Source organism: Paraburkholderia unamae (assembly GCF_003268775.1).
Lineage (GTDB): Bacteria > Pseudomonadota > Gammaproteobacteria > Burkholderiales > Burkholderiaceae > Paraburkholderia > Paraburkholderia unamae.
Genome location: NZ_QLSU01000034.1, coordinates 1 through 105,333 on the forward strand (window position 1 = coordinate 1; position 105,333 = coordinate 105,333).

A 105,333-nucleotide genomic window follows, 5' to 3' on the forward strand; every position below is an offset into this window, starting at 1 on the left:
TCGAACATCCAGAACGTTGTTCTGCAAACGGCCGGCAACGCTGGCGGTACGGCATCGTTCGACACGTCGAATATCTCGGGCGTGACGAACCTGACGGTCAAGTCGGCAGGTACGGGTCCGGATAACGTCAAGGCAGCAGCGACGACCGACATCAACGTTTCGCACCTCGCCACGTCGGGCAGCGTTGTGACGGCAGGCGGCAAGAATGTCACGGTGAACACCGCGGCTGGCAACGTCACGGTCGGTAGCATCTCGACCGCCAACGTGAATCCGGTTGGCGCAGTGAATGTGACCGCTGCAAACAACGGCAACGTTACCGTTTTTGGCGGCACGACCGTTACCGTCAACGATGCAGGCCAGAACAGCACTATCCAGATCGGCACGAACGGTTCGGCAGTCTCCGCATCGGAGCCGACGGGCGCAGTGACGGTCAACGCGACGGGTACGGGTAGCACGGTCGACATCTATGGCGGCACGGACGTTACGGTCACCTCCGCCGGTGGCAATAGCGACCAGAACGGTTACGTCCAGGTTGGTGACATCGAAAACAATGTGGTTTACGCTCCGACCGGCAACGTGACGGTGAACGTGAACCAGGCTCAAGCCGAGCAGTTCAACTTTGGCACCGGCGACTACACGGGCTACTACGGTGAAGTCGACATCCTGGGCGGCGCGAACGTCTCGGTGACGACGAACGCAGGCAGCGTCTACGTCGGTGGTACCTCCACGAACAATGGTGCATTGATCGCAGGCCAAAATCCGACCGGCACGGTCACCGTGACGGATACGGCAGGGGCTGAGGACATTGAGATCTACGGTGGCACGGATGTCAACGTCACTGCGGCGGGTGACTATGTCACGATCGGCAATGTTAACGGCAGCATTGTTGCCGCGCCGAGCGGCACGGTTACCGTGAACAACACGGCCTCGGTTGCCTTCAATGGCATCAACGGCATCAACAACTACAACGCATATGTGAACGTAGTCGGCGGCACGAACGTCGACGTCACGACGAACGCAGGTTCCGTGACCGTTGGCACGGCGGCTGGCACAGCAGGTTCGGAAGCAACCGGCACGATCAACGTGACGGATTCGTCCAGCGGCAACGTGAGCGTCTACGGCGGCACCGACGTGACGGTCAGCGCAGCAGGCGGCACGGTTATCGTCGGTAGCGATAACGCAGGCGCAAGCGCCACGGGCGACGTGTCGGTCACGCAATCGGCTGTCGAGACCGGCGGCCAGTTCGCGAGCCGCTCGGCAGTCAACGTTGTTGGCGGCGACAATGTCACGGTGAACACGACTGGTGGCAACGTCTCGGTAGGCTCGGCTGCCGCCCCGACGACGGGTGCAGTTGTGATCAACGACACGTTCGTTGGCCCGAACGTCGATGGTTTTACTGTCGTTGGCGGCACGACCGTTTCGATCAATACCACCGCCACCTCGGGCAGCATCAATGTCGGCAACGTGACGGCAGACATCGATTCGGTCACGGGCGCGCTCAAGAACGCCAGCGACTACGCTTCGGGCAACGTGACGATCGTCAACGAGTCGAAGGCAGGTACGTCGGCAGCTGGCGCATCGAATCTGTACGGCACGGGTAGCGTCAATGTCGGTACCGATGGTGCAACCTCGGTGTCGATCACGGGTGGCACGAACGCAGTCATCACCGACATCCAGACCGAGCTGTCGAAGGGTGTGAGCACGCTGTCGAACGTCTCTCTCGATCACGTCGAGGGTAACGTCAGCATCAATTCGGACGCTCTCACTTCGCTGACTGTGCTCAACGGTTCGATCGGTGGTGCGGTATACACTGTGAACAACGCCACGGCAGGCCACGATCTGGCGCTGACGCTTGGCGGCGACGCAGTCAACTCTTCCTTGTTCCTCTTTGATACGGTTGCCGACGCAACGGCTGGCGCCGTGACGGTTGCCGACAACGGTGTGGCATCGGGAGCGGTTCTGCTCGACGTTACCGCAGCAAAGAGCATCACCGTCAACACGACGGCGGCACTGACGCTTGGCGTCGACGCGGGCAGCGACCTGACGAGTGTCACGCTCAACAACAGCGCAGCGCTGAACCTGACCTACTCTCCGGGCGCAACGAACCTGGCGTCGATCAATGCGAGCGCGGCAACGGGGGCAGTCACTGTTGCAATCGATTCGACCGTGACGAGCTTCACGGGCGGCGCGGGTAACGACGTCGTCACGATCGATTCGAACAGCCTGCTCCACGCTGACGAAACGACGTACAGCACGATCTCGGGTGGCGCTGGCAACAACACGCTGGTGGCGAACTACGTAGCTCAAACGACCGATACGGCGTTGGGCAGCAACGCACACATCACCGGCTTCTCGACGCTGGCACTGGGTGATAGCGCCAAGTCGGACAGCCACACTGGCTCGGTCTATGTGGCTGGCGTGCCGGCTGTGACGGCAGTGGCTCAGGTTTCCAACCTGACCTTCTCGCAGGGCCATGACTACAACGTGAGCAACGTCGTGGGTGAGTCGATCTCCGTGACCATCACGGTCGGGGTTACGCCGCACGTCATCTCGTATCCCATTACGGCTGACACAACCGTGCAGAACGTTGCCGCTGGGCTGGCTGGCGCGATTTTGGCAGCGGGCCTTACCGGCTTCAGCGTGGCGCTCCAGACCGGGGCTATCGTCATCACTGGTCCGTCGGATGGCACGGCGTTCACGATCAGCAACACGACCCTGACCAACGCGGATCCGACTGATATTGACGCTACCGCGACCACGCCGACTCCGGCAGTTCTTGGCTCCGCTGGCACGCCGGCAGACGCAAGCTACGACGCTTCGGGCTTCACGGCTCTGCAAGTCGGCCAGACGGCAGGCGACGTGGCATTCACGAAGGTTGCTGCGGGCACGACGCTTGACGTCACGGCTTCGCAAGGCGGCGCGTCGATCGTCAACTACCTGCTGGCTAACTCGACCGGTTCCAAGGACGCTCTGTCCCTGACGGTTGGCGTGGACGGCGCAGCAGGTTCGAACGGCGTGACGACCACCGTTGCGACGACCGGCATCGAAACGCTGAACATCACGAGCGAAGGCGCTGCGAAGAGCCTGAACACCGTGACGATCGGCGACACGGGCGCGACGAGCATCGTCCTGAACGGCGACGCTAACATCGCCCTGACGCTGAAGACCGACAACCTCGGCGCGTTCGCGACCGGTGTGACGAAGGTCGACGCTTCGGCAGCTACGGGTGCAGTCAACCTGAGCGGCGTGGAACTCTCGTCGAACGGCTCGACCGTCACGGGCGGCGCTGGTCTGCTGACCGTTGCTGGCGGCGCGGATGCGGCGCACAGCGACGTGATCACCACGGGCACGGGTGGCGGCGTCATCACCATCGGCGCAGGTGGTAGCTGGGTTGCCGGTCTGACGAACGCCTACGGCGCCGGCTCGGAAACCGTGGACCTCACGGCATCGGCTTCGGCAGTGGACACGCTGGTTGTCGGCGAAAACACCGTCGCAACGTTCAACGGTTCGACCGGTGGCGTGAAGGGCTTCGAGATCACCTCGAGCGCGAAGACGACCGACCGCCTGACCGTCGTTTCGTCGAGCACCACTGTGAACGTCGTGGCTAACGCCGCATTGCAGAACGCGTCGATCGCTGGCCTGGCATACACGATTTCCAATGGCATCGTGACCTTCAGTGGCGCCGGTACGCACAACATCAGCGAGTTCAGTGCAACGGATCTGATCGCAGCAGCGCAAGCGATCGCATCTATTGCATACAGCGGTACTGACACGGTGCTCGCGTTCGTCGCAGGCGGCAACACGTACGTCGTTTCGGCAGAAGGCAACACGCTGCATGACACGTCGGTGACCGAACTGGTCGGCGTGACGGGCGTTGCAGGCTTCGGTACGACGGCAGCGGGCAACACGATCGTCCTGACCAACACCGTCGCGACCGACACCAACCTCAACGACGTGGCAACGGTTGGCGCCAAGACTCTCTCGTACGACGAGACCGGCTATGCGCGTTCCGTCCTGAACACGACGTCGGTTGGCTCGGCGACTTCGGTCTCGTTGGCGAATCTGGCCGCATCGGCTGTTCTGGAAATCGGTGCAGTTGGCGCAGCCGATCTGACCAACGTTGCTGTCTCGACGGCTCAACTCGGTACGTCGGGTTCGGACAGCCTGAGCCTCGTGTTTGACGCAGCTAACACCATCGGTAGCCTGACGGTGAGCGGCGACAACGCACTGGCGATCCAGACGAGCACGACCGGTTCGGACGTGATCAAGTCGTTCGTCGACGCAACCAACACCGTTGCAAGCATCACGGCTACGGGTACGGGTTCGCTCGAAATCGACAGCCTCACCGATACGGCGCTCAAGTCGTTCGACGCAAGCCACGTGAGCGGCACGCTGACGTTGACGGCTTCGCAAGCTGGCCTGACGATCCTCGGTGCGACGGGTGGCGACGCGATCACGGCGAACGGCGCGGCCGATACGATCACCGTTGGTTCGTCGACGGCAGCAGCAGTCGGTGCGGTTTCGCTCACCGCAAACGGTGCGGCTGACGTGATCTCGCTGAACCTCTCTGGTTCGTCGCACGTGATCCAGGCAGCGGGCGCTGGTGACACCATCACCATCGCAAGCGATAACACGGCTCTCGTGAACCTTGGTGGCACGTACAACAGCACGAGCGGGACGCTGACTACCGCGCTCGGCCACGGTGATACCGTGACGCTCAGCGGTGCCAATACCGTGACGGACAACGTGTGGCTCGGCGGCAGCTCGACGGTGAATCTCGGTTCGGCAAATCACTCGTTTGACGGGCAACTGAACCTGAGCGTGACGGGTGACGTGACGGGTGCAACGTCGACTGGCAACTTTGCTCTGACGACGGTCAACGCTGTCTTGGCGGACGCCGCTCAAGTGAACGTGACGTTCGGCAATGCGACGAACGAGTATCTGGCTTCGAACACGGGCAACCTGGCGGATTCGCTCGTGAACGTCTCTTCGGCGACGTCGTTGTCGCAGGCACTGGATCTGGCGGTCAAGCAAGCTCTCGTGCTCGACCAGCAGTCCATCGGCACGCATCACACCACGGTTGTCAATGGGGTGATCGAGCTGAATGCGAACACCGGTCTTATCACGACGTTCCAGTACGCTGGCAACACGTATGTGGTGGAAGCGGTCAACAACACGAACGCGGCAGCTGCTCACTCGGCACTTGGCGCGAACGATGTTGTGATCGAGCTGACCGGTGCTTCGGCAAGCGGCGCTACCTTCAGCAGCGGTGCCGTGCACGCGACCATCAGCGCAGGCCAGCACTTCAGCGTCTAAGTGTTAGTAGACAAGTAGCGCAGTAGTCTCTCAAACCCCGCTCCCTCGCAAGAGGGGCGGGGTTTTTTCAAATAGGCACCAAACGTTGTGAATGTCCGAAAATGAGCACGATCATCATCGACGACATCGCTTACGGTCTCACCGCCCTGAGCGAGGCCGCGAAGCCGCAACTCGCGAACGTGCAGGCGGCTGACGCTGAAATCCGGCGCTTGCAAGCGCAACTGGCCATCGCGACGCCCGCGCGCGGGTGTTAAAAAAGAGCTTTCGGCTGTGGTCTCGCACGGAGATCTTTGGCACCCGGGCTGCTGAACCAAGGGTGCAGTGCGCGTGTAGGCAGATGTGATTTGTATCACCGCAAGTATTTGCCAGCACCGTCACCTGTGCTGACGTCAACACCTCCCGAGGCATCGGTGCTCTCATACGCGTTCATGGATTCGCAGTCGCCGCAACCTATGAGGCGAATAGGGCCGGTAAACGCCGCATTTCAGGCGCGACAAGGGTTCACGGTTGGCGCGCGAATCACCCAATACCGTTTGAATCACCCAAAACAAAAAGGCCTCTGCGCTGGAGGCCTTTTAAATACTGTGGCGGAGAGACGGGGTTTCGAACCCCGGATAGGCTATTAACCTGTCCGCTCTTCCGGCTTCGACTCACTTCACGTCGACGTCCCATCCGTCTCGCGCCATACTCTCCAGGAAGCGTTCATAGTATTCGATTCCAAGGCGAGCGAGAGTGATTGGCCTCATGTCTTCGAGCGCGCGCCCCGCGTGGGAGTTTGGCGGGGCATAAGCTTTCCCTCGATGATTTACCGTCACGGCATAGACTTCTGCTGGGGCGAAATACTCGCGGGAAGCACCTCTGACTGTAGCCTTCAGCTCAGTGCCGTCGTCCAGGGTGATATTGGGCGCACGCATGAAGAGCTTGCCTTTCGGCGTGTCGAACTCGAAACGCACTCCCGCTTCGATTTTTCCGGTTATGTCCTCGCTCCTGTGCTCGTCGGCATCGCGGGCTCGCGCTAGATATTGAACGAGCGGGTCGCTCTTCAGATCCGATTGGACGGCCTTTACTTGCGGCGCATTCGTGAACCGCGGATCGCCTTTGAGTGAGGCCTGCGTTTTATTCCAGAGCCTTGTCAACCTGCCCAGGACCTCCTTCCACTGAAGGTCGAATTCTTCGACGTCACTGGCCGTTTCCATCTTTGCCAAAGCAGACCTCGCGAGATCCAGTTCGCGCCGAGCGGCGTCTAGCTTTTTGCCCACAGTGACTCCTTCCGAGAGGGCGCAAGAACATGAATAGACAGGTCAATCCAGACGCAAAAAAGCCCGCAACAATGTGCGGGCTCAATTCCGAAATTCTGATTTCCGTTCCGAATTTCGCATCCTGAAAATAAAACAGGCACCGAAGTGCCTGTTTTATAAAGAATTCTTGGGGTGGCTGATGGGACTCGAACCCACGACGACAGGAATCACAATCCTGGACTCTACCAACTGAGCTACAGCCACCGCTGTTTTTCCTAACCGGCGCTGCTTTGTGAGCGGCGTCAATCAAGAAGCAAGATTATATACACACCATTGCCGGATTGCCTAGCCCTTTATTCAAAAATTTCATCCGGAACGCGTAGATGCTGGCGGGCAGCGTCGAAGATAGCCAGGTCGGCCTTGGCCAGCTCGCGGCTATCCGACAGCACGCGTCGCCAGCCGCGCGCACCGGCCACGCCGCGATAAAGCCCCAGCGCATGGCGCGTAATCGCACCCAGGAACTGGCCGCGCGCGATTTCGCTCGCGCAGTATTCGATGAGCTTCGCTTCCACCTCTTCGCGCGTGAGCGGGGCATCGGTTGCGCCGTAGAAGCGCGCGTCGACATCGGCGAGCACATAGGGGTTGTGGTACGCCTCGCGGCCGAGCATCACGCCATCGACGTGTTGCAGATGCTGCTCCACTTCATCGAGCGTCTTGATGCCGCCGTTGATGATGATCTCGAGATGCGGAAAGTCGCGCTTGAGCTGGTACGCGTAGTCGTACTTGAGCGGCGGAATCTCGCGGTTTTCCTTCGGGCTCAGTCCCTTCAGGATCGCGTTGCGCGCGTGCACGATGAAAACCTCGCAGCCCGCATCGGCAATCGTGCCGACGAAATCCCGCACGAACGCATAATCCTCGATGGTGTCGACGCCAATGCGGTGCTTGACCGTGACCGGCACCGTGACGACGTCGCGCATCGCCTTCACGCAGTCCGCCACGAGCTGCGGCTCCTTCATCAGGCACGCGCCGAACGCGCCGCGCTGCACGCGCTCGGAAGGGCAGCCGCAATTCAGGTTGATTTCGTCGTAACCCCACTGTTCGCCGAGCTTCGCTGCGCGCGCGAGGTCGGCGGGCTCGCTGCCGCCAAGCTGGAGCGCAACCGGCGCTTCCGCGGGCGTGAAGGCAAGGTGGCGCGGCACGTCGCCGTGGAGCAGGGCACCGGTCGTCACCATTTCCGTATAGAGCCACGTGTGCTGCGAGATGAAGCGGTGCAGTGAGCGGCAGTGACGGTCCGTCCAGTCCATCATGGGCGCGACGGATACGCGGCGGGGGCTGGCTTGACGGTTGGCGGACATGGCGATAAGTGGCTGCGAACGTGGAACAACCTTGCATTTTACCGCATGTGCGGCGCGCCATTGCGGCCCTTTGCGCGCTGCGCCAATTTGCCGGTTGCAGAGCCGGAAGCGCTTCCAGAGGGCGTTCCGTGTCCGAAAGACCCTGCCGTCGTTATGTAATTCGGCGTCCGTTTTGTGCGTCGCGCAAATTTTTTGGACGCTGCTTTTAGGGTCTGTTCGTCGCTCAGCCCCGTCAGGATTGACTGACGCGATTGTTTCCGAATGCAGAATAGTAAATTCGGATTATCGCGATTATTTTCCAATAGTAGGTGTATACACTAGGTTCCGTTGACGCAGCTCATGGGTTGAGACCTCCCAGGCGCGGCGCCATCCCGATCCGCAATTGAACCTGATATTGGAGTCCACCATGAAGACCAAACTGATCGCAGCGCTGCTGGTCGCAGCCACCGCTTCTGTTGCCGCTCCGGCGTTCGCCAGCGGCTACGGCCCGGCACCGTTCTATCGCCCGGACGTCGGCGCACCCGCTTCGCAGCGTGGCCAGAGCGCCCAGACCGTCGCTGTCGAGCGCGCGCAGGAACAAGGCGGCCAGACGGCTTACGGCGGCGTCGCCGGCTCGGCTTCGCAGTCGGGCAGCCACGTGAAGGCCGCGGCCTCGCAATCGGTCTACTTCGGCCAGTAAGTCACGCTGAAGTCGCCGCGCCGCCTGCCCCCAGGCGGCGGGAAAGCCGGATGTCGTCAAGACGTCCGGCTTTTTGCGTTTTGGGTCCGTTTTTGTCCCGCCTGGGTCCGCCGCCTTGAGGGGCGTTGTTCAGGAGGCGGCGCGCACGCGCTGGTCGATCGCCTCGCGCATGCGGTCGAACGCGGCGTCGAACGCGTTGTCCTGGGTGGGGAAGCGGCCGGCGGCGATGCCATCCACGGGCACGGCGCCGCTCTCGCTGCCGGTGAGGCTGTGGATCGTCTGCGTCGAGACGAAGAAGCCGGCTTCGTGGTCGCCGTCCACGCCCGCTGTCATGTTGAACCCCATGTACTCGTAGCTGCGTCGGTTTTCCATGCCGAATTCTCCTCGTGGGCACCTGTGCGGATTCTGGCATGTCTTCGCGCGAGCGGCGCCGTGGTGGGCCGCCATCCTGCCCGCGAAGCTGCGCGAGATGCCGGCGTCCCGGGACATGCAGCGAATTCGGCATCTCCTGAAAAATTTCCGGCGCCGTGGTAGTTTCGCCGTTTCCCCAACCGCACTGATGGACAACCTTTCGATGGAACACCGCACACTCGGCGATACCGACCTCAAGGTGAGCCTGATCGGGCTCGGCACGATGACGTGGGGCGAGCAGAACACGGAGCACGAGGCGCACGAGCAGATCGACTACGCGCTCGATCACGGCGTCACGCTCATCGACGCCGCTGAGATGTACCCCGTGCCGCCGCGCCCCGAGACGCAGGGCCAGACCGAGCGCTTCATCGGGACGTGGCTCGCCCGGCACCGCTCGAAGCGTGAAAGCTTCGTGCTTGCCACGAAGATGACCGGACCGGCGCGCCAGCCGCACAATCCGCAGCACATTCGCGGGCCGCAAAACCAGTTCGACCGCAAGAACCTGACCGAGGCGCTCGATGGCAGCCTCAAGCGTCTCCAGACCGACTACGTCGATCTGTATCAACTGCACTGGCCCGACCGCAGCACGATGACGTTCGGCCGCAACGTCTATCCGTATATCGACGACGCCTATACGGTGCCGATCGAGGAAACGCTCAGCGTGCTCGCGGACTTCGTGAAGGCAGGCAAGATTCGCCGTATCGGCGTGTCGAATGAAACGCCGTGGGGCGTGGCGCAATTCCTGCGCGCCGCCGAAAAGCTCGGGCTGCCGCGCATCGTGAGCATCCAGAATCCGTATAGCCTGCTCAACCGCACGTTCGAGAGCGGCCTGTCGGAGTTCACGCACCGCGAGGGCGTGGGGCTGCTCGCCTATTCGCCGCTCGCATTCGGCTGGCTCTCGGGCAAGTACGAGGGCGGGGCACGGCCGGAAGGCGCGCGCATCACGAAGTTCGAGCGCTTCAAGCGCTACAGCAAGCCTGAAGCGGTGGCCGCGACCTCGCGCTATGTGGCGCTGGCGAGGGAACACGGCTACACGCCCGCGCAATTTGCGCTGGCGTTCGTCAACAGCCGGCCGTTCGTCACGAGCAACCTGATCGGCGCGACCTCGCTCGATCAGTTGAAGGAAAATATCGGTAGCGCCGACGTGAAGCTCTCGCCCGAACTGCTCGCGCAGATCGATGCGCTTCACGAGCAGCAGCCGAATCCGGCCCCCTGAACGCGCGCGCGGGGCCCGGCGCCTGGCGTCTTCGCGGGCCGCGCCGGGTTCGCCCCGCCGAAGGCGCTCCGCCGACGGCTTTGCACCAAAGTCGTTGGCGATTAGCAAGGCATACACTACGATCCAGCATGCGCCGCCCGGGGCGCTATCACGCGTCGCGCGCTGTGCGGGCGTGCGCCCCGGCCGGTAGCCTGGACCCAGTCTGAATTCGGAGAAACTTCACAATGACGAGCGCACGTCCCGCTCAATCGCCCCCGTCGTACGGCTGGCCCATTTTCATTCTGCTGGCGGTGGCCGGACTCTTCTACGTGAAGTGGTTTCCGTACTATCACCGCGCATTCACGGCTGAGGAAACGCATTCCATCGGCAAATCGATCCTGATGGGGGGCGCGTCCACCGCGCCCGAGCCGTCGTTCGCCGCCGCGCTCGATTACGCCTTCGCCTATGGCAAGGCGATCTGGCAGGCCATGGTGCTCGGCCTGCTGCTCGGCTCCGCCGTGCAGGCGTTGTTGCCCGTGCAGTGGGTCGCGCGCGTGCTCGGCCGGCGCGGCTTCGGCAGCGTCGCGGCGGGCGGGCTGCTCGCCGTGCCCGGCATGATGTGCACCTGCTGCGCCGCGCCCGTGGTCGTGGGCCTGCGCGCGCGCAATGCATCGGCGGGCGGGGCGATCGCATTCTGGCTCGGCAACTCCGTGCTCAATCCCGCCACGCTCGTTTTCATGGGCTTCGTGCTCGGCTGGCAGTGGAGTGCGCTGCGCCTCACGCTGGGCCTGTTGATGGTGTTCGGCCTTGGCTGGCTCTGCAACCGGCTCGTCACGCCCGAAGAAGCCCGCTCCGCCGACGACCGTCTCGCGCAGCTCGCCCAGCAGCAGGCCGAAGGCGGTAATGTCTTCGTGCGCTGGCTGCGCATCTTTACGCGCATGGCCGTGCGGCTCGTGCCCGAGTACATCGTGCTCGTGCTGCTGCTCGGCGCCGCGCGTGCGTGGCTCTTTCCGCATATCGGCCCGGAAGTCACGAGCAGTCTTGGCTGGATCATCACGTTCGCTTTTGTCGGCATGTTGTTCGTGATTCCCACGGCCGGGGAAGTGCCCATCATCCAGGCGATGCTCGCACTCGGCATGGGCGTGGGCCCGGCCGGCGCGCTCCTGATGACGTTGCCGCCCGTGAGCGTGCCGTCGTTCGCGATGCTGGCGGGCTCGTTCCGGCCGCGCATGCTCGCGATCGTCGGTACGACGGTCGTCTTGTTCGGGATCGTCGGGGGGCTCGCGACCGTGGCTCTGGGGTTCTAGCGCGACCCGCGCGGCATGGCAGGCAAGCGCCATTCATCGGGGCGCGGGCATTCAAGGTAATACGCGGACGGTTCGCCGTTCGCCAAGGAGCGGGCCTCGGCCCGAAAACCAGCATGGCACAGCAAAAAACCAATCCGAAGCTCGAACAGGCGCTCACGCGCGGCGATCTCGCCATTCGCCAGGCCAATTCGGCGCGCGCGACGGCGGTGCTGCGCGCGCTCGGCAAGATGATCGTCGAGGCGTCGGCGACCATTGGCGTCGAGGCGCACACGTCGATCCCCGACGGCGATCGCATCTACGATCCGGCCGACGGCCTCTGGCCGCAGTCGCTGCTGGTGTCGCTCGACGGCCCGGTGGAAGACTCGGACCCTGAAGAGATCCGCACGGTGCGTCTGCTCGCCCAGACGCAATCGACGATGTTCCGCGTGGAGTGGCATCGCGCCGACGGCAAGATCGGCCGCCAGGAAGGCGGTCCGTTCGCGACGGTCGCGTTTATTTCGGACGTCGATATTCCCTGGGGCGACGACGAAGACTGAGCGCCGCGTGGTGGTTGTTCGATGCCGCGCGGCGTCGCGCGGTGTCGTTCAATAGCGTTTCAACGCATCATGCGCCGGCGGAACAGCACCGAGGCAATCGCGAACGGCACCACAACGTAGATCACGAGCACGAGCAAGTGCAGGCCGGCCTGCTCGACAGGCCGGTCGAGCATGGCGGGGCGGATCAGCGCCACGGCGTGCGCGAGCGGCAGCATCAACGTGATGTGCTGCGCGGCGGCGGGCAACTGGGCGATCGGAAAGAACACGCCCGAGAGCAGCAGCATGGGCGTGAGCACCAGTGTTTGATAGAACATGAAGAAGTCGTAGGACGGCGCGAGCGCCGTCACGATCATCGCGCAGCTCGCGAACGCCAGGCCCGCGAGTGCGATCACGGGCAGCGCGAGCAGCATCGAAGGAAAGCTCGCGTAGCCGAGCAGCCCCGCCACCAGCATGATCGCTGCGCCGGAGAGCATCGACTTGCTCGCGGCCCACATGACCTCGCCCAGCACCACGTCGCCGAGTGACAGCGGCGTATGCATGATCGCTTCCCACGTGCGTTGCACGTGCATGCGCGAGAAGCCCGAGTACATCGATTCGAAGCTCGCCGACATCATCACCGAAGACGACACCGTGCCCGCCGCGAGAAACGCGATGTACGAGACGCCGTCCACGTGCCCGACCATCAGCCCGAGACCGAAGCCGAGACCGAACAGGTAGATCATCGGGTCGGCGAGATTGCCGAACATCGAGGCGATCGCGAGCTTGCGCCACACGAGATAGTTGCGTCGCCACACGGCCATCCAGTGCGTGGCGTTCGAGGGCAGCGCCGCGCGCGGTTCGCGAATAAGCGCGTGCGCGGGGCGTGCGGGCGTCGGGTCGTTGGTGCGTGTCTGCATGGTTTTTTCTTGTGCGGCCGCTTTAGTCCTGCATCTCGCGGCCCGTGAGCCGCAGGAACACGTCTTCGAGATTCGCGGGCCGGTGCAGGTAACGCAGGTCCGACCGATGACGCAGTTTCGCATGCACGGGCGCGGGGTCGTCGACGTAGCAGAACAGTGTCTCGCCGCTGATCTCCGTGCGCTTTGCGTCCTCCGCGAGTTCGTCGCGCAGCGCGGCCGGGTCCGGGCCATATACCTCGATCACGTCGCAGCCGATCTCCGATTCGATCAGCGCCTTGGGCGCGCCCTCGGCGATCTTGCGGCCTTCCTCGATCACGCACACGCGATTGCAGAGCCGCTCGGCTTCCTCCATGAAATGCGTGGTGAGCAGAATCGTCTTGCCGCGCGCGAGCAGCGAGCGCAGGCGCTCCCAGATCAGATGGCGCGCCTGCGGGTCGAGGCCCGTGGTGGGCTCGTCCATCACGAGCACGTCGGGGTCGTTGACGAGCGCGCGCGCGAGCGTGAGGCGACGGCGCATGCCGCCGGAGAGTTCGCCCACGCGCGCGTCGGCCTTGCTTTCGAGGCGTGCGAATTCGAGCAGCGGCGCGACGAGCGCTTTCGTTTCGCGCGCGGACAAGCCGAAGTAGCGGCCGAACACGAGGAGGTTCTCGCGCACGGTGAAGTCAGGGTCGAGGTTGTCGAACTGCGGCACGACGCCCACGCGCCGGCGGGCGTGGCGCGCGCGCGCCGGCACGGGCTCGCCGCACAGGCTGATGCGCCCCGCATCGGGAGACACGATGCCGAGCAGCATGCGCAGCGTGGTGGTCTTCCCCGCGCCGTTCGGGCCGAGCAGCCCGAAACATTCGCCGGGGACGACGTCGAATGACAGACCGTTGACGACCGTCCTGTCTCCGTAGTGTTTGATGACCTGCTCGAATTCGATGGCGGGTGCGGGCATGGACCGGTTGAGCGTGTGTCGATGTGCGTGAGTCGGACGAGCGTCGCGCGAATCGGGCGCAAGAGCGAACGAAATGCGCAAGAAAAATATCGCACGAAACGAGGCGGCCTATTCTAGTGCATTGCCCTGAGTCGGGTGGGCGGCGCTCTGATGCCCGGTTCAACGCTGCTTGCCATGAATGCTTGTCGCGGCAATCATTGGCGGCGCGCAAGATTCATGCGTGACGTACCGCACGCCTGGCGCTTAACGATGGCGTCCTGGCGTTTTCCAGCCCTTGCGTGCGCAATTGCGGCGCACCATCATGAGAATCGCACAGCCTGCAAATCACGCGGGCGGGGAGAAGCGATATGGCGAGCTACAAAAAAATCCTGCTGTGTTACGACGGCTCGCGCGAAGGCCGCAAGGCATTGCGTTGCGGCGCTGATCTTGCGCTCGATCTGCAAGCGGAAACGCACTTGCTCTCGGTCGTCGACATGCGCTCGACCATTGCCCAGAGCGCCGGCCTGCTCACCGATGTGGCCTGCGGCCGCTTTGAGGAAACGGCCCGCGAAATCCTTCAGGAGGGCGTTGACTGGCTGACCGAGCGTGGCGTGCACGCCCAGGGGCATTTCGCGTTCGGGCATCCGATCGACGAAATCGCGAACCTGGCCAACGAGCTCCAGGTCGACCTCGTGGTCGTGGGACATCGCTGCCGCACCGGGCTCTCGCGCTGGTGGATGGGCGCGGGCAATACGCCGCTGCTCGACCGCGTGTCGTGCAGCATTCTGGTGGCGTGCTCGTCGGCCGCCGAGGAAAAGCAGCAAGCCGCCGCAGCCTAGCGCGCGGAAAACCTGGAAAGCGCGAGCACGGGCCCGGACGATCGGGAGATCGGCGGGCCCGCCAGGCGCGAACCGGCCCGGCGGCGCATCACATGCGTGCCGGTCCGTGGTTCAGGTCAGTTCGGGTTCGGGGCGTTGCCCTTGTTCAACTCGACCGACGCGAGCTTCCACGAGAAGAGTCCATGACGCTGCAAGATGGCGGCATAGTGCTCGCCCGTGGCGCTGCGATCCCACGTGAGCGCGAACTCGTTGAGGCTGCGATAGCCCGCCGTGGTGACCGGCCGCGCTTCGGGCGCGGGATTGTCTGAAGCCGCCTGGGCGGGCGGGGAGGCCGGGGCGGCTGCGGAAGCGGGGGCCGACTGCGAACCCGCCTCCTGCGGCGGCGGCGCGTGAGGACGCTCGCCGGGCTTGCCCGTGGGCGGCATGCCGCTCAGCAGCGCGGCGACGCCCTCCGGCGTGGCATAGGCATCCACGAGCGGCCCGATCAGCGCCGCACCGATCACGGCGCCGAGAATCAGCAGCGGATTACTGCTGTGCTCCGCATGAATGCGCTCTCGCAGCATTTCGCCAACCTGCTGCTTGAGGCTCACGCGTAGCGCCGGGTAATCGACGTACTGATTGAGCGTGGCGGCGTCGCGCGCGTCGGCCGCAGCCTTCATGCGATTCACCGCGATATAGGGCGACGCGTAGGCGTAGCCGAGCGCGGCCACGAACACGGCAACCGCGACCGTGATGGCGACGGGCTTCTTCCAGTCTCGGGATTTACGTGGGGGCGTCAGGGATTCCGTCATCAAATTCGGACAAATCGTTCAAACACGGTGTTGACCGCAATCCGGCGAAAACGATCCCCGACACTGTCCCTTTTTACGTCAGAAAGGCCTTGCTGTCCCTTGTTGCCGCTTATTGCCTTGTGGCGCCGGGTGAGCGCTTATTTCGCGAGCGCCCCAGGCAGATCGCTTTGCTGCTCGGCGATGCAGCGGTCGATCGCGCGGCATACGGCGTCCACCGTACCGACCAGGATGAGCCGCGACGGGCCCTGGTAGACGCGCACGGGCGCCCGGCGCATGGGCTGCTCGGTGTTGATCGTGCTGTTGAGCGAGACGCGCGCGAACGCCGGTTGCGCCGAGGGCAGTGCGGGCAGGTCGGCCGTGCTGGCCGCCACCATCTCGGGGGTGTCTTCGAAGAGCGAGCCGTTCAGTGCGGCGGTTGTGGCGCGCACTTCGCGAACCGCGCACGAGGCGACTCCACGCAGGTGGCGCAGACGGCCGAATTGACGGAAGGGCAGCAAGCGGGCAAGGCGTTCCATGGCTCTCTCCAGAGAATGCGCGCAGGGCGCGCAAGCGGATTTATCAGAATTCGGTAGGGCGAATCAGGCCGACTGCAATGCCTTCCAGCGCGAAATCCGCGCTGCCGGCCTCGACGAAAATGTTCTCGTAGTCGGGGTTCTCGGCGATCAGCTCGACGCCGTTCGGGCGGCGCTTCAGGCGTTTGACGGTGACGTCGTCGCCCAGCCGCGCCACGATGATCTGGCCGTCTTTTGCCTCGCTTTTCTTCTGCACGGCGAGCAGGTCGCCGTCGAATATGCCGGCGTCGCGCATGGAGAGGCCGCGCACCTTCAGGAGATAGTCGGGGCGGCTCGAGAACAGCGCCGGGTCGCACATGTAGTTCTGCGAGATGTGCTCCTGCGCGAGGATCGGGCTGCCCGCCGCGACCCGGCCGACGAGCGGCAGCGAGAGCTGCATGATGCTGGCGTGCGGCAGCGTGAACTGGTGCGGCAGGTCGTCGGGCCCCGGCATGAGGCGGATGCCGCGCGAGGCGCCCGCAGCCAGTTCGATCACGCCCTTGCGCGCCAGTGCGCGCAGGTGCTCCTCGGCCGAGTTGGCCGAGCTGAAGCCGAGTTCCGCCGCGATTTCGGCGCGTGTGGGCGGGAAGCCCGTGCGCTCGATCGCCCGGCGAACCAGATCGAAAACCTGCTGCTGTCGTGCGGTGAGTTTGGTCATGGCGCCACTGTATGTTTGAACAGGTAACTGTATTTTTATACAGTATTCGCCGCTTTTCAAGTGTTACTTGAAGTTCGTCATCCGGGCGTTGCCATGACGCCGTTTTCCCGCGTTGACACGGACGAAATCGTGCTGTGACAGCGACTTCCTCTGCCCTTACCACTTTTGCGTATTAAAGAATGAAGAAACATTATTTTTAATGATGTAAGCGGATCGCTAGACTGGCCTCCATCGATAGCTGAAAACCACACACGAGAACGGAGAACAGATAGATGGGCACGACCAATACGGGGCGCGGGGGCTGGCTGAAGACGCTGGCGGCAAAACTGGTGATCGGCGTGGCGCCTCTCGCGGCGTCGTTCGCGGGCATCGCGGCGATGGCGCCCGCAACGGCTCACGCGGATACGTCGCTGCTCAACGTCTCCTACGATCCGACCCGCGAGCTGTACCAGGACATCAACGAGGCCTTCATCAAGCAGTGGAAGGCCAAAACGGGCGAAACGCTCACCATCAAGCAGTCGCACGGCGGCTCGGGCGCGCAGGCGCGCTCGGTGCTCGACGGCCTGCAAGCCGATGTCGTGACGCTGGCGCTCGCCTGGGACATCGACGCGCTCGCCAACAAGGGCATCGTCGCGAAGGACTGGCAAAAGCGCCTGCCCGACAACGCGTCGCCGTACACGTCGACCATCGTGTTCCTCGTGCGCAAGGGCAACCCCAAGCACATCAAGGACTGGGACGACCTGACCAAGCCGGGCGTGTCGATCGTCACGCCGAATCCGAAGACCTCGGGTGGCGCGCGCTGGAACTATCTCGCGGCGTGGGCGTATGCGCTGCACCAGCCGGGCGGCAACGAGCAGAAGGCGAAGGAGTTCGTCACGAAGCTCTACAAGAATGCGGGCGTGCTCGATTCGGGCGCGCGCGGCGCGACGACGAGCTTCGTGCAGCGCGATATCGGCGACGTGCTGATCGCATGGGAAAACGAAGCGTTCCTCTCGCTCAAGGAGTTCGGCCCGGAGAAGTTCGAGATCGTAGTGCCTTCGGTGAGCATTCTGGCTGAGCCGCCGGTCGCCGTGGTGGACAAGGTCGTCGACAAGAAGGGCACGCGCAAGCAGGCCGAAGCGTACTTGCAGTTCCTCTATAGCGAAGAGGGCCAGGAGATCGCGGCGAAGAACTTCTACCGTCCGCGTTCGAACAAGGTGCCGGCTGCGCTCACCGCGAAGTTTCCGAAGCTGAAGCTCTACACGGTGGACGACACGTTCGGCGGCTGGACCAACGCGCAGAAGACGCATTTCGCAGATGGCGGCGTGTTCGACTCGATCTACCAGCCGCAGTAAGGCACGCAGTTAGGCACGCAGTTAGCGAGTAACGCAGTACCGGTCGGGATCCGGCAACAACTCGACCGCATAACAATGAAGCGCGCCCAAGGGCGCGCTTTTCGGCGCCGCTCTGGAGCACAGGAAGCGCGCAACCCATGTCTGGACGATGAGCATGACGACGTTTCAATCGACGTTTCGATTACGCAAGCCCAGCGCGCTGCCGGGCTTCGGCATAACGCTCGGCATCACGGTGGCTTACCTGAGCCTCGTGGTGCTCATTCCGCTTGCCGCCACCTTCCTCAAGACGGCCACGCTCGACTGGAGCCAGTTCGTGCGTGCCGTGTGGTCGCCGCGCGTGATCGCGTCGTACCGGCTCACGTTCACGGCGGCGCTCGGCGCGGCGCTGATCAACGCGGCGTTCGGTTTCCTGCTCGCGTGGGTGCTGGTGCGCTACACGTTCCCGTTCAAGCGCGTGATCGACGCGCTCGTCGACCTGCCGTTCGCGCTGCCCACCTCCGTGGCTGGCATTTCGCTGGCCGCCGTGTATGCGGGCAATGGCTGGATCGGCCAGTACCTGCAACCGCTCGGCTTGAAGGTCGCGTTCACGCCGCTCGGCGTGCTCGTCGCGCTCACGTTCATCGGCTTGCCGTTTGTCGTGCGCACGGTGCAGCCCGTGCTCGAGGACTTCGAGCGCGAGCAGGAAGAGGCCGCCGCGTGCCTGGGCGCCTCGCGCTGGCTCACGTTCCGCCGCGTCGTGCTGCCCTCGGTGCTGCCGGCGCTCCTCACCGGCTTCGCGCTCGCGTTCGCGCGCGCGCTGGGCGAGTACGGCTCGGTCATCTTCATCGCCGGCAATGTGCCGATGAAGTCGGAGATCACGTCGCTGCTCATCATCACGAAGCTTGAACAATACGACTACGCGGGCGCCACGGCGCTCGCCGTGGTCATGCTTTGCGTCTCGTTCGTCATGCTGCTCCTCATCAATTCGTTGCAGTGGTATCTGCAACGCCGCACGAGCCGGGGTGTGTCGGCAGGCAGTGCGCCGAATGCGGTTGCGGGCGCAACGATTGCCGGAGGTGCGCAATGAGCACGCTGCCGCAACAACGAAGCGTCCGGCGGCCGGACCCCGTCACCGAAGCGCCGTGGGTGCGCTGGCTCCTGACCGGCGTTTCGCTCGTGTTTCTCGCGCTGTTTCTGGTGGTGCCGCTCGTCGCCGTGTTCTGGCAGGCGCTCTCGAAGGGCATCGGTTTCTATTTCGAGTCGCTCGCCGACCCCGACGCGCTCGCCGCGATCAAGCTCACGCTGATCACCGCGGCGATCGCCGTGCCGCTCAATCTGGCGTTCGGCCTCGCCGCCTCGTGGGCGATCGCGAAGTTCGAGTTTCGCGGCAAGGCGCTGCTCACCACGCTGATCGACCTGCCGTTCTCGGTGTCGCCCGTGATCTCGGGCCTCATCTACGTGCTGCTGTTCGGCGCGCAGGGCTGGCTCGGGCCGTGGCTCGAAGACCATAACGTGCAGATCATCTTCGCCGTGCCCGGCATCGTGCTCGCGACGATCTTCGTGACGTTCCCGTTCGTCGCGCGCGAACTGATTCCGCTGATGCAGGCGCAAGGCAACGACGAGGAAGAGGCCGCGCACGTGCTGGGCGCCTCGGGCTGGCAGATGTTCCGCCGCGTGACGCTGCCCAATATCCGCTGGGGCTTGCTGTACGGCGTGATTCTTTGCAATGCGCGCGCGATGGGCGAGTTCGGCGCGGTTTCGGTGGTGTCGGGCCATATTCGCGGCCAGACCGACACGATGCCGCTGCATGTGGAAATCCTCTACAACGAATACAACTTCGCGGCGGCGTTCGCCGTGGCCTCGCTGCTCGCGTTGCTCGCGCTCGTGACGCTGGGCCTGAAGCTGCTCGCTGAGCGCCGCCTGTCGGCCGAGCTGCGCGGCGCGGACGACGTTCCCGCGCACGCCGGGCCGCCTGCGGCCGCGTACGCACAAGCTTCGCAGCAACCCTCGCAAGCCGCTGCCGCCGCGCCGCGCGCCGCGCGTCAACCGATTCAAGTGGGAGAGCAGTAACATGGGCATCACCGTCAGCAATCTGCAAAAGCGCTTCGGCGATTTCACCGCCCTCGACAACGTCTCGCTCGACTTTCCGCCGGGCGAACTCGTCGCATTGCTCGGCCCCTCCGGTTGTGGCAAGACCACGCTGCTGCGCGTGATCGCGGGTCTCGAGTACGCTGATGCGGGCCAGGTCGTGCTGCAAGGTCAGGACGTGGGCGAAGTGGGGGCGCGTGAGCGTCAGGTCGGCTTCGTGTTTCAGCATTACGCGCTTTTTCGCCACATGACGGTGTTCGAGAACGTGGCGTTCGGCCTGCGCGTGAAGCCGCGCAACGAGCGGCCCTCGGAAGCCGTGATTCGCGAAAAGGTGCATGAGCTGCTCAAGCTCGTGCAGCTCGACTGGCTCGCGCAGCGCTATCCGTCCGAGCTTTCGGGCGGCCAGCGTCAACGTATCGCACTCGCTCGCGCGCTCGCCGTGGAGCCGAAGGTGCTGCTGCTCGACGAGCCGTTCGGCGCGCTGGACGCCAAGGTGCGCAAGGAACTGCGCTCGTGGCTGCGCCGCCTGCACGACGACCTGCACATCTCGACGATCTTCGTGACGCACGACCAGGAAGAGGCGCTCGAAGTGGCCGACCGCATCGTCGTGATGAATCACGGGCATGTGGAGCAGGTGGGCAGCCCGCAGGACGTCTACGATCATCCGCAAACTGCTTTCGTCTACGAATTCCTCGGCGCGGCGAACCGGCTGCGCGGGCGCGTGGACGGGCGCGGCTTCGTGGCCGACGGCGCCGCGCAGCCGATCTCGGTGCACGCAAGCTTCGAAGGCCCGGCGCTCGCCTATGTGCGGCCGCACGACCTCGTGCTGCATCGCGAGGCGAGCGACCATCGCGACGGCATCGTCGTGGATGTGCGCCGCGTCGTGACGCTTGGCGGCTCGGTGCGCGTGGAGCTGGAAAGCCGCACGGGCGGTGCGCTGGAAGCCGAGCTCGACCGCGAGTCGTGGCGCGCGCTCGGCCTGGCGGTGGGCGAGGGCGTGACGGCGGTGCCGCGCGGGCTGCGCGTATTCCCCGCGCAATGAAGGTATAGAAAGCGGCGTAAAGCACGCGCAATGAGCGTTACAGTGCTTGCATCGACTAAAACGAATAATCGGTCAGCAGTATCGGAGAGAAGACCATGAATTTTCAGCAGTTGCGTTTCGTGCGCGAAGCCGTACGGCAGAACATGAACCTGACCGAAGTGGCGAACGTGCTGTACACGTCGCAGTCGGGTGTTTCCAAGCAGATCAAGGATCTCGAGGACGAGCTCGGCGTGGATATCTTTATCCGCCGCGGCAAGCGTCTGACCGGTCTCACGGAGCCGGGCAAGGCGGTGCATCAACTGATCGAGCGCATGCTGCTCGACGCCGAAAACCTGCGCCGCGTGGCGCGCCAGTTCGCGGACCAGGACAGCGGCCACCTCGTGGTGGCGACGACCCACACGCAGGCGCGCTACGCGCTGCCCAAGGTCGTGCACCAGTTCCGCGAGGTGTTCCCGAAGGTCCATCTCGCGCTGCGCCAGGGCAACCCGCAGCAGATCGCGCAGATGATCATCAACGGCGAGGCCGACATCGGCATTTCGACCGAGGCGCTCGACCGCTTCCCGGACATCGTGACGTTCCCGTGCTATTCGTGGCACCACGTGGTTGTGGTGCCGAAGACGCACCCGCTCGTGGGCCGCGAAAACCTCACGCTCGAAGACGTGGCCGAGTATCCGATCATCACCTATGACCAGGACTTCACGGGCCGCTCGCATATCGACCAGGCGTTCGCCAAGGTCGGCGTGGTGCCCGACGTGGTGCTCACCGCCATCGACGCCGACGTGATCAAGACCTACGTCGAACTGGGCATGGGCGTGGGCGTGGTCGCGGCAATGGCCTACGACCCGAAGCGCGACACCGAACTCGTCGCGCTCGACACGGAGCATCTGTTCGAGGCGAGCACGACGCGCGTCGGTCTGCGCAAGGGCGCGTTTCTGCGCCAGTACGCGTACCGGCTCATCGAGATGTTCGCGCCGCAGCTCTCCGAGCAGCAGATCGCGAGCCAGTTGCGCGAGGTGGGTTAAAGACGGACGGATTTTCCCCGGTGGCGGCGGATCGCTTAAAATCGCCGCCATGAATACTTCCGTTTCGACTTCCTCATCGGCGGCGGCGGGCCGGCCGCTCCCGTGCATCGCCGTGCTCGCCACGGGCGGCACCATTGCGGGCTCCGCGGCCGACGCCGCGAACACCGCCGGCTACCAGGCGGGCGTGATCGGCGTCGCGCAACTGCTGGCGGCCGTGCCGGGTCTCGACGCCGTCGCGCGGATTCACGCCGAGCAGGTCGCGAGCATCGACAGCAAGGACATGTCGCTCGCGCTATGGAGCACGCTCGCGCAGCGCGTGAACGAACTGCTCGCGAGCGACGACATCGACGGCGTGGTGATCACGCACGGCACCGACACGCTCGAAGAAACGGCGTACCTGCTGCAACTCACGGTGAAGAGCGCGAAGCCCTGCGTGCTGACGGCGGCGATGCGGCCGGCCACGGCGCTCTCGGCCGACGGTCCGCTCAATCTGCTCAACGCCGTTACGCTTGCCGCGAGCGAGGCGGCGGCGGGGCAGGGCGTGCTCGTGGCGTTCAACAACCGCATTCACTGCGCGCGCGACGTCGCGAAGTTCAGCACCTATGCGGTGGACGCGTTCCAGTCGCCTGAAATCGGCGCGCTGGGCTGGGTGCAGGATGGCCGGGTGGAATTCCAGCGCCGCGCGCTGCGCCCGCATACGGTCGATGCGCCGTTCAGCGCAAACGTGCCATGGCCGCAGGTCGAGATCGTGACGAGTTACGCGGGCGTCTCGCGCGCGGCCGTCGAAGCGCTCGTGGCCGCGGGGGTGGACGGTCTCGTCGTGGCGGGCACCGGCAACGGCTCGATTCACGGCGCGTTGCAGCAGGCGCTGGCCGAGGCCGCGAGCAAGGGCGTGCCCGTGGTGCGCGCCTCGCGCGTGGGCTCGGGCCATGTCATGCATAACGGCGCGGCGAAGGACGATGCGCTCGGCTTTGTTTCCTCCGGCACGCTCAGTCCGTACAAGTCGCGTGTGCTGCTGCTGCTCGCGCTTGCCGCCGGCATGACCGACAAGGCGTCGTTGCAGCACGTATTCGATACGTTCTGATGTAAAAGCGCGTTAAAAGCGCGAAGCAGCACGAAATCTCGCGTGAAAGCAAACGGGCCTGGCGTATCTTCGCCAGGCCCGTTTCGTTTGCGGCCGTGCCCGGGTGTGCTTACCGGAGCGGCGGAATCACAAGCACCTGGCCGGGATAGATCTTGTCCGGGCTCTTGAGCATCGGCGTGTTCGCCTGGAAGATCGCGTCGTTCCTCGCGCCGCTGCCGTAGTACTTCTCGGCGATCTTCCAGAGGTTGTCGCCGGACACCACCGTGTGGTGCTGCGCCTGGGCGGCCGGATTCGTCACGGTCATCTGGTCGTCGACCTTGTCGACGTTCTGCACATTGCCTGCCGCGACGAGAATCTTCTCTTTCGTCGGCTGGTCGGCGGCGTTGCCGGTGACCGTCACGGTGTGCGAGACGCCGTCGTAGACCACGCCGAGGTTGTCGGCGTCGAGACCCTGCGAGCGGATATAGGCCGCGATCGCGTCGCCGGCCTTCTGGTTCAGCGCGGCGAGATTGGCAGCGGCGTTGGCCGGTGCCGCGGCCGGTTGTGCGGCGGCGGGCGTTGCGACCGCACCGAACAGCTTTTCGCCGGCTTCCTTGATGAAATTGACGATGCCCATCGATCACACTCCTCACGTGCTGGAAATGACTGGGTGTTCACGCGTTCGCGTCCACCTTGACCCGTCTGCATGACAGCCGGATGAAAGCACGATTCTAGAAACGCGGTCGTGAAGGCGTCCATCGGAGCCGCGTCAAAGAGTGTGAAACGTCGGGGGAATGCAGGAGCAAAACAAAAAGGGCATCCGACGCGCGGACACCCGATGACGACGTCTGACCGACCAAGGCTTCCCCGTCGTCACCGGGCGCCGCTTTCGGACCCCACTGGCCGCTCTCAGCCCAGAGCGGCACCGATTTGCCTCGCGGCGGTTGCCTCCGCCGCGAAGCGCCCCACGGGAGGCTCGTGCGCCTTGGTGATGGCGCGCGAGCCGGTATGCGTGATCCGGTCCTGCGGGCAGTTCGCGCGTTGTGTTGCGCGAACCGCCTTCATGCTGCTGCTGAAGCTAACTCAGGCCGCCTTCACTTGCGCTTGCGGCTGCGCGATCTCGAAGTTCGCCATGATTTCGAGCGCGCGGATCATCGCCGAGTGGTCCCAGGCCCGTCCGCCGTTCGCCGCGCACACGCTGAAGAGTTGCTGCGCGCTGGCCGTGTGCGGCAGCGCGAGACCGAGCTTGCGTGCGCCGTCGATGGCGAGGTTCAGGTCCTTCTGGTGCAGCTCGATCCGGAAGCCAGGGTCGAAGGTGCGCTTCGTCATGCGTTCGCCGTGCACTTCGAGAATGCGCGACGAAGCAAAGCCGCCCATGAGCGCCTTGCGCACGCGCTCGGGGTCGGCGCCCGAGCGCGCCGCGAACAGCAGCGCTTCGGCCACGGCCTCGATATTCAGCGCGACGATGATCTGGTTCGCCACCTTGCAGGTCTGGCCCGCGCCGTTGTCGCCGATGAGCGAGATGTTCTTGCCCATCAGCTCGAACAGCGGCAAGGCCCGCTCGAACGCCTTCTGCGGGCCGCCCACCATGATCGTGAGCGTGGCTTCGCGTGCGCCGACTTCGCCGCCCGAGACCGGCGCGTCGAGATAGTCGCAGCCGAGTGCGTTGATCTGCTTCGCGAACTGTTGCGTTTCGAGCGGGGAGATCGAGCTCATGTCGATCACGAGCTTGCCCGCCGAAAGACCCTTGGCCACGCCGTCGTCGGCGAACAGGACATTGGCGACATCAGGCGTGTCCGGTACCATCACGATGACGATGTCCGACACCTTCGCGACGGCCGTCGAATCGGCGACGACCTCGGTTTGCGCGCGCAGGTCGTCGGGCACGGGGAACTTGCCGTTCACGGCGAGCGTGTGACCGCCCTTGATGAGGTTGCGCGCCATGTGCGCGCCCATGATGCCGAGTCCGATAAAGCCAATCTTTGCCATCTTGTGTGTCTCCGTTAAAGCGAATTCGGGGGTGTCGCGTGAATCACGCGAGTTCGGCGGTGCGTTGCTTCGCGCTGCGCAGCCAGGTGAGGCCTTCGACGGTCGTCGTGCGCGGCTTGTACTCGCAGCCGATGTGACCGTCATAGCCGAGCGTGTCGAGCAGGTCGAACAGGAACGGGTAGTTGATTTCGCCCGTGCCGGGTTCGTTGCGGCCAGGATTGTCGGCGAGCTGGATGTGGGCGATCTTCGCGAAGTGCTTCTTGATCGTCGCGGCGAGTTCGCCTTCCATGCGCTGCATGTGATAGATGTCGTATTGCAGGAACAGGTTGTCCGAGCCGGTCTTCTCGATCACGTCGAGCGCTTCGGCCGAGCGGTTCAGCGCGAAGCCGGGAATGTCGTACGCGTTGCACGGCTCGACCAGCAGACGGATGCCTTCGCGCTTGAGTTCGCCGGCGGCGTAGCGCAGGTTCTCGACGATCGTGGCGAGTGCCGTTTCGCGGTCAATGCCCGCCGTCGGGATGCCGACGAGACAATTGAGTTGCGGCACCTTCAGCGCCTTTGCATAGTCGATCGCGCGGCCCACGCCTTCCTGGAACTCGCCACGGCGATCGGGCAGGCAGGCAATGCCGCGTTCGCCCGCTTCCCAGTTGCCGGCGGGCAGATTGTGGAGCACCAGCTTCAGGCCGTTCGCTTCGAGGCGCTCGGCAAGTTCGGCCGCTTTGTACGGATACGGGAACAGGAACTCCACGGCGTCGAAGCCCGCTTGCGCCGCCGCGGCAAAGCGGTCGAGGAAGGGCACTTCGTTGAACAGCATGGTGAGATTCGCGGCAAATTTCGGCATGGGTGTGTCTCTCGGGGCAATGAGTGGGTGAGAGGCCGCTTTTCGCACGTCAGGGCTGAGTGCGAAAAGCGGAGCAAGGCAATCACGCTAAATCGTCAGGATTGCAGAGCGACCGCCGTCGGTGCGTGCTCGGGCTTCTCGGCAAGTTCCTCGAACTCGTTGATCGAGTCGATTTCGGTGCCCATCGAGATATTGGTCACGCGCTCCAGAATCACCTCGACGACGACCGGCACGCTGTGCTCGGCGGCAAGCGCCTGAGCCTGCTTCAGGGCCGGTGCGATTTCCTCCGGCTTGAACACGCGCAGCGCCTTGCAGCCGAGGCCTTCCGCCACCGCCACGTGATCGACGCCATACCCTTCCAACTCGGGTGCGTTGATGTTCTCGAACGCGAGCTGCACGCAGAAGTCCATGTCGAACTGGCGCTGCGCCTGGCGGATCAGGCCGAGGTACGAGTTGTTCACGACCACGTGCACATACGGCATCTTGAACTGCGCACCCACGGCCAGTTCTTCGATCATGAACTGGAAGTCGTAGTCGCCCGAGAGCGCCACGATGGGCCGCGTCGGGTCGGCTGCGCGCACGCCGAGCGCCGCCGGAATCGTCCAGCCGAGCGGGCCTGCCTGGCCGCAGTTGATCCAGTTGCGCGCCTTGTACACGTGCAGGAACTGCGCGCCCGCGATCTGCGAAAGACCGATCGTGCTCACGTAGCAGGTGTCGCGGCCAAACGCCTTGTTCATCTCTTCGTACACGCGCTGCGGCTTGATCGGCGTGTTTTCGAAGTGCGTCTTGCGGTGCAGGGTGCGCTTGCGTTCCTGGCAATCGGCCACCCACGCGCTGCGGTCCTTGAGCTTGCCCGCGGCCTTCCATTCCTGCGCGACTTCGACGAAGAGTTCGAGCGCGGCCTTCGCGTCCGACACGATGCCGAGATCCGGGCCGAACACGCGGCCGATCTGCGTCGGTTCGATGTCGACGTGCACGAACTTGCGGCCCTTCGTGTAGACCTCGACACTGCCCGTATGGCGGTTCGCCCAACGGTTGCCGATGCCGAGCACGAAGTCGGAGGCGAGCATCGTGGCGTTGCCGTAGCGGTGCGAGGTTTGCAGGCCGACCATGCCGGCCATGAGCGGGTGGTCGTCGGCAATCGCGCCCCACGACATGAGCGTCGGGATCACGGGCACGCCCACCGTTTCTGCGAACTGCACGAGCAGGTCTTCGGCCGCCGCGTTGAGCACGCCGCCGCCCGAGACGATCAACGGCTTGTCGCTCGCGTTGAGCAGTTCGAGCGCGGCTTCGATCTGCTTGCGGCTCGCGCGCGGCTTGTAGACCGGCAGCGGCTCATAGGTGTCGATGTCGAATTCGATTTCGGCGAGTTGCACGTCGATCGGCAGATCGACCAGCACCGGGCCCGGACGGCCCGAGCGCATGAGGTGGAACGCCTGCTGGAACACGCGCGGCACGAGCGCGGGCTCGCGCACGGTCACGGCCCACTTGGTGACGGGCTTGGCGATCGATTCGATGTCGACGGCCTGGAAGTCTTCTTTGTAGAGGCGGGCGCGCGGCGCCTGGCCCGTGATCGCGAGAATCGGAATCGAGTCGGCGGACGCGGAATAGAGGCCCGTGATCATGTCGGTGCCCGCGGGGCCCGAGGTGCCGATGCACACGCCGATGTTGCCGGGCGTGGCGCGCGTATAGCCTTCGGCCATGTGCGAGGCGCCTTCAACGTGGCGTGCCAGCACGTGGCTGATGCCGCCGGACTTCTTCATCGCCGCGTAGAACGGATTGATGGCTGCGCCCGGCACGCCGAAAGCGGTATCGATGCCTTCTTTTTCGAGCACCAGAACGGCGGCGTCGACGGCTCTCATTTTGGCCATGATTGTCTCCTGAATGTCGCGTATGCAAGGAATGGCTAAGCGGTTGAGGCCCACTGTAGAGCCGCAGGAAAGGTTTGATAAGATCAGTCCAGGTCGTTTATTCCGAAACAAAAAGTATGGAATGCAGGTGGGACGGCGCTTACGGCGCGCGTCCGGACCGTGGAGACAGGAAATGGACCGCTTCAAGCAGATCGAAACCTTCGTGCGCGTCGCGGACGCGGGCAGTCTCGCGGCGGCGGCGCTCGAGGAGGGCGTCTCGCCGGTCATACTCGGGCGGCGCATCGACGCGCTCGAAAAGCGCCTGGGCGTGAAGCTCATCTACCGCTCGACGCGGCGGCTCGTGGTGAGCGAGGAGGGCGGGGCGTTTCTCGAACGTTGCCGCGGGTTGCTCGCTGACTGGGATCAGGCCGAGAACGAGCTTTCGGCCGGGCGACAGGTGGTGAGCGGGCATCTGATCGTCTCGGCGCCGGCCGCGTTCGGGCGCAAGCACGTCGCGCCGCTCGCGCCCGAATTTCTCGCCGACAAGCCCGAACTTCAGGTGTCGTTCAATCTCACCGACCGCGTGGTCGATCTCGTGCGCGAAGGCTACGACCTGTCGATCCGCATCGGCGGCGCGGTGGATCCGAATTTCGTGGCCGTGAAGCTTGCTTCGAACCGCCGCGTGGTGTGCGGCACGCCCGAGTACTTTCGCAAGCACGGCCGCCCGCAGGCGCTCGAAGACCTGCCGGGCCACAACTGCCTTGCCTTCAACCTGCAAGGCGGACAAAACCGCGGCTGGTACTTCAGCCGCAACGGCAAGCTCGTGACCGTGCGCGTGGGCGGCACGCTCGACTGCAATGACGGCGAACTGCTGCACCGCTGGGTGACCGAGGGCCTCGGCCTTGGCTGGCGCTCGACCTGGGAAATCGACGCGCAACTCGCGCTCGGCGAACTGGAAACGGTGCTCGACGAGTACGCGCTGCCCGAGTACGACATCCTCGCGGTGTACCCGCAGCAGCGTTATGTGCCCGCCCGCGTGCGCTATTTCATCGACTACCTCAAGGAGGTCTACGCGCGCCCGGGGTATTGGACCGGCGCGCAGTGAAGGCGCAGCCGGCCAGGCGTGAAGGCGTCGGGCGGCGCATCGGCGCGCATTGCCGATTTATTTTTCGCTTTCGTGTGGACACGGCGGGAATAAACTTGGCCCAGCGTTGGTAGTGCTTGCAGGGCGGCCGAGGTCGCGCGAGACAGACGAAGACGCGAGGGGACGACGTGGGCGAAGCCGCGTACGAGCAGGACGAGGCAGGGCGCAGCCGCCGCTTTCAGGCGCTGGCGCTGCCGCATCTCGATGCGGCCTACAACCTCGCGCGCTGGCTTTCGCGCAATCCGCGCGACGCCGAGGACATTGTCCAGGAGGCGTTTCTGCGGGCGTTTCGCTTCTTCGACGCCTTTCGCGGCGATGAGGCGCGCCCTTGGCTGCTCGCGATCGTGCGGCGCGTCTGGTACGACGAATGGCGGCGGCGCGCGGGCGCCGAAGAGGTGGCGCCGTTCGACGAATTGCGCGACGACGCACCGCTCGAAGGCTGGGAGACCGGCGGCGTCGATCCCGAGACGCTCGCGATTCGCGCCGAGGACTCGCGCCACGTGCACGACGCGCTCAAGCGCCTGCCGGTGGAGTTTCGGGAAGTGCTGGTGCTGCGCGAACTGGAAGAACTCGGCTACCGCGAGATCGCGGCGATTGCCGACCTGCCCGTGGGCACGGTGATGTCGCGCCTGGCGCGCGGCAGGCGGCGCCTCGCGACACTGCTGGCGGATTATCGCGGGCAGAGCGCGGACGAGCGCGGCCGGGCGACGGCTGGCGAAGCAGGAAACGATTCGGTCGGTCGCGCCCAGGATTGCGCGGGCGACAAGTCAGGAGCAGGGGAAAGCAGTCAAGCCAGGAGACCATCCGGCCGGGGGACCGGCGGTCGGTTCCGCGAGGAGCCGGCCGCCGACGGCGGAGCGCCATTGCGCCGTCGGCCGCGCCCCGAGAGCCACACCACGGAGGCGCCCGATGAACTGTAACGAAGCGCGCCCGCTGGTCGACGCGAGCGTCGATCGAGAACTTTCCGCCGCCGACGAATGGCGCGTGCGCGAGCATCTGTCCGGCTGCGCGCAATGCCGCCGCGCCGCCGACGACGCGCAGGCCATTTCCCGCGTGATTCGCACCGCGCCCTATCGCCGCGCGCCCGCCGGGCTCGCGGCGCGCATCGTCGCCGCGTTGCCCGCGACGGACGCCGCGCCCGCGACGTCTGCGCCTTCTCGTGCGCGCGATTCGGCTTGGCGCGACTGGCTGCGGGGCTGGTGGCCGCGCGGTGGGGCGGCGGCCGGCAGCCACGGCTATCCGGGTGCGATGCAAGGCCCTCTGCAAGGCCCGCGCGCGGCGACGCTCGCGTGGTTCGGTTGCGCCGTGTTGATCCTTTGCGCGCTGGCCGTGATCGCCACGCTGCATCTGCGCCGCCCGGCCACGGACGCCGCTTTCGTCGACGACCTCGTGTCGAGCCATGTGCGCGCCCAGATCTCGGGCCGCGACCTCGACGTCATCTCGACAGACCGCCACACCGTGAAGCCGTGGTTCAACGGCCGCATCGACTACGCGCCGCCCGTGTTCGATCTCGCGCAGCAGGGTTTTGCGCTGGCGGGCGGCCGCCTCGACTATGTGGGGCGCGAGCGGGTGGCGGTGCTCGTCTATCACTATCGCAAGCACGTGATCGACGTCTATGTGTTCCCGCCCGGCGCGAGCGGCGCCGCCGTGTCGGGCGCCGCGCCGCCTCACACGAGCGACGGCTACGCGCTCCAGCGCTGGCAGGCGGCGGGCATGACGTGGTGGGCCGTGACGGACGCCGGCGCGGACGCGCTCGACGGCCTGCGCGCAGCGCTCGACGCCCGTCTGACGGCGGGCGCGAGCGAGGCCGCCGGCGGCTAGCCGCGCAAGTCATTGAAAACACGCCCGAATCATCGCGCAAACGCATGATCTGCCTTGCGTGCGTAGCCCATCCGCGCTACAATCTTCGGCTTCTCACTTGCTGCACCGGTTCCGACGCCCGGGTGGCTTTAATCCACAAGGAGTGAATATGCGTCATTACGAAATCGTCTTCATCGTGCATCCCGATCAGAGCGAGCAAGTGCCCGCCATGATCGAGCGCTACAAGGGCACGATCACCTCGCACGGTGGTCAGATCCACCGCATCGAAGACTGGGGCCGTCGTCAACTGGCCTACATGATCGAGAAACTCGCGAAGGCTCACTACGTCTGCATGAACATCGAATGCGACCAGACCACGCTCGACGAACTGGAACACGCGTTCAAGTTCAACGACGCTGTTCTGCGTCACCTCATCGTCAAGATGAAGAAGGCCGAAACCGGTCCGTCGCCGATGATGAAGGAAGTGCAGCGCGAAGAAGCCAAGAAGGCGGCTGCTCAGCCGACCGAAGCGCAGGCTTAATTACACAAGCCATCAGGATTCGAGCTCATTTGCCTAAGCCAACTGCGTGAACAGGCTGCAACTCACGGCTAGCGTCGTCGAACGCGAACCGGTGCGGTACACCCCCGCCGGCGTTCCGATCGCAAGCGTCACGTTGCAGCACCGCACTGAGGTCGTCGAAGCCGGCATTCCCCGCTTCGTCGAACTCACGATGCCCGCGGTGGCGGCCGGCAAGGCCTGCGGTCTCGTGGAAAGCTGCGAGATGGGCGTGGAAGCGATCTTCACCGGTTTTCTGGCGAAAAAGCACCGCAACGCGCGAACCCTGGTGTTTCACATCACCGAAATGCAAGGCACAGGAAAGGACTAATCATGCCCCGCCCGACTGGTAAGAAATTCGACAAGCGTCGTCAGCAACAAAACCCGCTCTTCAAGCGCAAGAAGTTCTGCCGCTTCACGGCAGCAAACGTCGAACAGATCGACTACAAGGACCTCGACACGCTGAAGGACTTCATCGGCGAAAACGGCAAGATCACGCCGGCTCGTCTGACGGGTACGAAGGCCCACTATCAGCGTCAGCTGGACACGGCTATCAAGCGCGCGCGTTTCCTCGCGCTGATGCCGTACACCGACCAGCACAAGGCCTAACAAGACGACGCGATAAGGAGCAATAGAATGCAGATCATTCTTCTGGAAAAAGTCGTCAACCTGGGCAACCTCGGCGACATCGTCAAGGTGAAGGACGGTTACGCACGTAACTTCCTGATCCCGAACAAGCAAGCACGCCGCGCAACGAAGGACGCAATCGCTGAATTCGAAGTTCGCCGCGCTGAACTCGAAAAGGCCGCCGCTGAAAAGCTGGCAGCTGCACAAGGCGAAGGCGAAAAGCTGAACGGCCTGACGCTCCAGATCGGCCAGAAGGCCGGTGTGGACGGCCGTCTGTTCGGTTCGGTCACGAACGCCGACATCGCCGCAGCACTCGGCAAGGTTGGCTTCGCAGTGGAAAAGGCGCAAGTGCGTCTGCCGGAAGGCCCGCTGAAGATGGTGGGCGACCACCCGGTGCAGGTTTCGCTGCACACCGACGTCCTCGTCGACGTCACGGTGTCGGTGCTGGGCGAGCACGCCTAAGCACGACGTGCGGCTCGCAAGGGCCGCACGGGTTTGACGCAAGACTCAGAAAGGGCAGGAGCCGCAGGGCTTCTGCCTTTTTTGTTGCGCGCCGCCTGGACGCTTGTTGCCAGTTTTCCAGCTTGTTCGAGGCACCCCCTTGCCCGATAATTGCCCTCCATGAACGCTCCGAAAGATCCCCAACTCGACTCGCTAAAGGTCCCGCCGCATTCGATCGAAGCCGAGCAATCGGTGCTCGGCGGTCTCCTGCTGGATAACGCCGCCTGGGACCGGATTGCCGACTTCCTCTCGCAAAGCGACTTCTACCGCTACGATCACCGCATCATCTTCGAGCATATCGGCCGGCTGATCGCGGCCACGCGCCCGGCCGACGTGGTGACGGTGTACGAGGCGCTCGGCACCTCGGGCAAGGCCGACGACGTGGGCGGCCTCGCGTATCTGAATGCGCTCGCCCAGAACACGCCGAGCGCGGCGAACATCCGCCGCTATGCGGAAATCGTCCGTGACCGCGCGGTGCTGCGCCGCCTCGTTTCCGTCGCCGACGAGATTTCCGCCGACGCCTTCAATCCGCAGGGCAAGGAAGTGCGCCAGCTGCTCGACGAGGCGGAGTCGAAGGTGTTCTCCATCGCCGAGGACGGCGCGCGCGGCACGCAGGGCTTTCTCGAAATCGGGCCGCTGCTCACCCAGGTCGTCGAGCGCATCGACACGCTCTATCACACGGCCAACCCGAGCGACGTGACGGGGACGCCCACGGGCTTCATGGACCTCGACCGCATGACCTCGGGCATGCACGGCGGCGAGCTGATCATCGTGGCGGGGCGCCCCTCGATGGGCAAGACCGCGTTCTCGATGAACGTCGGCGAATACGTGGCCGTGGAGTATGGCCTGCCGGTGGCGGTGTTCTCCATGGAAATGCCGGGCACGCAGCTCATCATGCGTATGCTCGGGTCGGTGGGGCGGCTGGACCAGCACCGCATGCGTACGGGCCGTCTGACCGACGAGGATTGGCCGAAGCTCACGCACGCCGTGCAGAAGATGAGCGAGGCGCAGATCTTCATCGACGAAACTGGCGGCCTGAACCCGATGGAACTGCGCTCGCGCGCGCGACGCCTGTCGCGCCAGTGCGGCAAGCTCGGCCTCATCATCATCGACTACCTGCAACTCATGAGCGGGTCGTCGACGGGCGAGAACCGGGCGACCGAAATTTCGGAAATCTCGCGCTCGCTCAAGAGCCTTGCGAAGGAACTGGACGTGCCCGTGATCGCGCTCTCGCAGCTCAACCGCGGTCTGGAGCAGCGCCCGAACAAGCGTCCGGTGATGTCGGACCTGCGCGAATCGGGCGCTATCGAACAGGACGCGGACGTCATCCTGTTCATTTATCGCGACGAAGTCTACAACCCCGACAGCCCCGACAAAGGCACCGCCGAAATCATTATCGGCAAGCAGCGTAACGGTCCGATCGGACCCGTTCGGCTCACGTTCCACGGTCAATACACGAAGTTCGACAATTTTGCCGGCGCGCAAAACTTCTACAGCGAATAAGGCGGCGGGGTCGGCGGCTTGCGCCAAAGTGGCGCAAAAGCCGCTGCGGCGCCTGCCAATCCATGCGCCGGCACTCTGCTGACGATACAATGTGGCCGTTTTATGACGGTTAGCTTTGTCGCCTATTTTGCCGCTTCGTGACGGCAATCCGAGACCAATTTCCGGGATACCAATGTTCGGTCGATTCATGCCCACCGAGGGCAAGTTCTTCGAAATCTTCAATGCGCACGCGAAGTGCATCGTTTCCGCGAGCCACGAGCTCGAACTCCTGATCGACAACCTCGCCGACGCCGAGGTCCACAAGCAGAACGTGCAGGCCGCCGAGAAGGCCGCCGACAAGCTCACGCACGAAGCGATCGACCTGCTGCACAAGACCTTCATCACGCCGCTCGACCGCGACGAGATTCACAAGCTCATCACGACGATGGACGATTGCCTCGACCTCATGGAGGACGTCGCCACCGCCATTTCGCTTTACGACGTGCAGGCGGTGACCGCCGAGGCGAGCCAGCTCGCGCACGTGGTGACGGCCACGGCCAAGCGCGTGCAGTCGGCCGTGGCGATGCTCTCGGACATGAAGCAGGCGCGCGAGATCCTGCAAGCGTGTGAGGACATCGACCGCCTCGAATCGGATGCCGACCGCCTGCTGCGCGGGGCCATCTCGAAGCTGTTCCGTGAGGAAGACAACGTCAAGACGCTGATCAAGCTGAAGGCGATCTATGAATTGCTCGAAGCGATCACGGACAAGTGCGAGGATGTCGCGAACATCATCGAAGGCATCGTGCTAGAGAACGCCTGAGCGGACTGCGATGCAATCGATACAACTCGCCCTCTGGGCGGTCGCGACGCTGGTCGCCATCGCTCTCATCTTCGACTTCATGAACGGCTTTCACGACGCGGCGAATTCCATCGCCACGGTCGTGTCCACGGGCGTTCTGAAGCCGCAGCAGGCGGTGGCGTTCGCCGCCATGTTCAACGTGATCGCCTATTTCGTGTTCCACCTGAAGGTGGCGCAGACGGTGGGCAAGGGCACGATCGATCCCGATATCGTCGACCACTACGTGGTGTTCGGCGCGCTGATGGGCGCGATCGGCTGGAACGTGCTGACCTGGTACTACGGGATTCCGTCGAGCTCCTCGCATGCGCTGATCGGCGGGCTCGTGGGCGCGGCGCTTGCCAAGTCGGGCTGGGCGTCGCTGAATTTCGACGGGCTCATGAAGACCGTGGCGTTCATCTTCATCTCGCCGCTGCTCGGTTTCGTGCTCGGCTCGTTCTTCATGCTCACGGTGTCGTGGCTGTACTTCCGCACGCCGCCAAGCAAGGTGGACCGGCGGTTCCGGCGCTTGCAACTGCTCTCTGCGAGCCTCTATAGCCTCGGCCACGGCGGCAACGACGCGCAGAAAACCATCGGCATCATCTGGATGCTGCTGATCGCAACGGGCTACTCGGCGGTCGGCTCGGACGCGCCGCCCATCTGGGTGATTGGCGGCTGCTATCTGTCGATGGGTCTCGGCACGCTGTTCGGCGGCTGGCGCATCGTGCGCACGATGGGGCAGAAGATCACCAAGCTCAAGCCGGTCGGCGGCTTCTGCGCGGAGGCGGGCGGGGCGCTCACGCTCTTCACGGCTTCGTGGATGGGCATTCCCGTTTCCACCACGCATACGATCACGGGTGCGATCGTCGGCGTCGGTGCCACGCAAAAGCTCAGCGCGGTGCGCTGGGGCGTGGCGGGCAACATCGTCTGGGCCTGGGTGCTGACCATACCGGCCTCCGCCACGCTGGCCGCGGCGGCCTGGTGGCTCGGTCACCGCTTCATGTAAAACCTGCGGCGCCTTCGGGCGCCGCAGTGCTTTCCAGGCCCCGCTGGCGCGCGGCGGGCGTGCTCAGATCATCGGCGTGCTGGCTCCGTCCATCGGAATGAGCGCGCCCGTCACGTAGCTCGCGCGGCGGCTCGCGAGGAAAAGCGCGACATCGGCGATTTCCTCCGGCTTGGCATAACGGCCGAGCGGCACCTTGGCCTCGCCGCTCGCGAGCGCCTGGGCTGAATCGACGCCTTGCCGCTGGGCTTCGAGCTGCACGGCTTCCTGAAGGCGTTCGGTGAGCGTGGCGCCCGGGTTGATGGCGTTGATGCGAATGCCGTAGCGGGCGTGGTAGTGCGCTAGGCCCACGGTCGCGAGCATCAAGGCGGCGTTGGCCGCGCCGCCGGCAATGTGGATGTCGCTCGCGAACTTGCCGCCCATGCCGATGATGTTGACGATCGCGCCGGGCTCCGTGGTCTCGCCCGCCTTGACCCGTTGCACCATGCGGCGCAGCACTTCCTGCTGCGGATAGATGTACGGGAAATACTTCGCTTCCATCGTGGCCTTGAACGCGTCCGCGTCGAGCAACTCCGGATCGTAGCGGCGCGCCGCCCCTGAGCTGTTGATGAGGATGTCGATGGGGCCCACGGCCGTGGAGACTTCCTCGACCACGTCGGCGGCGCTATGGGCTTCGTGCAGGTCGGCGCGCGTGAGGTGCACGTGCAGGCCTTCGCTCGCCAACTGTTCGCGGGCGCGCGCGAGATTGGCCGGATCGCGCGAGACGATCGCCACTCGCGCGCCTTCCTTCGCAAAGGCGCGCGCACAGGCAAGACCGATGCCCTTGCTGCCGCCCGTCACCAGAACCACCTTCTTGTTGAGTCCGAGATCCATCGTCGCCTCGCTGCGCGAAAGTATAAAAAACGGTACCAAAACGATAGCAGAGGCACGGTGAGCCGGAAACATTACTCGCTGCGCGGGCAGGGACATGGCGCCGCAGCGCGCTTCACTCGCCGCTGTTGGCGAAGCGCGCGATCGGATCGTCGCCCGACTGGGTCGGGGCGGGCAACGCCGCGCCGGACGTCGAGGCGCGCATGATCTGCGCCCCGCCGGCCGGCGATGCGACGGTCTGGATCGGCGAGGAGCCGGCCTGGCCAGCCTGGCGTGCGGCGGCGGTTGCGGTGGGCGGGGGCGGCTCGAAGGCGTCAGCGGCGGCGTCGATGGCGTCGCGCGGGGCGCGGGTTGCCGGAGCGGCGGCCGGGTTGGCCGCGGGGTTGGCCACGGGGTTAGACACATAGGCCGGCGCGAGCGCGCCCGCGTCGCGCGACTGCGTTTGGGCCGCGCCAAGCGAGGCGGGTGGCGGTTCGAAGGCGTCGGCGGGCGCTGCCGCTGCCGTTGCTGTTGCCGCACTCGATGCAGGCACGCCTGGCGGCGCGGCCGCATACGCAGGCTGAGGCGCCGCGACCACACGATTTTGCTGGCTGGCGGAGACGATTCGCGCGGGTGGCGGCGCAGGCATGACGCTCGCCATCGCGGCCGCGGCAGGCGGCGCCGCGCTCACGCCCGGAGCACGCTGCTCAGGCGCGGAGGCTTCCCAGGTCGGCGTATCGAACGGCGCGCGCCTGGGTGCCGCCATCCGGCGGATTCCGTCGAAATGTTTCGCCCAGTACGGGTTGGTCAGATAGTCGAGCCGCACCGTGCCGCCCGTGGACGGTGCATTCACGAAGCGCAGCTTGCCTACATAGATCCCGACGTGCGAATGCGGCCGCCCGGTCGTATTGAAGAAGACGAGGTCGCCGGGCGCGATCTCGTCGGGCTCGATCGTTTCGCCGCGCGTGCTCATTTCGGCCGTGGTGCGCGGCAGATCGACGGAAGCCGAGCGCGCCAGCACGTATTTTACGAGGCCGCTGCAATCGAAGCCGCTGTCGGGCGTATTGCCGCCCCAGCGATACGGAATGCCGACAAGGCCCATCGCCTGGATCGAGATTTCCTCGCGGCCCACGCTGTGATCGACAAAATTGGGAAAGCCCGGCGGTTTGGTGCGCCACGCGTTTTCGCCCGACGACGAACCGCTGCGCGTCACCTTTTGCGGTGCGCTCGAACACGCGGCAAGCAGGACAGCGATCAGAAGCGGAAGCCAGAGTCGACGCATGAAGCGGGCGAAGCGCACGGGGTACGTGCGCTGTCGGAAAAACGGGTCATGGGCGGATGGTAGCCCGCGCGTCCGGGCTTTCGCAAGAATTCTTCACAACTTACTTGAAGTCCGTGCGCCAGGTGTTGCTCCGGCGGGACGCTCCGCCATGAAAAAAGGACCGTATCCGGTCCCCCGGATACGGTCCTTGCGATCGGCCCGGACGCCCGCAACAGGCGGCGTCCGGCGATGAAATTACAGAATGTCCGACGCGTAATCGGCAAGCCGCGAGCGTTCGCCGCGAGCCAGCGTCACGTGGCCGCTGTGCGCCCAGCCCTTGAAGCGGTCCACCACGTAGGTGAGGCCCGAGCTGCCTTCGGTCAGATACGGCGTGTCGATCTGCGCGATGTTGCCCAGACACACGATCTTCGTGCCCGGACCCGCGCGCGTGACGAGCGTCTTCATCTGCTTGGGCGTGAGGTTCTGCGCCTCGTCGATGATCAGATACTTGTCCACGAACGTACGGCCGCGCATGAAGTTCATGCTCTTGACCTTCAGGCGCGAGCGGATCAGCTCCTGGGTTGCGGCGCGGCCCCATTCGCCGGCGGCGTCGTCGGTTTTCTGGAGCACTTCGAGGTTGTCGTCGAACGCGCCCATCCACGGCTGCATCTTTTCCTCTTCCGTGCCCGGCAGGAAGCCGATGTCTTCGCCCACCGGTACCGTCGCGCGCGTCACGATGATCTCGTTGTAGCGCTTTTCGTCGAGCACTTGAGCGAGGCCCGCCGCGAGCGCGACGAGCGTCTTGCCCGTGCCGGCCTGGCCGAGCAGCGTGACGAAGTCGATCTCCGGGTTCATCAGCAGGTTCAGCGCGAAGTTCTGCTCGCGGTTGCGCGCCGTGATGCCCCACACGTTGTTCTTGTGGTGGCCGTAGTCGCGCAGCGTTTGCAGGAGCGCCGTCTTGCCGTTGAGTTCACGCACGATCGCGTGGAACGCCGGTTCGCCGTTCTGCGGTTCGAGATAAACGAACTCGTTCACGAGCATCGACAGGCATTCGGGACCCGTCACGCGGTAATACGTCGTGCCGGTCTTGGTGTCCTGCCAGGACTCCATGCCCTTCGCGTGCTTCGACCAGAAGTCCTGCTGGAGCGCGCGCACGCCCGAGTAGAGCAGGTCCTTGTCTTCGAGAACCTGGTCGTTGAAGTAGTCTTCGGCAGGCAGGCCCAGGGCGTGGGCCTTGATGCGCATGTTGATGTCTTTCGACACCAGCACGACGAGGCGGTCGGGCCGGTCGCGTTGCAGCGCGCGCACGACGCCGAGGATCTGGTTGTCCGCCTTGCCTTGCGGCAGGCCGTCGACCGGGTCGATGTGCGTGAGCGTGGTCTGGAAGTACAGGCGGCCGAGCGCCTCGCGGCTGCCGAGGCGGGCAAGCGAAATGCCTTCGGAGATCGGGCCCGCGTTCGCGACCAGCTGGTCGAGCGTGCGGCTCACCTGACGCGCGTTACGCGCGACTTCCGACATGCCCTTCTTGTGGTTGTCGAGTTCCTCCAACGTCATCATCGGCAGATAGACGTCGTGTTCCTCGAAGCGGAACAGGCAGGTCGGGTCGTGCATCAGCACGTTCGTGTCGAGCACGAAGAGCTTCTGGACTTCGACGCTCTCCTCGGGATGCACGCGTTTTTTCGTGGCGCCGCGTGTGGCGGGCGCCGCGGCGGCGCCGGTGGCTTTGGCCGAAGCGGGTTTGCCGCCGCTGCGCGCGGTGGGGGCTTGCGCCGGCTCTTCGCGCGCCTCGCGCGGCTGCAACAGGGCGGCGGTGGTCTGCTTGGCGCCGCCGCGCTTGCGCACGGGCGCCGGCGCGACGGGTTCGAGCGCGGCCAGTTCGGCGCTGGCGCCCGAGAACGGGACCGTGCGCAGCGTGGTGGCGGCGTTGGCGGCCTCGGTCATCGGCTCGGCGACGCTCGCGGGGCCGTAGTCGGCGGCATCGGCAGCGTCGTTTTCGCTCGCTGCCTTGCGCGTGCTGCGCGTCGTGCGGGCACGCGCCTTGTATTCTTCGGGCGGCAGCAGGTTGCCGAGCTTGCTGGGGGGAGTAGGCAAAGGCATGGTGTCCCTCGAAATATTCGGGTCGAGTGGTCGCGGGGTTACCCAGTAAGGCGCGCTTTCGGTCGGTGCGTGCGGATGCCGGGTAGGCGCCCGTCGTTACCGCGCAAGGTGCGCGCTCAGGTCAGAAAATGCCGGTTCGCCTGGTTTTCGATCAGCTCCTTGACGTTTGCGCGCACCGGGTCGCAAAGCCGGCACGAACGGGGAGAAAAGCGGAAGGGAACAGCGATGCATAAACAAAAAAGCCGCTGCCCCGTGTGACGAGGCAAGCGGCTTCACTTCGGTGATGACACGTTGCCCCGGATGCGCATTTCCGGTCATCTCGTGACCGGCTGCGTAACCGCCGCAACATGGCGTAAAAATGGTTGGACAGGCACTCATTGCAGCCCAATATAACGCTCCTCAAAGCGCTTGTACAGCCTCCAGAACTTCGTCGACATGGCCCGGCACCTTGATTCCACGCCACTCGCGGCGCAGTACGCCGTCGGCGTCGATCAGGAAGGTCGAGCGTTCGATACCCCGTACCTGTTTGCCATACATTTTCTTCAATTTGATGACGTCGAAGAGCGTGCACAGCGCTTCATCGGCATCCGATACCAAGGTAAACGGCAGTTCGAGCTTGGCCTTGAAGTTATCGTGCGAGCGCACGCTGTCGCGCGACACGCCCACGATCTGCGCGCCGGCCTTCTTGAACTTCGGATAGAGGTCGCGGAACTGCAAGCCTTCGGTCGTGCAGCCCGGGGTGTTGTCTTTCGGATAGAAGTACAGCACCACCTTCTTGCCCTTCAGGCTAGAGAACGTGAAGTCGCCGCCGGTGGCGGGGGCGGTGAAGTCGGGAACGGGTTGGTCGACTGCGATGGTCACGTCAGGCACGTGGCACTCCCTTTGTTATTGGCAGGCGTTGCCGCCGCGCTGTCCAGCCAGCTGCGCTGCGGCGCCGTTTCGCCGGGACGGCGTGCTGCCCGGGGCGCGGGGGCTTGCGTGGGCGGTGAGTCGTCGGCGCAAGTCTCGCGGCGCACGGGCGGCGGATTCAGTCGGGCTGCACGATCAGCTGGCCGGAGCGGCCGGCGATCTCGCCCCAGGTGACAGGGTACGATGGCAGCGAAGCCGGGTCCAGCGTCGCATGGTAGTCGCCCATCGTGGCAAACGTGTGGCCTTGCGCGCGCCAGCCCGCGAGCAGTTGCTCGAACACGGGCGCGAGTTTCTGGCCTTCGAGCTCCGCGTGCAGCGTGAAGACCTGGTCGTGCGGATTGTTTTCGGTGCGCTTGAGCATCCACGCCGCGACCGTGTCGATGTCGACGCCGTCCACGCCCAGCACTTCGTCGAGCGTGGGCAAGGTGGTGGGCATCTGCACATGGTTCAGCGTGCGTCCCGCCACCACCGGCCGATAGGGCGAATGGCCGCGGCCGTCCGAGGCGTACTTCATGCCCCACGCGTCGATCTGCTCGAAGGCGGCCTCGTTCATTTGCCAGCCCGCCGCGCCGTGCGTGACGGGCGGCGTGCCGAAAATGCGCGTGAAGCGGTCGTGGCTCTTTTGCATCTGGCGCGCGGTCCACTGCGCGTCACGCGTGCGCACGTTGTCCTGCCAGTACACGTGATCCCACGTATGAATGCCGCATTCGAAGCCGGCTTCGTGAATCGCGCGCATCTGCGAGGCCGCTTCCACGCCGATATCCGGGCCCGGCAGCAGCACGCCGTACATCAGCTGCTTCACGCCGTAATGCTCCACCACGGACGTGCGCGAGACCTTCTTGAGAAAGCCGGGACGGAATACGCGGCGCAGCGCCCAGCCCGTGTGATCGGGGCCGAGGCTGAACAGGAACGTGGCGCGCGCCTTGTAGCGGTCGAAGATGCGCGCGAGATTCGGCACGCCTTCGCGCGTGCCGCGCAGCGTGTCGACGTCGATTTTCAGGACGATGCGGGCCAAGTGGCGAGGACCTTTGTCTGACGCTTAGTGTTGCTCGACGAGCGCACGGGCTTCGGCCACATGCCCGCGGTACGCTTCGAAGATCTTGCGCAGCGCTTCGTCGAAGGTCGACTTCGGCGCCCAGTTCAGTTCCTGCTTCGTGTTGTCGATCTTCGGCACGCGGTTCTGCACGTCCTGGTAGCCGGCACCGTAGTACGCGCCCGACGACGTTTCGACGAGCTGCACCTTCTTCGCCATTTCCGCGTATTCCGGGAATTCGGCGGCGAGCGCCAGCATCTTGTGCGCGAGTTCGCGCACCGAGAAGTTGTTGGTCGGGTTGCCGATGTTGTAGATCTTGCCGGTGGCGACGCCGTCCTTGTTCTCGATGATCTTCATGAGCGCTTCGATGCCGTCGTCGATATCGGTGAACGCGCGCTTTTGCGCGCCGCCATCCACGAGGCTGATGTTCTCGCCGCGCACGATGTGGCCGAGGAACTGCGTCACGACGCGCGACGAGCCTTCCTTCGGCGTGTAGATCGAGTCGAGGCCCGGGCCGATCCAGTTGAACGGACGGAACAGCGTGAAGTTCAGGCCTTCCATGCCGTAGCCCCAGATCACGCGGTCCATGAGCTGCTTGGAGCACGCGTAGATCCAGCGCGGCTTGTTGATCGGGCCGTAGGTGAGCGCCGAGGCGTCCGGGTCGAACTGCTCGTCGGAGCACATGCCGTAGACCTCGGAGGTCGACGGGAAGACGAGGTGCTTGCGGTACTTCACGGCCGAACGCACGATCGGGAGGTTCGCCTCGAAGTCGAGCTCGAACACGCGCAGCGGCTGCTGCACGTAGGTCGCGGGCGTGGCGATGGCGACGAGCGGCAGGATCACGTCGCACTTCTTGACGTGGTACTCGACCCACTCCTTGTTGATCGTGATGTCGCCTTCGAAGAAGTGCATCCGTTCATGCTTGACGAGGTCGCCGAGGCGATCCGTCTGCATGTCCATGCCGAACACTTCCCAGTTCGTGTTTTCGAGGATGCGCTTGGAGAGGTGGTGGCCGATAAAGCCGTTCACACCCAGGATCAGGACTTTTTTGGTCATGGACGGGGGACAGATGAAATGAGTTCGGAGAACGCGGCGGGGGTGATGACGGTCTCTTGACCGCCATGTGCCAGACTCGGCGCATGCCGCAGTTCATGGATCGCGATGGCGCGGCCGTCGCCACAAAGGGCGAAAAACGCATTATCGCTTACGTGGATGCCGGCGGGCAATCCGGCGAGGGGGCGGACCCTTTCGGCATCCGGGGAGCCGGGGCGCACGAGGCGCGCGCGGGCGATCACGAAACGCTCGCGGCCGACGTCGGTGAACGCGCCCGGATAGGGGGGCGCGACCGCGCGAATCAGGTTGTACACCTGCTGCGCGCTCTGGCCGAAGTCGAGGCGGCCGTCTTCGGGCTTGCGCCCGCCGAAGTAGCTGCCCTTCGTGAGGTCGTTCGGCAGATGCGGCGCTTCGCCCGCGATCAGCGCGGGCAGCACGCGCCAGAGCGTCTGCTCGGCGGCGACCGTCACTTTGTCGAATACCTGCGCGGCGGTGTCGTCGGGGAGGATCGGCACCGGTGTTTGCGCGACGATGGCGCCCGCGTCGGGCTTGGCGGCCATTTCGTGCAGCGTGGCGCCCGTTTCGGTCTCGCCGTTGAGCACGGCCCAGTTCGTCGGCACACGGCCGCGGTACTTCGGCAGGAGCGAGCCGTGCACGTTGTACGCGCCGCGCGCGGCGAGCGCGAGCAGATCGACGGGCAGCATGTGCCGGTAGTAGAACGAGAAAATGAAGTCCGGGCGCGCCGCGGAAACGGCCGCGCGCAGCTCGGCGCTTTTCGGGTCCGCGGGCGTGACGACCTCGATCCCATGCTCCTCGGCCACCGACTTCACGCTGCCGAACCAGATGTTTTCCGTCGGGCTGTCCTCGTGCGTGACGACGAGCGCGACATCCACGCCGCCCGCCAGCAGCACCTGGAGGCAGCGCACGCCCACGTTGTGATACGCGAAGACGACGGCGCGCGGCTTCATGAGCGGGCTCCTTCGTTGGCCGGATTGTTTGCGGTGCCCGACGCTTGCGCGGATTGCTGTGCGTACGCGGCGGCCTGCACCACATCCTGGCGCGGGGTGTCGACCACGGCGCGGCCGTTGCGCTCTTCCAGAATCGTCTGGATGAGATAGCGCGGGCGCGCGCGCACCTGCTGATAGATGCGGCCGATGTACTCGCCGAGCAGACCGAGCGCGAAGATGATTACGCCAAGCAGGAAGAACGTGATGGCGAACAGCGTGAACACGCCTTGCACTTCCGCGCCGATGATGAAGCGGCGAATCAGCAGCAGCACGAAGAGGCCTGCCGAGCCGAGCGAAAGAATCACGCCGATGAACGACAACCATTGCAGCGGCACGACGGAGAAGCCCGTCACGAGGTCGAAGTTCAGGCGAATGAGGCTGTAGAGCGAATACTTCGACTCGCCCGCGAAACGCTCCTCGTGCGCGACATCGACCTCGACCGGGTTCTGCGAGAACGTGTAGGCGAGCGCGGGAATGAACGTGTTGATTTCGCCGCAGCGGTTGATCGTGTCGACGATGCGGCGGTTGTAGGCGCGCAGCATGCAGCCCTGGTCGGTCATCTTGATGCGCGTGATGCGCTCGCGCAGGCGGTTCATCATCTGCGAGGCCTTGCGGCGCCAGAGGCTGTCCTGGCGCTGCATGCGGATCGTGCCGACGTAGTCGTAGCCCTCGCGCATCTTCTCGACGAGCTTGCCGATTTCCTCGGGCGGGTTTTGCAGGTCGGCGTCGAGCGTGATGACAATCTCGCCGCGCGCCTGCTCGAAGCCCGCGAGGATCGCCATGTGCTGCCCGTAGTTGCCGTTGAGCAGGATCGCGCGCGTCGCGTCGGGACGCGCCCGGAACTGCTCGGCGAGCATCGCGGCGGAGCGGTCGCGGCTGCCGTCGTTAATGAAGATCACTTCGTACGAGGTGCCGAGCTTGTCGAGCGCCGGGTACAGGCGTGCGAACAGGGCGGGAAGGCCGGCTTCCTCGTTGTAGACCGGAATGATGACCGAGACTTCCGGCGTTTCCGGTGTCAAGGTGCGTTGTTCCGTTTGAGTCATGTGTGCATCGATTCCGTTATGGGTGTCGACGGGCGCAGGCGCGGTGGCGCCGAGTCCCGTCCCGTGCCCGCAGGGGCAGTCGGGCGATGGGTGTCGCCCGTTTGTTTACTTGCTTTGCCGATGGTCTTGCAAACTGCTTATTTTGCAAACGTCGCGCAAATCTCGTTGACCGCATGGCACACGCGCGCCACGTCGGCTTCGGTCAGCTGCGTGAAAAGCGGCAGGGTGACCGTGCTCGCGCCGAAGCGCTCCGCGCGCGGGAACATGCCCGCCTTGAAGCCGCGCTCGCGGTAGAGCGTGAACAGGTGAATGGCCGGGTAGTGCACGCCCGAGCCAATGCCGCGCGCCTTCAGTTCGCCCATGAAGCCTGCGCGGTCGATGGCGAGCCGTTCGAGCGGCAGCGTGATCTGGAACATGTGCCAGTTGCTGTTGGTGAAATCGGCGAGCGGCAGGCCCACGCCGAGCTTGACCGCCGCGCCGCCCTCGAAGCCCGCGAAGTAGGCCCGCGCGAGCGCGTGGCGCTGGCGGGTGAAGCGCTCGATATGCTTGAGCTGGCCGAGCCCCACGCGCGCCGCGACATCCGTGAGATTGTACTTGCCGCCGAGCACATCGCAGTCCATCCCGTCGAAACCCGTGCGCGTGATGCCTTGCAGGCGGTACTTCTGGGCCAGCACGGCTTCGGCCTCGTCGTTGAGCACCAGCGCGCCGCCTTCGATCGACGTGAGGTTCTTGTTCGCGTGAAAGCTGAACGACACGATGTCGCCGATCGCGCCGATGCGCTTGCCGTTCCACGTCGAGCCGAAGGCCTGCGCGGCGTCCTCGATCACGCGCAGCTTGTGCTGGCGGGCGATGGCGTAGAGCCGGTCCATGTCGACGGGCAGGCCCGAGAGAAACACCGGGATGATGGCTTTCGTTCGGGGCGTGATGGCCGCTTCGAGCTTGTCGAGGTCGATGTTGCGCGTGACGGGGTCGATGTCGGCGAACACGGGCGTCGCGCCGACTTCGTAGACCACATTGCTCGTGGCGACCCACGAAGCGGGCGTGGTGATGACTTCGTCGCCGGGGCCGACGCCTGCGATGCGCAGGCCGATTTCGAGCGTGGCCGTGCCCGAGTTGAAGGTGCGCACAGGGCGGCCGCCGCAATACTCGGAGAGCGCCGCTTCGAACGCCTGGTTCTGCGGGCCGGTCGTGATCCAGCCCGAGCGCAGCACGTCGGCGACGCCCTGGATGGTTTCCTCGTCGATCTCGGGACGCACGAACGGCAGGAAAGGAAGGGACGACTGCGGAGATGACTGGGTCATGAAGGCTTTACTCGTTGCTCGTCAGAAAGTGGGGCCAGGCGCAAGCATGCCGCGGCATGCCTTACGAACTGCTTATATGGGCGCAACATGCAGCGCAACAAGCGGTGGGACCGCGCTGCGACGCTTTAGCTGCGCGCCAGAACGAACACGCCGATCAGGATGATGCCGATGCCGATGAGCCGCTGCACGCTCAGCACTTCGCCGAACAGATACCACGCCGCGAACGCGTTGACCACGTAGCCGAGCGAGAGCATCGGGTAGGCGATTGAGACGTCCACGCGCGAGAGCCCGACGATCCACACGACCACGCTGAACACGTAGCAGGTGAGGCCGCCGAGAATCGGCACTTGCGTCGCGAGCTTCCAGCCGATGGGCAGGATGTTCGCACGGCTGAATTCGAAGTGTCCAACGGCATTGACACCCGCTTTCAGCAACAGTTGCGCGCATGCATTCAGGCCGACGCCGGCCAGGATGCAGATCAGGGAAATCGGATTCATCGGAAAGGGCGGCTCAACGGGTTATCGGGTTATGGGGGCGGATCGGCAAAGTGTCGCCGGGGCGCACCTTGGCCGCCGCACCAGGCGGGCCGCCCCGATTATCGCGCATGCGCTAACCGGGGCCTCGCGGCGCTCAGGATTGTGGTTTCTCGACGATCACGCGGCGCGAGTCGCGCGCGATCACCTGCATCGGCAGGCCCTGCGCGGCGAGTTCCTCGTAGCGTCGCACGGGGATCAGCGCGAGCGCGTAGCGCTCGGACTTCCAGCGCGCCTCCCAATCGGCGACGGTCGGCACCCATTTTTGCGGTTCTTCGGAGATGCCGAAGGCCAGCTCGTCGGTCACTTCCACCATCGTCATCGTGTGACACACGTAGAAGGGCATCGTGTGGTCGAGCACGCCCACGGAGTAGAACGGCGTGTCGGGCGGCAGCTTCGCGATGGCGGCGCGCACGGCGGGCGCGAGCGGTGCGCCCGAACTGAGCGTGCCGAACACATCGTGGCCCGTGCCCGCGATGGTCGCGAGCAGCAGCCATGCGGTGCCCAGCGCGAGCGCGGGCGCGCGCGCGCCGGTGTCGGGCGTGCGCTTCGCGCGGTTCAGGCGCAGGCCGATCATGGTGCCGACGAAAGCCACCGCCGCTGCGGCAAACACCCACACCTGGAACTCGCGGTAAAGCGCGTTCGGATTGCGCGAGTCGCCAAGCCGGGTGAGGACGAACGAGCCCGCCATGAGCGCGACGGCGAGCAGCGCATAGCCCGCGAGATGGCGGCTCCACTGCGCGCGCGTCATGAGCGGCAGATACATGCCGATGATGAGCGCGAGCGGCGGCGCGATTGGCAGCGTGTAGGAGATCAGCTTCGAGTGCGAGGCGCTGAAGAACACGAAGATGAATACCGTCCACACGAGCAGCAGCGTGACGGGCGAGAAACCGTTGGGCTGACGCGGCGTGCGCAGCGCGTGGCGCACGCTCTGCACGCTCACGGAGAGCCACGGCAGGAAGCCCACCAGCATGACGGGCACGAAGTAGTAGACCGGGCCGGGGCGGTTCTGCGCAGGCGTGAGGTAGCGCTGGAACTGCTGGACGATAAAGAAGAAGTTGAAGAACTCGGGGTTGCGCTGCTGCACGAGGATGAACCACGGCGCGACGATCGCGAAGAACACGATCAGGCCGCTCACCAGATAGAGCCGCTTCCAGAGCCCCCAGTCGCGCGAGATCCCCGTGTAGAGCACGAGCACCGCGCCCGGCAGGATCAGGCCGACCAGGCCCTTGGAAAGCACCGCCATCGCCATGGCCGCCCAGCACACCCACATCCACAGGCGCACGTTGCCTTTGGGCAGGTTGGGGCGCTGCGCGAGCAACAGCGCGCACAGCGTGAGCTCCATCCAGAACGACAGGCCCATGTCGAGCGTGTTGAAGTGGCCCATCAGGTTCCAGTACGGCGCGCAGGCGAGCACGACCGCCGCGAAGAAGCCCGTGGCGGCGTTGAATACGCGCGCGCCGGTGAAGCCGACCAGCAGCACGCCGGCGAAGCCGGTGAGCGCTGTATAGAGGCGCGCCTGCCATTCGCCGATGCCGAACCACGCGAAGGTGAGCGCGTTCATCCAGGTTTGCAGCGGCGGCTTCTCGAAATACTTGTAGCCGTTGTAGCGCGGCGTGATCCAGTCGCCGGTCGCGAACATCTCGCGCGCCATTTCGGCGTAGCGGCCTTCGTCGCTCGGCAGCAGGTGGCGCCAGCCGAGCGGCACGAACCAGATCACGGCGAGGGCGAGGATCAGGAGCAGGATCGCGCTGCGGTTGAGCGGTAGCCTCGATGGCGTATCGTTCATGGGTTTCAGCCTGTTCTTGTTGCAGTCGTTGCGGTCGAGGTTCGGGTAGTGCGCTCGCGCGCTGTCATGCCCGGCGCGCGCCGGCAGGCGCACAGACGGATCCACCAGCGGGGAGCGCACGCGGCGCGCAAGTGTACTACGTCGCCGCGCGGCGACCTGATGGCAAGCTTAAGCCGGGTCAGCTTTCGATCAGAAGGGCGACCGCCACGCGGCGGCCTTCGGCCATGAGGATGTTGTAGGTGCGGCAGGCGGCCTTGAAGTCCATCGCCTCGACGCCGATGCGTTTCGCGGCCAGCGCCGCCGTCAGGCGCGGGTGAGGAAAGCGCAGCCGGTCGCCGCTGCCGAACACCACCACTTCGGGGGCGAGCGGGAGCAGCATGTCGAAAAGTTCGGGGGTCAGGGCGTCGAACGCGTGAACCGGCCAGGGCGTGACCGGCGAGTCGGGCATCATGATGATGCTGCCCGTGTGGCGTTCGAGGTTCACTTCGACATAGTCGGCGCCGTAGCCGGTGACGGTATTGAGTGCGCCGCTGGAGTCCTGGTGTAGTTTCAAAACGGGAGTTCCGGGGTTGGGGCGGTTCGGGTGCGCAACCGGGGCGCGTATGGCCGGTGTCGACGCCGGCCGGTCGCTGCCTCATTCCTGGCGGGTTCGGAACCCGCGTGGGGATCCGCGTGGAGATCCGCATCGGGACCGGTGTCGCGGGCCGCCATCAGACTCACGTTCGGACCGATTGCGCATTGCGGAAGTTGGCCAAAATCCGCTAAATTATAGCTTTTTAGCTGCCGCTGCGTCGGCGGCCACAGGTCGAGAGCCTCGCGCCCATCCGCGCGCCGGGCGAAAGCAGCCACGAGCTGCCGGGGCGGCCGTGGCGGGTCACGCATTGCGCACGGTGCTCCTCCTGCACCAACGGTGCGCCGCTTTCGTCCCGTCGACGCCCGCCCGTCTTGCCAGCCAAAGCGCCTCCGCCGTCCGGTCAAGCCGCGCGGTCAAGCTGTTTCAGCCCTTTTTACTCGCATCTCACCGCATTTTACTGATAGCCCGCCGTGAAACCGATTCTCAAATCCAACAAGCTACAGAACGTCTGCTACGACATTCGCGGGCCGGTACTCGAGCATGCGAAGCGCCTCGAAGAAGAAGGCCACCGCATCATCAAGCTGAACATCGGCAATCTCGCGCCGTTCGGTTTCGACGCGCCCGACGAGGTCATCCAGGACATGATCCTGAACCTGCCGGGCTCCTCGGGCTATTCGGATTCGAAGGGCGTGTTCGCCGCGCGCAAGGCGATCATGCATTACGCGCAGCAAAAGGGCGTCAAGGGCGTCGAGCTCGACGACATCTATATCGGCAACGGCGCGTCCGAGCTGATCGTGATGGCCATGCAGGCGCTCCTGAACGACGGCGACGAGGTGTTGCTGCCCGCGCCCGACTATCCGCTCTGGACCGCGGCGGTAAGCCTTTCGGGCGGCACGCCCGTGCATTACATCTGCGACGAATCGAACGCGTGGATGCCCGATCTGGACGATATCCGCTCGAAGATCACGCCGAACACGCGTGCGATCGTCGTGATCAACCCGAACAACCCGACCGGCGCGCTCTACTCGGACGAGCTGCTGCGCGGCCTGGTGGCGATCGCGCGCGAGCACGGCCTGATCCTCTTCGCCGATGAGGTCTACGACAAGATCATCTACGACGGCAAGACGCACACGGCGCTCGGCTCGCTCTCCGAAGACGTGATCACCGTCACGCTCAACAGCCTCTCGAAGAGCTATCGTGCCTGTGGCTATCGCGCGGGCTGGATGTTCCTCTCGGGCATGACGGGGGAGAACCGGCGCCGCTCGAAAGACTACACGGAAGGTCTCGGCATCCTGGCGTCGATGCGCCTGTGCGCGAACGTGCCGGGCCAGTACGCGATCCAGACGGCGTTGGGCGGCTACCAGAGCATCAACGAGCTGATCCAGCCGGGCGGTCGCCTCTATCGGCAGCGCGAGCTGGCGTACAACATGCTCACGGCCATCCCGGGCGTGACCTGCGTGAAGCCGGAGGCGGCGCTCTACATGTTCCCGCGCCTCGACCCGAAGCTTTATCCGATCGAGAACGACCAGCAGTTCATTCTCGACCTGCTCTTGCAGGAGCGCGTGCTGCTCGTGCAGGGCACGGGCTTCAACTGGAAGCAGCCGGACCACTTCCGCGTGGTGTTCCTGCCGAACGTCGACGACCTGACCGACTCGATCAACCGCATCGCGCGCTTCCTCGACGGCTATCGCCAGCGGCACGGCACCTGAGTCGTAACTGAGCCGCACCTGAGCGAGCAACACGCATCCCCTTTTCAAACACTTGGACGAACACACGCTGCATGGATCCGATCAAAGTAGGTCTCTTGGGCTTCGGCACGGTGGGCAGCGGCACCTTCACGGTACTGCGCCGCAACCAGGAAGAAATCAAACGCCGCGCGGGCCGCGGCATCGAGGTCGCGCGCATCGCCGTGCGCAACCCGGCCAAGGCCACGGCGGCGCTCGGCAGCGAAGCGGGCACCGTCGACCTGACGACCGACTTCAACGCCGTGGTCGACGACGCGTCGATTTCGATCGTCGCCGAAATGATCGGCGGCACGACGCTCGCCAAGGATCTCGTGCTGCGCGCCATTGCCAATGGCAAGCATGTCGTCACGGCGAACAAGGCGCTGCTGGCGGTGCACGGCACCGAGATCTTCGAAGCGGCGCGCGCCAAGGGCGTGATGGTCGCGTTCGAAGCGGCGGTGGCGGGCGGCATCCCCATCATCAAGGCGCTGCGCGAAGGTCTCACGGCCAACCGCATCCAGTACATCGCCGGCATCATCAACGGCACGACGAACTACATCCTCTCGGAAATGCGTGAGCGCGGGCTCGACTTCGCGACCGCACTGAAGGCCGCGCAGGAGCTGGGCTACGCCGAAGCCGATCCGACCTTCGACATCGAAGGCGTGGACGCCGCGCACAAGGCCACGATCATGAGCGCGATCGCGTTCGGCGTGCCCGTGCAGTTCGACAAGGCTTACGTGGAAGGCATCAGCAAGCTCGACGCCATCGACATCAAGTACGCGGAAGAGCTGGGCTATCGCATCAAGCTGCTCGGCATCGCGCGCCGCACGGAGAAGGGCATCGAGCTGCGCACGCATCCCACGCTGATCCCGGCCAAGCGCCTGCTCGCGAACGTGGAAGGCGCGATGAACGCGGTGGTCGTGCACGGCGACGCCGTCGGCACGACGCTGTACTACGGCAAGGGCGCGGGGGCCGAGCCGACGGCCTCGGCCGTGGTCGCCGACCTCGTGGACGTCACGCGTCTGCACACGGCCGACCCCGAGCACCGCGTGCCGCATCTGGCGTTCCAGCCGGACAGCCTCTCGAACACGCCGATCCTGCCGATCGAAGAAGTCACGAGCGGCTACTACCTGCGCCTGCGCGTGGCCGACCAGACCGGCGTGATGGCAGCCATCACGCGCATCCTGGCCGACAGCGGCATTTCGATCGACGCGCTGCTGCAAAAGGAAGCGGAGCAGGTCGACGCGCAGGGCAAGGCGGAAACCGACATCATCCTGATCACGCACGAGACGGTCGAGAAGAACGTCAATGCGGCGATCGCGCAAATCGAGAAGCTCGCGACGGTGAAGTCGCAGGTCACGAAGCTGCGCATGGAAGGACTGAACTAAGGCAAGGGCTATGAATTACGTATCTACGCGCGGCGCGGGCGCCGGCGAGCATCATTCGTTTTCGGACATCCTGCTGGGCGGCCTCGCGCGCGACGGCGGACTCTATCTGCCGGCCGCGTATCCGCAAATCGGCAAGGAAGAACTCGCGCGCTGGCGCGGCCTCTCGTACGCGGATCTCGCGTTCGAGATCCTTTCGAAGTTCGCCGCCGACATTCCCGCTGAGGACCTGCGCGACATCACGCGCCGCACCTACACGGCCGCCACGTACCGCAACGTGCGCCACGGCGAAGACGCGAGCAAGATCACGCCGCTCACCACGCTCGGCGAGGAAAATGGCGCGCAGCTTTCGCTGCTCGAACTCTCGAACGGCCCGACGCTCGCGTTCAAGGACATGGCGATGCAGCTGCTCGGCAACCTGTTCGAGTACACGCTTGCGAAGGCCGGCCAGGAGCTGAACATTCTCGGCGCGACTTCCGGCGACACCGGCAGCGCCGCCGAATACGCCATGCGCGGCAAGAAGGGCGTGCGCGTATTCATGCTTTCGCCGCACAAGAAAATGAGCGCGTTCCAGACGGCGCAGATGTTCAGCCTGCAAGACCCGAACATCTTCAACCTGGCCGTGGAAGGTGTGTTTGACGACTGCCAGGACATCGTCAAGGCCGTGTCGAACGATCACGCGTTCAAGGCGCAGCAGAAGATCGGCACGGTCAATTCGATCAACTGGGCACGCGTCGTGGCCCAGGTCGTGTACTACTTCGCCGGTTACTTCGCGGCGACGAAGTCCAACGACGAGCGCGTGTCGTTCACGGTGCCCTCGGGCAACTTCGGCAACGTGTGCGCGGGCCATATCGCGCGCATGATGGGCCTGCCGATCGAAAAGCTCGTGGTCGCCACGAACGAGAACGACGTGCTCGACGAGTTCTTCCGCACGGGCATTTATCGCGTGCGCGCTTCGGCCGAGACGTACCACACGACGAGCCCGAGCATGGACATCTCGAAGGCGTCGAACTTCGAGCGCTTCGTGTACGACCTGCTCGGCCGCGACCCGGCGCGCGTAACGCAATTGTTCCGCGACGTGGAGGAGAAGGGCGGTTTCGATCTCGCGGCGAGCGGCGACTTCGTGCGCGTGCAGCAGTTCGGCTTCGTGTCGGGCCGCAGCAGCCACGAAGACCGCATCGCGACGATTCGCGACGTCTACACGCGTTACAAGACGATGATCGACACCCACACGGCCGACGGCGTGAAGGTCGCGCGCGAGCACCTGCAACCGGGTGTGCCGATGATCGTGCTGGAAACCGCGCAGCCGGTGAAGTTCGGCGAGACGATTCGCGAAGCGCTCGACCGCGAGCCGGAACGTCCGGCGGCGTTCGACGGGCTGGAAGCGCTGCCGCAGCGCTTCGAAGTCGTGCCCGCCGACGCGAAGCGCGTGAAGGACTACATCGCCGCGCATACCGCGGATTGATGGTGCACTGATCGATGCTGCCGGGGCCCGACCCGCGTCTGTCCCCGGCACGCCGATCCCTCGAAGGCCGCCACACCAGGCCGCGCGCCCGCGCTCCCCAGAGCCGGGCGCTGCAAGACCCCAGCCGATCCACGGCGCTCCCGGGGAGCCGATCCACGGCATAAGGCACAGCGCGCCCCTCGCGCCGCTACAATAACGGCAGACCAACCGCTGCTGGCGGCCCACCCGCCGACTCCGAGACAAGCTCGATGTCCACGCCTACGTCCCCGTCATCCGCCGCGCCGCGCGCGCCCATGCTGTCCACCGCCGATGCTCTCGCCACGCTGCTCGCGGCGGCGCAGCCGCTTGCGGGTACCGAAACGCTCTCGACCTTCGACGCATTGAACCGCGTCCTGGCCGCCGACGTCGTTTCGCCGCTCGACGTGCCGCCGATGAACACGAGCGCGATGGACGGCTACGCGGTGCGCGTGGCCGACCTCGCGCAGGGCAGCCGCCACTTGCCGGTGTCGCAGCGCATTCCCGCGGGCCACGCGCCCGAGGCGCTTGCGGCGGGCACGGCGGCGCGCATCTTCACGGGTGCGACGGTGCCGCCGGGCGCCGACGCCGTGGTGATGCAGGAGCAGACCGAAGCCGCCGACGGCGCCGTCACCTTCCTGCACACGCCCAAGGCGGGCGAATGGATCACGGCGCAGGGCGCGGACATCCGCAAAAACACGGTGATCCTGCCTGCGGGCACGCGGCTCACGCCGGCGGCTCTCGGACTGGCCGCATCGGTGGGCTGCGCCACGCTCACGGTCGTGCGCCGCGTGAAGGTTGCCGTGTTCTTCACCGGCGACGAGCTGACCATGCCCGGCGAGCCGCTCAAGCCCGGCGCGATCTACAACTCGAACCGCTTCACGCTCACGGGCCTGCTGCGCAACCTCGGTTGCGACGTGACCGACTATGGCATCGTGCCGGACCAGCTCGACGTCACGCGCGCGACGCTGCGCGAAGCCGCCGCCGCGCACGATCTCATTCTCACGTCGGGTGGCGTGTCGGTGGGCGAGGAGGATCATGTCCGTCCCGCCGTGGAAGCCGAAGGCCGCATCAACCTCTGGCAGATCGCCATGAAGCCGGGCAAGCCGCTCGCGTTCGGCGCGGTGCGTCGTGCACAGGAGGCGGGTGCGGACAGCAAGCCGGGCGGCGAGGCATTTTTCATCGGGCTGCCGGGCAACCCGGTGTCAAGCTTCGTCACCTTCCTGCTGTTCGTGCGCCCGTTCCTGCTGCGCCTCGCGGGTGCAACGCACGTGAGCCCGCGCGCGCTCTCCCTGCGCGCCGACTTCACCCAGTCGAAGAGCGATCGCCGCAACGAATTCCTGCGCGCGCGCGTGAATCCGGCAGGCGGTCTCGACCTGTTCTCGAACCAGAGCTCGGCCGTGCTGACCTCCACGGTGTGGGGCGACGGCCTCATCGACAATCCGCCGAACCACGCCATCAGCGCGGGCGAGACCGTGCGCTTCATTCCGTTCACCGAATTGCTGTACTGAGCCTTTAGCCGATGAAGATCCAGTTGAAATTTTTTGCGAGCGTGCGCGAGGCACTGGGTGTCGCGGACGAAACGGTCACGCTGCCGGACGGCATCGTGACGGTCGGCGACGTGCGCGGCTGGCTGCGCGCGCGCGGCGGCGTGTGGGCCGAAACGCTGGCGGAAGGCCGCGCGCTGCGCATGGCCTGCAACCACGTGATGACCGACCCGCGCACGCGGATCACCGAGGGCTGTGAAGTCGCGTTCTTCCCGCCGGTGACGGGCGGCTGAGCGCCACAGGAGACTCGCCATGCCCGTACGCGTACAAACGGAAGATTTCGACCTCAGCACCGAAGTCGCGCAGTTGCGTGCGCGCAATCCGGCGATCGGCGCGGTGGCGTGCTTCGTCGGCACCGTGCGCGACCTGAACGACGGCAGCACGATCGCCTCGCTCGAACTCGAGCACTATCCGGGCATGACCGAAAAGGCGCTGGAAGCGATCGCTCTTGCGGCACAGCGGCGCTGGGCGGGCATCGAGGTGCTGATCGTGCACCGGGTGGGCAAGCTCGCGCCGCTCGATCAGATCGTGCTGGTCGCGACCACCTCGAAGCATCGCGGCGACGCCTTCGCGTCCTGCGAGTTCGTGATGGACTATCTCAAGACCGAGGCGCCGTTCTGGAAGAAGGAAGGGACGGAGCAGGGCGCGCGCTGGGTCGATGCGCGCGAGAGCGACGATGCGGCGCTGGCCAGGTGGGGCGTGGTGTCGGGGAATGTATCCGGAGAGCCGAAGTAGGCGGTTTTCGCCAGGCGGAGTGCGCAACGGTTTATCGGCACCCGCTTGGGTCCATCTAATGCAACTAACCGCCTGGTCATTCCCTCAGTCGAAGGCAGACGCGCTCACTCCGCCGGGGCGCTTTCGTCGACGTCCATCGAGCGGCCAATGATGCGGGTCGGGAACGGCTCGCCGGCCGGACGGTCAGGCAGATCGTGTCCGGCGGGGCGGCGGCGCGGGGCCACGCGCTCCAGCAGCGCCTGCTGTTCGGGCGGAATCGTATAGTCCCAGCCGAAGCGGCTCAGTTGCAGACTCTGCGCGATGCGCAGGGCGGGTTCCATGAACTGCACCGCCGCCGCAGGCGCGTAGCGCCCCTGCACCGTATCGAGAAAGAGATAAAGCCAGCGGCTGAAGTGCTGCGGCTCGACGCCGGGCACGGGGTCGTGGGCCTGCTGCACATTGCCGCGGTAGGTCTTGGTGCCGAGCACGAGACTCGACCAGAAGCGGCACATCTTCGGCAGGTGCTCGTCCCAGCGACCGGCCAGCACGCCGTCGAATACCGGGCCGAGCATTGCGTCTTCACGCACGCGATCGTAGAACGCGTAGACGAGTTCGCGGATGTTCTCTTCGGTGGGCTGGGCGTGCAGCGGGGAAGCGCTGCTTGCGTCGGGGCGGGTCATTGCGGTGCCTGCATTTCTGCCTGAGGTGGCCGGGAGTGTAGCCGGCGGCCGTGCGTCGACACGATGCGGCGCTGGGCCGCACGGTATTCCGGGTGCCAGGCAAGACGAAAAGCGCATGATACCCAGTCCGGGCAAAACCTGCATGCTATCTGCATGTTAATGTATGGTTTCTGTCACCCGCGCCGCCATCGCCATGAGACTGACCGACTACACCGACTATTCGTTACGCGTGATGCTGTATCTCGCGTTGCGTCGTGACAGCCTGGCGACGATTCAGGAGATCTCGGACGCGTATGGCGTCTCGAAAAATCATCTGATGAAAGTCGTGCAGCGCCTGGGCGAACTGGGTTGGATCGACACGATTCGCGGGCGCAACGGCGGCTTGCGCCTCGCGCAGGCGTCGCTCGACCTGAGCGTCGGCGCGGTGGTGCGGCAGACCGAGAGCGATTTCGCGCTGGTCGGATGTTTTCCTGACGAGCATGGCGAGCGCCGCAACTGCGTCATTGAGCCGCAGTGCCGGCTCAAGCACGCGCTGGCGGCGGCGCGCGACGCTTTCCTGGCCGAGCTCGATCGCCATACCATCGGCGAACTCGTGCAACCGGCGGGCGAACTTACCGGGCTGCTCGGCCTCGCCCCGATCCAGTTCATGCCGCGGCTGCAACCGGCGCGCCCTGCGCCTTCGCGCGAGCATTGAGGGGCGCTTGCGCCCCTTTTTTCAAAACACGTATTTCATCCTCGGCTCCCGCTTTCACACGCGGTTCCCTCCATCCGGCCTCAGCCGGAACGCGCCCGCCGCCGTGCCTCCCTCCCTGATTTCCAGACTTGCGGCCCGCGCTGCCGCTGGCGGCATTTCACACATCGATCCCAAAAATCGGAAAAAATGACGCCAGAGCGCTTGAAACCGGCGCGACCCCCCTCAAATTTGGTGACAGTCTAGAAATCTGGAGGTCTCGTTTTAAATGAGAATCGACAAACTCACCACCAAGTTCCAGGAAGCCATCGCCGACGCACAAAGCCTCGCCGTTGGTCACGATAACCAGTACATCGAACCCGCCCACCTGCTGGCTGCGCTCGTCGCGCAGCAGGACGGCTCGGCGCGCTCGCTCATGTCGCGCGCCGGGGTGCAGGTGCAGGCGTTGCAGAACGCGCTTAACGACGCCATCAACCGCTTGCCGCAAGTGCAGGGCACCGACGGCAACGTGCAGATCGGCCGTGAGCTGGCGGGCCTGCTCAACCAGGCGGACAAGGAAGCGCAGAAGCTCAACGACACGTATATCGCGAGCGAAATGTTCCTGCTCGCCGTGGCCGACGACAAGGGCGAAGCGGGCCGCCTCGCGCGCCAGCACGGCCTGACGCGCAAGGCGCTCGAATCCGCGATCGTCGCGGTGCGTGGCGGTGCGCAGGTGCATAGCCAGGACGCCGAGAGCCAGCGCGAAGCGCTCAAGAAGTACACGGTCGATCTGACCGAGCGCGCCCGCGCGGGCAAGCTCGACCCCGTGATCGGCCGCGACGACGAAATCCGCCGCTCGATCCAGATCCTGCAACGCCGCACCAAGAACAACCCGGTGCTGATCGGCGAGCCGGGCGTGGGCAAGACGGCGATCGTCGAAGGTCTCGCGCAGCGTATCGTCAACGGCGAAGTGCCGGAAACGCTCAAGGGCAAGCGCGTGCTTTCGCTCGACATGGCGGCGCTGCTCGCGGGCGCGAAGTATCGCGGCGAATTCGAAGAGCGGCTGAAGTCCGTGCTCAACGACATCGCGAAGGATGAAGGCCAGACCATCGTCTTCATCGACGAGATTCACACCATGGTCGGCGCGGGCAAGGCCGAAGGCGCGATGGACGCGGGCAACATGCTCAAGCCGGCGCTTTCGCGCGGCGAACTGCATTGCATCGGCGCGACCACGCTCGACGAATATCGCAAGTACATCGAGAAGGATGCTGCGCTCGAGCGCCGCTTCCAGAAGGTGCTGGTCGATGAGCCGTCGGTCGAAGCGACCATCGCGATCCTGCGCGGTTTGAAGGAGAAGTACGAACTGCACCACGGCGTGGAAATCACCGACCCGGCGATCGTCGCGGCGGCGGAGCTCTCGCATCGCTATATCACCGACCGCTTCCTGCCGGACAAGGCCATCGACCTGATCGACGAAGCCGCTTCGAAGATCAAGATGGAAATCGATTCGAAGCCCGAAGAGATGGACAAGCTCGACCGTCGCCTGATCCAGTTGAAGATCGAGCGCGAGGCCGTCAAGAAGGAGAAGGACGAAGCGTCGCAAAAGCGTTTGCAACTGATCGAGGAAGAAATCGATCGGCTGAGCCTCGAATATAAGGACCTCGAAGAAATCTGGACCGCCGAGAAGGCCGCGGTGCAGGGCGGTGCGCAGATCAAGGAAGAGATCGACCGCGTGCGCGCCGAGATCACGAAGTTCCAGCGCGAAGGCAAGCTCGAAAAGGTCGCGGAATTGCAGTACGGCAGGCTGCCGGAGCTCGAAACGCAACTCAAGCAGGTCACGCAGGCCGAAGCGAACGAGCAGAGCAGCCCGTCGCGTCATCGTCTGCTGCGCACGCAGGTGGGCGCCGAGGAAATCGCGGAAGTCGTGTCGCGTTCCACCGGCATTCCCGTCTCGCGCATGATGCAGGGCGAGCGCGAAAAGCTGTTGCTCATCGAAGACAAGCTGCATGAGCGCGTGGTGGGCCAGGACGAGGCGATCACCGCGGTGGCCGATGCGATCCGCCGTTCGCGCGCCGGTCTCGCGGACCCGAACCGGCCCTACGGCTCGTTCCTGTTCCTTGGGCCGACGGGTGTGGGCAAGACCGAGTTGTGCAAGGCGCTGGCGGGCTTCCTGTTCGACGCGGAAGATCATCTCATCCGCATCGACATGAGCGAGTTCATGGAGAAGCACAGCGTCGCGCGTTTGATCGGCGCGCCGCCGGGCTACGTGGGCTACGAAGAGGGCGGCTATCTGACCGAGGCCGTGCGCCGCAAGCCGTATAGCGTGATCCTGCTCGACGAAGTCGAGAAGGCGCACCCGGACGTGTTCAACGTGCTGCTGCAAGTGCTCGACGACGGCCGCATGACCGATGGCCAGGGCCGTACCGTGGACTTCAAGAACACGGTGATCGTGATGACGTCGAACCTCGGTTCGCACCTCATCCAGGCAATGGCGGGCGAGCCGCAGGAAGCCGTGAAGGACGCGGTGTGGAACGAGGTGAAGCAGCAGTTCCGCCCCGAGTTCCTGAACCGGATCGACGAGGTCGTGGTGTTCCATGCGCTCGATCGTTCGAACATCGAGTCGATCGCGAAGATCCAGTTGCAGCGTCTGCGCGAGCGTCTGGAGAAGCTCGACATGGAGTTGATGGTGTCCGACGAAGCGCTCGGCCAGATCGCGAAGGTCGGTTACGACCCGCTGTTCGGGGCGCGGCCGCTCAAGCGCGCGATCCAGCAGGAGATCGAGAACCCGGTCGCCAAGCTGATCCTCGCGGGCAAGTTCGGGCCGAAGGATGTGATTCCGGTCGACGTCCAGGACGGTAAGCTCGTGTTCGAGCGCGTCGTGCATTAAGGTGCGTTCAGGCACGCTGTAGTGCTGTGGTGAAGCAAAAAGGGCAACGGAGTGATCCGTTGCCCTTTTTTTATCTGCGCCGGGGACGACCCGGCACGGTGAGCGTCGCTCAGGCCTGCTTGTTGCCGCCGCCGAACAGCGACGCGAGGCCGCCGAGCGTGCCGAGCACGCTTTCCGCGTTGATCTGGCCGCCTGCGGGCACTTCGCCATTGGGCGTGCCGGCATTGACCACGTGCGGCAGCACCTGGGCGAGCAGGCCGCCCACCTGGTCGGGTTGCAGGCCGACCTTCTGCGCGAGGCCTGCAACGGCGTCCGAGCCGAGCACGCTGTGGATCTGATCGGCGGAGACAGGCTGGTTCTCGCCATTGCCGACCCACGACTGCACGACGTCACCGAGGCCGCCTTGCTGGAACTTCTGGATGAGGCCGCTCAGGCCGCCGGGCTGGTTGTTGACGAACTCCATGGCCGCGGCGAGAAGCTGCGCCTGGCCGCCGCCTTGCTGTTGCGATTGCGAACCGAGCAGGGAACCGAGGGTATCTAGCAGACTCATGACGATCTCTCTGAATGATGGCCGCGTCGGGGGACGCGGCCGGTAAGTCGGACGGCGCGCGCAAAGGCCGCGCCGCAGGTCAGGTGCCGGCGCGCGTTACGCGCCGGAAGCGGCGGCGTCGGAGGCCGCCTTGCTCTTTTTCGACTTCTTCGGCTTTTTCGCCTTGCTGTCCGAGGCCGTGGCCGGCGCCGCGGCGGCCGAACCCGCTTCAGGCGCGCTGGCGGCCGCAGCCGTTTTGTCCTTCTTGCTCTTGTGTTTCGATTTTGCCGCCGTGGCGTCCGATGCGGTAGTCGTGGCCGCCGGCGTCTGCGCCGTCATCGGGTTCGGCGTCGTGGCAGCCGGCGCCGCGCCTGCCGTTGCCCCCGTCGTTGCTGCGGTTGCCGCCGTTGGGGCGCTCTTGCTGCTCTTCGAGGCGGCCGGCTTGCCTGCTGGCGGCGCTGCCGAGCCGTTGATCGTGAGGCCCGCCGTCTCCAGATTCTGCACCGACTTCGGGCCAATGCCCTTGACGCGGTTCACGAGGTCGTCGGCGTCCTTGAACGGGCCGTTTTTCGTGCGTTCGTCGATGATCGCCTTGGCGTGCACGGGGCCGATGCCCTTGACGGATTCGAGCGCCGTTTCGTCGGCGGTATTGACTTCCACGGCCGCGGCAAGCACGGCGGACAGCGACAGACCGAATGCGAGGAACAGCATGAGCAGCTTCTTGAGCATGACGATCACTCCATTGAGGGCGATTCAGATTCAGTTAGCCGGGAACGGAAGACGCATCCGGTCCAGGGCCTGTTATTAGCGTGAACGGGCCCCAGGTGCTGCGGTACAAGAATAGGACAGTTGGCGTATCCGTGGATCGGGGGCGCTCGATTTATACCGGTCGATGTGTGGCAAGTAAATCACGCCGCACAATATTTAATACTTCTGTGCAATTTCGCGACGCGAAGCCACAGGCAATACACGTATTTTCGAAGCGCGAACAACGACACCGCACGCGCCTGTGTGGTGCAGGCGCCGTGTCTGCCATGCGGCTCAGGCGCGGTGTGGCCCGACGATGCCGAGCTTCGCGATGCGCCGGTACAGCGTCGCGCGCGAGATGCCGAGCGCCTGCGCAGCGGCGTTGGGGCGCCAGCGGTGCGCCGTGAGCGCCGCGACGATGCGCTCGCGCTCGGCGGCGGGCGTGAGCGGGGCGAGAGGCATGAGCGGCGTGGAATGGGCGGCGGACATGGCTGGCGGCGGGGCCGAGGCCGCGCACGCGTGAGCGTCCGGCATGGGCAGGCGTGCCGCAAGATCCGCGCTCAGATGGCGCGCCTCGACCAGCACGGTGTCGCATACGGCGCATGCGTAGCGCATCGCGTTGCGCAACTGGCGCAGATTGCCGGGCCACGCGAAGGCGGCGAGCCGAGCCGCGAGCGTGGCGTCGAGCGCGAGCGGGCGCGCGGCGGCCTGCGCTTCTTCGGCGAACACGGTGTCGATGAGCGTTGCGATATCGCGGCGCTCGCGCAGGGGCGGCAGGCTGAGCACAGCGCCGCTCAGGCGGTAGTAGAGATCCTCGCGGAACGCGCCCGCGCTCGCCATGAGTGCGAGGTCGCGGTGCGTCGCGCAGATCACGTCGATATCGACGCGCACCGGCGCTTCGTTGCCAAGCGGCAGCACTTCGCCCTCGGCGAGCACGCGCAGCAGGCGCGTCTGGAGCGCGAGTGGCATGTCGCCGATCTCGTCGAGAAAGAGCGTCCCGCCGTCGGCCATGGCGATCTTGCCGCGCGCGCCGTGGCGGCGCGCGCCCGTGAACGCGCCCGGTGCGTAGCCGAACAGCTCGCTCTCGATCAGCGATTCGGGCAGCGCCCCGCAATTGACGGCGATGAACGGCCGGTTGCGGCGCGCGCTCGCGTCGTGAATCGCGCGTGCGAAGACTTCCTTGCCCGCGCCCGTTTCGCCGAGCAGCAGGATCGGCAGGCGTTTGCCCGCCACACGCTGGGCGATGCGCGCGTTTTCGGCCACGCGCGCGTCGGCGCTGCGCAGGAAGGGGCCGAGCGCGCTACGGTCGTATTCCCGCTCAGCGGCGGAGTTTTCGCGCCGCAGCGGCATCGCGCCATGCGCCGCCGTGCCTGCGCCGCGCCCGAGCGGCGCGCGTATGCGCGCGTAGAGCATCGAGCCGTTCGAGCGCAGCCGCAGCGCGGCGATGGCTTCGATGCGCCCGATGTCGCGCAATTGCACGTGCGACGAATCGAAAATCTCGTCGATGTGACGCGGGCCTTCGAGCCCCGCGATGCATTCACGCGCGCGCCGGTTCGCGGCGATCACGTTGCCGTTCTCGTCGAAGGCGATCAGCAGTTCGGGCTGCGCCTCCACGTAATTGCGGTTCTGGTGACCGAAGAGAATCCAGCAGCTTGCGAGACGGTGCAGGAAATAGCCGTCCTCGATCAGCGTCGCGCTCTGGCGCACGAGCTGGTTGACGATGCGCTGGCTCTCGCGATTGTCGGGAGACTGCACGGCCGAGGCGTCGAGCACGCCGATCAGTTCGCCGCCCGGCGCGAAGATCGGCGCGGCGCTGCACGTGAGCGAGGTGAAGGCGGCGCGGAAATGATCGGTCTTGTGAACCGTGATGGGCGCGAGATCGGTGAGCACGTTCGCGATGCCGCAGGTGCCTTCCTCGCTCTCCGACCAGCACGAGCCGATATAGAGCCCCGCGTGCTTGAAGTCGTTGCGGCGCTCGCGGTCGATGCGGTAGTCGATGGTCACGCCGTGCCCGTCGGTGAGCATCACGCAGTAGTCGGCCTCGCGCACCATGTCGTGCAGGCGCGAGAGGCATTGGCCCGAGGCGCGCAGGAAGGACTCCTCGCGATCGCGGATTTCACGCAGCTCGGCCGCGCTCAGCACGCGCGGCCCGATCACGGAGCCGGGATCGAGCTGATAGCGCTCGAACGAGCGCTGCCATGACGAGACGAGGCGCGGCGAGTCGGACGGCGCGGGGAGCCGGCCTTCCACGGCGCCGCGCACGCGTTCGGCGTGCCGGGTAGACGCAAGAGCGTAGGGCATGAGCGGTTCCAGACGGCTGCGGACGGTGAAACGTCGGACCGGAAAGCGTTCGGCGGGAGTCTTTTTTAGCACATCCTTTGCGCGCGATCACACCGCACCGCAGCAAGCGAGACGCCTGAGACGATCGTCTCAGCGCGCGGCGTCTCACCTGCGTAAGCGCCAGACTCGGCCGCTCAGGCAGGCTGCACGGGGCCGCGGCGCGCTTGCGCCGCTCGCGCGGACGAACTTTGCGACGCGCCGCGCGTGCTCGAGACGCTTGTTGAGACGCCGGGCGCATTAAACGGGGCGACGGCCGGACACGGTGCGCGGACCGCTCAAGCCCGCCAGGCGGGCTTGAGCGTCGGCAAGCGGTTTAGCAGGCGTTAGTGGCATGACGCTTGCAGATACTGCGGGCAAGAGCGGTGCACGCCAAGGCGCGCCGCCATCCAGACGAGTTCGTGCGGACCCCCGCGGCCGTGCGGACCAGGAGACACAACCCGTGACGACGCCCGTGACCGTAGGCGTGATCGCGAACCCCGCGTCGGGGCGCGACATCCGCCGCCTCACCTCGCATGCCTCTGTCTTTCCCACCGCCGAGAAAGCGAACATGGTCGTGCGCCTGCTCGCGGGGCTCGGCGCGCTCGGCGTTTCGCGCGTGCTCACGCTGCGCGACAAGACCGGCGTCGCCGCCTTGCTGCTGCGCGCCATCGAAACTCACGCGGCCATCGGTGCGCGCGAACCCTGGCCCGAAGTCGAATTCGTCGATTTGCCCATGAGCGAAAGCGTTGCCGACACGCATGCCGGTGTCGCCCGCATGATGCGCGAGGAAGTCGCGCTCATCGCGGTGCTGGGCGGCGACGGCACGCACCGCGCGGTGGCGGCGCATTGCGGCGCGACGCCATTGCTCGCGCTCTCCACCGGCACCAACAATGCGTTTCCCGAACTGCGCGAAGCCACCGTGGCGGGGCTCGCGGGCGCGCTCGTCGCGACCGGCGCCGTGCCCGCCGAGGCGGCGCTCGTGCGCAACAAGCGGCTCGTGGCGCGTTGCGTGGAGGGACCGTCGCGCGGGCGCGAGGAAATTGCGTTAGTCGACATCTGCGTTGCGCGCCAGCCCTTCATCGGCGCACGCGCCATTTCAGACAGTTCGGATATCGAAGCACTTTTTCTCACCTTCGCGCCGCCCGACGGTATCGGCCTCTCGTCGATCGGCGGCGCGTGGGCGCCGGTTGCGCGCGACGCGTCGCATGGCTTGCACATGACCTTCGCGGAGGCGGGCGACGCCGAGGGCGCGGGCGTGCCGTTGCTCGCACCGATCGCGCCGGGCCGCATCGAACGCCTGACGATGCGCACGTGCCAGCGCCTCGAAGTCGGCGTCGCGCTGCCGCTCGAAGCCGGTCACGGCACGCTCGCATTCGACGGCGAGCGCGAGATCGAACCCGCGCGCGGCGACCGCTACGAAGTGACGCTCGACTGGCGCGGCCCGCTGACCGTGGATGTCGCGCGCACGCTGCGTTACGCGGCGTCGCATCAGTTGTTGCGCGAAGCCGCGGCGCGCGTCTAGCGCCTTCCTCTGCATCCTCGACCCGTAACACCACAAGGAGACACCCGAATGGACGCACCCCTGAAAGGCCAGGTCGCGATCGTGACCGGCGGCGCGCGCGGCATCGGCCGCGGCATTGCGCTCACGCTCGCGCAGGCCGGAGCCGACGTGCTGCTCGCCGATCTGCTCGAAGAACCGCTTGCCGCCACGGCCGAAGAAGTGCGCGCCCTTGGCCGTCGCGCAGCCATCTGCAAGGTCGATGTCACGCAGGCCGCCCAGCTCGAAGGGATGGTGTCGCAGGCGCTCTCCGAACTCGGCGGCTTCGACATCCTCGTGAATTGCGCTGGCGTGATCTCGATTCATCCGGTCTCCGAACTCACCGAGCGGGACTGGGACTTCGTGATGGGCGTGAATGCGAAGGGGGTGTTCCTCGGCTGCAAGGCGGCGTTGCCGCATCTGCGCATGCAAAAGCGCGGGCGCATCATCAACGTCGCGTCGATTGCGGGCAAGGAGGGCTTTCCGAATCTCGCGCATTACAGCGCCTCGAAGTTCGCGGTGGTCGGCTTCACCAACGCGCTCGCCAAGGAAGTGGCGCGCGAAGGCATCACCGTGAACGCGATTTGCCCGGGCATCGTGCGCACCTATATGTGGGACCGGCTTTCGGACGAATGGAAGAACGAAGGCGAGAGCGTCGAGCAATCGTGGCAGCGCCATCAACTCACGCTTATTCCGCAGGGCCGCGCGCAAACGCCGGAAGACATGGGGCGGCTCGCCTTGTTCTTCGCGACGATGGACAACGTCACCGGCCAGTCGGTGAACGTCGACGGCGGCTTCACTTTTCACTAGGAGCAGGTGCATTTCCGGCAGCAGGCATACCCAGCGTCGTACACACCGGACAAGGAGACAACCATGTCAGTCAACACGCAGTTGAACAGGGAGCAGTTGCTCACGGCGTATCGCTCGATGCGCACGATCCGTGAATTCGAGGAACGCTTGCACGTCGAGTTCGCGACCGGCGATATCCCGGGGTTCGTGCACCTGTACGCGGGTGAGGAGGCGTCGGCAGTCGGCACGATGAGCCATCTGAACGATTCGGACTACGTTGCAACCACGCACCGTGGCCACGGCCATTGCATCGCGAAGGGCGTGGATGTGCACGAGATGATGGCCGAGATCTACGGCCGGGCCACGGGCTCGTGCCGCGGCAAGGGCGGCTCGATGCATATCGCCGATCTTTCGAAGGGCATGCTCGGTGCGAACGGCATCGTGGGCGCGGGCGGCCCGCTCACCTGCGGCGCGGCGCTTGCCGCCAGGCAGAAGAAGACGGGCGGCGTGGGCGTGTGCTTTTTCGGCGACGGCGCGTCGAATCAGGGCGTCATCTTCGAGTCGATGAATCTGGCTTCGGTGTGGCGCCTGCCGGTGATCTTCGTCGCGGAGAACAACGGCTATGCCGAGGCGACGTCGTCCACGTGGTCGGTTGCGGCCGACAACATCGCGGACCGCGCGAACGGCTTCGGCATGCCGGGCGTGATCGTCGACGGCTTCGACTTCTTCGCCGTGTACGAGGCCTTGGGTGAAGCCATTGCGCGCGCGCGCAACGGCGGTGGCCCGACGCTCGTGGAAATGAAACTCTCGCGCTATTTCGGCCACTTCGAGGGCGATGCGCAGACGTATCGCGCGCCCGGCGAAGTGCAGAAGCTGCGCGAGGAAAAGGATTGCCTCAAGCGCTTCGAGGAGCGCGTGGTGCGCGCCGAACTGGCGAGCGCCGACGATCTGCGCAAGGTGGACGCCGAAGTGAAGCAACTGATCGACGACGCGGTGATGCAGGCCAAGGCCGCACCGCTGCCGCCGGCCGAGGCGCTGCTCACCGACGTGTACGTGTCGTATCCCTGAGCGCGACGCACTCAGGTCATCAGGATTCCAGATCAAGGAGACGAAAATGGCACGGAAAATCACCTATTCACAGGCCATCAACGAAGCGCTGGCGCAGGAGATGGGGCGCGACGCGAGCGTGATCGTCATGGGCGAGGACAACGCGGGCGGCGCGGGCGCGCCCGGCGAGCAGGACGCATGGGGCGGCGTGCTCGGCGTGACGAAGGGTTTGTACGGCAAGTTTCCGGGGCGCGTGCTCGATACGCCGCTCTCGGAAGGCGGCTTCATCGGTACCGCCGTGGGCGCGGCGGCCTGCGGTCTGCGGCCGGTGGCGGAACTGATGTTCATCGACTTCATGGGCGTGTGCTTCGACCAGATCTTCAACCAGGCCGCGAAGTTCCGCTATATGTTCGGCGGCAAGGCGGTCACGCCGGTCGTGATCCGCACGATGTATGGCGCGGGCCTGCGCGCGGCGGCGCAGCACTCGCAGATGCTCACTTCGCTTTTCACGCATATTCCGGGGCTCAAGGTCGTGTGCCCGGCCACGCCTTACGACGCCAAAGGCCTCATGATCGAGGCGATTCGCGACAACGACCCCGTGATCTTCTGCGAGCACAAGTTGCTCTACACCATGGAGGGCGATGTTCCGGAGGAATCCTATTCGATTCCGTTCGGCGAAGCCAACATCGTGCGCGACGGCGACGATGTCACGATCGTCACCTACGGGCGCATGGTCCATTACGCGCTCGACGCCGCCCAGAAGCTGGCGAAAGACGGCATCGAAGCCGATGTGATCGACCTGCGCACGACCTCGCCGCTCGACGAGGAGACGATCCTCGAAAGCGCGCGCCGCACGGGCCGCGTCGTTGTCGTGGACGAGGCGAATCCGCGCTGCTCGATGGCGACGGACATCGCGGCGCTGGTTGGCCAGAAAGCGTTCAAAAGCCTGAAGGCGCCCGTGGGCATGGTCACCGCGCCGCACACGCCGGTGCCGTTCGCGGCCTCGCTCGAAGACCTCTACATCCCCTCGGCGGACCAGATCGCCGAAGCGGTGCGTGCAGCAAGGAGCTGAAGTCATGCCGATTCACATGATCACGATGCCCAAGTGGGGCTTGTCGATGGAGCAGGGCCAGGTGAACGGCTGGCTCAAGTCGCTCGGCGAGCAGGTCACGAAGGGCGACGAGTTGCTCGACGTCGAGTCGGACAAGATCGCGTCGCGCGTGGAGTGCGCGTTCGAGGGCGTGCTGCGGCGGCAGATCGCGCAGGAGGGCGACACGCTGCCCGTGGGCGCGCTGCTGGGCGTGGTAGCCGACGCCGAGGCAGTCGATGCGGACATCGACGCCGTCGTGGCCGAATTTCAGCGCGATTTCGTGCCCGCCCAGGCGGGTGACGCCGACGCGGGTCCGCAGCCCGAGAAGTCGCAGATCGGCGGGCGCACGATGCGCTATCTGAAGCTCGGAGAAGGCGAGGGTGTGCCGGTGGTGCTGATCCACGGCTTTGGCGGCGACCTCAACAACTGGCTTTTCAACCATGCCGATCTGGCGGCGGAGCGCACGGTCTGGGCGCTCGATCTGCCGGGTCACGGCGAATCGGGCAAGGCCGTGGAAAGCGGCAGCCTCGACGAGCTTGCGCAAAGCGTGATCGCGTTTCTCGACGCGCAGAAAATTGCCACGGCGCATCTGGTCGGGCATTCGCTCGGCGGCGCGGTCGCGATGGCCGTGGCGGAACAGGCACCCGCACGTGTGGCCTCGCTCTCGCTGATTTCGAGCGCGGGCCTCGGCAGCCAGATTGACGGCGCGTATATCGAGGGCTTCGTATCGGCGGCCAATCGCAACGCGCTCAAGCCGCACGTGACGAAGCTGTTCGCCGATCCCGCGCTCGTCACGCGTCAGCTTGTTGAGGACCTCGTGAAGTACAAGCGGCTCGAAGGCGTGCAGGCGGCGCTTGGCAAGATCGCGGAGCAGGCGTTCGAGGGCGGCGCGCAGCGGCGCGTGTTCCGCGAGCGCCTCGCGACGCTCGCGCCGCGCGCGCTCGTGGTCTGGGGCGAGGTCGACCAGATCATTCCGGCGCACCATGCGCAGGGCTTGCCTCCGCAGGTGCGAGTGGCGGTGATCGCGGGCAAGGGGCACATGGTGCAGATGGAGGCCGCGCAGGAGGTCAATCGCCTGCTTAAGGCCTTCTTCGACGAGGGAGGCTGAGCATGACGGCCGCCACTTCCGATACGCCTCACTCGTCGAGCACGGCGCTCGGGCAGCAAGGCCTGCGCGGCCGCTCATGAGCCGCCGATGGCGCGCTCGTGACGAAGTCGGGGCTGATGGTGGGGCTGGGCGCAACCGACGAGGCGTTGCTCGCAACGATGCAGGGCCTGCGCGAGCACGGCGTGGAAGTGCTGACGATCGGCCAGTATCTCGCGCCGTCGCGCTTTCATCTGCCCGACAAACGCTACGTGCATCCCTACGAATTCGACGCGTTGCGAGCGGCGGGGTTTGGCGAGGTGGTCGCGGAGCCACTCGTGCGTTCGTCGTATCACGCGGCGCAAACGGTGGAGGCGGCGCGAAAGACGAAGCTCGGCGCGAGTCTTATTTGCAACTAACTGCCTAGCGTGTTAGCCACCATCGACAGCGCGGGGTGTGGTGCGCGAGAAGCCGGGCCATCAGGCGGTCAGGCTGCCTGCGCTAAGCGCGCACCCGCAAATATCGCGTACTCACGCGCGAGAGATAGACCAGCAGTCCCGCACCGGCAATCGCAAGGCTGGCCAGATTGGCGATCCAGAAACCGCGTGCGCCCGTGGCCCAGGCGGGTACGGTGCCGCTCACGTCGAAGCCCAGCGCATAACCGCCGCCAAGACCCACGCCCCACAAGGCGACGGCATAGATGAGGGTTGGTACGACCGCGACCTTGTAGGCGCGCAGCGCGAAGGCCGAGGTGATCTGCAAGGCGTCGAATACGTGATAGAGCGTGACGATGGCCACGAGCGGCATGGCGGCGACCGCGACGGCGGGGTCGGGCGTATAGCCGCCGATGATGAGCGGCCGCAGCACGTGCACGATCACGCCGTAGCAGCAGGCGATCGCCACGGCCGTCGCCACGCCGTGACGGGCGAGCGTGCGCGCCTCGTCGTGGCGGCCGCCGCCCAGCGCCTGGGCGACGAGCGTCGAGGTCGCCACGCCGATCGAAAGCGGCGTCATGTAGAGCACCGCGCCGACGTTGCCGGCGATCTGGTGGCCGGCGAGCGTCGTCGTGCCCAGACGCGCGATGAAGATCGCCATGAACGTGTACGAGGTGACCTCGATGAGGTACGAGAGCCCCATCGGAATGCCGAGCTTGAGCAGTTCGGCCTGGCGTTTCCACTCGGGCCAGCAGAAGTGCTTGAAGATTTCGAACGGCGCGAACACGTCCACGCGCGTGAGCGCGATGGCGGCGCATAGCGCGAGCGCCCAGTTGATCGACGTGCTCGCGAGCGAGCAGCCCGGCCCGCCCAGCGCGGGCACGCCCAGGCCGCCGAAAATGAGCCATGTGTTGAGCGGCACCTTGAGCACGAGCGCGCCGACCTGGAGAAACATGACGAGGCGCGGCCGTCCCACGGCGTTGGCGAGCGAACTGTAGATGCGAAAGGCGAGGGCGGCGGGCAAGCCGAACGACAGCAGCCGCAGATAGCCGACCGTGCGCTCGCGCAGCGCCTCGGGCGCGCGCGCGAGGTCGAGCAGCGGGCCGGGAAAGTAGAGGATCGCGAAGCCGGCCACCATCAGCACGAGTGCGAGCCAGAACGCCTGGCGCACTTCGAGGCCGATCTCGGTGTCCTTCTGTGCGCCGTAGAGCTGCGCCGCGACTGGCTGGAGCGCGCTGAGAATGCCGGTGAGGGCGATATAGACCGAAACGTAGATCGACGAGCCGAGGCCGAGCGCCGCGAGGTCGAGCGCCGAATAACGGCCGACCATCGCCGTGTCGATCACGCCGAACGCGATGATCGCGAGCTGGCCGACCAGCACCGGCCACGCGAGCGCCGCGATGCGCCGGACGTCGCCGACGAGGGTTGTCGTTGCCACGGCCTCAGTCGGGGCGCTTGAGCCAGACGTGCGGCTTCCTGAGCGGCGTCTTCGGACGGTCGATGCGCACGTAGAGGCGGAAGCGTTCGTCGCGGTCGGCAACGCGGCGGCCTTCCCACACGAGCTTCCATTCGAAGTTCGACATCGCGCTCGGCTCGCCGTAGTCCTGGGTGTCCTGGCGCAGGATCACGTCACAGTCCTCGTCGAACGCGAAGTGCATCTTGCCGAAGTAGGCGAAGGTGGCGATCTGCGCGTCGCCGAGACGCACGGGCGAGATGCATTGATAGTCGGCGGGCAGGTGCGCGGCGATCTGCTGCGCGACATCCTTGTAGGTCCGGCTGTAGTTCACGACCGGCAGCCAGAGCGTCATGAGCAGCACCCACATGAGCGTGGTGCCGCCGCTCGAGAGCACGACGCTGCGCCACAGCACCTTCGGATGGCGCGCGATGCGCCACTGCGCAAGCACGATCCAGCAAACGGTCACGGCCACCGCGCAGACGAACGAGAGAATCTTGAACTGCGGCACGAAGCCGGGCGCGAGGCGAGCGAGATTGCGCGCGAGCGGCGCGGGAAAGCCCGTCATGCCCGCGAGCCACACGAGCCACACGAAGGTGCCGAGGATCGTGAAGCTCAGCACGGCGAACCAGTCGATCGCATTGATCGCGCCGCGCTTGAGCGTGGGCAGCGCGAAGGTCGCGAGCACCGAAAGCGCGGGCAGCACGAGCATGAAGAGGCGGTTTGTTTCGTGGCTCTGCACGATCACGAGGATGAGCAGCGGCACGATCACCGAAAGCGGAATCGCGATGTGCGGTTTGCGGCGCAGTCCCGCCCAGCTCACGAAAGCCCAGATCGCCAGCGGCCACGCAGGCCACGTGAAGAGCGGCAGGTTCTTCGCGGCATAGCGCAGCACGCCGCCCGGGGGCCCTGCGAAGGCGTTGACGTTGGTGCGCGCCCACTGGTTGAGGAACCAGACGGCGTCGTCGGGGTAGAGGTGCAGCGCGAGGAGCGGCCACGAAAGCGCGACTACGAGCGCCACGGGCAGGCCCGCCACGAGAAGCCAGCGCGAGCGCGTCTCGGGCGCGATCGCGAGCATGGCGAGCGTGCCGATGAGGAGCGCGCCCACCAGCACCGGGCCGCTCGCGAGCATCACGATGCCGAGCGCGAGGCCCCACCAGAGCGCGCCCTGGACCGGCTTGTCGATGGCGCGCACGACGCCGTACAGGAGTATCGCGATGCCGACGAACTGCATGAGCTGCGGCGTGGTTTCGTGGCCGCGCTCGGCGAGGCCGAAGCACGCGAGCAGAATGAGCAGGGCGCCGTCGGCGAGCGTGCGGCCGTAGTCGCGCGGTTCAGGCTCGCCGCCGAACGCGTACTTGAACGGCTGCACCTCGGGGCGGCGGCCGAGCAGGTAGGCGCTGTACCAGACGAACGCACAGGCAAGGCAGAACAGCACACCGGTGGCGATGCGCGAGGCGTTGCTCGCGTCGACCCAGGGCGCGAACAGGCGGATGCACGCGGCGCCCAGCCAGTAGCCGAGCGGACCGTTCTCGGTCACGTACTTGCCGACGAGATTGGGCAGCAGCCAGTCGTGCGAGGTGCCGCCCGCCATCGTCCACATCACGCCGAAGCCCGCCGCATCCTCGTTCTTCCACGGGTCGCGGCCAAAGAGGCCAAACGACGCGAAGACGATACAGATGGTCAGCAGCAGCCAGCGCGGCAAGGCGCTGGTGGCGGAGGCGGTCAGTCGAATGGCTGGCTTCATGCAGTACGAGGGGAGACGGATAAGTCCTGCGGAGTGACGCCGCGGCGCAATCCGGCATTCTAGCCGGGCCGGCGCGCGCGCGTCACGGCGCCCGCCTCGGGCAAAGCGGCGCGGCTGCCGGAAAGCGGGTCGCAACGGGGTCGCGCGGACAACAAAAAAGGGCAGCGTACGCTGCCCTTCTCGTGTACTTCTGTACGGGACCGGCCAGAAGCCGGTGCGGCGAAGCGATTACTTCGCTGCCTTGCCCGAGGCGCGTGCGCCGAACTTCTTGTTGAACTTCTCGACACGGCCGGCCGTGTCCATGATCTTTTGCGTGCCCGTGTAGAACGGATGCGATTCCGACGACACTTCGATCTTGGCGAGCGGGTAGGTCTTGCCGTTGAACTCGGCGGTTTCGCGCGTCTGGATGGTCGAGCGGGTCACGAACTTGAAGTCGTTCGAAACGTCGATGAACAGGACTTCGCGGTAATTCGGGTGAATGCCTTCTTTCATGGTCTTTCCTTAAATCTGGCGGTAGCCAACCCACGTCTGTCTGCGGCACCATGCCGAAGAGCCGTTCGCGCGAGCCACTTGCCCAAGGTCGAAAAAACGCGATTATGCCAGAGAATCAGCCGGTTGGCGAATATTTACGGCCCCGCGCGCCGTGTTTTCAGGCGGGCTGTCCTTCCAGCGCCCCCACACGCGCGGGGTCCTGCCGGTAATAGCGCGCGAGCAGCCGGTAAAGCTCGGGATATTCGGCCTCGAACGCCTTCGGCTTGACGAACAGGGCCTCGCTGCACACGGCGAAGAACTCCGACGGGTGGTCGGTTGCATAGGGATCGATTAGCGAGTCGCGCTCGAAGCGCGCCCAGCGGCGCTCCGGCACGGCGTCCACCTTGTCGCAGAACTGGTCGTAGGCGTTGTCGAACACGTCGGCCCAGGTTTGCGCGTCGAGCGGTGCGTGCCATTTGCGAAAAAGGGGCGGATGGCCGTCCGCCTCGCCGTTGAGCATGTCGATCTTGTGCGCGAATTCGTGGATCACGACGTTGTACGCGTCGCTGCCATCGGTCATCTGCGCGTCTTCCCACGAGAGGATCACGGGGCCGCCTTCCCAGGCCTCGCCGCTCGCGTCGTGTTCCACCTCGTGCACCACGCCGTCTTCGTCCTCCACGGTCTTGCGGATCACGAATTCGCCGGGGTAGACGACCACGCCCACCCAGCCCTTGTAGAGGTCGAGCGAAAGATTGAGCACCGGCAACGAGGCCTGGGCGGCGATCGCCACGGTCATCGGGTCGGTCAATTCGAGGTCGTGGGCGGTCGAGAATTCCTTTTGCGCGATGAAAAGGCTCGTGAGTTCGCGCAGGCGCACGAGGTCGGCGGCGTCGAGGTGCGCGAGGAACGGCAGGCCAGCGAGCGTGGCCTGCCACAGCGCGTCGTCGATCGCGTAGGTGCGCAGCGCCTTGTCGCGGCGGCGCGCGTCGAACCAGTGGGAGAGTTTCGAAAGCATCGCGTCGGGGGCCTGCTGGTGCGTTTTCGGATGTCGTTCAGTCGATCTGCTTTTGCCACGCGGCGAAGATCCCGCCGCACAGCGCCACGCCGATCAGGAAATAGAACCCGTCGAGCGAGCTCAAAAAACTCGCCTGCTGCGCGACCATGCGGCTGACCTGCACGAGCGCGAGTCCGTGCGCTTCGGACGGCGAGCGTCCCATGGCCTCGAATGCGTGCGTCAACGTGGCGTACGTATTCTGAAAGACCGGATTGAACGGGTTCACGAATTCGGCGAGCCGCGTTTGATGCAGCGCGAGCCGGTGCTGCTCGACGATGATAACCGTGGCGGTGGCGAACGATATCGTCAACTGCCGGACGATGTTTTTCAAGCGGTAACCGTGCGTGAATTCCTCGATCGCGAAAATGCGGAACGTGAGATTGGCGACCGGCAGCACGATGAAAAGCAGCAGGAGCCCGCGCAGCAGCAGGGGCAGCAGGAGCCAGTCGCTACTCGCGTCCGGTGTCAGGCGCGTCATCCAGAACGAGATGAAGGCCGAAAGCGCGAAGCCGGGCACGATGATCCACTTCTTGTGCGTGATGAACTTCGCGTAGCGGAAGTAGAGAAAGAGCGCGCAGGCCGAGATGAGCGACGTCACGCCCGTGAGGCGGCCGGCGTTCTCGACGGGGTAGTTCAGCCCGCCCTCGAGCAGACGCGAGACCAGGTAGCTGAGCGCCGTGCTCAGGTAGTAATAGATCATGTAAAGCAGCAGGCCCACCTGGAACGGCTTCTCGCGCAACGCGTGCAGGCGCATGAGCGGCTTCGGATGATGCCATTGATGCCAGCCGAACCAGGCCAGCGAGACGAGCCCGGCGAGCGTGAGCAGGATGATTTCCGGCGAGGTGCTGAAGAGTTCGAAGCGCACCTGCTGCATGGCGATCTGGAGTGCGCCCTGCGCGCACGCGAAAATGATGTACGGCCAGAAGTGCGCGTCGCCGCGCTCCTCGGGCAGCACGTGGCCCGTATCGGGCAGCGCGAACAGGGCGAGGACGGCATAGAGCACGCCCGCGGGCGCGGAAAACGCGAACAGGGCGCGCCAGTCGAAATGCGCGAGAAGCAGGCCGCCCGCGAGCGGCGCGAGCGCGCTGGAAAGCACGATGAGAATCAGGAAGGCGCGCGTGGCGACGGGCCGTTGCTGCGGCGTGAAGCTGATCTGGATGAGGATGCGGCAGGTGCCCATCATCGGGCCGATGAAATAGCCCTGGAAGCCGCGCGCGAAGGCGAGTTCGATCGACGACTCGCATAGTGCGGCGGCAATCGCGCCCGCTGAGTAGAGCAGCAGGCAGCCGCCCACGTAGCGCCGGTAGCCCATGCGCTCCACCCACCACTGCTGTTGCAGGATGCCGAGCACGGCGCACACGGCGTAGGCGCTGGACGACCAGACGAGTTCATCCGGCGACGCGTTGATGCCGCCCGCGATATAGCTCGTGAAGAACGAGAAGATCGCGTTGTCGTAGTAGTCGAGGCCGGTCGCTACCGCCAGCACCCACGGGAACAAGTCTCCACGCAGGCGCACCGCGCTGAAGATCGGCTCGCGGGTCGGGGCGGTGTTCATGCGGCGTCGGTCCCGTCCTGCTCTTTGCCGGCGTGCGCCTCGGCCTCGAGCGCTTTCGGCGCTTTCGATGCCTTCGCCGTTTGGGTCGCCGCCTTGCGCTGCCGCGTGGCGGCGAGGCGTTGTTCGATCAGTTGATCGGACGGCTCGCCCGCGAGGCGGCGTTGCAGATAGTCGAGGTCGTCGGCAAGCTCGGCGCGCACCGTTTGTGCTTCCTTTAGCTCGCGGCGCACAGCCGCAATGCGCGTGTCGAGCGTCTCGATCTGCTGCGCGAGCGCGCCGGCGATCTGCTCGAGCGATTCCTGCGAGTAACGCCGGCGGCCTTCGCCAGCCTGTTCGAGCGGGCGCTTGAGCATTTCGGTGATGCCGTGCAGCGAAAAGCCAAGCGCGCGCAAGCGCAGGATGCGCGAAAACTGTTCGAGATCGTGCTCGTCGTAAAGCCGGTAACGGCCTTCGCTGCGCGTTGGGCTGACGAGCCCGCGCTCCTCGTAATACTTGAGCGTGCGGGGCGTGACATTGAGCCGCTCGGCGGCATCGCGCACAGTGAGCAGCGTGGGGGAATCCTTGGGCATCGTGAACTCTTTTTTCGCCGTTCAGGCGACAAAGACTTGCCGCGGATTATAGTTCAACGTGAACGTACACGTACAGGTTTGGGCGCGCAATAACCCGGTGCCGGAAAAGAAAAACGCCCGCAATCTGCGGGCGTCCTGTTTCACATCAAGCGGGCGAGGGCCTTAGCCGCCGCGGCGCATCATGTCGAAGAACTCGGAGTTGTTCTTCGTTTGACGGATCTTGTCGAGCAGGAATTCCATGGCCTCGACTTCGTCCATGTCGTGGATGAACTTGCGCAGCACCCAGATCTTCTGGAGGATGTCCGGCTTGATCAGCAGTTCTTCGCGACGCGTGCCCGACTTGTTCAGGTTGATCGACGGGTAGACGCGCTTTTCCGCGAGACGGCGCTCGAGGTGCACTTCCATGTTGCCGGTGCCCTTGAACTCTTCGTAGATCACGTCGTCCATGCGGCTGCCGGTTTCGATCAGCGCCGTACCGATGATGGTGAGCGAACCGCCTTCCTCGATGTTACGTGCCGCACCGAAGAAGCGCTTCGGGCGTTGCAGCGCGTTGGCATCCACACCGCCCGTGAGCACCTTGCCCGATGCGGGCACAACGGTGTTGTAGGCGCGCGCGAGACGCGTGATCGAGTCGAGCAGAATCACGACGTCGTGCTTCATTTCGACGAGGCGCTTGGCCTTCTCGATCACCATTTCGGCGACTTGCACGTGACGCGCAGCCGGTTCGTCGAAGGTCGAGGCGATCACTTCGCCCGCCACCGAACGCTGCATTTCGGTCACTTCTTCAGGACGCTCGTCGATCAGCAGCACGAACAGCACCACGTCGGGGTGGTTCTGCTTGATTGCGTGCGCGATGTGCTGAAGCATCACGGTCTTGCCGGACTTGGGCGAAGCGACCAGCAGGCCGCGCTGACCCTTGCCGATAGGCGCGATCATGTCGATGATGCGGCCCGTCACGTTCTCCTCACCGCGCATTTCGCGCTCGAGCAGCAGCACCTTGTTCGGGTGCAGCGGCGTGAGGTTCTCGAACATGATCTTGTGCTTCGAGGCTTCCGGCGGCTGGCCGTTGACCTTGTCCACCTTCACGAGCGCGAAGTAGCGTTCGCCGTCCTTCGGCGTGCGCACTTCACCTTCGATCGTGTCGCCGGTGTGCAGGTTGAAGCGGCGGATCTGCGACGGGCTGATATAGATATCGTCCGTGCTGGCGAGATACGAGGTTTCCGGCGAGCGCAGGAAGCCGAAGCCGTCGGGGAGCACTTCGAGCGTGCCGTCACCGAAGATCGTTTCGCCCGTCTTGGCGCGCTTTTTGAGAATCGCGAACATGAGTTCCTGCTTACGCAGGCGGTTCGCATTTTCGATCTCGAGGCCATTGGCCATCTCGATCAATTCAGACACGTGCAGAGACTTGAGCTCGGAAAGATGCATACGGAGAACCCGTCGGGGAGGAGTGCGACGAAAAGAAGTCTGGGGGAAAAGAAGTGAGCGGAACCGCTCAAGGACGAAACTTAGCTTGGAACTTTTATAGGGCGCCGGGTAGACGCTTTATGAATTCTAGCATAGCACACGCCAGAAACCGTCAGTGCAGACCGACAGCAAGTTTTGGCGTGTTTTTATCGTGCGTGTTGTCGTGCGACAACACGCACCTTTGCGTGCTCCGCCTGGCGCGAGGCAAGGGGGGCGGCAGAGTCAGGCGTTACAGGTGGCTGTCCAGGAACGCGGTGAGCTGCGACTTCGAGAGTGCGCCGACCTTTTGCGCCGCGACGGCGCCGTTCTTGAAGAGGATCAGCGTGGGGATGCCGCGCACGCCGAACTTCACCGGGGTCGACTGGTGCTCGTCGACATTGATCTTCGCGACCTGAAGACGATCGCCGTAATCCTTCGCGACTTCATCGAGAATCGGCGCGATCATCTTGCACGGGCCGCACCACTCGGCCCAGAAGTCCAGCAGCACGGGCTTGTCGGATTTCACGACGTCCTGTTCGAACGATGCGTCGCTGATATGCTTGATTTGTTCGCTCATTGTATGAATACCTCTTTCGATTCGAGGCTGACTAAATTGCTCGCCACGATACACCAAAACTGAAAATTGATCCGGGGCCGCCGAAGCGACCAGACCGAACCCGCATGACACGCCTGCATGACTCGCTATACAGGTGCAAACCGCGCGGCTCAGCCAAATGCCGACGCCAGTGTAGCCTAAATCCCTATGCGCTGCCGACGGTGATAGTACTCATGCCGCAAGCAGGGTTTCCGTCTTGCAGGCCACATTCGGCGGGGCATTCGGACTGCGGCGCGACAGGTTTGACGTGAGCGTTGCGCGTGACAGCGTGTGTTCCTGATCGCTATCTGGTGGCGAGGCCGGCCGTTGCAAGAGGGCGCACTTTCGGGTTTTTGTGCGGCGCGCATCGGGTGTGCCACGGGCGTTTCAGACGGTCCGACGCGTTTTTTCGCACCGCAGCAGTCGCAATGCGGCGCGACCGATGTTAGAATGCACCGTGACGGGCCTCCTCGCATGGAGGGGCGGTCAACCTGGTCAGGTCGGGAACGAAGCAGCCACAGCCGTTTTCCGCCAGTGCCGAGGGTCGGGCTCGTCACCTTTCGCTTTTTTCTTCCGGTATCTCCCCCATCTGCAACGTTGACGCCGCGCAATTCAGTGCGCGAGCGGTTCTTCGTTCGTCGCTGCGTTTGCGGTATTTGTCGCGTCTTCAGCGCGGCTGTTTTTGCCGCTCGCACATTGCCCGCCATCGCCCGCAAGCCCTGTTCCGCGGCGGCCGCGCGGCGCGCATTCGCCGCCTTTCGATTCATCTGGACGCGCGGGCGTTGCTGATACAATTTCCGGATGACCTATCAAGTTCTCGCACGCAAGTGGCGACCGAAGGATTTCGCTTCGCTCGTCGGACAGGAGCACGTGGTGCGCGCGCTCACGCATGCACTCGACGGCGGCCGCCTGCACCACGCGTACCTCTTCACGGGCACGCGCGGCGTGGGTAAGACGACGCTCTCGCGTATCTTCGCCAAGGCGCTCAACTGCGAAACCGGCGTGACGTCCAAGCCGTGCGGCGTGTGTCGCGCGTGCCGGGAAATCGACGAAGGGCGCTTCGTCGATTATGTCGAGATGGATGCGGCGAGCAACCGGGGCGTGGACGAAATGGCCGCGCTGCTGGAACGCGCGGTCTACGCGCCGGTCGACGCGCGCTTCAAGGTCTACATGATCGACGAAGTGCACATGCTCACAAACCACGCCTTCAACGCGATGCTGAAGACGCTGGAGGAGCCGCCGCCGCACGTGAAGTTCATTCTTGCGACGACCGATCCGCAAAAGATTCCGGTTACGGTGCTTTCGCGCTGTCTCCAGTTCAATTTGAAGCAGATGCCGGCGGGCAACATCGTCGAGCACCTCACGTACATTCTCGGCGAGGAAAAGGTCGAGTTCGAGCAGCAGGCGCTGCGCCTGCTCGCGCGCGCCGCTGACGGCTCGATGCGCGACGCGCTTTCGCTCACCGACCAGGCCATCGCCTATTCGGCCAACCAGGTGACCGAGGAAGCGGTGCGCGGCATGCTCGGCGCGCTTGACCAGAGCTATCTGATCCGCCTGATCGACGCGCTCGTGGCGGGAGACGGCGCGAACGTGCTCGCCATCGCCGACGAAATGGCGCTGCGCAGCCTGTCGTTCTCCACCGCCTTGCAGGATCTCGCGAGCCTGTTCCACCGTATCGGCTGGGCGCAGTTCGCGCCCTTGTCGGTGCTCGACGAGTGGCCGGAAGCCGACGATATCCGCCGTTTTGCCGAGGCGCTGAGCCCGGAGCAGGTTCAACTGTTCTATCAGATCGCCACGCTCGGCCGCAACGAACTGGGCCTCGCGCCCGACGAGTATGCGGGCTTCACGATGACGCTGCTTCGCATGCTGGCGTTCGAGCCGTCCGTGAACGCGGGCAACGTGGGCAGCGCCCCGGCTTCGAAACCCGCTGCGGCGGTCGCGGGCGCGCGGGCGGCCGCGCCGGCGGTGGCGTCGGCGCGCAGCGCCGCGCCGGCAGGGCAGCAGGCGGCTGTGCAAAAGGCGGAAGCGGTGCAATCGCCTCAGACACCACAGGCACCTGCGCGTGTGGCCCCGGTGCAGCCCGAGGTACAGCCTGAGATACATCCGGAACCGGTCAAAACGAGCGTCGTTGCGGCAGCAACGAGCGAACCGGCAACGCCGGTGGCGGCCGCGCCGGTCACGGGAACCGCCGCCGAAGCGCGCGTCGTGCCGCCTTGGGAAGACGAAGGCGAACCCGCGCGGGATGCGAGCGCGGCGCAACCCGAAGCCGCTCCCGCTGTAGCGACTCAAGCGCCGCAAGCGGCAGTTCAGACGCCTGAGCCCGCCGCCGAAGTCGAGCCGCAAGCCGTACAGCCGACGCCCGCCGCCGCGCCGCAGTCCGAGGCCCGCGAAGAGCCCGCCGCGCCGTTGTCCGCGCGTGGTGGCGCGGGTGCGGCGCTCGACGTGCTGCGCAGCAAGGGCATGCGCGTGTCGGCGAACCGAGGCGCCGGCGTCGCAGCCGACGCGGTAGCCCCGGCGCCCGCGCCGAAAGCCGCGCCGCGTGCGCAAGTGAAAGTGCCGACGCCCGACCCGGCCCGCCGTGCCGCCGCCGCGCAGGACGCGCAGGCGCGCCAGCCGGCGCGCAATGCGAACGCGCGGCAGGACGCCGCGGGCGCGCCGCCATGGGACGACATTCCGCCGGACGACTATGTGCCGCTCGGCGCCGACGACGCGTACTTCGCGCCGCCCGACGACGGCTTCGTACCCGCGTACGACAACGAACCATCAGCGCCGCGCGCCGGCGCTGCGGCGCCCACGCCGTCGCCGGCCGTGGTCGACGTGAGCAAGCTGCCGCCGGGCATCCCGCTCGACGCCATCGGCTTCGCGGGCGACTGGCCCGCGCTCGCCGCGACGCTCTCGCTCAAGGGCATCTCGTACCAGCTCGCCTTCAACAGCGAACTGACGGCACTCGATGGCACGCTGCTCAAACTGAGCGTGCCGGTGCCGCAGTATGCGGAGGTCTCGCAGGTCGCGAAGCTCAAGACGGCGCTCGCCGAGCGGCTTGGCAAGACCGTTGAGGTGAGCGTGGAAGTCGGTCCGGCGCGCCGCACCGCAGCCGCGCTCGACGCCGCCGATCGCGCCCAGCGTCAACGGGACGCCGAGCGTGAGATCGGCGCCGATCCTTTCGTGCAACAACTGATTCGCGACTTCGGCGCGAGCATCGTGCCGGGCTCGATCCGGCCGCTCGCGCCGGAAGCCGCATCGGGCGGCGCTCAGGCCGCCCATTGATTTGCGCCGCGCGGCGTGCCGAGCGCCGCGTGCATCGAGCGCAGTGATTCGAATGACCATGATCCAGAAGGAGCAGTGACTATGTTGAAAGGCCAACTCGCAGGGCTCATGAAGCAAGCCCAGCAGATGCAGGAAAACATGAAGAAGATGCAGGAGCAGCTTGCCCAGATCGAAGTCGAGGGTCAGGCGGGCGCCGGTCTCGTCAAGGTCACGATGACCTGCCGCAACGACGTGCGCCGCGTGTCGATCGATCCGAGCCTGCTCACGGACGACAAGGATATGCTCGAAGACCTCGTGGCCGCGGCGTTCAACGACGCGGTGCGCAAGGCCGAAGCCACGTCGCAGGAAAAGATGGGCGGCATGACCGCCGGTCTGCCGATTCCGCCTGGCTTCAAGCTGCCGTTCTAAGCGCCGGCACGGGCGACGGGTCTGCTTGTGGTTGCGGCAGGCCTGCCGCCCGTGCGGCTGCGCGCGCCCGGCCGGCACCGGTCCGGCCGCGCGGGCGCAGGCGTGGGCTTGTGTCCGCTTGCCTCGGTTCGCCGGAAGCACGGTCCGCTTCAAACCTCGTTGCGCGCCTCGCGCTGAATCCGCATGAAACAACCTTCCGCTCTCGCTGCGCTCGTCGAGGCGCTGCGCGTGTTGCCCGGCGTCGGGCCGAAGTCGGCGCAACGCATGGCTTATCACCTGATGCAGCACGACCGCGACGGCGCCGAAAAGCTCGGCAGCGCGCTCCTGTTCGCGACCGAGAACCTCAAGCATTGCGAGAAGTGCAATACCTTCACCGAAGCTCAGGTGTGCGAAACCTGTCTCGACGACGAGCGTGATCCGACGCTCTTGTGCGTCGTCGAAACGCCGGCCGACCAGATCATGCTCGAACAGACCATGACGTACCGCGGGCTGTATTTCGTGCTGATGGGGCATCTGAGTCCGCTCGACGGCATCGGTCCGAAAGAGATCCATTTCGACCGGCTCGTGAAGCGCGCGTCGGATGGCGTCGTCAAGGAAGTGGTGCTCGCAACCAATTTCACGAACGAAGGCGAGGCGACGGCCCACTATCTCGGCCAGACGCTCAAGGCGCGCGGACTCGCGGTGACGCGCCTCGCGCGCGGCGTGCCGGTGGGCGGCGAACTCGAATATGTGGACGCGGGCACCATCGCCCGCGCCATGCTCGACCGGCGCTCGATGTAGCGTCGTGCAACGCCTCGATAGCGGCGCTCGCCATACGGCGCTGCAAGCCGAACAGAACGAAAGGAGACACCATGAGCGCAGCAGCCGCTTCCTTTGAATCCCAGCCTCAGGCCACCGGCGCGAAAGGCGCGGGGCCGCTCGCGGGCGTGAAAGTCCTCGAACTCGGCACGCTGATCGCGGGCCCGTTCGCGGCGCGCTTTCTCGGCGAGTTCGGCGCCGAGGTCATCAAGATCGAAGACCCCAAGGGGGGCGATCCGCTGCGCAAATGGCGCAAGCTCTACCCCGAAGCGGGCGGCACGTCGCTCTGGTGGGCCGTGCAGGCGCGCAACAAGAAGTCGGTCACGGTGAATCTCAAGGCCGAAGAGGGCAAGGAGATCGTGCGGCGGCTGGCGAAGGAAGCCGATATCGTCATCGAGAACTTCCGGCCAGGTCTGCTCGAAAAGCTCGGGCTCGGTTACGACGTGCTCTCGAAGGAGAATCCCGGCCTCGTGATGGTGCGCCTTTCGGGCTACGGCCAGACCGGCCCGTATCGCGATCGTCCGGGCTTCGGCGCGATCGCCGAATCGATGGGCGGCCTGCGCCACATCACCGGCTATCCCGACCTGCCGCCGCCGCGCATCGGCATTTCGATCGGCGACTCGATCGCGGCGCTGCACGGCGTGATCGGCGCGATGATGGCGCTCCATCATCGCAACATGAACGGCGGCAGCGGCCAGATCGTCGATGTGGCGCTCTACGAGGCCGTGTTCAACATGATGGAAAGCGTGGTGCCCGAGTACGGCGTGTACGGCATGGTGCGCGAGCGCACCGGCGCGTCGCTGCCGGGCATCGTGCCGTCGAACACGTATCCGTGCCGCGACGGCAGCATCGTGATCGGCGGCAACAGCGATCCCATTTTCAAGCGCCTCATGACGGCCATCGACCGCGCCGATCTCGCCAACGATCCCGCACTCGCTCACAACGACGGCCGCGTGCCGCGCACGGCGGAGATCGACGGCGCGATCGCGGCGTGGCTCTCCACGCGCACCATCGACGAAGCGCTCGACGTGCTCAACGCCGCCGATGTGCCCGTGGGCCGCATCTACAGCGTAGCCGACATGTTCGCCGATCCGCAGTTCGCCGCGCGCCAGATGATCCAGCAATTCCGCTGGCAGGCCCCGGGCGCGCAGGAAGGCGAGGGCGTGGACGTGGCGCTGCCCGCGGTCACGCCCAAGCTCTCGGCTACGCCCGGCGACACGCGCTGGCTCGGCCCGGCATTGGGTGAACATACCGATGAAGTCTTGCAGTCGCTGGGTTATGATGCAGACCACATCGCACGGTTGCGCGAACAACAAATCGTCTGAGACCACTCACGTCCAGGTAGTTTGATGCAACACGGCCGCGAGCCAGGCACGCGCGGCGGCCGTTACGCCAACCCTCCGCGTGCGCCAGGCTTGCACAAAAAACACAACAAGCACTGGAGACTCGCTCATGCAACGCAGAAGCTTTCTCGCCGGTACGGCCGCGCTCGCGGCCGCCTCGCTCGGCGCCTCGCCGCTCGCCTTCGCCCAGCAAAACAAGCTCGAAACGAAGAAGGTTGCGATTGCGGTCGGCGGCAAGAACCTCTTTTACTACCTGCCGCTCACGATCGCCGAGCGGCGCGGCTTCTTCAAGGACGAAGGCCTCGAGGTCGAGATTTCCGACTTCGCGGGCGGCTCGCAGGCGCTCAAAGCGGCGGTGGGCGGCAGCGCCGATGTCGTGTCCGGCGCGTTCGAACACACCATCCTGCTGCAAGCGCAGCACCAGATGTTCCGCGAGTTCGTGCTGCAAGGCCGCGCGCCGCAGATCGTGCTGGCCGTCTCGAAGAAGTCGATGCCCAACTTCAAGGGCGTCGCTGACCTGAAGGGCAAGAAGATCGGCGTGACCGCGCCGGGCTCGTCCACTTCGATCATGGCGAGCTTCGTGCTCGCCAAGGCGGGGCTCAAGCCCACCGATGTCGCGTTCATCGGCGTGGGCGCGGGGGCGGGTGCGATCGCCGCGTTGCAGTCGGGCCAGATCGACGCGCTCGCGAACCTCGACCCGGTGATGACCAAGCTCGACCGCGCGGGCGACATTCGCGTGGTGGCGGATACGCGCACGCTCGCCGACACGCATTCGGTGTTCGGCGGCGACATGCCGGCGGGCTGCCTCTATGCGTCGGAAAGCTTCATCACGAAGAATCCGAACACCACGCAGGCGCTCACCACGGCGATGGTGCGCGCGCTCAAGTGGCTCCAGGGCGCAACGGGCTCGCAACTCATCGACACCGTACCCGAGAGCTATCTGCTCGGCGACCGCGCGCTCTATCTCGCGGCATGGGACCACGTGAAGGAGGCGCTGTCGCCGGACGGCCTGATGCCCGCCGGCGGCCCCGCCACGGCGCTCAAGACCTTGCAGTTCGACCCGAACATCAAGGGCAAGCCCATCGATCTCTCGAAGACGTGGACCAACGACTTCGTGAAGAAGTCGCTCGCGACCGTCAAGAGCTGATTCCCGCGGCGGGCGAACCACGCTTCGCCCGCCGCCGCGATCCTGTTTCCCGCTGCTGCCTGCTTCCGCCTCACGACGATGACCGTACCCGCTCTCGCGCTCGACAACATCACCTGCACCTTCGCTTCACGCGAGGACCGTTCGCAACGCTACACCGCCGTCGCGAACGCGACGCTGCATATCGCGCCTGGCGAATTCGTTTCGGTCGTCGGCCCGACGGGGTGCGGCAAGTCCACGCTGCTCAACGTGGGCGCCGGGCTGCTCGCGCCGTCTTCGGGCTCCGTGAGCGTGTTCGGCGAGCGTTTGGACGGGCTGAACCGCCGCGCGGGCTACATGTTCCAGGCCGACGCGCTGATGCCGTGGCGCAGCGCGCTCGACAACGTGATGGCGGGTCTCACGTTTCGCGGCGTCGCGGCCGGCGAGGCGCGCGCGCGGGCCGAGGAGTGGCTCAAGCGCGTAGGCCTCGGCGGCTTTGGCGACCGCTATCCGCACCAGCTTTCGGGCGGCATGAGAAAGCGCGTGGCGATGGCGCAGACGCTCATTCTCGACCCCGACATCATCCTGATGGACGAGCCGTTTTCGGCGCTCGACATCCAGACGCGCCAGCTCATGGAGAACGAGTTGCTCGACCTGTGGGCCGCGAAGCGCAAGGCGGTGCTGTTCATCACGCACGATCTGGACGAGGCGATCGCGATGTCGGATCGCGTGGTCGTGCTGTCGGCGGGGCCGGGCACGCACCCGATCGGCGAATTCACCATCGATCTGCCGCGCCCGCGCGACGTGGCGGAGGTGCGCTCGCAGCCGCGCTTCGTGGAGCTGCACGCGCAGATCTGGGGCGTGCTGCGCGACGAGGTGCTCAAGGGCTATCAGCAGCAGCTTGCCGCGGGGTAAATGAGCATGGCGCAATCCAGAGATATAAACCGTAAAGAGACCGGCATCATGTGGAAACGGCTGCGCCCGAACCGGGACAACCTCATCGTGTGGCAGTGGCTGCTGCTCGTCGCGTGCTTCGCGCTGTGGTACGTGTTCACGAGTCCGACGCTACTGCCGCCGTTCTATTTCGACGACGCGAACAAGGCCGCATTCTTCTTCGGCGAGCCGCAAAAGGTGCTCTTGCGCATCTGGGAGTGGTTCACGACCGGGGAGATCTGGCTGCACCTGTGGGTGACGCTCGTCGAAACGGTGCTCGCCTTCGTGATCGGCACCGTGAGCGGCCTGGGCGTCGGCTTGTGGCTCGCGCTCGCGCCCACGTCCAGCGCGCTTTTCGACCCCTACATCAAGGCCGCGAACTCGATGCCGCGCGTGATTCTCGCGCCGATCTTCGGCGTGTGGTTCGGCCTCGGCATCTGGTCGAAGGTCGCGCTCGGCGTCACGCTCGTGTTCTTCATCGTGTTCTTCAACGTCTATCAAGGCGTGAAGGAAGTGAGTCCCGTGGTGCTCGCGAACGCGCGCATGCTCGGCGCGAACCGCAAGCAACTGCTGCGTCACGTTTATCTGCCGAGCGCGACGAGCTGGGTGTTTTCGAGCCTGCATACGTCGGTTGGGCTCGCGTTCGTCGGCTCGGTGGTGGGCGAGTATCTCGGCTCGGCGAGCGGCGTGGGCTATCTGATCCTGCAAGCCGAAGGCACCTTCGACATCAACACGGTGTTCGCGGGCATTCTCGTGCTGACCGCGTTCGCGCTGATTCTCGACGCGCTGGTGGGGCTTGCCGAGCGGCGCCTCATGAAGTGGCAGCCGAAGACGGGCGACACCGAAAGGCTTTGAGCGTGAGGTGAGGGCATGAAGCCAGGGCGCACCGCGCGCCTCATCATGCAAAACGGCCCGCACATCATCGCGAGCCGTTTTTGTTTTGCCGCCTGCTTTGTCTGAAACGATCAGGGCTCGATCACGATCTTGCCCGTCACTTTGCGCGAAGCCATGTCCTTGAGCGCCTGCGCCGTGTCGGCGAGCGTGTAGCGCTTCGAGACATAGGGCTTGAGCTTGCCTTCGCCGATCCAGCCCACCATCTGCGCGAACGCGGCCGCATTGTGCTGCGGTTCGCGGCGCGCGAAATCGCCCCAGAACACGCCGACGATGCTTGCACCCTTGAGCAGCGCGAGATTGAACGGCAGCTTCGGAATCTCGCCGTTCGCGAAACCCACCACGAGATAGCGCCCGCGCCAGCCGATGCTGCGGAACGCCGGTTCCGCATACGCGCCGCCCACCGGGTCGTAGATCACATCGGGACCTTTGCCGTCGGTGAGCGCCTTGATGCGCTCGCGCAAGTCCTCGGTGCTGTAGTTGATCGTGGCGTCCGCACCGAAGCGGCGGCACACTTCGAGCTTTTCTTCGCTCGACGCGGCGGCGATCACGCGCGCGCCGAGCACCTTGCCGATCTCCACCGCCGCGAGTCCCACGCCGCCCGCCGCGCCGAGCACGAGCATCGTCTCGCCCGCGCGCAGCGCCGCGCGATCCACCACGGCGTGATGCGAGGTGCCGTAGGCGAGCGTGAACGCGGCGGCCGTCGCGAAGTCGGCGCCCTCGGGCAGCGGCACGCAGGCCGATGCGTCGGCAATCGCCTGCCCGGCGAACGCGCCGGTGCCCACATAGGCCACCACGCGCGTGCCGGGCGCGAGCTTCACGCCTTCGCCCACGGCGCGCACCACGCCAGCGAGTTCGGCGCCGGGCGTGAAAGGCAGCGGCGGCTTCATCTGATACTTGTTCTCGATGATGAGCACGTCGGGAAAGTTGACGGCCGCGGCTTTCACGTCGATGACCACCTGGCCCGCACCCGGCACGAGGTCGGGCAGGTCTTCGAGCGTGAGCGAGTCGGGCGGGCCGTACTGGTTGCAGCGGATTGCGCGCATCGTGTCTCCTGTCTGTGTTTCGTTTGCGTCGATTCGGTGTGTCGATTCTTTTGCTTCGGTGATGGAGTCGCTCCAGCGGGACAGTGTACGGCAATCCGCATGCATGCGAACGATCGTGCGATTTATTTCATGCCGCACATGAGCGCATGGCGTGCGCGAATGCTTCACGCTTCGGCGCATGAACGGGGCACAGGAAGCGGCACTGCAAAGCCAGCGGGCCAACGCCGCGCAGCGCGTTCCGGCTGTCGTTCGCCTGCCTTCTTTCCTCGGTTACAATCGCTCGATGCGAATACTACTCAGCAACGACGACGGTTATCTCGCCCCCGGCCTCGCTGCGCTCCATGAGGCGCTCAAGCCGCTCGGCGAAGTCACGGTGATGGCGCCCGAGCAGAATTGCAGCGCCGCATCGAACTCGCTCACGCTGTGGCGCCCGCTGTCGGTGCTGCGCTCGGCCACGACCGGCTTCTACTACGTGAACGGCACGCCCACCGACTCGGTGCACATCGCGCTCACGGGCATGCTCGACCAGAAGCCCGACCTCGTGGTCTCCGGCATCAACAACGGCCAGAACATGGGCGAGGACACGCTGTACTCGGGCACGGTGGCCGCGGCGACCGAAGGCATCATGTTCGGCGTGCCCGCCATTGCGTTTTCGCTCGTCGACAAGGACTGGGTCCACCTCGATTCCGCCGCGCGCGTCGCGGCCGAGATCGTGGCGCACTACCTCGCGAACCCGCTGCCGGGTCATCCGCTGCTCAACGTTAACATCCCGAATTTGCCGTATGACGAGCTCGGTGAGTGGCGCGTCACGCGTCTCGGCAAGCGTCATCCCTCGCAGCCCGTGATCCGCCAGACCAACCCGCGCGGCGAGCCGATCTACTGGATCGGGCCGTCGGGCAGCGCGCTCGACGCAAGCGAAGGCACGGACTTTCACGCGGTATCGAACGGCCACGTGTCGATCACGCCGCTGCAACTCGACCTCACGCACACGCAGATGTTGCCCGCGACGCACGACTGGGCGCGCAAGGGCGGCAGTGCTTCATGACGGGCGAGCGCACGAAGCGTTTTCCGCTTGGGCTTGCTGATCTGGTGCGCGAGCCGCGCCGGCGCGACACGCGTCCCGGCGACGCGCGCACGCCGCTCGCGGGCGTGGGCAGTGGCGGCGCCGCGAAGGCCGCTGTCGGCCAGGCGGTGAAGCCCGTTGTGAAGTCCACGGCACCCGCGCCGTTCAAGGCTTCGCCCGTGAAGCCTGTCAATGCAACAAAGCCGACTAACGTGAAGCCGATGGCAGCGAAGCCAGCGGCCGTTACGCCGGTCGGCGCGAAAAAATCCACACCCGCCGCCGTGAGCGCCACGCCGTCGCGAGCCGCGACTACGGGCAGCGCGGGCGCGCCCGCCGTTGCGCTCAACGGCGCGCATGCGCTGACTTCGGAACGCGTACGCGAACGCATGGTCGAACGCCTGCGTGCAAACGGCATTGCCGATGCGCGCGTGCTTCAGGCGCTCGCGGTCGTGCCGCGCCACATGTTCGTCGATCCCGGGCTTGCTACCCAGGCGTACGAAGATGCGGCGTTGCCGATCGGTCATCACCAGACCATCTCGAAGCCTTCCGTGGTCGCGCGCATGCTCGAACTGGCAGGCGCGGGCCGCGTGCTGGAGCGCGTGCTGGAAATCGGCACCGGCTGTGGCTATCAGGCCGCGGTGCTGAGCCAGATTGCGCGCGACGTGTATTCCATTGAACGCATCAAGCCGTTATACGAGCGCGCGAAGACGAATCTTCGTCCGCTGCGTATTCCGAATATCCGCTTGCACTACGGTGACGGACGGCTCGGTTTGCCGTCGGCGGCGCCGTTTGACGCGATCGTGATCGCCGCCGCGGGCTTCGACGTGCCGCAGGCGCTGCTTGAGCAACTCGCCATTGGCGGGCGGCTCGTGGCGCCGGTGGCCGTGTCAGGCACGCAAGGGGCGGCAGGCGCCGGCGAAGCCATGCAGGTTCTCACGCTCGTCGAGCGTACGGGACCGGCGCAGTGGCGGGAGTCGCGCCTGGATCGCGTTTTCTTTGTCCCCTTAAAATCTGGAGTGATCTGAATCCGATGAGTATGTTGCGCGCGATCCAAAGAAACCGCCTGCATGTCGACCTGACCGTGGCCACCCGTGGCGCCTCGGTCATCGCGCTTTGTCTTCTGACCGCATGTGCCACGCGACTCGATCAGGCACCCGTCGTGGACCGCACCGCGCCGCTCGGCACGGCGGCGCAGCCACCGGTGCCGCTCGGGCCGCCGCCTCCGGGATATTACCGGGTGAAGCCGGGCGATACTCTCTATAGGATTGCGCTCGAAAACGGACAGAATTATCGCGACATCGCGACGTGGAACAATCTCACCAATCCGAACCAGATTGAAGTGGATCAGTTGTTGCGCGTGGTGCCGCCGGGTGCGAACGCAAGCGCCAGCACGCCGGGCGTCGTGACCGCGCCGGTGCCGGGCGTGGGCGTGGCACCGGGCGCGCCGGCTGCACCGGCAGCGGGTTCGGCGGCGCAGCCGCCGCTCTACGGTTCGGCAGCGAATGCAGCGCAGCCGCAGCAGCCGCCGGCAAGCGCCGGCGACATGGCCGCGGCGCCGGGAAGTCTTGCGCTTGCATGGCCGGTGCGTGGTCCGGTGCTCAACGGCTTCGACGATTCGAAGAACAAGGGCATCAATATCGGCGGCGCGGCGGGCGATCCTGTCAAGGCGGCCGGTGATGGACGCGTGGTTTATGCCGGAAATGGGCTGCGCGGTTACGGCAATCTCATTATCATCAAGCATGACGCGACGTTTTTGACCGCGTACGCACACAACCGGACTTTGATGGTAAAAGAAGGGGATGCGGTCACCAAAGGTCAGAAGATCGCCGAAATGGGCAATACCGACTCGGACCGGGTGATGCTGCATTTCGAAGTACGCCGTCAGGGTAAGCCCGTCGACCCACTGAAGTACTTGCCGCCGCAATAAAAGCGAGCCGACCATGCCGAAATCGAAGCGCCGTCTGCAGCAATCCGAGTCTGACAGCCAAGCCGCCCAGGTTTCGGTGGAGGACGGCGCGCAGTCGGGCGACGACGACGCGTCGCCCGAACTCGACGGCGGCCGCGATTTCGAGGAGCGCGAGGAGCGTGAAGAGCGCGAGTCCGCCACCGAGGAGGGCGGCTCGGGCGAAGGCGCCGAGGCCCCGGCGCCCGACGCCGACGACTTCCGTGCCATGCTCCAGGCCGAACTCACGGCCGACACCATCCAGCATTATCTGAACCGGATCAGCGTGAAGCCGCTGCTCACCGTCGAGGAGGAGCAGCGCTACTCGCGGCTTGCCAAGGCCGGCGAGTTCGAGGCGCGTCAGGTCATGATCGAGCGCAATCTGCGCCTCGTCGTGAGCATTGCCAAGGGATACCTCAATCGCGGCGTGCCGCTGCTCGACCTGATCGAGGAGGGCAACCTCGGCCTCATGCACGCAATCGAGAAATTCGATCCCACGCGCGGCTTCCGTTTTTCGACCTATGCGACCTGGTGGATACGCCAGAGCATCGAGCGCGCCATCATGAACCAGGCGCGCACCGTGCGCCTGCCGGTGCACGTGATCCGCGAGCTCAACCAGGTGCTGCGCGCGAAGCGCCATCTGGAAAAGAACTCGCTCAACACCGATTCGGCTTCCGAGCGGCGCGACGCGAGCATCGACGACATCGCCTATCTCACCGGCAAGACCAGCGAGGAAGTCACCGACATTCTCGCGCTCAACGAGCACACGGCGTCGCTCGACGCGCCGCTCGACCTCGACCCCGCGAGCAGCCTGCTCGACCTGCTGTCCGACGACCAGAGCCAGTCGCCGGACGCCGAAGTGCAGCACCGCGAGCTGGAAACGCTTACGCGCGCGTGGCTCGGCCGGCTATCCGACAAGCATCGCCATGTGATCGAGCGGCGCTTCGGGCTGAACCATATCGAGCCCGCCACGCTCGAAGAACTGGCCGACGAAATGGGCCTCACCCGCGAGCGCGTGCGGCAGATCCAGCAGGAAGCGCTGGTGCGCCTCAAGCGCTTTTTCGCTTCGAACGGCGTGCGCAAGGACGCCGTTCTATAACATCTCGCAGTCCACCTGAATGACAGTACCCGTACTCGTATTCGACATCGAGACAATTCCCGATGTCGACGGCATTCGCCGTCTCGACGATCTGCCCGCCTCGCTCACCGACACCGAAGTGGCTGAGCACGCCTTCGCCGCGCGCCGCGAGAAGACCGGCAGCGATTTCCTGCCGCATCACCTGCAACGCATCGCCGCGATCTCTTGCGTGTTCCGCGACGGGCAGGGCTTTCGCGTGCGCTCGCTCGGCACGCCCGAAGACGGCGAAGCGCGCCTGATCGATTCGTTCTACCGCACGATCGAAAAGTATTCGCCGCAACTCGTTTCCTGGAACGGCGGCGGCTTCGACCTGCCGGTGCTGAATTACCGGGCGCTCGTGCACGGTATTCGCGCGGTGCGCTACTGGGAAATGGGCGAAGAGGATCGCGACTTCAAGTGGAACAACTACATCAGCCGCTATCACACGCGTCACACGGACCTCATGGACGTGCTCGCGATGTACCAGCCGCGCGCGAACGCGCCGCTCGACGCGCTTGCGAAGCTTTGCGGCTTTCCGGGCAAGCTTGGCATGGACGGCGGCCAGGTGTGGACAGCGTTTCAGGAAGGGAAAATCGAAGAGATTCGCAACTACTGCGAAACCGACGTGGTCAACACCTATCTGCTTTATTGCCGGTTCCAGATGATGCGCGGCGGGTTCAGTGAGCGCGAATACGCGGACGAAATCGAGTTCGTGAAGCAGTCGCTCGGCGCGGAAACCGCACCGCATTGGGGCGAGTATCTGAAGGCGTTCGCGGCCTGATCGTGCGGTTGTGCACTCGTGCGCGGGTGCAATAGCGCGAGTGCGTGATTGCGCACGAACGTCCGGTCTGTGATCCTTAGCGCAGTTCGAGCACGATCGGTTGATGATCCGACGCCTCGGTCGCGCCGTCTATCTCACAGCGCTGCAAGCGTGAGCGCAAATCCTCGGTGACGAACACGAAGTCGCACGTGAGCGGCCCGTCCGACCATTGCGCCGTGTCGTACACGCCCGCCGTGTACGGCGGCGTTGCGCCGGGGTGCAGCGCCGTCCACGCGTCGATGAACGCCGGGCTGCCGCCAAGCGGCTCCAGCATGCGCATATATGCCTCGCTGCCCCAGGCGCTGTTGAAGTCGCCGCAGACGATGGTGCTCACGGGCCGCCCGCTTGGCGCGAACGGGCCGACGTCGTTTTCCGCCGGGGCGGGGTGCGCCGCATGGTCAGCGGCTTCCTCCTGGGCTCGCCGCAACGCGTCCACCTGCGCGAGCCGCTGGCGCAGCGAATAGAACTCCAGATGCGTCACCAGCACGCGCAGCGCGCCGCCCGGCGCGTCGAGCACGGCTTCGAGCGCGACACGCTGCATCGACGGCGAGCCCGGATCGGCCGGCCAAGGCAGCGCATGACGAAAGACCTGCGCGACGCTCAGGCGTGTCGCGAGCGCATTGCCGAACTGACGCCGCGGCGCGTGCTGCGCGTTGCCGGGTGCGGGCAAGTCGGCGCCAATCGCTCCAATCACCGTATAGCCCGGCAGCAGCGCTTCGAGTTCGGCGAACTGGTCGTCGCCGGGACCGCCGGGCAACGCGTGAAACCCGCGCGTGATCTCCTGAAGGCACAACACGTCGAAGTCGGCGAGGCGCTGTGCCTCGCGCACCGTGCGCGCCAGATCGACGACGCCTGAGGCGTCGCGTCCCCACTGCACATTCCAGCTCACCAGTTTCATTCGTCCGCTCCTTGCATGACGCGGCGGCGTTCGTCGCGCGTCTACCCTAGCCTGGATTTTTGCCGTGTGTTGTTTTACAAATTTATTGCAACGATTGATGATGAGGATCGGGGTTTGCCCTTGTAAACACTGATTTGACGATGCTCCTCATGGTTTGGTGGCTCTAGATAGCTTGACAATCTCATTGTTGTATTACAAAAATGCCGTGCTTCACGATGTTGCCATACAGGTTCGCTACGAGCCTGACTTTCCAGCAATAAGAAGCTGGATACGAGCGGAACAACAACTTCAAACATGGAGACAGCGTCAAATGGCAAAGCAGATCACGCAGGGCAACTCCAAGGCGGAGGGCGGGCCGGCCTCACCCGGGCGCCGCACATTCATGGCGTTCGCGGGCGCGTCGGCCGGCGCGACGATGCTCGCCGCGTTGCCCGGCTGCGGTGGCGGTAGCGGCAGCAGCGGCGCTTCCGCGAGCACCGGCACCGGCGGCGCGGTTGCGAACGACCCGATCTGGGGCACTTCGGGCGCGGCTACGCGCATCATCTCGTCGCTTTCGAGCCTCACCCAGTCGATGTTTCGCGCGGCCGATTTCAACGCGGCGAGTTTCGGCGCGAAGGCGCTCACGACCCAGGTGCAGGCGAGCGTCAACCCGTACACCCAGCCGTTCAGCCCCGGCGCGGACCAGATGGTGAACGGCTCGCTCACGGGCACGGCCTACGACTCCTGTTCGGCGTTCAACCTCGCCATCGAGACGGCGAACCTCGCGGGCGGCGGCCGCGTGGTCGTGCCGGCCGGCAACTGGTATTGCGGCGGTCCGATCGTGCTGCTCTCGAATGTGAACTTCCATCTGAGCGCGGGCTGCACGATCTACTTCAGCCCGAACCCGGCCGATTACGCAAAGAGCGGCCCGGTCGATTGCGGCGCGAACGGCAAGCTCTACTACACGCGCTGGCAGGGCAACGACTGCCTGAACTTCGGCTCGCCCGTATACGCCTACAAGCAAACCAATATTGCCATCACGGGCGAGGGCGAGACCTCGATCCTCAACGGCCAGGCCATGACGCCGTTCAGCGGCAGCGGCAGCGCCTCCACCTGCTGGTGGACCTACAAAGGCTCGAACGGGCAATACGGCTGCGTGAACTCGAGTACGCCTTCGCAGGCCTACGCCAATCCGAACAACGCGGCGCTCACGAGCACCAACGCAACCTTGCTCGCGCTCATCACGGGCTCGACGAAAGCGCCCTGGAATCAGGATCAGAACTATCTGCCCGCGTTGTCGCAACTCGGCGTGCCGGTGGCGCAGCGCATTTTCGGCGTCGGCCATTACCTGCGGCCTTGCATGGTGGAATTCGTCGGCTGCACCAACGTGCTGATGGAGAGCTACCACACGCAGAACACGCCGTTCTGGCAGAACCATCCGACCGATTGCGCCAATGTCGTGATCCGCGGCGTGTTCGCGGACAGTATCGGGCCGAACAACGACGGCTTCGACCCGGAAGCCTGCACGAACGTGCTGTGCGACAGCGTGACCTTCAACACGGGCGACGACTGTATCGCGATCAAATCGGGCAAGGCGCTCGACACCGAATTCGGCCCCGCGCAGGACCACGTGATCCAGAACTGCACGATGAACAGCGGTCATGGCGGCATCACGCTCGGCAGCGAGATGAGCGCGGGCGTGCAGCGCATCTACGCGCGCCAGCTCAACATGCTCAACCAGAACTGGCAGACCAACCCGCTCAACATCGCCATCCGCATCAAGACGAACATGAGCCGCGGGGGCTTCGTGAAGGACGTCTATATCGATTCGGTCGATCTGCCCAACGGCGTGAATCTCACGGGCAGCGGCTACGGCACCAGCAACATGCTGACGGGCAGTCCGATCAACGCTTCGGTGCCGCTTGGCGTGACGTCGGCGGCGGGCTCGAACCCGTCGGCGTCGCAGGGCGGCCTGATCACCTTCGACTGCGACTACTCGCCGGCCGGCGACGCCGTGCGCATCAGCCCGCCTGTTGTCCAGAACGTGAACATTTCCAACGTGAACGCGAGTAACGTGACGCTCAACGGCAATACGGCGTCGTGCTTTCAGGCCATCGTCGCGCAGGGGCCGGTTGCTTCGGACTACAACGGAGCCTCTCCGGCGCCGACAGTTTCGCCGATCACGGGGGTGACCATCTCGAACTGCAACCTCGGCACGCCGGTGTGCACCGGCACGGCTTCGGCCACCACGCCGGGGCCGATCTACGTGAACAACGTCAATGCGATCGCGCTGAGCAACGTGGTGATCGCCGGGACGACCTACAACACGTCGCTCACAGGCTGAAGCGTCGCACGGACCTTCGCGGTGAGGGCCCTGTGAGGCAGGCGGCGGGTAGCGTTCGGCGCTATCCGCCGTTTTTGCGTTAGATGCGGCGGCCCTGGCACGCCGCGCGCGCGGTGCCCGCCACCAGGTGATTGCGGTCGAAGTACACCGCGAACGGCACGTTGCGGGAACTGTCGAGGTCGTACTTGCCGAGGTCGTACTGGAAGCAGTCGAGACCGTTGGTCTGATAGCCGCGATCGGGCGGCCCGATGCGTTTGTAGACGTCGCCCTGCGTCATGCCGGGGTGGATGGAGGCGATGACCTGATCGGGTTTGATGGTCGGGGCGCATGCCGCGAGGCCCGCAAGCGTCGCGGCCACGAGCGCACAAAGAGATAGCTTGCTCACTTCGATTCCGTAGGTGAATGAGATTGTTATCGTTCCGGCCGCCGGTGGGGCGATCTATGGGACGATTCTGAAAGCGCGTCAATCTGAACGCGTCTAATCGAGCAGGACGCGCAGGCCGAAAAGCAGCAGGGCGAGCAGCGCGACGGGAACCGCGAGGCCGACGAAGCCGAGCAGCAACAGGCGATGCGATGTGGCGTGCTTCGAAACGAGCGGCTCGGCGACGGTGGCCGCGCCAAGCGCGAGCAGCAAAAGTGCGAATGTTTGCAGGTAGAGGACGGCGGACATGTTGACGATTCCTTCGCGTGGCTCGAAGGTGTCACGCGGCAGGAACCATCGTAGAGACGCGGTTCGGCACGGACGATCGGAGGAGTTCGAAAACGAGACGCAAGCGCGCAATGCGCGTGGAACACGCGGAGCAACGACGGCGCGTCGGCGGCGAGGGCGGCGACATCGTCTACAATCTCGCCTTCGCCCAATATTCATCCATCGTCTGTCAGGAATCCGCTGGTGTCTCAAGCTGCCCCCGACCCTCAAACCGCGCCCGTTGAGGCCGACCCGGTTCACGCCGGGGCCGTGCCGTCCGCGCCCGCGAAAAAGCGCAGCAAGCGCGAGCGTCGCGCCGAAAAGCGCGCCGCCATCGAAGCCTCTGTCGCTCATGCCCCCATTCTCGAGATCGAATCGCTCGACATGGACGCGCGCGGCGTTGGCCGTACCGTCACCGAGACGGGCGAGCCCGGCAAGGTGATCTTCGTCGAGGGCGCGCTGCCCGGCGAGCGCGTGACTTACCTCAGCTACCGCAAGAAGCCGACTTTCGAGCAGGCGCAGGTGGTGAGCGTGCTGCGCGAGAGCGCGATCCGCACCAAGCCGCAGTGCGCGTTTTTCGGCACCTGCGGCGGCTGCTCGATGCAGCACCTCGACGTGCGCGCGCAGATCGCCGTCAAGCAGCGTGTGCTGGAGGACAACCTCACGCACCTCTCGAAGGTGCGCGCGGAGACGATGTTCCGGCCGATCCACGGGCCGTCGTGGGGCTACCGCTATCGCGCGCGCCTCACGGTGCGCGACGTGCCGAAGAAGGGCGGCGTGCTGGTCGGCTTCCACGAGAAGAAGAGCAGCTACGTGGCCGACATGACGAGCTGCGAAGTGCTGCCGCCGAACGTGTCGGCGATGCTCGTGCCGCTGCGGCACCTTGTGGCCGCGCTGTCGATTCGCGATCGCATGCCGCAGATCGAGCTTGCGGTCGGCTCCAGCGTGACGGCGCTCGTGCTGCGTATTCTCGAACCGCTCACGGCCGCCGACGAAGACCTGCTGCGCGCGTTTGCCGACGAGCACAACGTGCAGTTCTGGCTACAGCCGAAGGGCCCGGACACGGTGTTCCCGTTCTATCCGCTGGACAAGGAACTCGACTACACGCTGCCGGAGTTCGGCATCCGCATGCCGTTCAAGCCGACCGACTTCACGCAGGTCAATCACCAGATCAACCGCGTGCTGGTCGGCCGGGCGCTGCGCCTGCTCGCGCCTGAGCCGGGCGATCGCGTGCTCGACCTGTTCTGCGGCATCGGCAACTTTACGCTGCCGCTCGCACGTCTCGCGCGCGAAGTGGTGGGTATCGAGGGCAGCGACACGCTGACCGCCCGGGCGCTCGAAAACGCGCGCGCCAACGGCGTGGACGGCCATACGTCGTTCGCGTGCCGCAACCTGTTCGAAGTCACCGCCGACGACATGCGCGCGCTCGGTCACTTCGACAAGTTCCTGGTCGACCCGCCGCGCGAAGGCGCGTTCGCCGTTTCGCAGGCGCTCGCGGAAATCGCGCAGAGCGGCAATGGGCCGCTGCCCAAGCGCATCGTCTACGTGTCGTGCAGCCCGGCGACGCTGGCGCGCGATGCGGGCGTTCTTGTGAACGAGGCCGGCTACCGGCTCAAGGGTGCGGGCGTCGTCAACATGTTCCCGCACACGTCGCACGTGGAGTCGATCGCGTTGTTCGAGCGCGACTGAGACCCCGCGCGCAGCGCAGGCGCTCCATGCCTGCGCTGCCGATGAGGCAAAAAAAACGCCACGGAATTTCCGTGGCGTTTTGCTTTTCAGCGTGCTTCAGCGTGAGCCGGCGGCGATCACCAGATCTGCCACCACGACTTGTTTTCCTTGCCGGGACGGGCGTGGCCGGTGATGTACGGGCTGTCCGGGAAGGTCGCGGCGAGCACGCGGCGCGTGTCTTCGGCGAGCTGCGGCTGATCGAGCTTCTGATACGACAGGATCATGATGTGCAGGGCGTCTTCAATGGCCGGCGCGCTCTTGTAGTCCTGAATGGCGAGCTGCGCGCGGTTGATGGCCGCCACATAGGCGCCGCGGCGATAGTAGTAGTCGGCCGCGTGCACTTCGTGCGAGGCGAGCGCGTTCACGATGTAGCGCATGCGCTGCGCGGCGTCCGGCGCGTACTTGCTTTGCGGATACTTGCTGACCACGGTGTTGAACGCGTCATACGACTCGCGCAGCGACTTCGGGTCGCGCTCGCTCATGTCCTGGCCCGAGAAGCGGCCAAAGAGACCCAGGTCGTCGTTGAAGTGGATCATGCCCTTGAGATAGTACGCGTAGGCGATGTCCGGGTGATCCGGGTGCAACTGGATGAAGCGGTTGATCGCCTGGTCGGCGGCGTCGTTCTCGTTGTCCTTCCAGTTACAGTAGGCAACGTTGATCTGAGCCTGCTGGGCGAAATGGCCGAACGGGTCGCGGCCCTGGAGTGCTTCGAAGTACTTCGCGCACTTGCCCCAGTCGCCACCGGAGAGCGCGTCCTGAGCCTCCGTATATAATTTGTTGTTGTTCCATGCCGCCGTTTCGTCGGTCTTTTCCGGCAAGCCGTGGCAGGCCGCGACCACAGCGAGCGCCGCGCCGCACACGGCAAGGCGAACGATGTTGCCGATCTTGCCGAGCGTTTGTGCTCGCGCCGCGCGCATTGCGTTTCGGGCCACTGCTTGTTTGGCCAGTTTCGTAATCGTGTTCAAGGCTCGCATTTATCCAGTCCAGCTTCAGGTCCACAGGTGACCCAGACTCAATGACCCGTTCAGTTATTCCGGGGGCCGGCGCTCCCGGCGCCCAAAACAGCACCAGCGATTATAGCCTGGGCGATGCGCCCGATGACGCAGCCTCCAGTGAGGCTTTCGATGACGACCTCAACGGCGAGGCCGCCGCGCCGCTCGCGGGCGGCGCCCCGCGTACGCGCCGGGACGAAGCCCCGCGCTTCGTTCAGGTGCCCGATGAGCTTGCCGGCGACCGCCTCGACAAGGTGCTCGCGAAAGTGTTTCCGGAGTTTTCACGCAGCCGCCTCCAGGGCTGGATCGAGGAGCAGCGCGTGCGCGTGGACGGCAAGCCCGCCAAGGTGCGCCAGCCGGTGCCGCTCGGCGCGACCATCGAACTCGTGCCCGATCTCCTGCCCGAGCAGCTCGCCTTCACGCCCGAGCCGGTGCCGCTCGACGTCATCTACGAGGACGACGCCATCGTCGTCATCAACAAGCCCGCGGGGCTCGTCGTGCATCCGGCCGCCGGCAACTGGAGCGGCACGCTCCTGAACGGCCTTCTGCATCGCTACGGCGAAGCGGCGGCGGGCCTGCCGCGCGCGGGCATCGTCCATCGGCTGGACAAGGAAACTTCGGGGCTGATGGTCGTCGCACGCACGCTCGAGGCGCAAACCGACCTGGTGCGCCAGTTGCAGGCGCGCACCGTGAAGCGCCGCTATCTCGCGCTCGTCTGGGGCAGCATGGCCGACAAAGGCACGATCGACGCGCCCATTGGCCGCGATCCGCGCGATCGCACGCGCATGGCGGTGGTCAAGGGCGCGGCGGGCAAGCCCGCGCGCACGCACTTCCGGCGTATCGACAAGACGCTCTGGCACAACCAGCCCGTGAGCGCGATTCATTGCGACCTGGAAACGGGCCGCACGCACCAGATCCGCGTGCATTGCGCGCACATCGGTCATCCGTTGCTGGGCGATCCGGTGTACGGCCACGCGCGCGGCAAGCGTTCGGTGGCGGCGCTGCCCGACGGTTTCGCGCGCCAGGCGCTGCACGCGTGGCGTCTCGGCCTCGTGCATCCGGTGACGGGCCGCGCGATGCAATGGCGCGCCGACGCGCCCGACGACATGGACGCGCTGATCGAGGCGCTCGGCTTCGGCAGCGAAGAAGACGAGGACGAACACGGCTTCGATGACGAAATGTTCGACAGCGCCTACACCGACGAAGGCTACGTGATCGGCAGCGACGAAGACGATTACGACGACGATGAAGACGGCGAAGACAGCGACGACGATCGGCACGACGAGGACAAGCCCGCATGACGACCTGCCCGGAACTGACATCCGCCGATTTGCTGTTCCCCGACTGGCAGGTTTCGCCGCGCGTGCGCGCGCTCGTGACGACGCGCAACGGCGGCGTGAGCGCGCCGCCGTTCGGGCGCTGGGAGGGCGCGCAGGGTAGTGAGGGCGTCGAGTTGCCCGGCGGCCTGAACCTCGGCCGCGGCTCCGGCGACGATCTCGACGATGTCGAGGCGAACCGCGCGCGCCTGCTCGCTCATGCGGGCGTGCCCGCGGCGTGGCTCAAGCAGATCCACGGGCCTGTTGTGGTGGACGCCGCCGAAGCGCTCGCCGCCGCGCGTGCGGGTGCGCCGCTCGAAGCCGACGCCAGTGTGACCGCCGAGCCCGGCATTGCCTGCACGGTGATGGTGGCCGACTGCATGCCCGTCCTGCTGTGCGATGGCGAGGGCCGCGCCGTGGGCGCCGCGCACGCGGGCTGGCGCGGGTTGGCAGCGGGCGTGATCGAGCGCACCGCGCAACGCGTGGCGGCGCTCGCCGGTTGCACGAGCGCCGACCTGCATGCATACCTCGGGCCGGCGATCGGGCCCACGGCCTTCGAAGTCGGCGCAGACGTGCGTGACGCGTTCATGACCCACGCGGAGAGTGTCGACGCGGCACAACGTGACGCACATCGCGCGGCGACCGAAGCCGCCTTCGTGGCGCGCCCCGAGGCCGCCGGCAAGTACCTTGCCGACCTCGTCGCCCTGGCGCGATTGCGCCTGGACGCGCTGGGCGTGCGCCATGTGAGCGGCGGCGACCAGTGCACGGTCACGCTGCGCGAGCGCTTTTACTCCTACCGGCGCGATCGCGTCACGGGCCGCATGGCCGCGCTGATCTGGCTCGAACCCTGACAGGATGTTCGCCACGCGTCGCTGCCTTTCGCAGGGCGGCGACGCACGTACCTGCGCGCATTTATGTTGCGCTGCATCTAATCTCGCAATTGGCACGGCGTCATGCCCGGCGCATGCCTTCGCCAACCCGTTCATTGCACTGCAAGCGCTTGCCGTCACGACGGATTTTTGTGCGCCGGACCGCATACCGATCCCATCCCCGAGTTAAACATCTGATTACATCGGGAAAACGATAATTAAAAAAATATCGCAGTGCGGCAAAATCGGGCACAAGCATTGACACGCTTTGCAATGGGGAGCAAGAATGTCCCTCACCCACGGGACAGGTCGTGACGAGCGCCGCAACAGCGCCCGTGTGCGTACCACCTGCCTCTCAACCAGTCCACCAGGACACATCGGTCAAAAGCAGGCATGACGGCATCTCAACGTTCCAAGACTGCCCCGGGCACGGGCGCTTCAACTGATGGTGCAACGCGCTTCAATCAGCCTTTCGCTCCCGACGCAGCCGGCATGCAGCAATATCTCGACGCGTGGACGAACGCCTGGAAGAGCGCCTTGAATGCTGCGCAGCAATCGGGCGGAGCCGCGCAGCAAGCGCCTCTCGCGGGCCTCGCCGGCAATTGGTGGCCTCCGGGTGGCAACGGCGCGCCGGGCAACCCCTTCGCCGCATCCAATCCGTTTGCCGGGACCAATCCCTTTGCCGCAGGCAATCCTTTCTCGGCAGGCAATCCTTTCGCCGCGGGCAGTCCTTTCGGCACGGCGAACCCCTTCGGCGGCGCGAACCCGTTCGAGGGCTTCAAGCTTCCCACGGCATCGATCGAACCCACGCGCTTGCAGCATCTGCAAGCGGAGTATTCGCGCGACGCGCTGGACTTGCTGCGCCAGGCCACCGACGCCACGCCGAAGGCGCCCGAGCTCAAGGACCGGCGCTTCAGCTCCGACGCCTGGAAAGCGACGCCCGCGTATGCCTTCACGGCCGCGTGGTATCTGCTCAACGCGCGCTATCTGCATGAGCTCGTCGACGCGATCGACACCGATGTGAAAACGCGCGAACGCATTCGTTTCGCCGTGCAGCAGTGGACGGCGGCGGCTTCGCCGAGCAACTTCCTCGCGCTCAATCCCGACGCGCAGAACGCCTTGCTCGAAACCCACGGCGAGAGCCTGCGCCAGGGGGTGATGAACCTGCTGGGCGACATGTCGCGCGGGAAGATTTCGCAGACCGACGAATCGCGCTTCGTGGTGGGCCGCAATCTCGCCACGACTGAAGGCTCGGTCGTGTTCGAGAACGCACTCTTCCAGTTGATCCAGTACAAGCCGACCACGGCCACCGTGCGCGAGCGGCCGCTGTTGATCGTGCCGCCGTGCATCAACAAGTATTACATCCTCGATCTGCAACCCGAGAACTCGCTCGTTGCCTACGCGCTGGAGCAGGGGCAGCAGGTGTTCCTCGTCTCGTGGCACAACGGCGACGCGTCGATTACCCATAAGGGCTGGGACGACTACATCGAAGAAGGCGTGCTCACCGCCATCGACACGACGCGCAGCATCAGCGGCCGCGAGCAGATCAACGCGCTCGGCTTCTGCGTGGGCGGCACGCTCCTCGCCACGGCGCTGGCCGTTGCGGCGGCGCGCGGCGAGCACCCCGCCTCGTCGATGACACTGCTCACGGCAATGCTCGACTTCGGCGACACGGGCGTGCTCGACGTGTTCGTCGATGAAGCCCACGTGCAGATGCGCGAGCAGACCATCGGCGGCAAGAATGGCGGCACGCCGGGTCTCATGCGCGGCGTGGAGTTCGCGAACACGTTCTCGTTCCTGCGGCCCAACGATCTGGTCTGGAACTACGTCGTCGACAATTACCTGAAGGGCCGCACGCCTGCGCCATTCGACCTGCTGTTCTGGAACAGCGACTCGACGAGTCTGCCGGGGCCGATGTACGCGTGGTATCTGCGCAATACGTATCTGGAAAACAAGCTGCGCGAGCCTGGTGCGCTCACCGTGTGCGGCGAGGAAGTGGATCTCTCGCGTATCGACGTGCCGACTTTCATCTACGGCTCGCGCGAGGATCACATCGTGCCGTGGCGTACCGCTTACGCTTCGGTGCCGCTGCTTTCGGGGCCGCTGAAATTCGTGCTTGGCGCGTCGGGCCATATCGCGGGTGTGATCAACCCCGCGTCGAAGAACAAGCGCAGTTTCTGGAGCGTCGAGGCCGATGCGAAGCATCTGCCCGAAGAGGCCGACGACTGGTTTGCCGTTGCCGAGGAAAAACCCGGCAGCTGGTGGCCGACCTGGGCCGAATGGCTCGACCAGTTCGGCGGCAAGAAGGTGAAGCCGCGTGCACAAGCCGGTTCGGCGGAATTCCCCGAGATCGAGCCGGCGCCGGGGCGCTATGTGCAGCAGCGCGATTGAAATGGATTGACGCGCTTGCTGCGGGAAATGGGTTATCAACTTGACGGGCGGGGCGCATTGCGCGCCATCAAGGCGCCCGAAGGATCTGGAAATGACTGACATTGTGATCGTTTCGGCCGCACGTACGGCGGTAGGCAAATTCGGCGGCTCGCTTGCGAAGGTGGCGGCGCCCGATCTCGGCGCCATCGTGATCAAGGCCGCGCTCGAGCGCGCGGGCGTGAAGCCGGAGCAGGTGAGCGACGTGATCATGGGTCAGGTGCTCACGGCCGCCTCGGGCCAGAACGTGGCGCGCCAGGCGTCGATCAAGGCGGGCCTGCCCACGGCCGTGCCCGCCATGACGATCAACAAGGTGTGCGGCTCGGGTCTGAAGGCGGTGATGCTGGCCGCGAACGCGATCATCGCGGGCGACTCGGACATCGTGGTCGCGGGCGGCCAGGAAAACATGAGCGCCGCGCCGCATGTGCTGCCGGGCTCGCGCGACGGCTTCCGCATGGGCGATGCGAAGCTCATCGACAGCATGATCGTCGACGGCCT

At 65.4% G+C, this 105,333-nt stretch carries 95 protein-coding genes, 1 tRNA gene, 1 other RNA gene and 1 pseudogene; 56 read left to right on the forward strand and 42 right to left on the reverse strand.

Translation table 11 applies throughout. The annotated features are described in order from the left end of the window. The first annotated feature begins 81 nt into the window (after window positions 1-81). Together C7401_RS36530 and C7401_RS45185 are read left to right on the forward strand one after the other, a co-directional pair. The gene (locus C7401_RS36530) at window positions 82-5,316 is read left to right on the forward strand and encodes a beta strand repeat-containing protein (protein ID WP_146758059.1); all 5,235 of its coding nucleotides are present in this window, start codon (window positions 82-84) and stop codon (window positions 5,314-5,316) included. A gap of 101 nt (window positions 5,317-5,417) precedes the next feature. After that, a complete protein-coding gene (locus tag C7401_RS45185) occupies window positions 5,418-5,570 on the forward strand; it encodes a DUF6447 family protein (RefSeq protein WP_181565785.1) in 153 nt (50 codons plus the stop codon). A 396-nt stretch (window positions 5,571-5,966) separates the two neighbouring features. On the opposite strand, the gene C7401_RS36535 is transcribed toward C7401_RS45185, so the two are convergent. From C7401_RS36535 to dusA, 3 genes are all read right to left on the reverse strand, one after another. Continuing rightward, the gene (locus C7401_RS36535) at window positions 5,967-6,575 is read right to left on the reverse strand and encodes a hypothetical protein (RefSeq protein ID WP_112176915.1); all 609 of its coding nucleotides are present in this window, start codon (window positions 6,573-6,575) and stop codon (window positions 5,967-5,969) included. Between the two features lie 167 nt (window positions 6,576-6,742). Beyond that, a tRNA-His gene (locus C7401_RS36540) sits at window positions 6,743-6,818 on the reverse strand. Between the two features lie 89 nt (window positions 6,819-6,907). Further along, the gene (gene dusA, locus C7401_RS36545; RefSeq protein WP_112176916.1) at window positions 6,908-7,909 is read right to left on the reverse strand and encodes a tRNA dihydrouridine(20/20a) synthase DusA; all 1,002 of its coding nucleotides are present in this window, start codon (window positions 7,907-7,909) and stop codon (window positions 6,908-6,910) included. A 406-nt stretch (window positions 7,910-8,315) separates the two neighbouring features. Between dusA and C7401_RS36550 the strand changes: the two genes are divergently transcribed. Beyond that, a complete protein-coding gene (locus C7401_RS36550) occupies window positions 8,316-8,588 on the forward strand; it encodes a hypothetical protein (RefSeq protein WP_112176917.1) in 273 nt (90 codons plus the stop codon). 129 nt (window positions 8,589-8,717) lie between these two features. Here C7401_RS36550 and C7401_RS36555 read toward each other — a convergent pair whose 3' ends face one another. Then, complete coding sequence (locus C7401_RS36555) at window positions 8,718-8,960, reverse strand: hypothetical protein (protein WP_112176918.1); 243 nt, start codon at window positions 8,958-8,960, stop codon at window positions 8,718-8,720. Between the two features lie 202 nt (window positions 8,961-9,162). Here C7401_RS36555 and C7401_RS36560 point away from each other — a divergent pair, with 202 nt between their 5' ends. The 3 genes from C7401_RS36560 to C7401_RS36570 all read left to right on the forward strand — a co-directional run bounded on the left by C7401_RS36560 (window position 9,163) and on the right by C7401_RS36570 (window position 12,037). Next, window positions 9,163-10,215: an NADP(H)-dependent aldo-keto reductase gene (locus tag C7401_RS36560; protein ID WP_112176994.1), complete on the forward strand. Its 1,053-nt coding sequence runs from the start codon at window positions 9,163-9,165 to the stop codon at window positions 10,213-10,215. A gap of 224 nt (window positions 10,216-10,439) precedes the next feature. Further along, window positions 10,440-11,501, forward strand: a complete 1,062-nt coding sequence (locus C7401_RS36565; protein ID WP_112176919.1) for a permease — start codon at window positions 10,440-10,442, stop codon at window positions 11,499-11,501. A gap of 113 nt (window positions 11,502-11,614) precedes the next feature. After that, a complete protein-coding gene (locus C7401_RS36570; RefSeq protein WP_112176920.1) occupies window positions 11,615-12,037 on the forward strand; it encodes a hypothetical protein in 423 nt (140 codons plus the stop codon). Window positions 12,038-12,096: 59 nt separating this feature from the next. Here the strand turns inward: C7401_RS36570 and nodJ are convergent, their stop codons facing one another. Together nodJ and nodI are read right to left on the reverse strand one after the other, a co-directional pair. After that, on the reverse strand, window positions 12,097-12,933 hold the full coding sequence (gene nodJ, locus C7401_RS36575) for an ABC transporter permease (protein ID WP_112176921.1): 837 nt from the start codon (window positions 12,931-12,933) through the stop codon (window positions 12,097-12,099). A 22-nt stretch (window positions 12,934-12,955) separates the two neighbouring features. Next, on the reverse strand, window positions 12,956-13,870 hold the full coding sequence (gene nodI, locus C7401_RS36580; RefSeq protein ID WP_112176922.1) for a nodulation factor ABC transporter ATP-binding protein NodI: 915 nt from the start codon (window positions 13,868-13,870) through the stop codon (window positions 12,956-12,958). 347 nt (window positions 13,871-14,217) lie between these two features. On the opposite strand from nodI, the gene C7401_RS36585 reads away from it, so the two are divergent. Further along, window positions 14,218-14,688: a universal stress protein gene (locus tag C7401_RS36585; RefSeq protein ID WP_112176923.1), complete on the forward strand. Its 471-nt coding sequence runs from the start codon at window positions 14,218-14,220 to the stop codon at window positions 14,686-14,688. A gap of 116 nt (window positions 14,689-14,804) precedes the next feature. Here C7401_RS36585 and C7401_RS36590 read toward each other — a convergent pair whose 3' ends face one another. The 3 genes from C7401_RS36590 to lexA form a co-directional block, all read right to left on the reverse strand. Further along, the gene (locus tag C7401_RS36590) at window positions 14,805-15,479 is read right to left on the reverse strand and encodes a DUF2939 domain-containing protein (RefSeq protein ID WP_112176924.1); all 675 of its coding nucleotides are present in this window, start codon (window positions 15,477-15,479) and stop codon (window positions 14,805-14,807) included. A 137-nt stretch (window positions 15,480-15,616) separates the two neighbouring features. Then, entirely contained in the window at window positions 15,617-15,994 is a 378-nt protein-coding gene (locus C7401_RS36595) for a hypothetical protein (RefSeq protein ID WP_112176925.1), read from the reverse strand. Window positions 15,995-16,037: 43 nt separating this feature from the next. After that, the gene (gene lexA / locus C7401_RS36600; protein ID WP_112176926.1) at window positions 16,038-16,688 is read right to left on the reverse strand and encodes a transcriptional repressor LexA; all 651 of its coding nucleotides are present in this window, start codon (window positions 16,686-16,688) and stop codon (window positions 16,038-16,040) included. Between the two features lie 272 nt (window positions 16,689-16,960). Between lexA and C7401_RS36605 the strand changes: the two genes are divergently transcribed. The 6 genes from C7401_RS36605 to C7401_RS36630 all read left to right on the forward strand — a co-directional run bounded on the left by C7401_RS36605 (window position 16,961) and on the right by C7401_RS36630 (window position 23,237). After that, window positions 16,961-18,022 (forward strand): sulfate ABC transporter substrate-binding protein, encoded by a 1,062-nt coding sequence (locus tag C7401_RS36605; protein ID WP_112176927.1) that lies wholly within the window; start codon window positions 16,961-16,963, stop codon window positions 18,020-18,022. A gap of 154 nt (window positions 18,023-18,176) precedes the next feature. Further along, window positions 18,177-19,088 carry a sulfate ABC transporter permease subunit CysT gene (cysT, locus tag C7401_RS36610; protein ID WP_112176928.1) on the forward strand — a complete coding sequence of 304 codons (912 nt, stop codon included), beginning with the start codon at window positions 18,177-18,179 and terminating at the stop codon, window positions 19,086-19,088. Beyond that, on the forward strand, window positions 19,085-20,071 hold the full coding sequence (gene cysW / locus C7401_RS36615) for a sulfate ABC transporter permease subunit CysW (RefSeq protein WP_112176929.1): 987 nt from the start codon (window positions 19,085-19,087) through the stop codon (window positions 20,069-20,071). Before cysT ends, cysW begins: the two co-directional genes overlap by 4 nt. Before the next feature lies 1 nt (window position 20,072). Next, window positions 20,073-21,131, forward strand: a complete 1,059-nt coding sequence (locus C7401_RS36620) for a sulfate/molybdate ABC transporter ATP-binding protein (RefSeq protein ID WP_112176930.1) — start codon at window positions 20,073-20,075, stop codon at window positions 21,129-21,131. Between the two features lie 95 nt (window positions 21,132-21,226). Beyond that, a complete protein-coding gene (locus C7401_RS36625) occupies window positions 21,227-22,153 on the forward strand; it encodes a CysB family HTH-type transcriptional regulator (RefSeq protein WP_112176931.1) in 927 nt (308 codons plus the stop codon). Window positions 22,154-22,202: 49 nt separating this feature from the next. After that, window positions 22,203-23,237 (forward strand): asparaginase, encoded by a 1,035-nt coding sequence (locus C7401_RS36630; protein ID WP_112176932.1) that lies wholly within the window; start codon window positions 22,203-22,205, stop codon window positions 23,235-23,237. 109 nt (window positions 23,238-23,346) lie between these two features. Here the strand turns inward: C7401_RS36630 and lysM are convergent, their stop codons facing one another. The 4 genes from lysM to gcl all read right to left on the reverse strand — a co-directional run bounded on the left by lysM (window position 23,347) and on the right by gcl (window position 27,917). Next, window positions 23,347-23,853: a peptidoglycan-binding protein LysM gene (gene lysM, locus C7401_RS36635; protein WP_112176933.1), complete on the reverse strand. Its 507-nt coding sequence runs from the start codon at window positions 23,851-23,853 to the stop codon at window positions 23,347-23,349. A gap of 446 nt (window positions 23,854-24,299) precedes the next feature. Next, a complete protein-coding gene (locus C7401_RS36640) occupies window positions 24,300-25,205 on the reverse strand; it encodes a 2-hydroxy-3-oxopropionate reductase (protein WP_112176934.1) in 906 nt (301 codons plus the stop codon). Between the two features lie 43 nt (window positions 25,206-25,248). After that, window positions 25,249-26,046, reverse strand: a complete 798-nt coding sequence (gene hyi / locus C7401_RS36645) for a hydroxypyruvate isomerase (RefSeq protein WP_112176935.1) — start codon at window positions 26,044-26,046, stop codon at window positions 25,249-25,251. Window positions 26,047-26,141: 95 nt separating this feature from the next. Continuing rightward, a complete protein-coding gene (gene gcl, locus C7401_RS36650; RefSeq protein WP_112176936.1) occupies window positions 26,142-27,917 on the reverse strand; it encodes a glyoxylate carboligase in 1,776 nt (591 codons plus the stop codon). 172 nt (window positions 27,918-28,089) lie between these two features. Here gcl and C7401_RS36655 point away from each other — a divergent pair, with 172 nt between their 5' ends. The 10 genes from C7401_RS36655 (at window position 28,090) to C7401_RS36700 (ending at window position 35,847) form a co-directional block, all read left to right on the forward strand. Continuing rightward, window positions 28,090-29,001: a LysR family transcriptional regulator gene (locus tag C7401_RS36655; protein WP_112176937.1), complete on the forward strand. Its 912-nt coding sequence runs from the start codon at window positions 28,090-28,092 to the stop codon at window positions 28,999-29,001. A 167-nt stretch (window positions 29,002-29,168) separates the two neighbouring features. After that, complete coding sequence (locus tag C7401_RS36660; protein ID WP_112176938.1) at window positions 29,169-29,960, forward strand: RNA polymerase sigma factor; 792 nt, start codon at window positions 29,169-29,171, stop codon at window positions 29,958-29,960. After that, window positions 29,950-30,861, forward strand: a complete 912-nt coding sequence (locus C7401_RS36665) for an anti-sigma factor family protein (RefSeq protein ID WP_112176939.1) — start codon at window positions 29,950-29,952, stop codon at window positions 30,859-30,861. The genes C7401_RS36660 and C7401_RS36665 overlap by 11 nt, the downstream gene beginning before the upstream one ends. Before the next feature lie 148 nt (window positions 30,862-31,009). Next, window positions 31,010-31,381 (forward strand): 30S ribosomal protein S6, encoded by a 372-nt coding sequence (gene rpsF / locus C7401_RS36670; protein ID WP_028204897.1) that lies wholly within the window; start codon window positions 31,010-31,012, stop codon window positions 31,379-31,381. Window positions 31,382-31,427: 46 nt separating this feature from the next. Beyond that, window positions 31,428-31,727: a primosomal replication protein N gene (gene priB, locus C7401_RS36675; RefSeq protein WP_112176940.1), complete on the forward strand. Its 300-nt coding sequence runs from the start codon at window positions 31,428-31,430 to the stop codon at window positions 31,725-31,727. Between the two features lie 2 nt (window positions 31,728-31,729). Further along, window positions 31,730-32,005, forward strand: a complete 276-nt coding sequence (gene rpsR / locus C7401_RS36680) for a 30S ribosomal protein S18 (RefSeq protein ID WP_027797225.1) — start codon at window positions 31,730-31,732, stop codon at window positions 32,003-32,005. Window positions 32,006-32,032: 27 nt separating this feature from the next. Beyond that, window positions 32,033-32,485 carry a 50S ribosomal protein L9 gene (gene rplI / locus C7401_RS36685; protein WP_112176941.1) on the forward strand — a complete coding sequence of 151 codons (453 nt, stop codon included), beginning with the start codon at window positions 32,033-32,035 and terminating at the stop codon, window positions 32,483-32,485. Between the two features lie 159 nt (window positions 32,486-32,644). Further along, a complete protein-coding gene (locus C7401_RS36690; protein WP_112176942.1) occupies window positions 32,645-34,027 on the forward strand; it encodes a replicative DNA helicase in 1,383 nt (460 codons plus the stop codon). Between the two features lie 172 nt (window positions 34,028-34,199). Next, the gene (locus C7401_RS36695; RefSeq protein ID WP_112176943.1) at window positions 34,200-34,826 is read left to right on the forward strand and encodes a DUF47 domain-containing protein; all 627 of its coding nucleotides are present in this window, start codon (window positions 34,200-34,202) and stop codon (window positions 34,824-34,826) included. Window positions 34,827-34,836: 10 nt separating this feature from the next. Then, complete coding sequence (locus C7401_RS36700; protein WP_112176944.1) at window positions 34,837-35,847, forward strand: inorganic phosphate transporter; 1,011 nt, start codon at window positions 34,837-34,839, stop codon at window positions 35,845-35,847. A 63-nt stretch (window positions 35,848-35,910) separates the two neighbouring features. On the opposite strand, the gene C7401_RS36705 is transcribed toward C7401_RS36700, so the two are convergent. From C7401_RS36705 to C7401_RS36760, 12 genes are all read right to left on the reverse strand, one after another. Then, a complete protein-coding gene (locus C7401_RS36705) occupies window positions 35,911-36,717 on the reverse strand; it encodes an SDR family oxidoreductase (RefSeq protein ID WP_112176945.1) in 807 nt (268 codons plus the stop codon). A gap of 112 nt (window positions 36,718-36,829) precedes the next feature. Then, window positions 36,830-37,975 carry a C40 family peptidase gene (locus C7401_RS36710; RefSeq protein WP_112176995.1) on the reverse strand — a complete coding sequence of 382 codons (1,146 nt, stop codon included), beginning with the start codon at window positions 37,973-37,975 and terminating at the stop codon, window positions 36,830-36,832. 234 nt (window positions 37,976-38,209) lie between these two features. Beyond that, a complete protein-coding gene (locus C7401_RS36715; RefSeq protein WP_112176946.1) occupies window positions 38,210-40,051 on the reverse strand; it encodes a PhoH family protein in 1,842 nt (613 codons plus the stop codon). A gap of 399 nt (window positions 40,052-40,450) precedes the next feature. After that, window positions 40,451-40,912, reverse strand: coding sequence for a peroxiredoxin (locus C7401_RS36720; RefSeq protein ID WP_112176996.1), 462 nt, complete (start codon window positions 40,910-40,912; stop codon window positions 40,451-40,453). 166 nt (window positions 40,913-41,078) lie between these two features. Beyond that, window positions 41,079-41,975 (reverse strand): polysaccharide deacetylase family protein, encoded by an 897-nt coding sequence (locus tag C7401_RS36725; protein WP_112176947.1) that lies wholly within the window; start codon window positions 41,973-41,975, stop codon window positions 41,079-41,081. Between the two features lie 24 nt (window positions 41,976-41,999). After that, window positions 42,000-43,049, reverse strand: coding sequence for a bifunctional UDP-4-keto-pentose/UDP-xylose synthase (locus C7401_RS36730; protein ID WP_112176948.1), 1,050 nt, complete (start codon window positions 43,047-43,049; stop codon window positions 42,000-42,002). Next, on the reverse strand, window positions 43,046-44,014 hold the full coding sequence (locus C7401_RS36735) for a formyltransferase (protein ID WP_112176949.1): 969 nt from the start codon (window positions 44,012-44,014) through the stop codon (window positions 43,046-43,048). The genes C7401_RS36730 and C7401_RS36735 overlap by 4 nt, the downstream gene beginning before the upstream one ends. Then, complete coding sequence (locus tag C7401_RS36740) at window positions 44,011-45,096, reverse strand: glycosyltransferase (RefSeq protein ID WP_224045487.1); 1,086 nt, start codon at window positions 45,094-45,096, stop codon at window positions 44,011-44,013. Before C7401_RS36740 ends, C7401_RS36735 begins: the two co-directional genes overlap by 4 nt. A 137-nt stretch (window positions 45,097-45,233) precedes the next feature. Further along, the gene (locus C7401_RS36745) at window positions 45,234-46,397 is read right to left on the reverse strand and encodes a DegT/DnrJ/EryC1/StrS family aminotransferase (protein WP_112176950.1); all 1,164 of its coding nucleotides are present in this window, start codon (window positions 46,395-46,397) and stop codon (window positions 45,234-45,236) included. A gap of 125 nt (window positions 46,398-46,522) precedes the next feature. Continuing rightward, window positions 46,523-46,894, reverse strand: coding sequence for an SMR family transporter (locus C7401_RS36750; protein WP_112176951.1), 372 nt, complete (start codon window positions 46,892-46,894; stop codon window positions 46,523-46,525). A gap of 133 nt (window positions 46,895-47,027) precedes the next feature. Next, window positions 47,028-48,719: a glycosyltransferase family 39 protein gene (locus C7401_RS36755; protein ID WP_112176997.1), complete on the reverse strand. Its 1,692-nt coding sequence runs from the start codon at window positions 48,717-48,719 to the stop codon at window positions 47,028-47,030. A gap of 178 nt (window positions 48,720-48,897) precedes the next feature. Next, window positions 48,898-49,272, reverse strand: a complete 375-nt coding sequence (locus tag C7401_RS36760) for an Mth938-like domain-containing protein (protein ID WP_112176952.1) — start codon at window positions 49,270-49,272, stop codon at window positions 48,898-48,900. A 491-nt stretch (window positions 49,273-49,763) separates the two neighbouring features. Between C7401_RS36760 and C7401_RS36765 the strand changes: the two genes are divergently transcribed. The 6 genes from C7401_RS36765 to C7401_RS36790 all read left to right on the forward strand — a co-directional run bounded on the left by C7401_RS36765 (window position 49,764) and on the right by C7401_RS36790 (window position 56,164). Beyond that, entirely contained in the window at window positions 49,764-51,002 is a 1,239-nt protein-coding gene (locus C7401_RS36765; RefSeq protein ID WP_112176953.1) for a pyridoxal phosphate-dependent aminotransferase, read from the forward strand. Between the two features lie 71 nt (window positions 51,003-51,073). Next, window positions 51,074-52,405: a homoserine dehydrogenase gene (locus tag C7401_RS36770; protein WP_112176954.1), complete on the forward strand. Its 1,332-nt coding sequence runs from the start codon at window positions 51,074-51,076 to the stop codon at window positions 52,403-52,405. 10 nt (window positions 52,406-52,415) lie between these two features. Then, window positions 52,416-53,867 carry a threonine synthase gene (gene thrC / locus C7401_RS36775; RefSeq protein WP_112176955.1) on the forward strand — a complete coding sequence of 484 codons (1,452 nt, stop codon included), beginning with the start codon at window positions 52,416-52,418 and terminating at the stop codon, window positions 53,865-53,867. 293 nt (window positions 53,868-54,160) lie between these two features. After that, window positions 54,161-55,393 (forward strand): molybdopterin molybdotransferase MoeA, encoded by a 1,233-nt coding sequence (locus C7401_RS36780; protein ID WP_112176956.1) that lies wholly within the window; start codon window positions 54,161-54,163, stop codon window positions 55,391-55,393. Window positions 55,394-55,404: 11 nt separating this feature from the next. After that, the gene (moaD, locus tag C7401_RS36785) at window positions 55,405-55,662 is read left to right on the forward strand and encodes a molybdopterin converting factor subunit 1 (RefSeq protein WP_112176957.1); all 258 of its coding nucleotides are present in this window, start codon (window positions 55,405-55,407) and stop codon (window positions 55,660-55,662) included. 19 nt (window positions 55,663-55,681) lie between these two features. Then, entirely contained in the window at window positions 55,682-56,164 is a 483-nt protein-coding gene (locus C7401_RS36790) for a molybdenum cofactor biosynthesis protein MoaE (RefSeq protein ID WP_112176958.1), read from the forward strand. A gap of 104 nt (window positions 56,165-56,268) precedes the next feature. Here C7401_RS36790 and C7401_RS36795 read toward each other — a convergent pair whose 3' ends face one another. Then, window positions 56,269-56,823, reverse strand: a complete 555-nt coding sequence (locus C7401_RS36795) for a group III truncated hemoglobin (protein ID WP_112176959.1) — start codon at window positions 56,821-56,823, stop codon at window positions 56,269-56,271. 193 nt (window positions 56,824-57,016) lie between these two features. On the opposite strand from C7401_RS36795, the gene C7401_RS36800 reads away from it, so the two are divergent. Then, window positions 57,017-57,517: an Rrf2 family transcriptional regulator gene (locus tag C7401_RS36800; protein ID WP_112176998.1), complete on the forward strand. Its 501-nt coding sequence runs from the start codon at window positions 57,017-57,019 to the stop codon at window positions 57,515-57,517. A gap of 265 nt (window positions 57,518-57,782) precedes the next feature. After that, entirely contained in the window at window positions 57,783-60,380 is a 2,598-nt protein-coding gene (clpB, locus tag C7401_RS36805; RefSeq protein WP_112176960.1) for an ATP-dependent chaperone ClpB, read from the forward strand. Window positions 60,381-60,489: 109 nt separating this feature from the next. Here clpB and C7401_RS36810 read toward each other — a convergent pair whose 3' ends face one another. From C7401_RS36810 to C7401_RS36820, 3 genes are all read right to left on the reverse strand, one after another. Continuing rightward, window positions 60,490-61,008 carry a YidB family protein gene (locus C7401_RS36810; protein ID WP_507763443.1) on the reverse strand — a complete coding sequence of 173 codons (519 nt, stop codon included), beginning with the start codon at window positions 61,006-61,008 and terminating at the stop codon, window positions 60,490-60,492. Window positions 61,009-61,026: 18 nt separating this feature from the next. Next, on the reverse strand, window positions 61,027-61,638 hold the full coding sequence (locus C7401_RS36815) for a ComEA family DNA-binding protein (protein WP_112176962.1): 612 nt from the start codon (window positions 61,636-61,638) through the stop codon (window positions 61,027-61,029). A gap of 312 nt (window positions 61,639-61,950) precedes the next feature. Then, entirely contained in the window at window positions 61,951-63,957 is a 2,007-nt protein-coding gene (locus tag C7401_RS36820; RefSeq protein WP_112176963.1) for a sigma-54-dependent Fis family transcriptional regulator, read from the reverse strand. 478 nt (window positions 63,958-64,435) lie between these two features. Between C7401_RS36820 and C7401_RS36825 the strand changes: the two genes are divergently transcribed. The 6 genes and pseudogenes from C7401_RS36825 to C7401_RS36850 all read left to right on the forward strand — a co-directional run. Continuing rightward, window positions 64,436-65,497 (forward strand): ATP-NAD kinase family protein, encoded by a 1,062-nt coding sequence (locus C7401_RS36825; protein ID WP_112176964.1) that lies wholly within the window; start codon window positions 64,436-64,438, stop codon window positions 65,495-65,497. Window positions 65,498-65,545: 48 nt separating this feature from the next. Then, window positions 65,546-66,322 carry an SDR family NAD(P)-dependent oxidoreductase gene (locus C7401_RS36830; RefSeq protein WP_112176965.1) on the forward strand — a complete coding sequence of 259 codons (777 nt, stop codon included), beginning with the start codon at window positions 65,546-65,548 and terminating at the stop codon, window positions 66,320-66,322. Window positions 66,323-66,385: 63 nt separating this feature from the next. Then, entirely contained in the window at window positions 66,386-67,369 is a 984-nt protein-coding gene (locus C7401_RS36835) for a thiamine pyrophosphate-dependent dehydrogenase E1 component subunit alpha (protein ID WP_112176966.1), read from the forward strand. Between the two features lie 46 nt (window positions 67,370-67,415). Continuing rightward, complete coding sequence (locus C7401_RS36840) at window positions 67,416-68,420, forward strand: alpha-ketoacid dehydrogenase subunit beta (protein WP_112176967.1); 1,005 nt, start codon at window positions 67,416-67,418, stop codon at window positions 68,418-68,420. A gap of 4 nt (window positions 68,421-68,424) precedes the next feature. Continuing rightward, window positions 68,425-69,546 carry an acetoin dehydrogenase dihydrolipoyllysine-residue acetyltransferase subunit gene (locus C7401_RS36845; RefSeq protein WP_112176968.1) on the forward strand — a complete coding sequence of 374 codons (1,122 nt, stop codon included), beginning with the start codon at window positions 68,425-68,427 and terminating at the stop codon, window positions 69,544-69,546. Between the two features lie 92 nt (window positions 69,547-69,638). After that, window positions 69,639-69,941, forward strand: a pseudogene (locus tag C7401_RS36850) (lipoyl synthase); the annotation flags it as partial. An 82-nt stretch (window positions 69,942-70,023) separates the two neighbouring features. On the opposite strand, the gene C7401_RS36855 reads toward C7401_RS36850, so the two are convergent. From C7401_RS36855 to trxA, 8 genes are all read right to left on the reverse strand, one after another. Then, window positions 70,024-71,394 carry an MATE family efflux transporter gene (locus tag C7401_RS36855; protein ID WP_112176969.1) on the reverse strand — a complete coding sequence of 457 codons (1,371 nt, stop codon included), beginning with the start codon at window positions 71,392-71,394 and terminating at the stop codon, window positions 70,024-70,026. Window positions 71,395-71,398: 4 nt separating this feature from the next. Further along, complete coding sequence (locus C7401_RS36860) at window positions 71,399-73,156, reverse strand: ArnT family glycosyltransferase (protein WP_112176970.1); 1,758 nt, start codon at window positions 73,154-73,156, stop codon at window positions 71,399-71,401. A gap of 228 nt (window positions 73,157-73,384) precedes the next feature. After that, window positions 73,385-73,648 (reverse strand): type B 50S ribosomal protein L31, encoded by a 264-nt coding sequence (locus C7401_RS36865; protein ID WP_112176971.1) that lies wholly within the window; start codon window positions 73,646-73,648, stop codon window positions 73,385-73,387. A gap of 157 nt (window positions 73,649-73,805) precedes the next feature. Beyond that, the gene (locus C7401_RS36870; RefSeq protein WP_112176972.1) at window positions 73,806-74,642 is read right to left on the reverse strand and encodes a M90 family metallopeptidase; all 837 of its coding nucleotides are present in this window, start codon (window positions 74,640-74,642) and stop codon (window positions 73,806-73,808) included. Window positions 74,643-74,679: 37 nt separating this feature from the next. Beyond that, the gene (locus C7401_RS36875) at window positions 74,680-76,236 is read right to left on the reverse strand and encodes an MFS transporter (protein WP_112176973.1); all 1,557 of its coding nucleotides are present in this window, start codon (window positions 76,234-76,236) and stop codon (window positions 74,680-74,682) included. Next, window positions 76,233-76,805, reverse strand: a complete 573-nt coding sequence (locus C7401_RS36880) for a MerR family transcriptional regulator (protein WP_112176974.1) — start codon at window positions 76,803-76,805, stop codon at window positions 76,233-76,235. Before C7401_RS36880 ends, C7401_RS36875 begins: the two co-directional genes overlap by 4 nt. A gap of 162 nt (window positions 76,806-76,967) precedes the next feature. After that, window positions 76,968-78,230: a transcription termination factor Rho gene (gene rho / locus C7401_RS36885; RefSeq protein ID WP_027818379.1), complete on the reverse strand. Its 1,263-nt coding sequence runs from the start codon at window positions 78,228-78,230 to the stop codon at window positions 76,968-76,970. A gap of 268 nt (window positions 78,231-78,498) precedes the next feature. Beyond that, a complete protein-coding gene (gene trxA / locus C7401_RS36890) occupies window positions 78,499-78,825 on the reverse strand; it encodes a thioredoxin TrxA (RefSeq protein ID WP_027818380.1) in 327 nt (108 codons plus the stop codon). A 477-nt stretch (window positions 78,826-79,302) separates the two neighbouring features. Between trxA and ffs the strand changes: the two genes are divergently transcribed. The 8 genes from ffs to C7401_RS36930 all read left to right on the forward strand — a co-directional run bounded on the left by ffs (window position 79,303) and on the right by C7401_RS36930 (window position 87,570). Then, an RNA gene (gene ffs / locus C7401_RS36895) (signal recognition particle sRNA small type) lies at window positions 79,303-79,401 on the forward strand. Window positions 79,402-79,644: 243 nt separating this feature from the next. Then, window positions 79,645-82,110 (forward strand): DNA polymerase III subunit gamma/tau, encoded by a 2,466-nt coding sequence (locus C7401_RS36900; RefSeq protein WP_112176975.1) that lies wholly within the window; start codon window positions 79,645-79,647, stop codon window positions 82,108-82,110. A gap of 81 nt (window positions 82,111-82,191) precedes the next feature. Next, window positions 82,192-82,518, forward strand: coding sequence for a YbaB/EbfC family nucleoid-associated protein (locus tag C7401_RS36905; protein ID WP_112176976.1), 327 nt, complete (start codon window positions 82,192-82,194; stop codon window positions 82,516-82,518). A 183-nt stretch (window positions 82,519-82,701) separates the two neighbouring features. Further along, on the forward strand, window positions 82,702-83,298 hold the full coding sequence (recR, locus tag C7401_RS36910) for a recombination mediator RecR (RefSeq protein WP_112176977.1): 597 nt from the start codon (window positions 82,702-82,704) through the stop codon (window positions 83,296-83,298). A gap of 71 nt (window positions 83,299-83,369) precedes the next feature. Further along, a complete protein-coding gene (locus C7401_RS36915; RefSeq protein ID WP_112176978.1) occupies window positions 83,370-84,641 on the forward strand; it encodes a CaiB/BaiF CoA transferase family protein in 1,272 nt (423 codons plus the stop codon). A 127-nt stretch (window positions 84,642-84,768) separates the two neighbouring features. After that, window positions 84,769-85,806 (forward strand): ABC transporter substrate-binding protein, encoded by a 1,038-nt coding sequence (locus tag C7401_RS36920; RefSeq protein ID WP_112176979.1) that lies wholly within the window; start codon window positions 84,769-84,771, stop codon window positions 85,804-85,806. A gap of 78 nt (window positions 85,807-85,884) precedes the next feature. Continuing rightward, window positions 85,885-86,697 (forward strand): ABC transporter ATP-binding protein, encoded by an 813-nt coding sequence (locus C7401_RS36925; protein WP_112176980.1) that lies wholly within the window; start codon window positions 85,885-85,887, stop codon window positions 86,695-86,697. A gap of 48 nt (window positions 86,698-86,745) precedes the next feature. Continuing rightward, a complete protein-coding gene (locus C7401_RS36930) occupies window positions 86,746-87,570 on the forward strand; it encodes an ABC transporter permease (RefSeq protein ID WP_112176981.1) in 825 nt (274 codons plus the stop codon). A 110-nt stretch (window positions 87,571-87,680) separates the two neighbouring features. On the opposite strand, the gene C7401_RS36935 is transcribed toward C7401_RS36930, so the two are convergent. Further along, on the reverse strand, window positions 87,681-88,652 hold the full coding sequence (locus tag C7401_RS36935) for an NADPH:quinone oxidoreductase family protein (RefSeq protein ID WP_112176982.1): 972 nt from the start codon (window positions 88,650-88,652) through the stop codon (window positions 87,681-87,683). Window positions 88,653-88,935: 283 nt separating this feature from the next. Here C7401_RS36935 and surE point away from each other — a divergent pair, with 283 nt between their 5' ends. From surE to C7401_RS36960, 5 genes are read left to right on the forward strand one after another with little or no spacing between them, the layout of a single operon-like run. After that, the gene (gene surE, locus C7401_RS36940) at window positions 88,936-89,697 is read left to right on the forward strand and encodes a 5'/3'-nucleotidase SurE (protein WP_112176999.1); all 762 of its coding nucleotides are present in this window, start codon (window positions 88,936-88,938) and stop codon (window positions 89,695-89,697) included. After that, window positions 89,694-90,740 carry a protein-L-isoaspartate(D-aspartate) O-methyltransferase gene (locus C7401_RS36945; RefSeq protein ID WP_112176983.1) on the forward strand — a complete coding sequence of 349 codons (1,047 nt, stop codon included), beginning with the start codon at window positions 89,694-89,696 and terminating at the stop codon, window positions 90,738-90,740. Before surE ends, C7401_RS36945 begins: the two co-directional genes overlap by 4 nt. Window positions 90,741-90,745: 5 nt before the next feature. After that, window positions 90,746-91,642: a peptidoglycan DD-metalloendopeptidase family protein gene (locus tag C7401_RS36950; protein ID WP_112176984.1), complete on the forward strand. Its 897-nt coding sequence runs from the start codon at window positions 90,746-90,748 to the stop codon at window positions 91,640-91,642. Window positions 91,643-91,655: 13 nt separating this feature from the next. Next, window positions 91,656-92,756, forward strand: coding sequence for an RNA polymerase sigma factor RpoS (gene rpoS, locus C7401_RS36955; RefSeq protein ID WP_112176985.1), 1,101 nt, complete (start codon window positions 91,656-91,658; stop codon window positions 92,754-92,756). A 19-nt stretch (window positions 92,757-92,775) separates the two neighbouring features. Further along, window positions 92,776-93,555 (forward strand): 3'-5' exonuclease, encoded by a 780-nt coding sequence (locus C7401_RS36960; RefSeq protein WP_112176986.1) that lies wholly within the window; start codon window positions 92,776-92,778, stop codon window positions 93,553-93,555. Between the two features lie 76 nt (window positions 93,556-93,631). Here the strand turns inward: C7401_RS36960 and C7401_RS36965 are convergent, their stop codons facing one another. Beyond that, window positions 93,632-94,492 carry an endonuclease/exonuclease/phosphatase family protein gene (locus tag C7401_RS36965; RefSeq protein ID WP_112176987.1) on the reverse strand — a complete coding sequence of 287 codons (861 nt, stop codon included), beginning with the start codon at window positions 94,490-94,492 and terminating at the stop codon, window positions 93,632-93,634. 310 nt (window positions 94,493-94,802) lie between these two features. On the opposite strand from C7401_RS36965, the gene C7401_RS36970 reads away from it, so the two are divergent. After that, window positions 94,803-96,815, forward strand: coding sequence for a glycoside hydrolase family 28 protein (locus tag C7401_RS36970; protein WP_258397371.1), 2,013 nt, complete (start codon window positions 94,803-94,805; stop codon window positions 96,813-96,815). A 79-nt stretch (window positions 96,816-96,894) separates the two neighbouring features. Here C7401_RS36970 and C7401_RS36975 read toward each other — a convergent pair whose 3' ends face one another. Together C7401_RS36975 and C7401_RS36980 are read right to left on the reverse strand one after the other, a co-directional pair. Further along, window positions 96,895-97,200, reverse strand: a complete 306-nt coding sequence (locus C7401_RS36975; RefSeq protein ID WP_133254627.1) for a hypothetical protein — start codon at window positions 97,198-97,200, stop codon at window positions 96,895-96,897. Window positions 97,201-97,293: 93 nt separating this feature from the next. After that, window positions 97,294-97,485, reverse strand: coding sequence for a hypothetical protein (locus C7401_RS36980; protein ID WP_112176989.1), 192 nt, complete (start codon window positions 97,483-97,485; stop codon window positions 97,294-97,296). Window positions 97,486-97,836: 351 nt separating this feature from the next. Here C7401_RS36980 and rlmD point away from each other — a divergent pair, with 351 nt between their 5' ends. Beyond that, the gene (rlmD, locus tag C7401_RS36985) at window positions 97,837-99,192 is read left to right on the forward strand and encodes a 23S rRNA (uracil(1939)-C(5))-methyltransferase RlmD (protein WP_112177001.1); all 1,356 of its coding nucleotides are present in this window, start codon (window positions 97,837-97,839) and stop codon (window positions 99,190-99,192) included. Window positions 99,193-99,308: 116 nt separating this feature from the next. Here the strand turns inward: rlmD and C7401_RS36990 are convergent, their stop codons facing one another. Then, window positions 99,309-100,148, reverse strand: coding sequence for an outer membrane protein assembly factor BamD (locus C7401_RS36990; RefSeq protein ID WP_372460411.1), 840 nt, complete (start codon window positions 100,146-100,148; stop codon window positions 99,309-99,311). A gap of 98 nt (window positions 100,149-100,246) precedes the next feature. Between C7401_RS36990 and C7401_RS36995 the strand changes: the two genes are divergently transcribed. The 4 genes from C7401_RS36995 to C7401_RS37010 form a co-directional block, all read left to right on the forward strand. Further along, window positions 100,247-101,524: an RluA family pseudouridine synthase gene (locus tag C7401_RS36995; protein WP_112176991.1), complete on the forward strand. Its 1,278-nt coding sequence runs from the start codon at window positions 100,247-100,249 to the stop codon at window positions 101,522-101,524. Then, window positions 101,521-102,390 (forward strand): peptidoglycan editing factor PgeF, encoded by an 870-nt coding sequence (pgeF, locus tag C7401_RS37000; protein WP_112176992.1) that lies wholly within the window; start codon window positions 101,521-101,523, stop codon window positions 102,388-102,390. Before C7401_RS36995 ends, pgeF begins: the two co-directional genes overlap by 4 nt. Window positions 102,391-102,900: 510 nt before the next feature. Next, the gene (phaC, locus tag C7401_RS37005) at window positions 102,901-104,799 is read left to right on the forward strand and encodes a class I poly(R)-hydroxyalkanoic acid synthase (protein WP_112176993.1); all 1,899 of its coding nucleotides are present in this window, start codon (window positions 102,901-102,903) and stop codon (window positions 104,797-104,799) included. A 91-nt stretch (window positions 104,800-104,890) separates the two neighbouring features. Continuing rightward, window positions 104,891-105,333 (forward strand): thiolase family protein (locus C7401_RS37010; RefSeq protein WP_309252019.1); only part of this gene is annotated, 443 nt, incomplete at its 3' end.

Coding starts and splice junctions, on each gene's coding strand:
- C7401_RS36965 (WP_112176987.1), bottom strand. CDS start 94,492: ATGAAACTGGTGAGCTGGAATGTGCAGTGGGGACGCGACGCCTCAGGC.
- lysM (WP_112176933.1), bottom strand. CDS start 23,853: ATGGGCATCGTCAATTTCATCAAGGAAGCCGGCGAAAAGCTGTTCGGT.
- C7401_RS36620 (WP_112176930.1), top strand. CDS start 20,073: ATGGGCATCACCGTCAGCAATCTGCAAAAGCGCTTCGGCGATTTCACC.
- C7401_RS36830 (WP_112176965.1), top strand. CDS start 65,546: ATGGACGCACCCCTGAAAGGCCAGGTCGCGATCGTGACCGGCGGCGCG.
- C7401_RS36735 (WP_112176949.1), bottom strand. CDS start 44,014: ATGAAGCCGCGCGCCGTCGTCTTCGCGTATCACAACGTGGGCGTGCGC.
- C7401_RS36585 (WP_112176923.1), top strand. CDS start 14,218: ATGGCGAGCTACAAAAAAATCCTGCTGTGTTACGACGGCTCGCGCGAA.
- C7401_RS36595 (WP_112176925.1), bottom strand. CDS start 15,994: ATGGAACGCCTTGCCCGCTTGCTGCCCTTCCGTCAATTCGGCCGTCTG.
- C7401_RS36960 (WP_112176986.1), top strand. CDS start 92,776: ATGACAGTACCCGTACTCGTATTCGACATCGAGACAATTCCCGATGTC.
- C7401_RS36755 (WP_112176997.1), bottom strand. CDS start 48,719: ATGAACGATACGCCATCGAGGCTACCGCTCAACCGCAGCGCGATCCTG.
- C7401_RS36980 (WP_112176989.1), bottom strand. CDS start 97,485: ATGTCCGCCGTCCTCTACCTGCAAACATTCGCACTTTTGCTGCTCGCG.
- C7401_RS36705 (WP_112176945.1), bottom strand. CDS start 36,717: ATGGATCTCGGACTCAACAAGAAGGTGGTTCTGGTGACGGGCGGCAGC.
- rho (WP_027818379.1), bottom strand. CDS start 78,230: ATGCATCTTTCCGAGCTCAAGTCTCTGCACGTGTCTGAATTGATCGAG.
- C7401_RS36750 (WP_112176951.1), bottom strand. CDS start 46,894: ATGAATCCGATTTCCCTGATCTGCATCCTGGCCGGCGTCGGCCTGAAT.
- C7401_RS36740 (WP_224045487.1), bottom strand. CDS start 45,096: ATGACTCAAACGGAACAACGCACCTTGACACCGGAAACGCCGGAAGTC.
- C7401_RS36950 (WP_112176984.1), top strand. CDS start 90,746: ATGAGTATGTTGCGCGCGATCCAAAGAAACCGCCTGCATGTCGACCTG.
- rpoS (WP_112176985.1), top strand. CDS start 91,656: ATGCCGAAATCGAAGCGCCGTCTGCAGCAATCCGAGTCTGACAGCCAA.
- C7401_RS36880 (WP_112176974.1), bottom strand. CDS start 76,805: ATGCCCAAGGATTCCCCCACGCTGCTCACTGTGCGCGATGCCGCCGAG.
- C7401_RS36560 (WP_112176994.1), top strand. CDS start 9,163: ATGGAACACCGCACACTCGGCGATACCGACCTCAAGGTGAGCCTGATC.
- recR (WP_112176977.1), top strand. CDS start 82,702: ATGAAACAACCTTCCGCTCTCGCTGCGCTCGTCGAGGCGCTGCGCGTG.
- dusA (WP_112176916.1), bottom strand. CDS start 7,909: ATGTCCGCCAACCGTCAAGCCAGCCCCCGCCGCGTATCCGTCGCGCCC.
- C7401_RS36915 (WP_112176978.1), top strand. CDS start 83,370: ATGAGCGCAGCAGCCGCTTCCTTTGAATCCCAGCCTCAGGCCACCGGC.
- nodI (WP_112176922.1), bottom strand. CDS start 13,870: ATGCCCGCACCCGCCATCGAATTCGAGCAGGTCATCAAACACTACGGA.
- cysW (WP_112176929.1), top strand. CDS start 19,085: ATGAGCACGCTGCCGCAACAACGAAGCGTCCGGCGGCCGGACCCCGTC.
- surE (WP_112176999.1), top strand. CDS start 88,936: ATGCGAATACTACTCAGCAACGACGACGGTTATCTCGCCCCCGGCCTC.
- moaD (WP_112176957.1), top strand. CDS start 55,405: ATGAAGATCCAGTTGAAATTTTTTGCGAGCGTGCGCGAGGCACTGGGT.
- C7401_RS36605 (WP_112176927.1), top strand. CDS start 16,961: ATGGGCACGACCAATACGGGGCGCGGGGGCTGGCTGAAGACGCTGGCG.
- C7401_RS36630 (WP_112176932.1), top strand. CDS start 22,203: ATGAATACTTCCGTTTCGACTTCCTCATCGGCGGCGGCGGGCCGGCCG.
- lexA (WP_112176926.1), bottom strand. CDS start 16,688: ATGACCAAACTCACCGCACGACAGCAGCAGGTTTTCGATCTGGTTCGC.
- cysT (WP_112176928.1), top strand. CDS start 18,177: ATGACGACGTTTCAATCGACGTTTCGATTACGCAAGCCCAGCGCGCTG.
- C7401_RS36990 (WP_372460411.1), bottom strand. CDS start 100,148: ATGCGCGCGGCGCGAGCACAAACGCTCGGCAAGATCGGCAACATCGTT.
- C7401_RS36845 (WP_112176968.1), top strand. CDS start 68,425: ATGCCGATTCACATGATCACGATGCCCAAGTGGGGCTTGTCGATGGAG.
- rpsF (WP_028204897.1), top strand. CDS start 31,010: ATGCGTCATTACGAAATCGTCTTCATCGTGCATCCCGATCAGAGCGAG.
- trxA (WP_027818380.1), bottom strand. CDS start 78,825: ATGAGCGAACAAATCAAGCATATCAGCGACGCATCGTTCGAACAGGAC.
- C7401_RS36715 (WP_112176946.1), bottom strand. CDS start 40,051: ATGCCTTTGCCTACTCCCCCCAGCAAGCTCGGCAACCTGCTGCCGCCC.
- C7401_RS36745 (WP_112176950.1), bottom strand. CDS start 46,397: ATGACCCAGTCATCTCCGCAGTCGTCCCTTCCTTTCCTGCCGTTCGTG.
- C7401_RS36815 (WP_112176962.1), bottom strand. CDS start 61,638: ATGCTCAAGAAGCTGCTCATGCTGTTCCTCGCATTCGGTCTGTCGCTG.
- C7401_RS36555 (WP_112176918.1), bottom strand. CDS start 8,960: ATGGAAAACCGACGCAGCTACGAGTACATGGGGTTCAACATGACAGCG.
- C7401_RS36770 (WP_112176954.1), top strand. CDS start 51,074: ATGGATCCGATCAAAGTAGGTCTCTTGGGCTTCGGCACGGTGGGCAGC.
- C7401_RS36995 (WP_112176991.1), top strand. CDS start 100,247: ATGACCCGTTCAGTTATTCCGGGGGCCGGCGCTCCCGGCGCCCAAAAC.
- C7401_RS36970 (WP_258397371.1), top strand. CDS start 94,803: ATGGCAAAGCAGATCACGCAGGGCAACTCCAAGGCGGAGGGCGGGCCG.
- C7401_RS36655 (WP_112176937.1), top strand. CDS start 28,090: ATGGACCGCTTCAAGCAGATCGAAACCTTCGTGCGCGTCGCGGACGCG.
- C7401_RS36900 (WP_112176975.1), top strand. CDS start 79,645: ATGACCTATCAAGTTCTCGCACGCAAGTGGCGACCGAAGGATTTCGCT.
- C7401_RS36625 (WP_112176931.1), top strand. CDS start 21,227: ATGAATTTTCAGCAGTTGCGTTTCGTGCGCGAAGCCGTACGGCAGAAC.
- rplI (WP_112176941.1), top strand. CDS start 32,033: ATGCAGATCATTCTTCTGGAAAAAGTCGTCAACCTGGGCAACCTCGGC.
- C7401_RS36935 (WP_112176982.1), bottom strand. CDS start 88,652: ATGCGCGCAATCCGCTGCAACCAGTACGGCCCGCCCGACTCGCTCACG.
- C7401_RS36800 (WP_112176998.1), top strand. CDS start 57,017: ATGAGACTGACCGACTACACCGACTATTCGTTACGCGTGATGCTGTAT.
- hyi (WP_112176935.1), bottom strand. CDS start 26,046: ATGCCGAAATTTGCCGCGAATCTCACCATGCTGTTCAACGAAGTGCCC.
- C7401_RS36640 (WP_112176934.1), bottom strand. CDS start 25,205: ATGGCAAAGATTGGCTTTATCGGACTCGGCATCATGGGCGCGCACATG.
- C7401_RS36835 (WP_112176966.1), top strand. CDS start 66,386: ATGTCAGTCAACACGCAGTTGAACAGGGAGCAGTTGCTCACGGCGTAT.
- C7401_RS36780 (WP_112176956.1), top strand. CDS start 54,161: ATGCTGTCCACCGCCGATGCTCTCGCCACGCTGCTCGCGGCGGCGCAG.
- C7401_RS36550 (WP_112176917.1), top strand. CDS start 8,316: ATGAAGACCAAACTGATCGCAGCGCTGCTGGTCGCAGCCACCGCTTCT.
- C7401_RS36710 (WP_112176995.1), bottom strand. CDS start 37,975: ATGCGTCGACTCTGGCTTCCGCTTCTGATCGCTGTCCTGCTTGCCGCG.
- C7401_RS36665 (WP_112176939.1), top strand. CDS start 29,950: ATGAACTGTAACGAAGCGCGCCCGCTGGTCGACGCGAGCGTCGATCGA.
- C7401_RS45185 (WP_181565785.1), top strand. CDS start 5,418: ATGAGCACGATCATCATCGACGACATCGCTTACGGTCTCACCGCCCTG.
- C7401_RS36790 (WP_112176958.1), top strand. CDS start 55,682: ATGCCCGTACGCGTACAAACGGAAGATTTCGACCTCAGCACCGAAGTC.
- C7401_RS36865 (WP_112176971.1), bottom strand. CDS start 73,648: ATGAAAGAAGGCATTCACCCGAATTACCGCGAAGTCCTGTTCATCGAC.
- C7401_RS36920 (WP_112176979.1), top strand. CDS start 84,769: ATGCAACGCAGAAGCTTTCTCGCCGGTACGGCCGCGCTCGCGGCCGCC.
- C7401_RS36925 (WP_112176980.1), top strand. CDS start 85,885: ATGACCGTACCCGCTCTCGCGCTCGACAACATCACCTGCACCTTCGCT.
- phaC (WP_112176993.1), top strand. CDS start 102,901: ATGCAGCAATATCTCGACGCGTGGACGAACGCCTGGAAGAGCGCCTTG.
- C7401_RS36690 (WP_112176942.1), top strand. CDS start 32,645: ATGAACGCTCCGAAAGATCCCCAACTCGACTCGCTAAAGGTCCCGCCG.
- gcl (WP_112176936.1), bottom strand. CDS start 27,917: ATGGCCAAAATGAGAGCCGTCGACGCCGCCGTTCTGGTGCTCGAAAAA.
- C7401_RS36870 (WP_112176972.1), bottom strand. CDS start 74,642: ATGCTTTCGAAACTCTCCCACTGGTTCGACGCGCGCCGCCGCGACAAG.
- C7401_RS36875 (WP_112176973.1), bottom strand. CDS start 76,236: ATGAACACCGCCCCGACCCGCGAGCCGATCTTCAGCGCGGTGCGCCTG.
- C7401_RS36905 (WP_112176976.1), top strand. CDS start 82,192: ATGTTGAAAGGCCAACTCGCAGGGCTCATGAAGCAAGCCCAGCAGATG.
- C7401_RS36590 (WP_112176924.1), bottom strand. CDS start 15,479: ATGACGGAATCCCTGACGCCCCCACGTAAATCCCGAGACTGGAAGAAG.
- C7401_RS36860 (WP_112176970.1), bottom strand. CDS start 73,156: ATGAAGCCAGCCATTCGACTGACCGCCTCCGCCACCAGCGCCTTGCCG.
- rpsR (WP_027797225.1), top strand. CDS start 31,730: ATGCCCCGCCCGACTGGTAAGAAATTCGACAAGCGTCGTCAGCAACAA.
- C7401_RS36570 (WP_112176920.1), top strand. CDS start 11,615: ATGGCACAGCAAAAAACCAATCCGAAGCTCGAACAGGCGCTCACGCGC.
- C7401_RS36695 (WP_112176943.1), top strand. CDS start 34,200: ATGTTCGGTCGATTCATGCCCACCGAGGGCAAGTTCTTCGAAATCTTC.
- pgeF (WP_112176992.1), top strand. CDS start 101,521: ATGACGACCTGCCCGGAACTGACATCCGCCGATTTGCTGTTCCCCGAC.
- C7401_RS36795 (WP_112176959.1), bottom strand. CDS start 56,823: ATGACCCGCCCCGACGCAAGCAGCGCTTCCCCGCTGCACGCCCAGCCC.
- C7401_RS36565 (WP_112176919.1), top strand. CDS start 10,440: ATGACGAGCGCACGTCCCGCTCAATCGCCCCCGTCGTACGGCTGGCCC.
- clpB (WP_112176960.1), top strand. CDS start 57,783: ATGAGAATCGACAAACTCACCACCAAGTTCCAGGAAGCCATCGCCGAC.
- C7401_RS36945 (WP_112176983.1), top strand. CDS start 89,694: ATGACGGGCGAGCGCACGAAGCGTTTTCCGCTTGGGCTTGCTGATCTG.
- C7401_RS36730 (WP_112176948.1), bottom strand. CDS start 43,049: ATGACCAAAAAAGTCCTGATCCTGGGTGTGAACGGCTTTATCGGCCAC.
- thrC (WP_112176955.1), top strand. CDS start 52,416: ATGAATTACGTATCTACGCGCGGCGCGGGCGCCGGCGAGCATCATTCG.
- C7401_RS36930 (WP_112176981.1), top strand. CDS start 86,746: ATGTGGAAACGGCTGCGCCCGAACCGGGACAACCTCATCGTGTGGCAG.
- C7401_RS36820 (WP_112176963.1), bottom strand. CDS start 63,957: ATGCCCTACGCTCTTGCGTCTACCCGGCACGCCGAACGCGTGCGCGGC.
- nodJ (WP_112176921.1), bottom strand. CDS start 12,933: ATGCAGACACGCACCAACGACCCGACGCCCGCACGCCCCGCGCACGCG.
- C7401_RS36840 (WP_112176967.1), top strand. CDS start 67,416: ATGGCACGGAAAATCACCTATTCACAGGCCATCAACGAAGCGCTGGCG.
- C7401_RS36700 (WP_112176944.1), top strand. CDS start 34,837: ATGCAATCGATACAACTCGCCCTCTGGGCGGTCGCGACGCTGGTCGCC.